This window comes from Clostridium sp. FS41 (assembly GCF_000954015.1).
Classification (GTDB): domain Bacteria; phylum Bacillota; class Clostridia; order Lachnospirales; family Lachnospiraceae; genus Enterocloster; species Enterocloster citroniae.
Genome location: NZ_JYHN01000046.1, coordinates 56,866 through 172,208, shown reverse-complemented (window position 1 = coordinate 172,208; position 115,343 = coordinate 56,866). Strand labels below are relative to the sequence as shown.

Sequence of the window (115,343 nt, the reverse complement as noted above, 5' to 3'; positions counted from 1 at the left end):
CCTCTGGGAAGCACTACCTGGGTCATGCTGGGGTTGGCAGTGATATCCGTATGGAGGGATGCTGGTTACTGTATGGTAGTGTACATTGCAGCCATACAGGGAGTATCCATTGATTATTATGAAGCGGCTGAACTGGAAGGGGCTACGGTGTGGCAAAAATTTAAGGACATAACATTTCCCATGATCGCACCAGCTGTCACCACCAATTTCACACTGCTTCTGGCATGGGGCATGAAAGTGTTTGATTATCCCATGGCAGCTACTGCAGGCGGTCCCGGACGAGCTTCGGAGACAGTGGCCATGCTGATCTACAATAACCTGTTCACCTATTTCCGGGCCGGTTACGGCCAGGCGATCGCGGTGGTATTTACCATTGCCATATTTGCTATAAGCACCATTGTTTCCAGAAGTCTGAGAGCCAGGGAGGTGGAAGTATAATGAAGCATATGGTAAAAAACAGACTATTCCTGATTCTTAAGCTTGTGGTCACCCTGTTTGTTATCAGTCCTTTCTATATTGCCGTCATTTATTCAGTCAAGTCAAAGCCTGAAATGGTCAGTAACCGGCTGGCATTTCCAAAGGTGATCCACTGGGATAACTTTACAAGGGCCATCGAGACTTCCAATTTTGGTCTGGCCATGAAAAACAGCTTATTCACCACGGTTGCGGCCGTGTTGGTGATCACACTGATCTGTACCATGTCAGCCTACATCATAGCAAGAAAAAATAACCGGTTTTATAATGCTGTTTATTATATATTTGTGGGTGCCATGATCATTCCCTTTCAGTCGATCATGACGCCGTTGTACATTGATATGACAAAATGGAGGCTGTTAAATACGCTTTATGGATTTATTATGGCCAAAATCGGTTTTCAAATCGCTTTTACAGTACTGCTTGTCTCCGGGTTTGTGAAAGGTATCCCAAGGGAACTGGAGGAGGCTGCAGCCATTGACGGCGCCGGTATTTATTCCATATTTTTCCGCATTGTATTTCCACTGATGAAGCCGATCATTCTCACGTCCGTGGTGCTTAACACCCTGAATGTTTGGAATGATTTCCAGATGTCCCTTACTCTTCTTCAGAAAAAAACAGTGCGCAACGTGCCTTTGACCCAATACTTCTTTTTTGGGGAGAACAGCATCGAGTTGGGGCTGGCATTTGCTCTGTTTATCCTGTCCATGATACCTATATTAATACTTTATCTGACCCTTCAGAAATATATCATAGGTGGTATCACATCCGGAGCTGTAAAGGGCTGAGTATGGCCGGTCTGCCCCCCGCACGCATTGACAGAAACAGGGACGGTTGCTATATTTGGAAAATAATAGCGGAGGTGGGGAATGGAACAACAGGGGAACAGGATTCATTTCAGAAAAACATTATACTGTAAAATGATTGTGGTCACCCTTCTTTTGGGAGTCACGTTTTTTCTTGCACTATTGTGGATCTATAAAGCCAGCTGCAGCCGGTTTGAGGAGGAGCTGACATACCATTCCGACACGCTCACAGAACAAATTTGCCAGAATGTGGATATTACCCTGAAGGAACTGGTGGAGAAGACCGTGCCCTTAACAGCCACCAATGAGCGGTTTGGTCCATTGCTCAGCGCGGTGAGGGATGAGGATGTGGGAAAGGAGATCCCATTTCAGCGTCTCAGGATCCGGAATCATCTGGAAGAAATGTTGAGCATGAATGATGATATCAACTGGATGGCGGTCATTGACAGAAGAAATGAGATCTATCTGGCATACCGCGATTCCAGGCCCCGGAATACGGTGCCTGGAAGCATTGAACTTCTTTCCCTGTACCTGGATAATAAGGAAAACCTTTCAAACAGACCCGGCAATGTGGTCTGGCTGACAAGCAGCAATGAGGATGGGATTGTGCTGATGCGTTCCGTTTTTGACACTAATACCATGCAGTTTTGCGGATCTATTGCGGCAGAGGTGAAAAACACATCGCTGAAAGCCATCTTTGAACACATTGACAGCAGCAAGGTGGGAAATTTTACTCTGTATGACAGGAACGGGATGCCCATATATTCTACGGATATCCAAGTAACTGGGGGCAGTCAGGACAGAGGAGAGCGTGAAAGCGGCCGGGGGAGGGCCAGGGATTACCTTTATGCGGAATACCCTATTAACAGGGGAAAGCTGAAGATCGCCCATGTCATTGATATGACGGAGAAAAACCGAAGGTTCTCGGACCTTTTATATCTTATATCAGGAATCGGTTTCCTTGTATTTTTAGTGATCCTGGTTTCTCTTTGGCTCATGTTCGGAAATATGGCTAAGAACCTGAAGATACTTCTGGATAACATTCACCGTGTATCCGAGGGAGACTTCGACCTGGAACCCACCCTGTTCCGGAAAGGGGATGAGATGGATGTTCTTGCATTTAACATACAGGAAATGTCGGGCAGGATCAAGGCCCTGATGGACCAGGTGGTGAGGGATAAGGAGATACAGCAGCAGAACCAATACCAGCTATTGGAATTTCGGTATCATGAACTTCAGTCCCAGGTGAATCCCCATTTTCTTTTTAATATCCTTCAGTCCATTAATGGGATTGCGCAGATCAACGGAGATAAGCAGGTCAGCCGGCTGATCTGTATGCTGTCCAAATTTTTCAGAGGGAATCTGGAGCGCAGGAATGTGTCCTGCCAACTCAGGGAAGAACTGGAATATTCTAAGAATTATCTGGAACTTTATAAGGACATATATCCGGACAGGCTGAATATCAAATGGGATGTGGACCAGCGTTTCCTCCATGTCAGGATACCGACCTATATCCTGCAGCCGATCGTGGAAAATTCCCTGGTACACGGTATGGAGCCTATGATCGGAACCTGTACCATATGGATCAGGGTCAAGGAGGAAGATGGGTGTCTGGTCATACGTATCTGGGATGACGGGGAGGGCATAGAGCCGCAGAAGCTGATGCGGGTAATGGCCGGAAGGGATGAGTCAAGACATATCGGTATACGGAATGTGCAGGACAGGATCCAAATGCTTTACGGGAAGGAATATGGACTTTCCATCCGGTCGGAGTATCATGAATATACAGAGGTCAAGCTTACACTGCCGCTGGGGTGATTGCGTGAAAAGGAGGGATGAAAATGTATTCGGTGGTAATTATTGATGACAACAAGATTGCAGTGGAAGCAATTTCCAAATCCACGGATTGGGAAAAATTCGGCTGCCGTGTTGCCGGAACTGCATATGACGGAGTTGCAGGTCTAAAACTGATCCACAATTCGGCTCCTGATATTGTGATCATTGATATTCAGATGCCGGGTTTTAACGGGCTGGATGTGATCAAGAAAATCCAGGGTACCAGGAAAGATATCCGGTTCATCATTATTTCAGGCTACAGCCAGTTTGAATACGCACAGCAGGCGATCCGATACGGTGTAAGTGATTATCTGTTAAAGCCTATATTGACAGAGGAAATGGAGCAGGCATTAAAGCATGTGACGGACACGCTGCACAAAAAGGAGGCGGGGACGGCTCCTGGCCATATGGACAGTCTGGAGAGGAGAATCTATGGAATCCGCTCCGGCAAGGACGGCTATTCATCCATGGTATCCCAGGCGATCAGCTACGTGGACCGGAATATCAACCGCAACATTTCCCTTCGGGATGTGTGCGATGAGCTTTTGGTTTCCATGTCTTATTTTAGCAAATGCTTTAAAAAGGAAACAGGGGCAGGCTTCTCTTCCTATGTCACCATGGTGAAAATGGAGAACGCCAGGATCCTGCTTAAAAATCCTAAAAACAGGGTCAACGAAGTGGCGCATATGCTGGGATACAGCGACTACGCGTATTTTTTCCAGGTTTTTAAAAAGCAGTTTGGCTATGCGCCCAGCGATATAAAACTCAATGTCAAAAAGGAGGACAAGAAAAATGATCCAAATGCCGGAAAATAAGAGAAATGTGCCGTCTGTACTCACATGCATGGACGGTACCGTTGTAAGAGACAGCAGGCGTTGGTTTGAAACACGCAGGCCGGAGATACTGGAACTGTTCAAGGATCAGGAATATGGGCGTTTGCCCGATATGAAGGATGTGGAAATAAAAATCCGGGCGGCGGATTCGAGGCAGGGGCCGAACGTGATGGAGGGCCGTGCTGTGCGCAGGACGGTGGAAGTGGAGGCTATCCGGGGAGAAAATCATTTCAGTTTTAATTTTGTGGTATTTATCCCTGTGGGGATGAGACAACCGGTGCCTGCCTTTATCACCATCTGCAACCGCGGAATCAGGGACAGCGATCCTGCCAGACATTTTCTCAGTCCTTTTTATCCGGCAGAGACTATCATCTCTAGGGGATATGCCTGCGCATCCTTCCGCACACAGGAAGTAGCTCCGGATTATGATGAGGGATTCAGTACCTGTTTTCACAAATTGTTTCCCGAGTACAGAGAGAACCGTCCATTAGACGCATGGGGAGCCATAACCGTGTGGGCCTGGGCGGCCAGCAGGATCATGGATTATTTTGAAACTGATCCTCTGATCGATGAAAAGAGAGTGGCTGTGGTGGGACATTCCCGTGGGGGAAAGACGGCTCTGTGGTGTACGGCACAGGATGAGCGCTTTGCCATGGCTGTGAGCAGCTGTGCGGGCAACAGCGGGGATGCCATAGCCCGGGGGTCCAAAGGGGAGCGGATCAAGGATATTGCCAACCGGTTTCCCTACTGGTTTTGCGCTAATTACCAGAAGTATAAGGACAGGGAGGAGGAACTTCCCTTTGACCAGCACATGCTGCTGGCCCTCATTGCCCCCAGACTGGTTTATACCACATCCAGGACATTTGACAGCTGGGCAGACCCCGAAGGGCAGTTTGAATCCTGTGTCCAGGCAGATCCGGTTTACCGGCTGTTAGGTGTGCCCGGGATTGCTGAGAGGGAAATGCCCCTCCCGGAACACCCGCTGCATGAGGGGAGGATCGGGCATCACCATAAGACAGGGAACCATGATATGGACGAATATGACTGGAACTGCTTTATGGATTTTGCGGACAGGCATATGAGGTGAGAAAACAAGCCTGAGCCGGTTCCCATCACGGCGTCTCTCCCGCGCCCGCCGCCTTCTACCTGGAGGAGATACCCGAAGAATACATGGTAAATCGGTTCTTTCCATGGTATTTAGAATAGTATAAAGCCTTATCCGCATATTTGATCACGGTCTGAAGTTCCGTGCTGTCCTCCGGATAGACAGCGCAGCCTATGCTGCATCCCACCTGGATTTCGTGAGTTTCGCAGGGAAACGGCCGGTTGACGGCCTCAATGATATGGCGGGCAATAGGTTCTATAACCGAAACAGCAGCGCCAACCGGGACAATGAGTGCAAGCAAAAATTCATCTCCGCCAATTCGGGAAAGGATTTCGTTGCTGCGGGCCGCTGTGGTAAGCCGGCTGGAAATCTCGATCAATAGCTTGTCCCCAATGTCATGGCCATACCGGTCATTTACGATCTTGAATCCGTCCAGATCCAGATAGAGGATTGCAAGGGAGTGAGATAGGGGATCAAGGGTCTTACTGCACTGATTGATAGAGTTTTCAAATCCCAGCCTGTTTTTTAGGCCTGTGAGAGGATCGGTGGTGGCGATGGTTTTCATTTCACTCAATGCCGCGTCAGTTATGTTCAGATCGCTGAACAGGTTGGAGAGGGCTGATTCAAGGTTTTCAAGTTCGCAGATACCGTTGGAATCAGGCATGGGTACCTTGCGGCCGGATTTGAGAAGGGTAGCCACTTCAGATAGCCGGTTCAGGGGCTCTGTAAGCTTTTTTGAAATGATGGAACTGAGCATCATAAATAAAAGCAAAAGAACTCCTCCGCTTGCGATCAGCAGCAACACCAGCTGCACAATATTATTGTATGCAATCTCCACCGGCTGGCGGACAACAATGGTCCACCCAAGGCCGTCATAGTCGTCATAACCGGTTGAGGCGGTAAAACCAGTTAAATATGTTTGATCGTCAGGCCAGGTGATGGAGGCCCATTGGCGGTTGTTGTCCTGATCCGTTTTGGCCATTGTCTGAACCAGGGATGCGCCGATGAGTTTCTTTGGCCCAAGCAAAACATCATGATCCTTACTGAGCACCAGAACCTCCATCTTTTGGCTGTCACGGAATGATTCAGTGGTCATGGAAACACGTTCCTGCGCCCAGTCCCAATTCAGGTGGGCAGCCAAAACACCCTTAAAATCCCCGTTCTGGTCGTAAAGGGGGGAGCTGATATCAACAAAACGGAGCGGCTCATTGGCTGGATTGGGCAGCAGGTCTGAAAGCAGCAGGGCTTCATGAACATCCCCGATAAAATCCCCCTTGGCCCCTTGGATAAATACAGGCCGTTCAGAAATATCCGAATCCAGCAGGATATCGCCGCTGGACGCTTTGACTATGCCGTCCGCATCCGTAACCCCCACCCAGGAAAAGGATGGAAATGAATCATGAAGCTGGTTGATCAACGTGGAGGTAATCTGGTAACTGTCATCGGTGACAAGTACGTCTGCTGCCTTCAGCAGATCCAGCTGGTGATAGTGGTTCCACATAAACTGATCCAGCTGCATGGAAATCTGCCTGGCCGTGTCGGCCAGGTTTTCGCCGGTTTCAGCCTGCAGTTTATAGCTGGAGCACAGGCCGATGATCACCGAAAGGGTTGTAATGATGCATATTGTGAATATCGTAAAATACTTGTTTATCTTTGTCTGCAGTTTCTCTGATTTCATAAGGTCCCAATCCCCGTTACAGTGTATAGTATAATGACTATGAGCAAATGTATAGTCTTAGCAATAGTCTACCACTATGATGGAAGGTTGTCATTAACAATACTCGTTTCATATCGCAGATTCTTGCAAAACTATTTGTGTTTTGCTATACTAATATGTAAAAGAATTGTTAAGATTGGAGAAGTGTATGAAAGAGAAGAATGAGGAGTTCATTCCCAGCTATGTAAAAATCCAGAATTTTATTTTGGAAAATATACAGCAGGGAATCTATTCTCCGGGGGATAAGATACCATCTGAAAATGAAATAGCCCAAATGTTCTCCGTCAGCCGGATCACTGCTAATATGGCAATTAAGGAATTGTCGATTATGGGGGTGGTGACCAGGCAAAAAGGAAAGGGGAGTTTTGTCAGCGATTCTTCCGACTATTCCACGTCCTCCAAGATGCTGGCCCCCAATCTTTTTCTAAAGCCTTTGGTTCCCAAGAAGCATTGCCTGGAGCGGACCATGGTGATCGAAGCATATCCGGAGCTGTTAGAAAAGTTTCATCTAAAGGAGCATGCGCTGGTGTACGAGATCATCCGTTCCGTTCAGCATCGGGGTCAGCTGATGGCATTGGATTTCAGTTATCTTCCCATTGACCTGACGGGATATCTTCCCATACAGTCGGATGAGATCACCAAGACCTGTCTTCATGACTACCTGCAAAAACACAGTGAATGCAATCCAAAGTATCTAAGTATGTATATTAATACTCCCCTGTATTCTTTTATGCACTATGATAAACTGTCATTTACAGATCAGGAAAATCTGATCTGCTGGACCACAGATATCCTGAATAAAGAGAAAAAGACAATTGCAACCACCTTCACGATTTCACCGGAGAATAAAGGAGAGACGCCTTTTATGACATTTTCCATTGGGTGATAAAGAGGATCCGGGAGCACGGCAATTGAAGCAGCATCTCACAGAGAACGTTTATATGACCTGTGAGGTGCTTTTTTGTTGTTAAAAAGTTGTTAATACATATATACAACTTGAGACGGGTATAACATGGATTGATATTGAGGGTGTGTCAACCTTTTTTTATGGATAAAAATGTTCTTAAATTTATATATTATGACTATAATGAATAAAAAAACGTAAAATTTAGTGCAATATTTACAAAAAATCCATAAAATATTTGTCGATATTGAAGATCAAACTTATATAGACAAGTTGACTATTTGATGATATCATATTGCCAAAAGATGTATATACATTAAGTCAATAATATAAAAAGGAGGACATAGATGACAAGAGAGGATAGAATAAGGGCGGCCCTTGCAGGCGGAGAGGTTGACCGGCTTCCCTGCAGTGTGTGGATGCACCTTTCCGAGGTGGATCAGGATCCCAGATCCCTGGCGGAGGAGATGGTTTCCCAAAATGAGAAATATGATTTTGATTTTATCAAAATGATGCCCTTTGGCGCCTACTCCACCCAGGACTGGGGAGCTAAGATTAAAATTTACTGTGACCGCTATAAGGAACCGGTGATCATTGAACCGGGTATCAGGGAGCTGGGCGACTACGGTATGATCCGGCCTTTGGCAGCCACTCATGGAACCTGGGGCAAGACCCTGCAGGTCACCCGGCATCTTTCCAAGATCGTACCAAAGCACACGCCGTATCTGCAGACTATTTTCAGCCCGGCCACAACGCTTAAAAAGCTTACCAGCAACCGTCTGATACAGGATATGGTGGAACATCCCGAAGAAGTACATAAGGCGCTGCGGGCCATTACGGATACGACCATCAGCTTTGTGCAGGCCAATATTGAGGCAGGGGTAAGCGGCTTCTTTTTTGCTATTCAGACCGCGACCTATGATTTTATGACAGATGTGCTGTACGCGGAATTCTGTAAGCCCTATGATCTGGAAGTGATCAACAGCTATAAAGATAAGACATGGTTTAACGTGGTTCATATCCATGGATCCAATATCATGTACGATACGGTGAGCAAATACCCCTGCAACTGCATCAACTGGCATGACAGGGATACCCGGCCGGATATGAAGACAGCAAGGGAAACTGTTAAAAAGACCTTCCTGGGAGGAATACAGGAGGTTCCGAATATTATTAACGGTGTGTTGGATTACGACAGTTTCTTAAGGCGGAGCACACCGCAGCAGGTGATCGGCCATGTAAAGCAGGCAATCGCCATGGTGGATGGAAAAGGTCTGATCATTGGACCGGGATGCGTGTGTGATCCCAGGACGCCTGAGGAAAATCTCCACGCAGTAAGGAAAGCTGCTGAATTTTAACAGAACTGACAATCATCATACATAGGGTAATGGAGGTAAGGTATGGATTTAAAAAAAGGACAGGAAATTGAGGCCAAGGCGGAAGCCAAGGAATTTCCCAGTGGTTTGGTAATTATATGCGGATTAATTTTATTAGCGGCGCTGTTGACGTACATCATACCGGGGGGAGAGTATGTCAGGACTACCGTTGACGGAAGAGAGATGGTAGATCCCAATTCCTTCTCATATGTGGCAAGCCATCCGGCATCCCTGCTGGAAATTTTTACATCAGTGCCAAAAGGATTTCAGGCAACCAGCTGGATCTGCTTCCTGATCCTGATCGTAGGCGGAGCATTCAGCGTGATCAGTGATACAGGCGCTATCCAGGCAGCCCTGAACTCACTGTTAAAGAAAAGCAAGGGAAAAGACATTTTCTTTATTCCTGTTATTGTCCTGCTGTTTTCTATTGTCCCCACTTTGATGGGCACATTGGAGGCATATCTGGCATTTGTTCCTCTGGGAGTTATGCTGGCACGTTCCATGGGATTGGACGCATTGGTGGGAATTGCCATAACCGTGTGCGCGGGAGGCGCCGGCCTGGCAAGCGGAATCACGAATCCCTTCAACATCGGCGTGGCCCAGGGGCTGGTGGGGCTTCCTGTGTTCTCCGGTATCTGGTTAAGGATCCTGGCCTTTATCGGCTTTAATGTATCTGTTTCATTCTGGACCATGAAATATGCCATCATGCTGAAAAAGGATAAGAAGAACAGCTGGATCTATGATGTGGAGCAGCGTGCGGAGGGTTCCGACATGGTTGTGGAAATGCCGGAGTTCGATGCAAAAAGAAAACTGGTGCTTTTATCTGTTCTGGTAGGAATGGGCTACATCATCTATCTGGCTCTCACCGGCGGTGACTTTAAGAACGGCATTCCGGCCGTATTCCTGATGATGCTGGTAGTGGTTGGGATCGTTATGAAGTATTCTCCCAACGAGGTATTCCGCCGCTTTGGAAAGGGCGCTCAGGGAGTTGTGGGCGGTGTCCTGGTAGTGGGATTTGCAAAGGCGATCGCTTTGATCCTGGACAATTCCGGAACAGTGGATACCATTATCCATGCAGCGGTACAGATGTTAAACAATGCATCCGGCGTTCTCACGGCAGAGATCATGTACCTCATTGGCCATATCGGCAATTTCTTCATCATCTCCGATGCAGGACTTGCAACCGTATTGGTTCCCATCCTGTCCCCCATTGGAGACATGGCGGGAATCACACAGCAGACCGTATGTGCGGCTGCGATCCTGGGCGGAGCGCTGGGAAACATGATCATGCCTACTTCACCTCTGACCTCAGGCGCCATTGCCATGGCGGAGATTGATTACCGTGTATATTTAAGGTTTGTAATACGCATTTTCCTTACGAATTCCGTGTGGGCGGCCATCCTTGTGGCAATTGCAGCCATTGTTCAGATCGGGCCGTTTTAATAAAGTGCGCTTTCGGAGAATCCGCGGGTACACTAAAGTGCATTGGAGGAAAAAATGGAAAGAAATTCTGCATTATATAATCAATATATTGAGATCATAAAAAGAGAACTTGTGCCGGCAATGGGATGCACGGAGCCGATCGCTATTTCCTTTGCCGCGGCTGTGGCCGGAAAGCATCTGGGAAATCTGCCGGACCGCGTGACGGTGGAGGCCAGCGGCAACCTGATCAAGAATGTAAAAAGTGTGATCGTGCCCAATACAGACGGCTTAAAGGGGATAGAAGCAGCGGCGGCAGCGGGTCTGATCGCCGGAAATGCGGACCTGTTCCTGGAGGTGATCAGCCAGGTGACAAGCCGGCAAAAGGCGGAGATCCGCGAGTATCTGGACAGAAAGGTCATCAGCGTGGAGATCGCCAAATCAGATATTGTCTTTGATCTGATCCTCACAGCCTGGGCCGGGGATGACAAGGTGGTGGTCCGCATTGTAAATGAGCACACCAATATTGTTTACCTGGAAAAGAATGGGGAAGTCTTACTGGAAAAACCGTTCAGCTGCGGAGGTTCTGAGTCAGACGAGGAGAATGTGCTGACAGTGGACGGAATCCTGGATTTTGCCAAAACATGTGATCTGGAGGACGTGAGGGAGATCATCCGGCGTCAGATCAGCTATAACATGAAGATTGCAGAGGAAGGCCTTGACAATGACTGGGGAGCAAATGTGGGCAAGGTTATTTTAAAAACCAATGACCCCAAGGATGTCAGGATCCGCGCAAAGGCCAAAGCTGCGGCAGGTTCCGATGCACGCATGAGCGGATGTGAGCTTCCGGTGGTTATTAATTCAGGAAGCGGAAACCAGGGGATCACGGCATCCGTGCCTGTGATCGAATATGCCGGGGAGCTTCACAGCACCCAGGAGGAGCTGTACCGTGCCCTGGTGCTCTCCAACCTTCTGGGACTCCACCAGAAAGCCGGGATCGGACGTCTGTCCGCTTACTGTGGGGCGGTAAGTGCCGGCTGCGCCGCGGGCGCCGGGATCGCGTATCTTATGCATGAGGATGATAGGGTCATCAAGCATGCCATTGTAAACTGCCTGGCCATTACCTCCGGGATCATATGCGATGGAGCAAAACCATCCTGCGCGGCAAAGATCGCGTCCTCCATTGACGCGGCGTTTCTGGCCCTGGAAATGGCCAGGGACGGCCAGGAGTTTAAGGGCGGGGACGGAATCGTAAAGAAAGGCATTGAGAATACGATCGTAAGTGTCTCAAAGCTGGGCAAGGATGGAATGAGGGAGACCGACAAAGAGATATTGCGGATCATGGTTGGGGACTGATGATCATATAAGTGCAATTTGTGCAAGATCAGGCATGACTACATTTTTTGTAATCATGCCTTTTTTTGCGTTCTGTACACATATCCATGTGAAAGAGGGAAACTATGTTTGGAAAATGGATCAGGGACAAAAGGATTACAATCAGAGCGCGGACTGGACACTGTGAAGCTGCAGGGCGAAGGGATTGAACTTTTGGCATCGCCCGGACAGGATGTGAAGACAGGGGATCCCATTCTCCGTTTAGACCGTGATATGAAGATAGTTTTTTCGAGGGGGAGTCTTGTGAAGATAACAAAGGTAATCAATAACAACTCAGTGGTTGCACTGGCTGACAATGGGAACCCTTGGCCATGGGAACAATTCCGCAATTCCAGAAGGGTCTTATGGAACAGCAGGTATCGGTAGAAAAACTGGTGGTTGAGGCATGGATCGAACGGTCGTATCAAAAATTATGGCAGGCAATGACACTGTCCCGCACCGTACCAAGCGCGAAGGTTGCAAAGGAAGTACTGGATGCCCTGATGAAAGCCAATGGCGACTTCTGGCCGAAGTTGAGCTGAGACATGGGAAAACAGCCCGCGCTTCGGCTCACTAACCAAGGCATAGCAGAAGAGTTTTGAAAATAGATTGTAGCGCTCACTTTTTTTTGATATACTCATGACAGAGAACACTACGGATTTTTATAAATCCAGATATATTTTGTTATGGGGAGGGAGCCATGAACCGATTATCAGAACGGCTGAAGGAAGCAAAGCTGACGCCTCAGCAGAGACGGATCGCGGATTACTTTTTTAAAAACCAGGAGCGGATCGGCAACATGTCGTCCATGGATGTGGCAAAAGAGATCGGAGTCAGTGACGCATCCATTATCCGCTTTGCCAGAGCCATCGGATACCTGGGATTTACAGATCTTAAAAATGATATATACAATTCCCTGATCGGGGAAACCAGTGCCTCTGTGCGGAATATGCAGCTTTCAGAACGGTTCGATGTGCTGGCAGGAAAATACCAGGAGGAGGATATACCTGGCGCGTTTGTGGAGATGATGAATTATAATATTACCCGTACCTTTCAGCAGAATTCCCTGGAGAGCTATGAGAAACTGGCCGATATGATCATTGAGTCCAAAAGAAAATATGTGGCCGGATTGCGGGGGTGCATGGGAGTGTCCGCCCATTTTTCAAGGTTACTGGGATTTGCTATAAACGGGGTCACCCATCTGCCCAGCAACAGTGAGACGGAAGTGTTGGGAGCACTACAGGATGTTGGACCGGAGGACATTTTTATCCTGTTTTCCTTTGCCCGTTATTATAAGATCGACATGCTTTTAATCAATATGGCCAAAGAACATAAGGGCAGGATCTGCGTGGTTACTGACAGTCTGATGGCTCCCATGATCAAATATGCGGATATTTCCCTTGTGGTGGAAACCTCCCATATGAGTTTCTTTAATTCGGCCATAGGCGCTGACATGATAGCGGAATATATAATAACCCTTGTATGCAGAAAGAATAAAGAGGAATACAGGCTGCGGGCCAGGGAGAGGGACATTATGACGGAAGGGTTTCGTCTGATGCAGTAAGATATGAATGAATTGTTAACATTTTGTAGTGAGATAACAAAACGAGCTGGTTTTTATTGGCTCGTTTTTTTTATAACGAACTTTAGGCTGGTTTATGACGAAATAAGCAGAGATTTTTCGGGAATACAGCACGGAAAGGTGCATATTAAACAAAATGTAGTATATACTACAGAAATATTTATTGTTAAAAAATATACTACAAATTATATATTGACAGTAGCGTATACAACAGCTATACTTATTGTACGAAAAGAAAAACACACTACAAAAAACCGGTAGAATGTAGGACACACAACTGATAAGTCGTTAGAAGCAAACCATTAAAACAAGGAGGTTGGATATGCTTATTTATTTAAGCGAATATATTCATCCGGACGCAGTCCGGATGATCAGGCAGCGTGCAGATATCACTGACAATTTTAACCGTATAGAAGACATTGATGGGATTATACTGCGTACTGTAAACGTAAACCGCCGGATCATTTCACAGGCAAAAAAGTTAAAGGTGATCGGAAAACACGGAGTGGGGTGCAATACCATTGATCTGGATGCGGCCAGGGAGGCGGGCATCACAGTGGTGAATACGCCTTTGGCCAATACCAATTCAGTGGCGGAACTGATTGTGGGACTGATGCTGGATATAAGCAGGAACATAGCGGCATGTGACGCAAGGATCAGGGGAGAGGGATTTGCATGTATTGCTCCGCCTGAGATGACGGGGATCGAATTGACGGGAAAGACAGTGGGGCTTGTGGGCATGGGAAATATTGCCCGGCGCATGGGCGAGATACTCAGGAACGGATTTGGTGTAAGGCTTGTGGGCTATGATCCGTATTGCTCAGAGGAACAGGCAGCTTTCTGGGGGATCAGAAAATATGATGATCTGAATTCCATGCTGGAGGCATCGGATTTTGTGAATATCAGTGTCCCATTGACACCTTCAACCATGAATATGATATCAGAAGAAAACTTTAACCATTTTAGAAAAAATGCCGTTCTTATAAATGCCGCAAGAGGGGGTGTGGTAAACGAGGATGATCTGTACCATGCATTAAAGGAGAGAAGGCTGAGGGCGGCGGCCTGCGATGCGTTTGTTGAGGAACCGCCCAGGGGAACGAATAAGCTGATGACACTTGACAACTTTTGCGCAACCCCTCATATCGGAGCTAATACGGAAGAGGCCCTCTACAGGATGGGGATGGAAGTTGTGGAAGAAGTATTAAATGTGATAGATGGAAAGAATGTAAAAAACCGTGTTATATAAGCGAAAAAGAATATGGAGGAGAAAAATATGAGCAGGACAGGATGTGTGATCGTAAAGGACTTTAAGCGCCCGGAGCGAGCGTTGGTAGAGAGGTTTGCAGGCGTGGCAGCGGCCAATCTGGATGACTGTATGAACCGTATATCAGCGGCCCATGAGGATATCAGCCCGGTCAATAAAAGCAGTCTGCTGGGAACTGCATTTACTGTAAAAGTCCCGGAGGGGGATAATCTGATGTTTCATGTGGCCATGGACCTTGCAAAGCCGGGGGATGTGATCGTAATCGATGCCGGCGGTGATACAAGACGTTCCATTTTCGGAGAATTGATGGTTACATATTGCAGGAAACGGGGGATTAATGGAATTGTAGTGGATGGATCCATCCGGGATGTGGGAGCCATGGAGGTTCTGGATGATTTTGCTGTCTACGCCCGCGGGGTAACGCCGGACGGACCCTATAAAAATGGGCCGGGGGAGGTAAATACCCCCATAGCCTGCGGTGGGAGAACCGTCTATCCGGGGGATATTGTTCTCGGGGATGAGGACGGAGTTGTTTTTATCCGTCCGGGAGAAGCGGAGGAACTGCTGAAAAGGGTGGATGCCCTTCACGCAAATGAACTGAGGATTCTTGATACCATTGAAAAAGAAGGCACCTATATCCGGCCTTGGGTGGATGAAAAGATAAGATCACTGGGGGTTGGATATGTGGAATACATGGAGTATATGTAGTATATGGAGTACATGGGATTGTAAGACAGGGGTAATCTGAATTGGAATATTGGGGGTAATGTGATGTTTGCTACAGCAGTAAATGAATTAATGTTTCTGTTTTTATTTTTGCTTGCCGGGGTTGTTTTGCGTTCTGTGGTAAAACCACTGCGGAAATTATATCTTCCCTCCGGACTGATCGGGGGAGCCCTTGCATTGATCCTGGGTCCGCAGGTCCTTGGAATTATTAAAATTCCGGAGAACTGGTCCGGTATGGCGTCACCTATGATTAACATTGTATTGACAACCACGCTTTTTGGCATTTCCATCAGCATTTCCAAAATGAAGTCCTTTGCAGGAGCCATCAGCTCCAACCTGCTGTCCTATTTTTCACAGCTTGCAGTTGGGATACTGGCAGCTTTGGGCCTGCAGAGGATATGGACCGGGCTTCCTAGGGAGTGGGGAGTCATGACTGTATTTACATATTGGGGCGGGCACGGGGCCGCCACCTCCTCTGGAACCTTGTTTGAGGAACTGGGTGTAGAGGGGATGCTCAGCATTGGCCTGATCCTTGCGACTCTTGGACTGATCGTTGCCATGGTGGTGGGAATGGTATGGGTCAATATTGGCGTGAGAAGAGGCTGGGCAAGGGCCTTGTGCAATGCTAAGAACAAAGGAAATGACAGGAAGAGTGACTATATTCCAAAGGAAAAGCAAAAACCTCTTGGCCATGCAACGGTTGCTTCTGATTCCATCAACGGCCTGGCCATGCAGATGTGCTTTGTGTTCCTCAGCATGTGGATCGGAAGCGTGCTCTTTGGGCTGATCGCAAAGGTGATCCCGGCTGCCAGCAATATCCCGTCCCTTCTTTACGGCATTGTGGGCGCGATCATCATATGGTCTGTTTTGCGGAAAACACATTTGGATCCATATGCCGACAAGGATACCATTGATAATATAGGGGGAGTGGCTCTTGAAATCTGTATCTGTTCAGCAACGGCAACCCTGGATCTGAATTTCTTTGCAAACAATCTTGCTCCGATCATGATCCATATGCTGGTGATCATCGTGCTCATGTCCTTTGTGTGTATGGTGCTGATGCGGCGCTGGTTTGGAGAGGATTGGTTCCCCCTGGCACTGATGTTCTTTGGGGCGAGATGCGGCTCGACCCCAAGCGGGCTTGCCCTTGCGCGCTGCGTGGACCCTGATGTGAAGACGGAGAGCTGGGAAGCGTTTGGTGTGGCACAGGGGTGTTTTGTGCCCGTCACCTCCACCCTGGTTGCCATATTGCCGGTGATCGCCGTCAATAACCTCTGGATACTGGTGGGGATCGGGGCCGTGATCTCAGCGGCCATGATCGTGTTTAATGAACTGGTGGTGAGAAAACGTTAGACGGCCCGGGTTTAAGGTTGATCTATAATAATGGCCATAAGTGATAACCGGTATCCTGATGGGGATACCGGTTATATTTGCAGACAGGGATAAATCAATGTTTATTTTTTGGGAATATACGCCCCCTTCAGGTATCCCTCCTCAGGCATTTTCCGTATGGTATACAGATAGTCCTCCAGCTTGTCAAAACGGTGGGTGATGAGTTCTCCAAAGGGGATCTCCCTGTGTTTCTTTAAAAGGCGGAATGCACTGTCAAAGGTAGAGGGAGAGTTTGCGATCAGGCCGCATATCCGTGCATTGCTTTCAAAGATCAGCTGGGGAAGGGATACTGTGACTTCATGGGTATTCAGCATACTCATGGGGAGTCCCACCTCTATGTAGGTGCCCAGTTTTTTTACCATCTTAAGTCCCTGCAGGGTCGCGCTCCAGTGGTTGGCGCATTGGAGGACCAGGTCCGCGCCGCCGTCTGTGGCCTGGATGACGGCCTGAATGCATTCCTGGTCCGTCATTCCCGACAGGTTGACAGCCCTGTCAACGCGTGCCAGTTCCCGGGCTTTTTCAAGCTTGGAGTCAATCATGTCCGTGATGACAAGCTGTTCAACACCCATGTGGCGCAGGATCATGGCTGCGATGATCCCAATCGGGCCGGCTCCGATCACAAGGGCGTGGGTTTTGGTTGAGATACCTTCCTGTAAGGTTCCGCTTTCAGTCATGGCCATCTCAATGGCCCGCATGGCCACGGCAACAGGGTCCATGAGGGCTGCAATCTCGCCCGGCATATCATCCGGTATCTTCCACACAAAGGTTTCAGGATAAATATACACATAATCTCCGAATCCTCCTTTAAAATGAGGATACAGATCCGGATTGGTGTTGGGTACACCGGGGGCATTCTGGTGGGGAGAAGGACCGCCGTAGATGAAGTCGTCATCACACACACCGCATATGCCGGCGCCATGGGACATGCAGCTTGGGCATTTCCCGCAGGTGATATGGGGATATACGGCAATCCTGTCCCCCAGCTTAAGATCCCCGCCATAGCAGTGGATAAAACGGTTGGCGTCTTTTCCCATGCTGACGATCTTTCCTGCAAATTCATGCCCGTCACAGAACGGGGCATCAGGCTTTACTTTGATAAAATGCCCGTCCGAGCCGCAGATCAGGGCAGCCTCCACCTGTATGACCAGCCCATCGTCAGCGGCTTTTGGCACTGGATATTCTTTGATATCCACCTCGTAAGGTCCTGTTATGACAAGTGTTTTCCCGGTATTCATTCTTGTTACCTCCTTTGAATTTTTATAATAAAAAAGCCCTTATACGCACTGATAGCGTATAAAGGCAAATCGTAACCTCTTTATCCGGGAAGGGCCATCCATAAGCTGCTTCCCAATTCCATATTATGACCTTAATATATAGTAAATAAATCAGAATGTCAATTCTTTTTTTGAGAAATACTTCTCCTTTTATTCTTCCTCCAACAGCCACTGCACGGGCACATTCAGGATTTTTGCAATCACCTTTACTTCGTAGTCCGCCACAAAACGGGTTCCTATCTCAATGCGGCTGATGCTGTCCTGCTCCATGAGTATACCCTCTGTCTGCAGCTTTGCGGCAAGGGCGTATTGTGACAGACGCTGTCTTAAGCGGGCTTCCCGGACCCGTTTGCCGCATAGGTTTTTCTTGCCCTTGTAATCGTATATCTTCATCGCAAACTCTCCTTTTACCGGGTAATTTCCGGTAATTTACTTGACTTTACCATATATAAAACGTAAAATTATGTTAAAGATAAGTGAAGTAAATGCAATTTGTTATAATTTCGTTATTGTGCATATAACAGGTGGGATAATCAGTCTTTTTATTGGCGAAGGGAGCAGGTATTGTGAAGGAAGATAGTTGTTTAAATGTCTATATTGCGGAGGATGAATCCATCATACTGATGAATTTTAAGATGATTCTGCAGCGGTTGGGGTATCATGTGGCTGGCAGCGCGGTCAAGGGGGACAGGGCGCTGGATGAGATATTGGAATTAAGGCCGGATCTGCTTTTGCTGGACATCAACATGCCGGGAATGGATGGGATCACGCTGTTTAATCAGGTGTCTAAGGTGTATGAGACGGCCTGTATATTCATAACAGGGCATTTTACGGAAGCATTTGTGGAAAGCGCAAAGGAAGCAGGCGCGTTAGGTTACCTGATCAAGCCTGTGGATGAGAAACAACTGAAGGCATCCATTGAAGTGGCTATGGCCCGTTTTGAGGAACGGCGGATACTCAGAAGGGAAACGGAAAAGTTAAAATCAGATCTGTCCGACAGAAAATATATTGAGAGGGCCAAGGGCATCCTTATGGACTCGTTTGGACTGAAGGAGGGGGAGGCCATGGCCAGGCTGCAGAAGCTCAGCAGAGATAAGAATAAAAAGTTGGTGGTGATCGCAAAAGAGCTGATTGAGAAAGACAGGATCATACTGCGATAGGGGGCGGGAAAGGAAGGATATTTGTGGCATTGATAGAGATCAGGCAATTATATGGAGGACAGAGGGGAACGAGGGTACGGGGCTTTGACCTGACAATCGAAAAGCCTGAGATCCACGTGGTTTTATGCACCAGCATTTCTGCTCTGGATGAACTGGTCCATATCATGTACGGAACTGCCCTTTACAGATCCGGGCATTTTCAGGTGGATGGGAAGAATGCCATTGGCCTGAGAAATAAGGAGGTCCAGTATATCACCATGGATACCTATCTGTTCCCTGGCTTTACGGTGATGGATAATATATTCATGGCATCGCATGAATACGGGTTCATGACCAGAAAGAAGATACAGAGACGATTCGGATATCTCATGAAGGAGACGGATTGCGCCATACCTGATATGAGGGTGGATCATCTGACAGCGGAGCAAAAGAAAATGGTGGAGGTCCTGCGCTGCTATGCGGAGCGTCCAAAGCTTCTGGTGGTGCATGAACTGGCGGGTAACCTGTCTTACCGCAATCTGATGTGGGCCAACACTTTATTTACAAATCTTAAGAACAGCGGGACCACGGTTCTATATCTTACCAGCAAGTGGGAGGATATGCTGAAGATCGGTGATTCGGTATCGGTTCTGCGGTCAGGCAAAAACCTTGGTACATTTACAAAAGAGGAGGTGCTGGCCACACCACAGAAAACTTATTATCTTATGCTGGGCGGACAGACCATGGCTTCCCTCTTGGATTCCGGGGATGGAGGCGGGCAGCAGGACTTTGTCAATACCATCGTATCAGGGGTCAAGCTTTTGTCCCAGGACAGCGACAGTGAGAATGTACTGAAATTTTTCATGCGCCAGGTGAGCAGAAGCCTGAAGGCTGCCAACAGCATTGTGTACGTGTCGGACAGGAATTCAGCAAGGGTACGTTTCATATCCGGGCTTGACTTCCACGGAGATGAACTCCCTCTGATCAAAAGGGATGTGGTGAGGCAGATATCTTCCACAGAAGAGCTTTTTTATACCAATTATCTGGATGTACACCTGGGAGATCTGTTGGAAAACCGGATGAACATTTCCATGATACACACCATGGTATGTATACCGGTCAAGTTCGGGGACAATTATCTTGGGCTTTTGCAGGTGTATTTTGATGATGACTATGCCTATACGCAGGCGGATAAGGATTATCTGTCCGCGATTGCCAATGAACTGGCCTTTGCCATTGAGTCATTCCGTCTCAAGGGCAGATCTGTTCTGATACAGGAGAGCCATCACCGCATTAAAAATAACCTGCAGATGATCATTTCCCTGATGGAGTTACAGAAATACCGTCTGTTCCAAAACGGGGAGTATGTTAAGGCGGAACATATTTCGGACACATGGGACACTTTGGTAAAACAGGTAAAGAGCATCGCGTCCATCCACGATATGCTGTCCAGAGAGGAGGAGACGGACAGCATCATAGGAGTGGATGTGATCATTCGGGCCATACGGGATTTTTATGCAGGGGAAGCGGATATACAAACAGAGATCGAACGTTGCATCATTCCCCACAACCGGGCCACCTCCCTGGCGCTTCTGGTCAATGAACTGATCAGCAATGGGGTCAAACATGCAGCCAGGGAAGATAAACGGCTTGCGATCCGGCTGTCATTGAAGCGCTGCGGGGAGAGCTATTCTTTTATTTACCATGACAATGGACCCGGATTTCCTGAGGGGTTTGAACCCTGGAAAAGCAAGGGGATCGGGATGACCATCATGCAGTCCATTGTAGTGGAGGAATTTGAGGGCGGCTTTTGCTGTGGAAACAGGAGCGGCGCGCTGATTGAAATTACAATACCCTACTGAAATTTTGTGTAAACAATATGCTGTAAGCATAATATTTGTATTATATGATAAAGATAAGTAAATTGATTAAAAATATCTTGACGATAAGAACTTTGTATGATACCATATGTCATAAGACAGTAAAAACTTACGGATGGTTTTTGCTAACATAGAATGTTTGGTCATGATTGCCAACACGAATTTTTTCGTGTTGGCTTTTTTGCGTTTTAACCTAAGAAATGAAAAAGGAAGGAGATAAAAAGTATGTCATTGGTAGGTTTGAAGGAGGTATTAAGGGACTCAATTGAAGGGAGGTATGCGGTAGGGGCCTTTGACGCCACAGATCATCTGTTCGCGGAATCCATTCTCCTGGCGGCAGAGGAGACAAGGACGCCTGTGATCCTCATGGTGGGGGATTTTCCGGCGCCTGTGGATTATGACAATTTCTATCCGTATCTGGTTGACCGGATCAGCAGGACCCATGTTCCGGTATGCCTGCATTTTGACCATGGAGCAAGCTTTGAGGCATGTGCCCTGGCGATCAGGAGGGGGTGCACATCCATCATGATCGATGGTTCCGCCCTGTCCTTTGAGGAGAACGTGGCTCTGACTAAAAAGGTGGTGGAAATGGCCCATGCCTGCAATGTGGAGGTGGAAGGGGAGATTGGTTCCGTGGGAAGGAATGAGAGCCTGGAGGGGGAGAACGCAGTGTCCCTTTATACGGAGCCTGAGGATGCAGCGGAGTTTGTAGCGCTTACAGGGGTGGATGCCCTGGCTGTCTCCATCGGTACCGTACACGGGGTATATAAAAAGGCGCCCAAAATGGACTTTGAACGCCTGGCCAGGATACGGTCCCTCATTGATATTCCTCTGGTCATGCATGGCGGATCAGGACTTTCCGTGGAAGACTTCCACGCGGCGGTCAGCAACGGTATGAATAAAATCAATGCATTTACCAACTTGTCCATTGCAGTGGCTGACCGGATTGCGGAGACAGCCAAGGCGCTGCCGCCCAAGACCATAACCGGTCCTTTATATGAGGCGGCCATAGAGACGGGAAAGCAGCAGGTAATGGAACATATAAAACTGTTTGGGACAAAAACCATTGATCGTTAACACAAGGAGAAAGGGGAAGGAACATATGAAAAAAAATCGGTTAAGAGTATTGGCAATGGCTATGAGCGCAGTAATGCTGGCAGGGTGTACCACTACGCCGTCCGTGGGAACAGGGACCCAGGAGACAGCAAAGCCATCGGAGAGTGCGGCAGCGGCGGACACCACGGCAGAGGCCGGGGCAGCGGAAGCTGAAAGCGGGGATACAGGGGATACGTCTGCAGTTCAGCAGGAATTCCCGCCTTTAAAGGTGGCCCGGGACAGGCCGCTGAAGGTGGGGTATCTGTATTCCAATCTGGAAGCGGAATCCTGTACGCGTTCTTATAACCAGATCCGGATTGAAGCTCCCCACAGGGGATGGGAGCTGACCGAAGTCTATTTCAGCCAGCAAAAGCCTGAAGAAGCGCGCACGGGAATGCAGACCCTCATCACCCAGGACGTGGACGCGATCGTTATTTACAACATGGAGATCGTGGGCATTGCGGATCTGATCCTCCAGGCGCGGCAAAATGGGATCGGCGTCTACAATGTGGACAACCAGCTTGTACCGGGGGTGGTTGCCAACTCCTGCCAGCCCAATGGCGTGGCGGCAGCGGAGTTTGCGTACTATATGGGTGAAAAATATCTGTGGAATGCCAACTATGCCGTCATCGCAGCTCCGTCCCTGCAGGTACATGTTGAAAGGACGGATCCCATTAAAGCCATCTACGACCAGTATCCCGGCATGAAGCTTTTGGGAGAGGAGTCCTTGAATCCTTCCGGCAGTGAATCCATGGGACAGCAGGCCTATAACTATACAAAACGGTTTATAGAAAAATATGGGACAGACTTGGATATCCTGATCACCAGCTATGACGGAGCGGCTGTGACTGCGGATGAAGCAGCGGCCCAGGCCATCGGCGGGACTGATGTGGCCATCATTGGCGTGGACGGCGGATCCGAGACATGGTCACACATGCGCAAGGGCGGCAACTTTAAGTATTCGTATGCGCAGCCAACAGAACTGTACTGCCATAAAATCTGCGAGCTTGTGGATGAACTCCAGATACAGGGACTGACCCCGGGGGACAACGGATGCAGCATCAGCGCTTACGGAGAGACTATTTATTCCAGCGGTAAGATCATTGACCAGGACCACGTGCCGGCGCCGAACCAGAGCATTCACTCTGTATTTGATTTTTACGGCGGGGATCCTGATGATCAGGAAGCATGGTACAACTGGAATGACGGACCGGGAATCTATATGATAGCGGATAAATAGGCGGACCGGATCGGACAGGCATATGCCGGGAGGATTTCTCCCGGCATTATAAAAAAGGAGGAAACACTTTGGGCGGCGATACGGAGATTGTATTGGAGACAAGAGAACTTTATAAAGCGTTTCCCGGCACAATTGCAACCAATAACGTGAGCTTTGACGTACACAGGCAGGAAATACATGCGATCATCGGGGAGAACGGCGCCGGAAAAAGCACATTATGCAAATTGCTGACAGGACTGTACCAGCCGGACCGCGGAGATATTATTTTCATGGGTAATAAGGTGTGCTATAAAACCACCACGGAAGCAATGGCAGCCGGTATCAACATGGTATATCAGGAACGAAACCTGATCCCTCATCTTACCGGTGCGCAGAATATCATGCTGGGAAACGAATTGACGAAGATGGGAGTGATCCTGGACGAAAAGAGGATCAGGGATACCGCCTATCAGATCAGGGATGAACTGGGGATCGAGATCCCACTGGATATTCCGGTGGGGCGCCTCAGCGCAGGCGTACAGCAGTCCATTGAAATTGTGAGGGCATTTTCCACCAAGCCAAAGCTGCTGATCCTGGACGAACCCACTGCATCCCTGGGGGAAAGGGAGATAACTCCTTTTCTGGATTTTATCACAAAGATTAAAAAATCCATGGATATTTCCATTATATTTATATCTCATAAGCTGGATGAGGTGTTCCAGGTGGCGGACAGGATCACTGTGTTTACAGAGGGAGTTAAGGTGATGACCGCAGGTAAGGAGGAGACCACCAGGGAAGACTGTATCTGCGCCATGCTGAAGAATGGAAATGTGGAGCCTATTAAGATCAGGGAAAAGCCTGAGGATGCGTCTGTGATACTGGAGGTAGGGGACTGCACGTATGATGGGGAGAAGCATCATCTGGGATTTCATGTTGACGCAGGTGAAGTGGTGGGATTTTACGGGCTGGTGGGGTCCGGGAGAACGGAGTGCGCCAATGCCATATTTGGCATCAGTCCAATGGATGAGGGGAGTGTAAGGCTGAACGGCGAACTGGTGGGGGATATCACAACCCACGGGATGATAAGGAAGGGGCTTATCATGACTCCGGAGGCCAGGGCCCACGGCATGTTCAGGACATACAGCCTGATTGAAAATATAGAGATCCTCTTCCTCAACCAGTTCTCCAACCGGTTCGGGATTGTCAGGGACAAAGAGGCATATGATTTCTCCGGCAGCGTACTGGAAGCCAACGGCGTGCGCTATTCCAGCAAGGAGCAGATCATAAGCCAGCTCAGCGGCGGCAATATACAAAAGATCATAATCGGACGCTCCATTGCCGTGGAGAACTGTTCATTGATCATTTTAGATGAGCCTACAAACGGCCTTGATCTGGGCGCAAAGCATGACGTATATCTGAAAGCCAGGAATCTGGCGGAGGAGCATCAGAAGGGCGTGATCTTCATTACATCGGAGATAGACGAGCTCTTCAGCGTGTGCAACAGGGTATATGTATTTGCCTTTGGCAATATTGTGGAGGAATTTACAAGGGAACAGTTTGACAGGCAGAAGATATTAGAGGCAGCATTCAGAACATCGGGAGGAAATAATAATGGAGCATAAAAAGAAAACATCCGCAAACTCTTTTGAAAAAGCCGTGATGCTGGAAGTGATGGGAAAATACTTTCTTCTGATCGCAACAATTCTGGTTTCCATCATGTTTGCAATCGCATCCCCAAGCTTTCTAAAGGTGACCAATATCCTGGATATTTTCAGGGCGGCTTCCATTATCGGCATCATGGGGATCGGGCTTACCATTGTCCAGTCAACCGGGGATTTTGACTTTGCCATAGGGGCGGAGGCAACCGTGGGGGCCTGTGCCATTGCTAAGGTCATGGTGGAACTCATTCCTAACTTTTACATAGCATTCCTGCTCACCATGATCGCGGTGGCCTGTATCGGCCTGTTTAACTCATACATAGTGATCAATATCGGGATGCAGGCGTTTGTGGCCACCTTTGGAGTGTCCACCCTGATGGTAGGAATCTGCAAATTTCTTACCGGAGGGGGACAGTATTATTCCACCAGCTGGCCATCGGGGTTCTCTGTGCTGGGGCAGGGGTTCATACTGGGGATCATACCGGTTTCAGTTGTCCTGCTGGCTCTTTGCACGGTCATTGCCTTTGTGTTCATGGAAAAGACAAAGACAGGGCGTTATATTTATGCGGTGGGAGCGAACCCGGTTGCCTCCCAGCATGTTGGGATCAATATAAGACGGAACCGCAGGATCGCCTTTGTGGTGTGCTCCATGTTTGCGGGCTTTGCCGGAATCATCCAGGCGTCCATGCTGAGCAATGTCACTCCATCCATGGGAGATTCCAACTTCCTGCCGGCCATGAGCACTTGTATGCTGGGGGCCACTTTCCTGCGGCCTGGGGTATTTAACATACTGGGCACGATCCTGGGTTCCATCCTGCTGGCGGTCATATCCAACGGACTGACCATGGTGGGGGCGTCTTTTTTCCTGAAGGACATTATTCAGGGCGCGGTATTGATCTTTGCAGTGGGATTTGTTGCGGTTATCAGACATAAACGGTAAAGCCATAGGTTAAAGGAGACAGACAATATGGACAAGAAAAAGGTTCTTATCATTCAGGATTTTTCCATGAATGAGGCGGCAGTGGGAAAATACGATTTTCTAAAGGAATATGATGTGGAGCTGGATGTGGTGCAGGACGCCCATGATATATCAAAAGATGAATTCATGAACCGTTTCCTGACCTTTGAGACAAAGGGGCCGGATGCTCTTCCTGTGAACGTGGAGATGGTGGAGAAAATGCGTGACGCGCATATTGTTATCAGCCATTTTTCGCCTGTCAGTACAGTGGCCATTGAGAAGGCTGAGAATTTGGAAACGATCTGTATCCTGCGCAGCGGGGTGGAAAATGTAGACCTTAAGGCAGCTTCCCGAAAGGGTGTGAAGGTAAGCAATGCTCCGGGAAGGCTGGCAGTGGTAGTGTCTGAATTTACAGTGGGCATGATATGTGCAGAGACAAAGAATATTGCCAGGGCCCATGCCAATATGATGAAAGGGGTATGGGAGAACCGGTATTATAATTCCGAGTATGCCACCACCCTGGGAAAACGGAACATAGGGCTGGTGGGCTATGGGACCATTGGTACAAGGGTTGCCGGGATGATGGCAAGCTTCGGCGCTAATATCCTTGTATACGATCCCTATACCCCGGAGGATAAGATACAGGAGGACGGATACGAGCCTGTGGGCCTGAACGAGCTGTGCAGCCGGTCGGATGTGATCTCCATTCATTACCGCCTTACGCCGGAGACAAAGAATATGATCGGCGGGGAACAGTTTGGGCTAATGAAACCCCATGCATTTTTGATCAATTCGGCCAGGGCCGGACTGGTGGACGAGGAATGCCTGATTGACGCACTTAAAAATCACAGGATCGGCGGGGCGGCCCTGGACGTATTCCATGAGGAACCTTTGGGACCGGACAGCCCTTATCTTAAGATGGATAACGTGACCCTGACGCCCCACATTGCGGGAACAGCTTCCAATTCGGATGAACTGACCTTTGATATCATGGAGCATACCCTGCGGCATTATTTTGAAACCGGTGAATGGATGCACGTGGTAAATTAGGAGAAAGACGAAAGGATAAATGAAAGGGGGATAGGATGAAGCGGGATTCAATATTAGTGGTGGATTTTGGCACTTCCAATGTTCATGTCAATGTGGTGGATGTCCGGGACGGGCAGATCCTGTATTCCCGTTCGCGAAGATACAGGATGATATCCCCGGAGGACGGCTATACGGAGATCAATCCCAGGGAACTGTGGCATGCCTCTGAACAGTGTGTAAAGGAAGTGATAAGTGATATGGAGGCGGTGGAGCTTCACGGTATTACCTTCTCCTATTTTGGGGATAACCTGATGCTGGTTGACAGCAATGGGGAACCGCTGACCAATATCATACTTGCTTTTGATGTAAGGGGAGCGCGGGAAGCCGCGGAGGACTTTCCCAGGCGCTTTACGGACGAGGAATTTATCAGAATCACAGGAAGTACCTGCGTCCCCTTCTGTACCGGGCCTAAGATCTTGTGGTTTAAGAAGTACAGGAAGGATCTGTTTGAGAAAGCGGCTCATTTTTACACAAACCAGCAGTGGGTGAATCAGTGCCTGGGATTGGAACCCCTGAATGACTATACCATGGCATGCAGGAAGATGCTGTATGACAGTAAGAACAGGGAGTGGTCCAAACCCATACTGTCTTTTCTGGGGATCCGGGCCGGGCAGCTGGGAGAGGTGGTACCGTCCACGGATATGATCGGCCACATAGACAGATACGGGGAGGTGATATTGCCTTTTACCCTGCCTGTTATCATAGGCAGCCATGACTGTGACTGCGGGATGTACGGTGTGCGGGCAGGATTGACCGATGAAGGCGTGGTTGGGGATATTACGGGAACCTACGACCACCTGGGATTCATTGCCCGGGGATATGTAAACGCAGGCGAGGAAATGCTGGAGGAACAGATATTTTCTTATTGCGGGCCGCTTGAGGATACCAGTGTATGCCTGGGTGCATTTCCCACATCAGGCGCTGTTCTGGAATGGTTTATGAGGGAGATCATCGGGGACTGTTCGCAGCAATCCTATGACAGGATGTGGGACAGGGCCATGTTTGATGGAAGGGGGACGCTGCTGTTCGACCCCAACTTTTCAGGTAATCAGGGTGGATTACATGGGCTGGGTCTGACCAAGACCAGGGAGGAACTGTTTGAGGCCATGATCGAATCCCTTACTTTTGAAGCCAGACGGATCCTGGAGGGGTGCAGGAAGATAAAAAAGGAGGATGTATCCAAGGTATGTGTGGGCGGAGGCGCTGCCCGTTCCGGGAAATGGATGCAGCTGCGGGCGGATGTATGGGGCTGCCGGGTTGAGCGCATGGAGAATATAGAAGTATCTTCCTTGGGAGCAGCAGTTCTGGCAGCTGTGAAGACCGGGCTGTATCCGGGGATCAGGGAGGCATCCGTCCATATGCTTAGGATCAGGGATGTGTACGAACCCGTACCCGCGGTCCGGGAGCGATATGAGGAAAAGTACAGGGAATATATGGCCTTTGTTCAAAGCAGGACAGGGGAAGACCTGGAATGTGACGTTTTGGGAAAAGCAGTCAGCGGAAAGGCGGTTTTATGATAACCAGGAAACTGTTAAGGACCATTGATGAGATCCAGCAGATCCAGCGGCTGGCCACCGTGTGTCCGGAGCCGGTGGGGATCCATTCGGATGACGGGAGCATAATCATTGATGCTAAAAGCTACATTGGAATGTATGCGGTTGATTTCAGAAAGCCCATCTGTATCGTAACGGAGTCAAAGGAATTCCACCAGGCGATCAGGGATATTGGAGAGACACTGCAGGAATGAGACAGGGGAAAGGAGAGAAAGGACTATGAGATATAAACATGTAAAAAATGCGGGGATCGATCTGTCGGCACTGGCAGTGGGAACCTGGGCGATCGGAGGGCAAAAGTGGGGGGATGTGAATGAGAAGGATTCCATCAAAGCCATACGGGCTATGATCGATGAAGGTGTGAATCTGGTGGATACGGCCCCTGTTTACGGCAACGGACACTCCGAGGAGGTGGTGGGAAAAGCCCTGGAGGACGGCTACCGTGACAAGGTGTTTCTTGCAACAAAATTCAGCATCAGCAATGATGAGAACGGGGCGATCATCAACAACGGCTCCTATGAAAATGCCATCAGGGAGTGTGATGATTCCTTAAGGCGTCTCAAGACAGATCATATAGATATCTATATCATGCACTGGCCGGATCCGGGAACGCCTGTGGAGGAGACAATGAGGGCATTGGATGATCTGAAAAAGAGCGGTAAGATCCGTTATGTGGGTGTTTCTAATTTTAACAGGGAGCTGATAGAAGCGGCCCAAAAGGTGGTCCGGATCGATTTTCTCCAGCCCCCGTACAGCATGGTGGAGGAGAGCCAGAAGAATCTGCTCATGTGGTGTGAGGAACAGGGGATCGGCACCATGACCTATGGTTCCCTGGGAGCCGGGATTCTTACAGGAGCTGTCCGTGAGCTGCCTGACTGGGAGGAAAATGACTTTAGATATACATTTTACGACTATTTCAGGGATCCAAAGTTTTCCAGGATCATGGAACTCTTAACGGTTCTGGACCAGATTGCCCTGGCCCGGCAGAAACCGCTGGCGCAGATCGCCATTAACTGGAGCACCCAAAAGAGCTATGTGTCCACGGCAATCTGCGGAGTCAGGGACCCGCAGCAGGCATGGGAGAACTGCTCTACCTTTGATTGGGAGCTCACTGCGGATGAGATGGGGATCATTGACGAGGCGGTTAAAAGACTGATATCCTGTGATCAGAAGATTGTATAAAAGCTTGAATCATGCGGTGTTCCGGGCTTTAGCGGAAGAGAAAGCCCGGAAGATCGTTTTGTGTGCTGAGCTTGGAATATGCGGCATCCGCTTTACAGTCCGGCCAACAGCCGTTATAATCAGTTTAGGCACTTATGAATGCCGGACTAAGCAGAGGGCAGGCGGGGAAAAGAGATGGACTTCACAGGGTTATTTGAGATTCAGGGAATGCTGTTCAGTATCATGATATTAGGTCTTTTACTCAAAAAGAAGGGTGTTATAAAGGAACAGAGCCAGGAACTGCTGACGGATCTGGTGGTCTATGTGACCCTGCCGTGCAGCATCGTTCGTTCCTTTGAGATCGAGTTTGATCATGAGATCCTGGTCAATTGCCTGATCATTCTTATTGTTGCCCTGGGGATCCAGGTCGGCTCCTATATCCTGAGTTTTATTCTCTATCCCCACATGGGCGAAAGGCGCAAAAAGGTTCTTCAGTACGCCACCATATGTTCCAATGCGGGAATCCTGGGCAATCCCATAGCGGAGAGCATTTTCGGCCCCCTGGGCCTTCTCTATGCATCCATATACCTGATCCCCCAACGGATATTCATGTGGTCGGCCGGACTTACCTATTTTACCGAGGCGCCGGATAAAAAGACACTTGTAAAAAAGGTGACGACACATCCCTGCATTCTGGCTGTGGGCCTGGGGCTGGTCCTGATGATCTCAGGCATCAGGCTCCCGTCCGTGGCAGAGCAGACTGTAAAAACACTGGCCTCGGCCAACACTGCCCTGTCCATGCTGTTTATCGGAAGCATTCTGGCAGGGGTGAGCTTTAAGTCCCTGTGGAACCGCGTCACCCTATATTATTCCCTGATCCGCCTGGCATTCATCCCCTGCCTGATCTATCTGTTCTGTCTGGCATTCCATGTGGAGCCGGTGGTGACAGGGGTATCCGTGGTATTGGCCGGAATGCCGGCTGCCAGTGTCACGGCTATCCTGGCAGCCAAGTATAAGTGTGATGCGGTGTTTGCGGCAAAATGTGTGGTTTCGTCCACATTGTTGTCCATGGTGACCATACCGGCTTTGTGTTTGATGGTTCGATAATTGATATAAATCTCTTTACTCAAGCAGCTTCCTCACCATCTCAGCGCTAAAGGTAACCTGAGAGACATGGTTCACCTCGATCTGGTAAAGGGCGTTGGCGGCTATATGCTCCGCGGCCTGCTCCAGATCACGGATCCCGGTGGTGTTGCTGTATTTTTCAATGACAGCGCAAAGGGACTCCTCTGTCACAATGCATTCGTTTGCGTTCATGCTCATCCGCTTTAGGACTTTTGGAAGGGCGTACTGTGAGAATATGATCTTCTTTTCCTCCCGGGTATAGTCCGGAATATCAATGACCGCAAAACGTGACATCAGGGGCGCGCTGATCTGCGCCTTGTCGTTGGCCGTGGCAATGGGATATACGCCCACTGTGGGGATCATACACTCTATGTAATTATCCGTAAAGCCCAGGTTATCAAGAAGGGTTAAAAGCACATCCGCGGGGTTGCCGTTGCCCTTTCCTGCGGCTGCCTTATCCAGTTCATTGATGATAAAGACCAGGCTGGATTCCCCGGCCATGGAGAAGGCTTCCATGATGATCCCGGGCTTTGCGTTTGCGTAGATCCGGGAACTGCCGGTCAGCTGCTCAGGATCGTTGATGGAACTCATGTCCAGGGTGGTCCACGGAAGCTTCAGGATACGGGCCACCGCATAGGCGATCTGGGATTTCCCGGTTCCGGCCGGTCCCACCAGCAAAAGGCCGTATGCGGGAAGGGTATGGGTGCGGTTGATCTGTATGATGGTTTCAATGATCCTTTGTTTTACACGCTCCATTCCATAAAGCTCTTCGTCCAGGATCCGGCGCGCTTCCTGCGGGTCGATGGCCTCAAAGTAATTGTTCTTCCACTGTATATTCATCATAATGGAAAGGGCGCGCTGGGCATGACGCCGTTCCTCGGGGGAGACTTCATGGGAGCGGGCGACCGCAAGATTCCTTCTGGCCCACAGCCGGATATTGTCAGGCATGGTCCTGCCCGCGCAGGTCATAAAGTCCGTGATGCTCTGCAGGCTGGTAAGCCTCATATCATCCCCTGTCTCATCCAGGTCATCATCCTCGTGCTCATCTGCAGGCGCGCTGCTTGCCAGCAGCCGGTCGATCATAAACTGGAGAAAACCATCTTCAGCCGATAGCTTGGTTCCGCCTCCGGAGGCAGTTTCACGTATTTTGTAAACCGCATACCCCTCATCCCGGTTCTCGCCGGACAGGCGCACATTGATGTGGTTTTCCCCCAGCCATTGAAGGAGGCTGACAAAGCGGGCGTCAATCTGAAGGATATCGGCGCTGTGGGTTCCGTCCTCTTCCTTAAATTCAAAGGTGGTCTGTTTATTGGGATTGGCAAAAACCCCACAGGAATGGTGGCGCCACTTTCTTCTGTGATTGTCCAGTATCACAATGGGCCGGTCAGGCGAGACCAGGGACTCGTTGGACTGGAATATGGTATAGGTGCATCCGGAACGTTCTGTCTGGTCCGGAGCGCTGGTGAAATCAAATACAGGCATGGTTTGCTCTCCTTTTAATGCAATTAAAATCATTTGTCCACTGAGGATAGACATAATAGTAATATATCATGGGTTTCCACAGGTTTCAACAAGTTGAAGGATTGTTGCATTCAATTCTGGATTAAAAAACAGCTGCTATGCCTGTGTTTCTTCCCTGAAAACAGGAAAGGTGAGAATGACTGTAAACTTGTTCTTATCAGGTGAAAAGGCAATGCTGCCCTGATTCTTTAAAACAATTCTTTCAACGGATATTAGTCCGATCCCATGGTTTTGGCTGTCCTTTTTGGTTGTGAGAGGCATATGATGTTCCAGTGTTACGGTTCCGGAGGAGCTGTTTTCTATGGTATAGATGATTGCCTCCCCGATCAGGTGTCCGCGGATATTAATATAGCGGGAGGAGGATTCCACCTTTTGGCAGGCCTCAATGGCATTGTCCAAAAGATTGCCGAAGATGATACACAGGTCGGCTCCGTTAATGGACCGGATGTAGGTGAAATCCGCTGATATGGAAACTGCAATATTATTCTGTTCCGCAATAGTGGTCTTTTGGATCAGGATTCCGTCCAGGATTGAATTGCCGGTTCGGATGTGTGTCTGTGTCAGCGCGTCATCTGAAACAAGCTGGTCTATATATTCAACTGCCTCCCCTTCTTTCTGGTGATTGATCAGATAACGGATTGAAATCAGGTGGTTTTTCAGGTCATGGCGCATCTGCTGTATGATACTGTCGTTTTTCTGTTGTGCTCTAATACTTTCAAGAAGGGCGTGGGCAGCCTGGTTTTCCAGCTGTGTGCGGGCCTGCTCATGCACGGCGATCTGATAGTGTTCAATAAACGCAAGGCAGAGCAAAAGTGCAAGCTGCAGTAAAATGACATAGATTGAGAGCTGTACGGAGAGTTCAGGCTGAAGTCCTGTTATGATCTTCAGGGTGTTGTTCAGATACTGGCTTTCAATTGCAAGCAGGAGCAGGATGATGATCCTGCTTTTTCCCACATTTTTAATCTCCCTCAGCGGAATAAAGTGATATACAAAGCAATAGATCAGGATGGATACCATATTGACGATCATAAAGCACAGAAATTCGTTGACCACAGGAAAGCCGGACAGGGAAACTGAGGCATTGAGAAACGGACGTGTGACGGAGGTCAGAAAAAGATTATGATTGACAACGCAGACCGTATTGATCAACAGGGCGTCATAAATCATGGTTGGCAGTGAAATTTTCTTGATCTGGTATATGTATAAAAAGAAGCAGGCGCTGCGCAGCAAAAAACGCACGCTTCCGCTGGCAAACAGCGTGCTGTCATCAACACCGGTCATAACAAAAAGAAGTAAAAGGCAGAGGGCGGACAGTGCCTTTGACCGTGGAGTGAGTCTTTTGTTTGAAGGAATGGTCTTGATATAGAGATAAGCAAAAACCACATCCCTGCATATGTTCAAGAACCGTCTTGCAAAAAGCAGATAAACCATCTTATTCTCCTATTACCGTTTGAAGGGCGGCAAGAAACTCCTGTTTGCGGTGTTTGCTTAAAGGGACAGTTCCCTGATTGGACATAACCAGTTCGGACGGCCTGATACTGATGACCTTTCTCAGATTGATCAGATAGCTTTTGTGGCATCTGAAAAAGCCATGGCCGCTTAGCTGTACTTCCAGTTCGTTTAGCGGAATGGAAAATTCCTTTCGTCCGCTTTCAAATACAAAAAAAGTAGAATGGCCATAAACCTCGATGTAGATGATCCGGCTGCAGTCTATGATCTCAGCGGCAGCGCCGTTTTTTAAGGTTATGGTAAAAGGCCTTGCCTGTTTCAGGCGGCTGATGACTTCCAGCAGATACATTTTTAGGGGTGCATAGCGGAGGGGTTTTTGGAGAAATGCGTAGGCATGGACTTCGTAACCCTCCAGTGCATACTGAACATTATTGGTGATAAAGAACAGGAAAAAGTCCAGCCCTTCTGCGCGCAGTTTTCGCGCCACATCAATGCCGGAGGTCTGCTTCAGCTGGATGTCCAGCAGCAGTACATGAATGTCCCGGGGCATATTTTCCAGCAGTTCTTCTCCGGAAGAAAAGAAAAAAACCTGAAATTTAAGTTTTTCCTCCAGCTGTATCTGATTCAGATATAGGTCAATCTGGCTGGCAGCAGATAATTCATCATCGCAAACAGCGATTCGCAGCGTCATATCAGTCCTCTGTTTTTCTTGGTTCATGTCGAAAGGCAGCTAAATGTGATACCCATATATTTATAAAAAAAATATCATTTTTGGAAGGCTTTGTCAAGGAGCGGGGCGCATACTAATGTGCCACTTGGGAGGGCTTTTTAGCCTGTCAGGAAAGGGTGATAGTCCACTTATGTCCCGGAAGATGACGAATAGGGAAATGTATTGTTTTCTGAGTTCAGACGCTCTAAAATGACGTCAATCAAAGCACTGTACTCAGGTGCAGGAGGAGGTAAGAAAGTGAGTATGTATCAGTTTGACAACAAGACGGCCATTGTCACAGGCGGAGGTTCCGGTCTTGGCAGAGCGATTGCAGACCGGCTTGGACGGGAGGGGGCCAGAGTCGCGGTGGCGGACATCAACATGGCGGGCGCCCGGGAAACAGTGGACATGCTGAGGGCGAAAGGGTATGAGGCATTTGACGTATACTGCGATGTGACAAAGGCGGATACCGTGCGGCAAATGGTCCAGACCGTAACACGGGAAGGGGGAGGGATCCATATTCTTGTGAATAATACAGGAATGGCAATGGAGTCCAGGCAGTCTAAAGAGGGGCTGCGCATTTGCGACACAGATGAAGCACTTTGGGATATGAGTATTAACCTGAACCTGAAAAGTGTGTTTCTGTGCAGCAAGTATGTGATCCCTCAGATGATCCGTAACGGTGGGGGATCCATCTGCAATATCGCTTCACTTGCAGGTTATTTTCCGGCATTTGGCGCAAGCTACGGCGCATCCAAGGCAGCTGTCATTGCCCTGACTAAATCCATTGCCATGCAGTATGCGGATGATCATATCCGATGTAACTGTATCTGCCCCGGAGCCATGCAGACACCCACGGGATTAAATGCAAATAAGATCGGCATGATGTCCCAGGAAAGTGCAGACCGTCCAAGACTGCGCATGATCGACCGGATTGCAGATCCCATGGAGATGGCAAATGTGGTCGCCTTTCTGCTCAGTGATGAGGCTGGCTATATCACCGGCACAGAGGTCAGGGTTGACGGAGGCAGCATGGCTATGTCTGTGAAAATACCTCCGAGAAGGGCGGATGAGTAAGCGGGGATGAGCGTATGACAGGAACAAGCGGGCTGTTGGTGTTCCTGGCGGCGATTTTTTTTGCGATCCTGCTGGGGACAAAAGCCAGATGTAATCTGGGGGTTGCGGGACTGAGCTTTGCCTTTTTGATCGGGCTTATCCTGATGGGAAAGACAGCTTCGGAGGTGGTGAGTTATTTTCCCACATCCCTGTTTTTTACAATGATGATCGTCAGTTTTTTCTACGGATATGCTGCGGAGAATCAGTCGTTAAAGGTCCTTTCCAAATGGATGATCTATGTCTGCCGCACAAAGCTGCATATCCTGCCGCTGTTTTTATACCTGGTCACCTTTCTGATCTCTGCCACAGGAGCGGGGGCAGGGGCAACTCCGGTTATCATGGCACCCATTGCCTTCAGCCTGGCGCAGCAGATCGGTTTTAGCCCGGTGGTGGCGGTATTATCAGTGAATCTTGGGGCGCTGGGAGGAGGTATTCAGGCATGGACCAGCAGCGGAGCCATGTTCCGCGGCATTGCGGAAACATATCTTGGGGAAAGGGTGGCAGAAGCGGCGGGATGGTCTTACGGGCTTGTGCTGCTGTTCGTGCCTGCTGTCTTTTTCCTTTTGGTCTATCTGTGGTACCAGAGGGATACACAGATCACGGATACGGAACTTAAAAGACCGGAGTCCCTTAACGGGGAACAAAAGCGCGCTCTGTGGATCATCATGGCTGTTATGGTATTAGTGATTGCGCCAGTGTTTATCAATGTGTTGTTTGAAATACCTGCGGCAAAGTGGTTTTCCGCCAAATTTGACATTAAAGTGCTCTGCACCTTTGGCATTGTGTTCCATTCAGCCATGAAAAACGGCAACACGCAGAAGGTGATCAGGGAATACATTCCATGGACCACGATCATAATGGTCTGCGGGATGTCCACCATGATCAGCATGATCGTTGAGACAGGTGTGGCGGATATGATGGGAAGCTGGCTTGGCAAGAGCCTTCCTGCGGTGCTGATCATTCCGCTTATCATACTGGCCAGCGGGCTGCTCAGTTTTGTCACTACAGGGCCGGCAGTGATCTTTCCGCTTTTTATGCCTATGTTTGCCGTGCTTTCCCAGTCCAGCGGCATCAGCATGGTGGCATTGACGACCGCATTGTTTGCAGGAGCGGGTTCCACGGGAATGAGTCCTTTTTCGCAGGGGGGCGCTGTAGCGCTTGCGGGGTGCAGGGACGAGGCGGTCAGGGAAAAGCTATGGCCAAGACAGGTGCTGTATTCGTTGTTGTTTTTAGGTTTTTATGTATTGATCGGTTTTACCGGACTGTTCCGGTTTGCCGCCAGTTTGTTTGAATAATGGGAAAAGAGGTATTTGGGATGACAGAGTCGAAAAAGTTTGATCCTAAGGGAACCCTGATGGGTTTTAAATCACTTGCAACACGCAATGCCATATTGGCAATTCTTTTAAATATCACAAATCAGTACACCAATAATATGAGAACCAGCTTTCGGGCAATGGTAGGTAATTCCATTGGCTTAAGCGGTACGGCGATCGGTCTGGCGTTTTCCATTTTTACCATAGCGGCCATGTTGATGCGTACTCCTTCAGGCGCTGTGGCTGACAATAAGCGGGATAAGATCAAGTACATACTGGCAGGCGGTTTTATAGCAAAGGCTATTGTATTTGCAATGTTCGCCTTTATTAAAACTCCGGCAATGTACTACGCGGTGTATATTATTGACGGCGCAATCTATTCCTTTATCACGACCCTGGTGCCGGTTATTTTGGCCTGTTCCGTTGACAGAAAGGCAATGGGATCCGCCTATGCGCTTTACATGGGCTTGATGCAGGTTGCCATATCCACGGCAAGATCTTTTTCTGTTTCTATTTTCAACACAAAAGGGCAGACCACAGTGGCATTTATAACAGCCGCCCTGTCATTGACCTCGGTTGTTGTGGCTCTCTGCCTTGACGGCTCAAAGCTCTATGTAAAAAGGGGGCCGGCCAAAGGGGACGCGTCATCTCCTGCCGGAAAAAGGGGAATCCTTTCAGGACTCAACATGGCCATGCTTCCCCTGGCCATCTGCTGCGGCCTGTGTATTTTCCCCAACACCATTGACGGAAATTTTACAGTGCTCCGGGCAGAGGCTGCAAATTTTGAATACCTGGGCGCTCTTACCCTTGGACAGACCATTTACGGAGTCATGAGCATTGTAACCGGCTTTTTGTGTGATATTGTCAGTCCGGCGATCCTTATCATAATTTCACTGGCGGGTATGATCGCAGGCTTTGGTTTAATGGGGGTAGCCACCACAAGCGGTTCCTTCTGCGCAGGCATTATGATCTACCAGATCTGCCGTTATTGGAACTCCCCCTTTAAGATTATCGGCATGAAGGCGGTTTCCAACAGCGAGCAGGGATCATTTCAGGCCACCATGCTGCTTGTGACGGACGTGGTAACGATCTTTGCTTCCACCATTGCCGGTATGGTGGCGGATGCCATGGGATACTCAGGAGCGTATTTGCTGACAGTAGGTGTATTGGTTGTAAACCTGGTCCTTTTCCTGCTGCTGAAAAAGAGCGGAAAGATCAATGAGAAATCAAGTGTGGAATAGGGACAGGAAAATAATAAAAATAAAAATATTCAGGAGGTTAACACAATGACGAAAAAAGATTGGGTAAAAAAGGTATTTGACGGAGAAACGGTTGAGCGGGTGCCCATGGGATTTTGGCATCATTTTATCCCCCATTCCAAGATGGGGCTGATCCCAACCCATCCGGAGCTGACAGAGGAGTACTTTGAGATGAACCGCCAGTGGCTGAAGGATTTAAACCCGGACTTTGTAAAAATCATGTCTGACGGATATCTGATGATGCCCATTGACATTGGAGGGGGCACACCGGAGGAGATCGCAGATGTAAAAACAGTGGATCTGCAGGCATTTATCAATGGTTCAGCCAATATCGCAAAGGGATGCAGGGAAATCTACGGACCAGATATGCTGCTTCTTATGAATATCTTTTCCCCGTTTATCACACTGGTAAAACAGATCCGGATCTGCTATAAGGATGAAGCGTATCCGGTGTTAAAACAGATGATCCGGGAGTATCCTGACCAGATAAAGGCCGGTGTGGAAAAAATCACGGATTATATGATCCAGGTGGTGAAGGCGGTAATGGGCGAGGACCGCGCAGACGGTATCTATCTTTGCACAAGGCAGTGTACCATGGATGAGGAGGCCGTAAAGCTTTTGATCAATCCATCAGAGATCCGGCTGATTAAAGCGGCAAATGAAATCTGTACCTACAATGCGGCTCATATCTGTGATTTTGACGGAAAGCAGACCGATATGGCCCTTTATGCAGAATATCCCGTAAAGGTGTTTAACTGGGCGGTTAAGACAGAGGGATTGAAACTCAGTGAGGGAAGGGAGATATTTGGAGGAAGAACGGTTATGGGTGGTTTTGATATGAATAAAGACGGCGTTCTCTATACTGGTCCAAGGGAAGCCATCAAGGCAGAGACTGAAAAAATCCTTGCCGATGCAGGCAGACAACATGTGATCCTTGGCGCCGACTGTACGGTGGACCCATCCATTGATACAGAGCATCTGGTATGGGTACGCGAGTTTGCCAATGGTTAATGCCTGACGGTCAGGTGCGCTTTAAAGGAGGAGTATATGGAATATTTTCAGTTAAATAACGGAATAGGGATACCGGCTGTGGGAAGCGGCACCAATTCATTCGGACGTGACAGCGGGGATCTGAGGTCGGCTCCCACAGGCAATTTTGCCGCCATGGAATCAGCGGTCAAAGCGGGATACCGGTTTTTTGACAGTGCAATTTCCTATGGAAATGAGGAAGGCATTGGAGCCTGTATAAAAAACAGCAAAATTAAGCGGGAGGAATTCTTTATACTGAGCAAGATCCCCAACAGGGCTCCATACAACTGCACGCCGGAAAGTATACGTCAGAGTGTGGAGGACAGTTTAAAACGCATGGGAACAGATTATTTTGACCTGTACACCATTCATCAGGCAGTGGACTACAACAGCCCGGACGGCAGGATGAACGGGAAAGTCACGATTGCCCTCTATAAGGTTTTGGAAGAGTTATACAGGGAAGGAAAATTCCGGGCTCTTGGGGTTGCTAATTTTGACAAGGAGCAGCTGGAGATTCTGATGGAGCAGACGGAGGTTGTGCCCGCGTGCAACCAATTCCGGTGCAATCCGGCCCAGCGCAGCTGGGAGACAGTCCGCTTCTGCCGTATGAACGGCGTCCTCCCTATCGCGCATTCCCCGATGAATTTTACCGCAAAAGCATTTCAGCCTGATGAGGCGGCGGCAGACCGTTTTAAGAGGGCAGCTGCAGGCATCGGTGAAAAATACGGAAAAACCTGGGCGCAGGTATTGCTCCGTTATAATTATCAGAGTGGTATTTGCTCTATACCGAAATCGCATTCCGTCTCATCACAGCGTCAGAATCTGGATATCTTTGACTTTTGCCTGAGTGAAGAGGAGATGGAATCCCTGTTTTAAAAAAAGCGTTTTAGATGAGGAGATAAAGGATGTTACCAGATAAAGAAGTTTTTGCAGCGCATTTATCCCATATGGTCAGGTTCCCCACTGTTTCAGACATTGATGAGGACAAAATGAATTTTGAGCCATTCTATCAGCTTCACCAATATCTTGAGAATACCTATCCCCTGGTCCATAAAACATTTGAAAAAAAGATCATTGGAAAAGCAGCGCTTTTGTATCACTGGAGGGTAAAACAGGATAGCGGTGCTTTGCCGATCCTGCTGGCAGCCCATCAGGATGTGGTGCCCGAGGGGGATCACGGTAAATGGAAATATCCCCCTTATGAGGGCAGGATTGCGGATAACCGGATCTATGGGCGCGGTACTTTGGACTGCAAATCCATGCTGATGGGTGAAATGGAGGCTTTGGAAGCGCTGATCGCAGAAGGCTATGAACCGAAACAGGATATCTATCTTGCCTATGGCTATAACGAAGAGGTGGGGACCACAACAGAAAAGCCCTCAGCCAGATTGATCTGTGAATATCTGGAGGCACATGGCGTAAGGCTGGGGCTGGTTATTGATGAAGGCGGGGAGATCGTGCCGGGATCCACAGCGGGTGTAAAGGGACTGCTGGGTAATATAGCGGTAGCGGAAAAGGGATATGCCTCCATTGAAGTATACAAGACAGGAAACGCCGGTCACCCGGCCATGCCCGGGAATCACTGCGTGATAGCGGATCTTGCCCGGGTGATCGTAAAAATAGCGGATTATCCAAGACCCTACAGGGTAACGGCTCCAATGGAAATGCAATATAAAATGTTGGCGGATCTGGTGGATGAGAACAGGGAATATTACGAAGATATCAGCAGCCATATAGACTGGCTGGTCCCGCGTCTTGATGGGGACCCGCGCACAGGTGCAAAATTTCAGACAACTCTCGCCATGACAATGGCAAGCGCAAGCCCCAGTCCCAGTTCACTGCCTGAAAAGGCCAGTATCAGCATGAATATCCGCCTTTTGGAAGGGGATACGGTAGAAGGCATTTTAAAGGATTTTAGGGACTTGGCCGGTGAGGGCAGCGGTGTTAAGATCGATCTGATTGCGGGAAGGGATCCGTCACCTGCATCTCAGGTGGACCCGGAGCTGTTTGGGCGCTTTGGCGCTGCCCTTGATCAGATTTATCCAAAGATCAAGGTGGTCCCGGTCATATGTATCGGAGGAACGGATGCATTTTACTATCACCCTATCTGTGAACGGGTATACCGTTTCTCTGGAGGAAGGCGTCATCCTGACAATGGTCCGTCCCATGGGTTCAATGAATCTTATTCTCTTGACACGATAGAAGATATACCTAAATTTTTCTATTATTTTTTAAAGCAGTGCTGAATGAAACCCGTATCACCTCCGGCACATCCCGTTTCCCCTTATCCGGTTTTGTATAGTTGGGATAGGCCAGGATAAAATTAAACGTTTTCGGCGGTTTAAGGGGAAGGATGAAAAAGTGCCGCTCTGCGTGATCAGGAATCATGGAGGATGGCAGGAAGGTGGCGCCCCTGCCTTCCTCCAGGAAATTCCTGGCCATGATATGATCGTCCACCTCATAGATCCGGTTCAGGGAAATGTGGTGCTTGGCAAGGATCTCATTCTCAATCCCGCGGGTATAGGTCCCGCTTTTTAAAAGGATAAAGGGCAGCGGGTTGCAGTCCTCAATGGTGGGTTCCCTGGTCAGCTGGCCGCGCAGATATGCCCTGGGCACCACTAAAAGCAGCTGGTCCTCGCCCAGCACATCCTCTGTAAGCAGGGTGTGGTTCAGGGGCGGGGAACAGATCAGCGCAAAATCAGCCAGGTCGTTGAGCAGATAAGCTACACTGACCCTGGAATCCGCCCGGAGCAGCTGAAAATCAGTATCAGGCAGCCGGGTGTTAAGTTCCGGGATGATCACAGAAGCCGCTTTCTCATAGAGCATTGGAGCAGCGGCGATCCGGACGGAGTGGTGCTTTTGAGGAATGACATTCAGCTTATCCATGGTGTCTTTCTGGATCTTGAGGATCCTGCGGGCCCCTTTCAGATAGATCCGTCCGGCCTCGGTTGGGACCATCCTGTGGTTTTCGCTTTTAAACAAGGTATGGCCCAGCTGGGCTTCTTCATTTTTCAGGCACTGGCTGACCGCGGAGGGTGAGATAAAATAAGCTTTTGCCACTCCGGTCATGGTCCCTATTCGTTCCAATGCCAGCATATATTCAAATCTTGTTATATTCATAAGCATCTATCCTCAATTTTCTTTGTTCAAGATAATAATCAGCATACTGATGCATGTAATAGGGCGATCCCCAGTTATTCATCACAAGATGGATCAGATATTCTTCCGCGTCCGAAAGGGGATGTCCGCTTCGCAGGCCGATTCCCTGGTACACAACGATGCGGGGGGAGAGGGAGTACACGGAAATGCCGTCCTCCGGATTGTAGTAAGAGTCCGGGATCATGGCGGCGCCCACTCCGTTCAGCACCATTTCATAGAGAAGGGGGATCACGTTGGAGCGGAAAATGATATTGGATTCCAGTCCGGCGTTCCGGTACAGGGTAAGGACCATGTCGCCGTAGGAGGTCTCGGAAGCAGTGGTCAGGATCGGGGTGCCGGCCAGGTTTGCCAGATCCATTGCCGGATAGGGCTGGTTTGGAGGCAGGGTTTTGTAATCGTAGGAGAGAGGGTGGCCTTTGGGCAGCATGACCAGCAGTTCCTCATCCATGAATTTCAGGTATTCCAGATTGGGCAGGCTGGTCTCCATGGCGCCTAAAAGGGACATGGTGATCTCGCCTTCGGAAAGTATTTTCTTAAGGACGGGGTTTTTGTCGCTGACAAACTGGAGATCGATATCAGGGTATTTACGGCGGAACTCGGAATAGATCTTTGCAAACGCCTGGGCGCCCCTGATCGGGCTTCCTCCCAGAATAATACTCTGTTTTGATTTCTGGGATAATGCGTCCAGCTCCCTACGGATCTCAAGTGCGGCCTCCAGGCATTCCCTGCATCCCTCCAGATAGATCTGCCCTGCTTCCGTGAAGACAAGGCCGTTCCTGGAACGGATCACCAGGGGCATGCCGATCTCCTGTTCCAGGTCCAGGAGCCATTTGGAAAGGGCGGGCTGGGACAGGTTAAGGCGCCGGGCCGCTCTTGTGAGGGAGCCCTCGCCGGCCAGTGCGGCCATATATTTCTGATCCTTCAGATACATGGAAATCCTCCATAACTTTTACTTAAAATTAACATAATTTTTATATTGTTGTCAATAAGAAAAATTTAAACTATACTAAAAACACAGAATCAACAAGGATATTGAGTGATTCCTAATTGCCGGCAAATTAGGGGATATGTCCATTCAAAATCCGTAGAAGAGACAATTGAATAAATTTTACTTAAAATATAAAAAGTATGAGGGGGTTCATTTATGCAGATGTATATTGTGTTAGGATTGCTGGTCTTTATGATCGCCATGTTCTTTACCCATAAGGTCCCTTATGGCGTGACCACCATGACCTGCTGCGTAATGCTTGCTTTAACAGGTGTGTTTGATATTTCAACTGCATTTTCAGGTCTGGCCAACAAGACCACGATTCTCATTGCCTGTATGTTTACGGTTGCCTATGCCTTTGGAAAGACCAGTCTCATTAACAAGGTGCGCAACAGCATGGAGCGGATCAAGGGAAAGAGCGGACTGGCATTTATTATCTTTTTATTCCTGGTGACCATTGTCCTTGCACAGCTGATGGGCAGGACAGCCATTATTTCCATTGTGGCACTGTTCCTGGTTTCACTGGATGATAAGGATGAGATCTGCGCTTCACGTATGATCTTTGCGGCATTTGCCGTTATGGCTGCGTGGAGCCTTAAATTCCCGGTAGGGCTGGGTGCAACCATGTCGCCCACAGCAAACGCTTATTATGAAGGGATCATCAATAATCCCGACCTGATGCTTCTGCCCGGGGATTTTATCAAGGTATCCTTTATCCCCGCCACTGCGCTTACGGTTTATGCGCTGTTTGCATGGAAATTCATTCCCAGGCATGGGGTCAATACTTCGGATGTAAAAGAGGTAAAGGAAGCTGCCGCCATCTCAAAGCGGGATGAGACCATTATCAATATTGTGTTTATTGGTGTTCTCCTTGGATTCATTTTCGGTGCAAGGATCGGTAACCTGATGTATGTGATCCCGGCCGCCGGTGTTCTTGTGCTGCTTTATACAAAAACCCTGACAACCAAAGAGACGGTCAACTCCCTCACCGGTGACATGGTGTGGATGATCGCCGGTGTTCTGGTCATGTCGGACGCCATTGGTAAGTCCGGTGTGGGCGATATGATTGGCAACTGGCTTCTTATCCTTCTTGGGGAAAAGCCTTCCGGCATGTTCGTACTGTTTGTTTTTGCAGTGACTACCATTGTGATGACCACATTCATGTCCAACACGGGAACAGCCGCTGTTCTGACACCCATTGCCGCATCCCTTTCCATGGTCGCGGGCATGGATCCCAGGGGGATTGTACTGATCATTAATATTGCTTCCATCATGGCCATTGCGTTTCCAAGCGGGTCCGCTGAGTGTGCCCTTGCCTTTGCCATCGGCCAGCACGAGCCGGGTAAACTTCTTAAGTTTACAATGCCTTACCTGTTGATCGCGGTTGTGACCCTCGTTGTATCAGCCAGCATTTTCTTTCCGGTATATCCGGCTTGATCAGATTAAAAAGAGAGGTGTTTTGTATGAGATCATATTTACAGGAACCGGTGGCCCAGGCACTGCCTGACGCGTCCCTGGTTACCATTGACAAGCAGCATTATTACAGACAGTTCCTGCACGGATATTACCAGTTTGACTGTGGGGTGGGAGAGGGCGTGATCCGTTCCTCAAAATTTTACATACCGGAAGGATCTGTGTACAATCAACCCACTGTGTTTATCGGTGTGCCGGGCGGATCTAACCCATGGGAGTTTATGGTGGACAGCGGCTGGAAGGAATTATCGGATCAATACGGGCTTTATCTTGTGCTCATGGAAGCAAAAGATGAGAAGGGATGGAATAATGACAAAGAGGATCTGGATTATCTGAACGCCCTGAATAATGACCTTGCGGTCCGGCCCATGTTCTGCTCCTTCCAGGCCAATTTCTATGCCGTGGCTTATGGGGATTGCGCTGATGCGGTGGGCGCCCAGAGCAGGATGATGCCAAGGGCGTATGCGGCCTTAGCCCTGCTGGGGACAAAGGGAATGACGGAAGAAGAAGTAAGGACCCTGCAGGCATCGCCATCCCGGGTGGAAGGCATTTCACTCAGTGAAGTGCAGTGGCCGGTATGGCTTGGCTTTGCCGGAAAGGATGAAGCTGCCCGGAGGATGATCGGCTATTACAGGCATTCAAACCACAGTATGGAATCTCCTGTGGAGGATGGGAGCAGGATGATCTGGCATCCGCAAAAGGGCGGCACTGTGGATGAGCATTGGTGCGCAAAGGTGGTGGCTGATTTCGGGCCATGGAATGCGTGGGTGGGCCGGGAGTACAGCGAAGCGATCCTGACAGAGCTTTTTGACGGGATCTACCGCTACCCGGGTACTAACAACGGCGCCCTGAGACAGGCGGGCAATATCTACCAACGGGGATTTAAAAAGTTTTCGGCCGATGTGTGGGGCGGATACTATGCGGACCGCCGCGATACGTACCGCAGGGAGTGGTATGTATATGTTCCCGAGTCCGCGCCAACAGACAGGGAACTGCCCGCCCTGTTTGTGTTCCATGGGGCAGGAGGCAGCGGGGATGAGATCGCTGACCGCATTGGGTGGAGTTATGTGGCGGATCAGTATGGGTTTATGATCATCATGCCCACCGCGTCTGAGCCGAATGAGGTGCGCTCCATCAGCGGACTTAAGACCAATAACATTTTCCGGGCCATGTGGAATACCGGATATCCCCAGCCGGAGCGGCCGGAGGATATAAGGTTCCTGGACTTTTTGTACCAGTGGCTGACCGGCCATTATCCGGTTGACAAAAGCCGTGTCTACGGAAGCGGCCAGTCCTCAGGCGGGATGATGAGCTGGGCCTGCGCTGCCTACCGCCCTGATTATTTTGCGGCAGTGGCTCCATTTTCCGCAAGGCACACCGACATAGAGGCAGTGGAGCGGGGAGAAAAGGAGCGGCCGGCCGTGCAGGGCTCCCTGATACCCATCATAGCCAATCTGGGCTGCTGCGATTCTGCGTTTAAGGGCGGATTTACACAGGCGGAGAAACTGGTGGACCACTGGTGTAACCGATACGGGCTCACAAAGAAATGGGCGGATTACAGCTACATGGACGGCGGGAAAAACTGCAGCTTTAAGGAAGGGCTGGTGACCCATTATATATTTGAGACAGAGGACCATGTGCCCATGCTGCATTTGACGGAGACCGATACAAAGGCCCATGCCACCTGGCCCAGCGAGTGTGAGTATGTGTGGAATGAATTTATGGCAAAATTTACAAAGGACCCGGAAACAAAAGAACTGTATTATGAAGGGAAAAAGATTGGAATAATCTGATGATGACTGTTATAATAAAGGTAGAAGCCGGCTGACGAAAGGAAAATGGAAACATTGGAAAATGGAGGGGCTATGTGGCATTATACCAAATGTACATCAGAGGACAGGAAAGAAAAATTAAAACAACTGGCAGATGCTTTTAAAAAGGAAAACGATTGTCTGAGATACTTATCCGGCGTACAAAGCTATATCAGCAGCGCGCAGACCACAATGGTGCTGCTCCAGGATCTGGACGCCAACCTGATGATTGAAATGGATTATGTTCCCATTAACAACTATATGTTCCATGTGGTCTGCATTAAGGATAACGGGATCAAGGAACAGGGACGGCCCTGCAGGACCGTTATGCAGGCAGTGGATGAGTTTTGGGGTTGGATGGAAGGCGGATCCAGGAGGTAGGCGGGCAGAGCCCGGTGAAGTTTTGGGGGTGCGGTTCAATTGGAACCGCACCTTTTTTGCAGGCAGGATTGTTTTATGGTTTGGATTGTTTATGATCATTGCGAAAAGGGTTTTTATGAATTATCTGAATGCACTTGTACCATATACATTATATGAAAAGATCTGCGGGGGAATATTGGAATCCCTTGAGGAGTTTATTTAAACTTTACCTTTATCCTGTATAATTGAAAAAGCTCAGAGGTGCTGCCTGAGAGGGAAAAGATACTTATATCCAAAAGGAAGCAGGAAAGCTTAAGCGGGCTTATACCAAGCTGCAAAGCAGATGAAGGAAAGGAGCAATTATGAAAAAAGTAATTATGAAAAAAGGTGTGTGCGGTTCTATTTTAATGGTTCTTATATTGTCGTCTCTATCTTCCGCATGCAGCAAACATGCAGATAACGGCAGTGGTAAAAATGCTGCGTCACTGCTGATTGATGCCAGAACAACGCAGTATTTTACACAGGAGCGTGTTCCTGAGGAGGATATGGAGCATATCCTTCAGGCAGGAATAAATGCCCCCAGTGCAATGAACCAACAGCCATGGCATTTTACGGCTGTAACAAACAGGGAGATTCTGCAGCAGATATCGGATGAAATGTCTGCAAACCGCCCGGCACAGGCAGATAGGGGTGAATCAACGGTTAAAAAAGCAGGAATTGCGGATGCACCTTTAGCCATCATCATATCCTGTCAGGAGGGTTCTGAATTTGATGCTGGCCTTGCCTGCCAGAATATGCTTGCGGAGGCAAAACTGCTGGGGTATGGGGGAAAGATCCTCTCATCCCCAACCATTGTCTTAAACGGCGATAAAAAGGCGGAATACAGATCCCTGCTGGGAATACCGGAGGATCAAAGCGCAGCCGCAGTATTACTGGTGGGGAGTGAGGACCGCTCGGCAGATGAAACAATGGATGGAGTGACAGGGCCATCGGTCCGCAGCAATGCGGCTGATATGGTGACGTATGTGACTTCGGAGTAGGAAAAAAATCAGTTTATTTGGTACGCAGATTCTTCACAGCGTTTTCAGCTTAATTTAATGTTCTCATGCTATATTAAAAAAGAGGTAAAAAAAGTGCGGAGGAGAGCAGCTTTGAAGAATACTATAATTCGGGCAACGGCCATTTGCGTAACGGCGGCCATGTTATGTTCTGCGGCCGGGTGCAGCCGGATAGCTGGTGAAACGGCAGGAAGTACGGAACAAATAAGTGATAATGCAGCAAAAACAGGCAGTGTGATATTTTCACGGGAAAGTAGCTTTTATGAGCAGGAGTTTGTGTTGGAACTTTCCACAGACACGGAGAATGGGATCATCCGATATACGCTGGACGGCAGCGACCCAACGGATGGATCACCGGAGTACGCAGCGGGAATCACAATTAAGGACAGAACCGGCGAGGAGAACCTGCTCTCGAATCAGGCTGCCGGCACGCTTGGACAGGGCGGAGGCTTTGGCAGCGGAGGGCTCCAACCTTTCCATGGAGCAAGGCAATGATCCAAAAGGAGCAGATACAGACAGCAATGAACCGAAACCTGCAAATACAGACAGAGAACAGCGCGGGCCTGGCAATGGCGGCGGCAGAGGTCCCCGTGGAGGTTCTTTATCGGCGGAACCGGCGGAAAATGTGTTTAAGGGAACCGTGGTGAAGGCAGCGGTATTTTCGGCAGAAGGGGATATATTATCCCATATCTCGGTCAAGTCATATTTTGTCAGCCAGAATATTATGTCGCGGTATGGCAGCCTGCCGGTGGTATCCGTTGTCACCGACTCGTCCAATCTCTTTGACGAGGCGACCGGTATTTACGCCAATTACAGCCAGTCCGGTTCCGACTGGGAAAGGCCGGTGTATTTTGAACTGTTTGAACCGGACGGTACGTTGGTGGTTTCCCAGAACATGGGGGTGCGGATCAACGGAGGCACGACCCGGTCCCTGGCACAAAAGGCTTTGCGTTTTTACGCCAAGGATAGCTATGACAAGGAGAACCCCACCATAGAGCATGAGATTTTTGATGGTCTGACAAAGTCCTGTAATGACGATATCCTTGCCACATTCAAGCGGATTATTTTGCGCTCCAGCGGCAATGACAATTCCGGTACTCTGTTCAGGGATGCATTGATGCAGGAACTTGTCAGTGATCTGAATGTGGACACCCAGGCAGCACGGCCCTGCGTTGCTTTTGTAAACGGGGAATTTTTGGGTATATACAATATCCGTGAGCGATACGATGACCATTATTTTGCAAACCATTATGATATTGATGGGGACCGTGTGACGGTCCTGGAGATTGCAAGCGGAAACAGCACGCCCGAGGTCAGCGAGGGGGAAGAAAGCGATCTGGAATATTATGAGGAGATGTGGAATTTTTTCAATGACCATTCCATGGCAGATGAAAGCAGCTACCAGAAAGCGTTGGAGTATGTGGACATAGATAATCTCATGGATTACCATATTGCCAATATTTATTCCGCCAATACGGACTGGCCGGCCAATAATAACGTTTTCTGGCGGTACAGGACAGAGAACGGCGGATATGACGGCGGAGCGGAGTGGTACAAGGACGGGCGCTACCGTTGGATCATCAAGGATATGGACTGGGGTTTTGGGCTGATGAGCGATCAGACCAACGATACCTTGTCCCATGCCCTGAATGAAAGTTCATCCGGAAGACGGGGCAATGGTTTCACTTCCTCCCAATCAACACTGATATTCAGACGTTTGCTGGAAAACCAAGGGTTCCAGGCCGGATTTATCAACCGGTTCTGCGATGTGATGAATACAAATTATAACGCCGGCACGGTGGCGGAAGCGATCAGCAACTGGAAATCAGAGATTGAGCCTGCCATCGATGAACAGGCGAACCGTTATCCCGGCTCCGTACCAGGCAGGGAAAGCTGGGAAACTGCCGTGGACAAGATGGTCCGGTTCGCGCAGGAACGCGCCGGATACATGGAGGGCTATTTGCAGGAACGTTTCTCCTTGTCAAATGTTGTGGACGTGACGCTTTTTACGGACAGTGAGGCCGGTTTTATCCGTATCAATGATACTGATATTACAGAAGAAACAAAGGGCGTGTCCGATGCCTCATCCTGGAGCGGACGGTATTTTGCGGGGACCGCGCAGCGCCTTAGGGCAGAGGCAAAGGATGGCCATGGGTTTGTCAAATTCGTGGTAACGGATCTGGCGGAAGGTACCACAGTGGAATATAGAGATCCTGCCATTGAGGTGACGCTGGGGAGTGCCGGTACTAAAGTTGAGGCCGTGTTTGAGTAGGGCGTCTGGAAATGTCCGATGGAAGGTTTAAAACCAGGGACTGTTTGTGATCAGATTTTAATATGGGGGTGCATAGGACCCCTTCGCTTTCCACCGGATAGGGCAGGATTCCAATATCGCAGGTATGAGCGATCACATGGTTTACGATATCGTCAGGATTCTGGATACTGGATGAAATGGACATGTCAGGATAATGGGAGGATAGCTCCGGGAGTACGGTCCACAAGGGTGCAGGGGCACAGGATTCAACAGTAACGGAATGGAGGCTTTTGACAGTGTGCCGTAATAAGCAAATGCTACAAACTGTTCTAATTCTATCAGATTCAGCATGGCAGCTCCTTGTTTTAGTATTCATTTTATGAAATATTAGGAAGCCTACCGGGCCATGGAGGAGGCATATGGGTCCGGGAAGATCCGGTCCATGGGCGTCAGTGTATTTGATTTTGCCCTGAACGATGAGGAGATGGAGGCACTTGCCGGGCTGGACCAGGGGCGTAAGCGCATTTTGAGGGATTCCCGCGGAATTTAATGTGGCCTCCAATGAGGTTCCGGTGCTGATCGAAGGTTTCCTGACAGATATTTCAGTAACTAAGACAGCCGGTTCCGGCTCTGTAAAGCAGGGAGCACAACTGACCTACACCATCACAGCGTCAAATGCAGATCCGTCCTCAGCGGAAAATGTAACATTGACCGACAGTATACCAGCTGCACTCACCGGAGTGGAATTTTCCACGGATGGCGGAGTGACATTTAATCCATGGCCGGGGATCCTGGGCTTTGGCACCATGGTAAGCGGGAAAACACAGACGATCCTGATCAGGGGGACGGCTCGTCCGGACGCTCAGGGAAGCATTTCCAATACCGCGGACGTAACTTCCACACCACCGGATCCCATTCGGATAACAACACGTCAACTGCCGCAACGGCCATTATTACGCCTAGATGCCAGGCCCTTGCAGATGTGATGGATTCGGAACTGTTTCCATGTTGGAAAACACACTTCAGGCAAAGCTGCAAAGCGCAGCCTCGCAGCTGGATGATTGTTTTCAGATAAGAATATAAAGATAGTCTGAAAACATAAAACCTCTATGGATCGGCCTGCTGACAGGAGCAGGGGATTTCCATAGAGGTTTTTTTAAAATATCTTACTCAGTTTCTCCGCCACATCGGCCATCTTCTGCATATGGAAACTCATTTCCCGGACAGCAGCAGCTTCATCATGGCTGCATATGGCATCGGTTATGGCTTTATGCTCGCGGATGGAGCGGTTTAGCCTTTCCTGGGTGTAGGAGGACTGCTTGGAACGGGTATAGAGCACGGCCTCATTCAACAGGTTTTCCATGATGGCGATAATGGCTCCGTTTTTGGAGGCGCGGATGATCGCCATGTGAAAACGGATATTTTCCTCATGCCATGGGCTGTAGGCACTGGCTTCCCGTTCGTAGGCCAGACAGGCGTCCCTGATGGCTTGAATGTCGTCCTGTGCGGCACGCTTGGCAGCCAGTCCTGCCGCAGTCACTTCCAGGGAAATTCGGACTTCGATCAGGGACTGCAGATCCACTGTGTCCAGATTCAGTACTTTTTTAAATATGGTGGCTCCGGGCTGCCGGCTTTTCAGCATGGTACCTACCTGGGGGATGACATCAAACATGTCTTCATGGGCCAGCTTCTGGATCGCATTGCGCAGCTGGCCTCGGGAAATATTCAGTTTTGCGGCCAGCTGCCGTTCGGACGGGAGGAGGGAACCCACCTGTAGATCATTGTCCTGTATAAACTGGATCAGTTTTGTTTCGGCAGACGCTGTCTTATCTTTATCTTCATTCATTGTGATTCCCCTTTTCTAAATGTATTAAAAAACCCTGATAGGGGTGGTCCTTTTATTATACTAAATATTACAGGTATTTCAAGTTCTGCCAAAAATTCATAAAAGAATTGACATTGAGCAGCAACCTTGTTATAATATTAACAACACTGGTTAACCAATGGATAACCAGAATGACAAATGAAAAGAGGAGGTTTTTTATGTTACAGGGGATTTTGATCATTGCTATTTTTCTGGTGTTTGCATTCTTGATCTTTAAGAATAAAATACCTACGTTTCTCGCTCTGATGGCTATGGCCATTCTGATCGGTATTGTGGGCGGCGTGCCTCTTAATGGAAAGGAAGGGATCCTGTCAAGTATATTGGAAAAGGGTTCAACGGGAATGGCATCTTCCATTATGGCCCTGATTTTCGGCGCATGGCTGGGCGAGATCATGACCGCCACAGGAGTGACAAAGGATATTATCAGGCGTGCCACGGAACTGGGAGGGAACCGGCCGCTGCTTTTATCATTTATCCTGAATATTGCGGTCATCCTGCTGTTTACCGCAGTTACCGGCCTGGGGGCAACCATCATGATCGGTACTCTGGTGCTGCCTATTCTGCTGGCTGTAGGGATCACACCGGTTGTGGCAGGGGCAATGTTTATCTTTGCCAGGGCAGTAGGGCTGATTCTCAATGTAGCTCAGTGGCAGCTTTACATGAGTGCAGCCGGTCTGGAAATTAATGATATCAAGCCATATGCCCTGATCGTTATGGGAGTGGGGATCCTGGGACTGCTGGTATTCATGCTGATGGAAGTGAAGATGAAGGGGAGAAAGGCCTGGGCTGTCACGGTTACACCTGAGGCCGGGGATGATATCAAGGTTAATCCATGGGCGCTTCTGATGCCTGTTATACCGTTTCCGCTGATCCTTGGATTAGGCTGGCCTATTGTTCCGGCTCTGATGGCGGCCTGCACATATGGAGCAGCAGTTACCACTGGAAGGGCGATGCTGAAAACCCTTGCCAAGACAGGCCCCACTGCTGTAAAGACCGCGGCCCCTTCCATTATGATCATGGTTGCCATCGGTATGGTGATCGCATCGGTGGGCAGTCCTGAAGTATCTGCAAGCATGGCCGGACTTATGAGCCGCATACTGCCTCATGGCCGGATGACATACATCCTTTTCTTTGCACTGCTTGCTCCCCTTTGCCTGTACCGCGGCCCCTTCAATATGTGGGGATTGGGAAGCGGTGTCCTGGGGCTTATGATTGCTTCGCAGATTTTGCCGGTACATGCCATTGTGGCGGCGTTCCTGGCCTGCCATCTGTTCCTGCTGGCTTGCGACCCGACCAACTCACACCATGTATGGGCGGCTGACTATCTAAAGATTGAAGTGTTTGATCTGACAAAGAAGTCTTTCCTGTATCTGTGGGTGACGGCAGCGGTTTGTATTGGAATCTTTGGCTTTATTGCGTTTTAACATAGGGAGATAACAGTGGAAATATAAAAGTGAGGAGATCGGTATTATGTTGAATTATAAAGTGGGTTTTATTGGAAGCGGGAATATGGCACATGCCATCATGAAAGGGATCGTGGACAGCCGGACCGTGGCGCCGGAGCATATTTATGTGTTTGATATTGACCGGCAAAAGCTGGAGTCCATGAAACAGGAATATGGAGTAAATCCTGTGAACAACAATGTTGAACTGACCCAGTGCTGTGATCTCCTGATACTGGCGGTGAAACCATACATATGCCAGCTTGTGCTGGATGAGATTAATCCTTATCTCAGGCAGGAACATATGCTGGTATCCATTGCAGCGGGATGGAGTACGGAAAAACTCAGGACAGCTGTGGCAAAAAGAGCCAAGGTGCTAAAGGTCATGCCTAATACTCCAGCCATGGTAGGAGCCGGTGTCATGATTTTTAGTAGGGATAATGATCTCAGTCCTGAGGAACTGGAGAATGTGAAAGTGCTTTTTTCAGCCAACGGTCTGGTAGAATTGCTGGATGAGGATAAGATGTTTGCCACAACCGGCATCAGCGGTACCATACCTGCCTGCGTCTCCATGTATATAGAGGCGCTGGCGGACGGCGGAGTAGCCAATGGCCTTCCAAGGGACTTTGCGCTGCGGGTAGCTGCCCAGGCAGTGATGGGTTCTGCAAAAATGGTTCTGGAGTCGGGTAAGCACCCGGGCATCCTGAAAGACCAGGTGTGTACACCTGGAGGAACTACCATAGAGGCGGTGTGTTCACTGGAGGAGGATGGGTTCAGGGGAACCGTAATACGTGCCTGCAACAGGTGCACTAAGAAAAGTTTCGATATGCTGAAAAAATAAATGCAGGAGGGTGGTGGAATCATGTACCGGATTGGTATAGATGTAGGGGGAACCTTTACAGATGCAGTGGCCATAGATGACAGAACAGGAGATCTGGTTGGGATCGTAAAGGTTCCCACCACCCATCACCATGAAAAAGGGGTATCGGAAGGAATCAGAAATGCCCTGTGCCGTTTGATGGAGACATGTAAGATCGCCCCGGAACAGGTGGCGTTTATCGCTCACGGCACCACTCAGGCAACCAATGCTCTTTTAGAGGGGGATGTAGATCCGGTTGCAGTCATAGGATGCGGGGAGGGCCTGGGAGCGGCCAGAATCAGGCAGGAGACCACGTTTAAGGAACTCTCCCTTGGTGCCGGAAACAGGATTAAGGTCATCAGTTTTTTCCTCAAGGGATTTGATGAGAATACCTGCCGCAGCATAATGGGGGAAATTGTGGGACTGGGGATTAAAACCGTGGTGGCTGCCTCGGCATACAGCGTGGACGATCCGCAGGTTGAAAACAGCATCCGGAGTTTGGCTGAGGAGGCGGGGCTTTTCTGCACCAGGACCTGCGACATGTCGGGCCTGTACGGGCTGCGGACAAGAACGCAGACCGCAGTTATCAATGCCTGCATACTGCCCAAGATGATGGAAACCGTCAGCTATATGGCAGACAGCGTGGCGCAGACAGGAATCAGTAAACCTTTGATGATTATGCGTTCCGATGGCGGCGTGATGAGTGCGGATGAAGTGCAAAGAAGACCAATCCAGACCATATTGTCGGGGCCGGCGGCTGGTGTGGCAGGAATACTGATGCATGAAAATACATCCGAGGGCATTTTCCTGGAAACAGGAGGAACCAGCACGGACATATCGGTCATCCATAATGGGCAGGTCATCAACAGGTGGGCCTGTATCGGGGAACATAATACTTATATACGTTCCCTGGATATCCACACCATTGGGGTAGCGGGCGGGAGTATGGTGCGCCTGGAAGACGGCCGCCTGGCCTGCGGTCCCAGAAGCGCCCATATTGCCGGGCTGGAATATCTCTGCTTTGCAAAGGGGATACATGTGCATGAGCTGGAACCGTATACATTTTCCCGCGGCAGTGACTGCGCCCAATACTTTGCGGTAAGGGACAGAATTACCGGAACAGAATATGCATTGACCCTGACATGTCTGGCTAATTATGGGGGATATATAGGCCCGAATGACTTTTCCCATGGATCTGCGGACCAGGCAAAAGCAGGAGTGAAGCTGCTGGCGGAGTATGTGCATAAATCCACGGATGAGGTACTGGGGGAAGTGTTTGGATATGCAGCCGACTGTGTCCGCAGTGTGATCGGAACAATGGAGGAAAACAATTCCCTGGGCGGGGTTACCCTGCCCCTGATCGGCGGAGGGGGAGGAAGTCCATCCCTTCTTCCGGCAGTGGCTGGGATCCTGGGGAGGGAATACCGTTACTGCAGGGACCCCATTGCCATTTCACCCATTGGGGTGGGTTTGGCAATGATACGGGAAGTATGTGAACGGACCATCCAGTCCCCAACCATGGAGGAACTGGAGAAATTAAAGGCCGAGGCGGTCCAGGGGGCGATCCGGGCAGGGGCTGTGCGGGATACGGTGCAGGTCATCATGGAATCAGAACCCCAGAGAGGTATTGTCAGGGCGGTTGCCACTGGTTTGGCGGATCACAGAAATAGGAAATCACATACCTTCCCCCTGGAAGAATCCCAGATAGAGGATATCATAAAAAAACAGGAAAAAGACTTCCGGCATGGGGAATCAATGATGGATTCCAACGGGAGCTTTTGGCTGTGCAGGGTGGAACACAGGCAGAAGAATCCGTTTATGGAATTCTTTTGCAGGAAAAAACCATCCGTATATGTACTCGCCTATGATGGAACACTCCGCTTATACAGACAAAGCGGGGGTTATGGAAAAACCACTGCTGGAAGAGCTGTTAAATCCATGGAAAAGCTGCTGGAGGAATACAGCGAGTATGGTGATATGGGAGAAAAGCTGCCTCAGGTGTGGGTGGCGGCAGGTGAACGGCTGATAGATTATTCCATGATACGCAGGCGTGAGGAACTATTGGAACTGCTGGCATTTGAGATGAAGGAATATGGGGATCAGGATACGGTATTTATTGTGCTGGGGATATAGTAAAGTAGTTAGATTTAGGTGCTGCCATGCAAACGGTTGGAAAACCGCAAGCAGGGCAGCACTTTTTTCCTTCACAGAGAGGATTTGTTAATAGACATCAACTCTAAAAAATGTCGATTAAATCCTGGATTTCCAGATGTATTTTTGGGGGATTATGGTACCCTCAGTGGATAAGGGCACACACGCCCCAACCGCCGCCAAAAAAGGAATTTGAAAATAACCGCATAATGCGCAGAATTATCATACTCTTAATTGCAGGATGCCTGCTGGTGGGGATTTCCTGTGCCCGTTTTTATGAACAGGTGCGCAACGACCAGTTCGGCAGGGAGGCCCGGGCAGTTCCTTTTATCCCTACAGGGGAAGGTTATTCTTCAGGATCAGGGAGGTGTTGATCTCGTGCTTTGACGGCACCTCATTCCCCAGAACAATGCTGTCAAAGGCAATGGAAACGCCCTTGTATCCCTGTTCATATCCGTTCTGGTCAATGATGGCATTGAGAATCCCATGCTTTAGGGCATCCTTGGACTCCTCAAAAAGTTCGCTTCCGATGATGGTCACTTTGTTCTGGTATCCGATCTCGTTTACCATGGTGCACACCCGTGCCGTGGTTCTTGCGTTATTGGCGTAAATTCCCATGATATTGTCAATGGTGTGGAGAAACTCGCTGAGTGTTTCAAAAAGCTTTTCAGGGTAATAAACATTTTCATATAATTCAATGATCTCGATCAGCGGGTTGCTCTCCGTCATCTGGTCAAAGAATCCACGTACCACCTGGGCATGGTTGTTGGTGTCGCGTTTGGTCCCGATGATGACCACGCGGCATGGCTGCCTGAGGACAGAGCCCAGATACTCGGCTGCCAGACGGCCGGAGCGGTAAGGGTTGGCCATGATGCAGGCGGTGCGCTGGCTGAAGGGGGCGTCTGCGGAAATGGTAAAAACCTGGATGCCCTCGTCTGTAAACCGGTTCAGGACCTCCAGGGAATCAGTCTCATTCCAGACCACGGTGAGGAGGCCGGACAGCTCCTGGTGCCGCGTCTCCCAAATATGGTTCAGGACCTGGAGCTGCTGTTCCTGGCCTCCGTCAAAGGTGATGTCCAGGATCTCCACATGGCAGGGAGACAATTCCTTTGCCCTGTCATGGATCCCCTTCCATATATACTGGTAAAAATACCGGTTGTCATTGGTAGGTCCGGGGAATACGGCGGCGATCTTATAGGTCTTATGGACCGAAGGTTCGCTGTAGTAATTCATGGAACGGGCCAGAGCCAGTATCTCTTCCCGCTTTTCAGGGCTGACGCCCTTTTTGTTATGAAGAGCCTTGTGGACCGTAGCGACCGTCACATTTGCAGTTTTGGCAATATCCTGTAAGGTAATTTTTTTCTCCATCACTGTTTCTCCCATTGATTTTCCTGTATTATACCACTTTTTTACAGAAAATACAAGTAAAAAGAGAAAAAAAGAAAAAAATAAGAGAAAAATTTTCTTGATTATACGAAAAAAATTATAATAAAAGAGAAAAAATTTCTTGATTTTAAGAAAAGAGTGTGCTATTATGACAATATCAAACATAGTAAGGGAGAAAAAAGGAGGCGGGGTTTTGATAAAAGAGAAAAAATTTCTTAAAACCAATTTCTTATCCGGTGTCCTGGCCTGTTGTTTTGGCCTTTGTATGTCCGGGGTGACCGGACTGTCCAGAGGAATCTATCCCATGACGGTATTTGTGCTTTTGATCCTTATCGGGATGGTTCTGCTGGGAAGCGCGGCCAGGGGAGCGCCGGATCAGCCGTTGTCCAGGATATGGTGGAAGGAGATCGTGATGATCCTGTTCCTGTTTATCAATCCGCTTATGGCAGGGACCTTGGGATTTTACTTTGCGGCATTTTTTGTAATTGCCGGCATTTCATGGCTGATCACACCGGTGAAAACAGGGAAGGCGCTGGCAGGGGTTCTGGCGTATTCGCTGTTGGTAACAGTGGCGGCGTTTGCGGTATTTACAGTGGGGTTAAAAATTGTTACACCATCGGGAATTCTGCGTTAGGCAGAGGAAAGGAAGGAAAGTTATGAGGAGAAGTACGGGAAAGAGATTATGGGCAGGAGTCTGCGGGGCATTGCTGGCGGCAGCGGTTTTATCCGGATGTGCAAAGAGTGATTCCGCGCCAAAGGATACAACGGCCCAGGCAGTGACAGGGGAAGCCACACAGGCCGCGGCCAAGACGGAAGATAAGGCCGGGGAACAAGCTGCTGCATCGGCAGCCTATCCTGAAAAAGAGATCCAATGTATTGTAACGGCGGCGGCCGGAGGCGGTACGGATGCCATGGCAAGGGCTGTGTGCACACCCCTTGAGAAGACCCTGGGAAAAGCCATTGTGATCATTAACAATGGAAGCGCCAGCGGTCTGGTGGGCATGGGAGATATCTCACAGGCAGCGGCAGACGGATATACGCTGGGAGTATTTTCCAATACGGATGTGGCCAACTTTGTATATGGGGCCAGTGAATGTGATTTTACCACGGATGATTTTACTTATATTGCAGGACTGAACACAACGGGGGACATCCTTGTTTTGAAAAAGGGTTCCGACATGAAGAACCTGGACGACTTCGTCAGCAAGGCCAAAGAAAAGCCCGGAGAGCTGACCATTGCCCTTCCATCCGCGATCCAGAACCTTTCACTGGATCTGATGAATGAGAAAATGGGGATCGTTACCACCGGCGTTGTCTATGAGGGCGGCAACAAGGTCCTGGCAGACCTGTTGGGCGGGCATATTGAAGCGGGGATCCTCAGCGCAAAGTTCATTTCACAGGCACAGGAGCAGGATCTCACCGTACTGGGAATCATGCTGGGTGACCGCCTGGGAACATTTCCTGACATCTCCACCTTCTCAGAGCAGGGATATGACATTGTGAATCCGGCCGTCAGGATGCTGGTGGGGCCAAAGGGCCTTCCGGAGTCTGTTGTAAATGTTCTGGTGGAAAATTTAAAGCAGGGATATGAAGGCGAGATCAAGGAAAGCGTTTCCAATATTGATGAGGAGCCGGCGCTGCTGACCGGAGCGGACCTGGACGCGTTCTTAAAAGAAGATTTTGCCATGAGAGAAGCCATGTTAAAGAAATAAAACAGGAGAGGAGTGTATCATATGGAGCTGATAACACAGGTCCTGGTCAATTTGTTCAGTGTGCAGACACTGGTGGTGTGCTTTCTGGGCACTGCGGCAGGAGTGATCCTGGGTGCGATTCCCGGCATGAATGGGGGGATAGGGATAGCGGTCATGCTGCCGTTCACCTATGCCATGAGGCCGGAACAGGGACTGCTGTTCCTGGGAGGAATCTATCTGGGATCCTCCTACGGCGGCTCCATATCCGGAATCCTGATCAACTGTCCGGGAACGGCGGAGGCATCCTGCACGGCGCTGGAGGGATACCAGATGACCAGAAAGGGTGAAGGAAAGAGGGCGCTGTATTTTTCCGTTATTGCCAGCGGCATCGGCAGCTTTATCGGATTGATCGTACTGTTATTTTTTGCACCTGTATTGTCCAGCATCTCTGTCAGGTTCGGCCCGCCGGAAATGATGCTGCTGGCCATCTGCGGCCTGACCATTGTGGGCAGCCTGACAGGGAAAAATGTTCCAAAGGGGCTGCTGGCAGCGCTTGCCGGGCTGTTCCTGGCCATGATCGGGATCGATGGAAGCACAGGCGCCATGCGGTTCACCTTTGGCTCCAAAGCGCTCAGGGGAGGCATCAACCTGATCCCGGCCATCATCGGCCTGTTTGCCATTGCGGAGATGATCAAACAGGGGATCGGGCTGAACGGAAACGGGGATGATAAGGAGATCCTGCAGCTCCAGAAAGCCAGGTTCATCGATATCTGGAAGGAGACCTGGAGAAACTATACCGGCGTGCTGCTAAAGTCATCGGCTATCGGAACCTTTATCGGGATCCTGCCGGGAACAGGCGGAGCGATCGCTTCCTTCCTGGCCTACGGGGAAGCCAAGGGAAGGGATAAGAAAGGAACCTTCGGGCAGGGGAACCCGGCGGGGATCGTGGCGCCGGAGAGCGCCAACAATGCGGCAGTGGGCGGATCCCTGGTTCCCATGCTCTCCCTGGGAATACCCGGCTCCTCCACCTCGGCCATCATGTTCGGCGCCCTGACCATCCACGGTCTGGTGCCTGGGCAGAGATTGTTTGTGGAGCATGGGGATATTGTATACACGTTTATCCTGGGAATGTTTTTGGCAGCCGTTATTATGATGGTGATCGGGATATTCGGAATCCCTGTGTTTGCATCCATCCTGAAACTGAATATACGGCATATCATCCCCGTGGTTCTGATGTGTTCCCTGATCGGCGCATATAGCGTGAATAATTCCGTGTATGACGTATATGTGGCCATTGGCATGGGAATTTTCGGGGTGGTGCTGGCCAAGCTGGGAATCCCCAATACACCCGTGGTTCTGGGGCTGATCCTGGGAAGTATCATTGAGAGCAACTTTGTGAGGACTTACACCATAGTTTCAGCCCAGGGCAGGAACATTTTCTTGTATGTGCTGGCCAGGCCGCTGTGCATCGGTATCCTGCTGCTGACAGCTTATCTGATCTATGCCAATATAAAAGCCCTTAGAAAAGGAAAAGAAGTGCAGCAGGACTCTAATATTGAACAGGACCTGCAGGAGGAATAGAGCATGAAACCCAATATAATTTATCTGTTGTCAGACCAGCATAACCAGAGCGTTATGGGAGCCGCCGGGGACCACTGGGCACGCACCCCTAACCTGGACCGTCTTTACGCCAGAGGAACGGCGCTGGATTCCTGCTATTGCGCGGCCCCGCTGTGCGTGCCCAGCAGATCCTCCATCCTCACCGGCCTTTTGCCCACCGGGAACGGGGTCTATAATAATATGCAGTGCCTGCCGTCCGACAAGGCCACCTTTGTAAACTCCATGACCGTGGGGGGATATGAGACGGTTTTGTGCGGAAGAATGCATTTTGTGGGAAATGATCAGCGCCACGGATATGAAAAACGTCTGGTGGGCGATATCACCCCCTGCTTTATCGGAGGGGACAATGAAGCTGAGATTTATGGGGAGTTTAAACGCTCCTCTGGACAGAACCTGACCTCCATTAAAAAGTCAGGGGCAGGCCGCTCGGCAGTACTGGACTATGATGAGGATGTTGCGTCAGAGGCCTGCCGCTTTCTGAAGGAGAGGACCGATGAGCGTCCATTGTTTATGACCGTGGGCTTTTATGGCCCCCACTGTCCCTACATAGCGCCGGAAGAATTATACCAACACTATTATGAATGTCTCCCTGAGATCCATTTTCCTGATCAGGAGGAAAAGGACGCCATGCATCCGGCCATCCGGAAATGGTATGCCAACAGGAATATGGAAAAAGTGACCCCTGAGGATGTGCGCAGGATACGGGCGGCTTACTACGGTATGGTGGAGTATGTGGACGGCCTTATAGGCAGGATCCTGGAAACCGTTGAAAAAACAGCGGGATGGGAGAACACCATTGTAGTATACGGCTCCGACCATGGAGATAATATCGGGGAACACGGTTTGTTCTGGAAAACCAATTTTTATGAAGGCTCATCCCATGTACCCATGGTGTATGTCTGGCCGGGCGTATTTCCGGAAGGAGGCCATGTGGGCGGTTTCACTAGCCTGCTGGATATTGCGCCCACGTTTTTGGAACTGTCGGGATGCCAGCGTCTGCCGGACCAGGACGGCATAAGCCTGGTGTCCAACCTGAAAAAAGGGACGCCTGTGCCTTCTGACAGGGAGGTGGTATCAATGTGCAGCGACATCAAGGGGGATGATCCCAGCGCCATGCTGCTCCTTGGGTCCTATAAGCTGGTAAAGCATGCCGGATACCAGGTAAGCCAGCTGTTTGACCTGGAGAGGGATCCCGGGGAACTGGAGGATCTGGGTGCCAGGCCGGAGTATGGAGAGACCGTAAGGGACCTGGAAAACCGTCTTGGGCATTACTGGAACGGGGAACAGGCATTGGAACGCCTGAAAAAGGACCTGTTTCATTTCCGCATGATGAAACAGTGGTATGACATTGTGAAACCGGATGTGATCGAAGAGTGGAGAGGGGATCCTGAACAGAACTATCTGGTATAGAGCTTGTCTGTGTTTGATTGAACAGTTACGATCTGGTATAAAATGCCCGGGGGAATGATACAGGAAAACATTGGATAAACCTTAAGTAAATCTTACTTATACCTTAAATCGTTAAATTTTACTCAATATCAAAAAATTCTACCATGGAAAAAAGTGGCTGAAACTTTTATACTTATTGCAATATAAATGGTTGGCATAGATTTCCATACCCTTGTCCAATGAGGGGAAAAACCATTATATACAAAGGAGTGTAATAGAATGACAAGTATGTTGGTAAAATTTGAAAAACCCAATCAGGTGGTGGATTTTGTAAATACGATCAGCCGCTATGATTATGACGCAGATATAAAGTACGGCAGCCACATGGTAGACGCCAAGTCCATACTGGGCGTCCTTTATCTGGCAGTGTCCCGCACCGTGGAGCTGGTTCTGCACACGGAGGAGTCAAACTGCAGGGATCTAAAGCAGAGACTTGCCAAATTCGCGGTGTAGGATCAAGCGGATGGGTCCGCAAGCCGGGAACAGGCGGATATAGGCATGGATATAGGCATAAAGGTATAAGGCATTAGGGATATAAGGCAGGATACAGGAACAGCACAAGGTATGGATTTCCATCAGCGGAAGCCATACCTTTTTGATTCCTGGAAAAAAGTAAAAAAGATTTTATATTATTTAAATAGCATAAGAATGAATGGGGTGGTATAATAACAAGCGATAGTCTGTTTTAAGTACGCTGTGCGGCCCGGTTTTCATATCCTGCCCGGCTGTGCTTGGAAGGAAAGAAGAGGAGAAGAACTACATGAATGATAACAAATCCACAGGAAATCAGGAAGTAATCCAGCGCTTAAAGAGTGCTGAGGCACTCTATGTTTTAATATCCGGCTGCACCAAGGAGCCATATATTGTCTGCGATCCGGAATCGTTTGATGATGAGACCTATATGTTTTTTACGCCAGAGGATGCCCAGGCAAAGGCTGGCGAACTGGCAGGCGGCAACATTGATGTTAAGGTGGCAAAGCTGGAAGACAGGCAGATGCTTATGTTTTACACCAGCCTTTATACCATGGGAGTGAATGCCTTGGCTGTCACGGAGGGTGCAGAGGAAAGGCATATCCAGCTGGCTGATTTTGTAAGACGGGACAGACCGGCCCAGGATCCGGAAGGCAAGATGTGGGTGGAGAACCCGGAACTGCATCTCACCGCCCTCTACTACATGCAGGAACTGAGAAAACAGCCTGCACAGGAGAACAGCCCCCAGTTAAGGGAGTGGCAGGAAGAGATATCCAATTACTTTGCTAAAGGCAGCTTCATTGTTCCCGTACAGAAAGAGGGGAACGGCATACCTGTCATCAAGTTAAACGACCAGGAGGTGTATCAGGCGATCTTTACTGATATTATGGAGTTCCAGAAGTTTAACAGGGAAAACCAGCTGCGTCCCCTTGTCATAACCGCGGACAAGATCCCCCAGATCCTGGTGGCAGAGGCTGTGGGAGTGCTTTTAAACCCCATGGGAGTGCGGATGCCGCTGCAGATCAAGAAACAGGCTGAATAAAGATAAGAAAACAGGCAGACCCCCCTGCCTGTTTTTTGTATTTTCAGGTATTAGGAGCCCTTGGGACGCCCATTTTTCTTGCTATTTGAGTTCAAATATATTATGATTAAACCAATTTAGAAATCAGGACAACACCGGATGGGAGCACTCCCGACCAGGGGGTTCTGAAGAAAAAGGCCGGGGTATATGAGATGAGTACGACAGATGGAAAAACGCACAGGCTAATGGACACGGTCCTTCCCTTACTGCTGTGCCTGTGTTTTATTGCCAGCAGCTTATTGTTCCTGGTGCAGATGATCATAAAGAACCAGGTGGAGAATATTGAGTATCTGTACAATGCATCTGACCAGAAAAAGACTACGATTGTAAAGCAGGTCCAGGGCGATCTTCAGACGTTGGAGGGGCTTGGGATTATGCTGGGAGGGATGGACGAGAGTGAGCGTGAACGTCTCCTGCCCATTCTCCGTGATATTAATAATGAAAATGCATTCATACGCATGGGGTTTGCCAGGCTGGATGGAGACGCGTGGTTTGTGGATTTAAACGGTAAGGTCTATGAACGCAATCTGAAGGACATGGAGTTTTTCCAAAAAGCCCTGCAGGGGAAGAATAATATATCGGACGTGTTTTCGGATGACCTTCAGGAGGGACAGTACATCAATTATTACGGCGTGGGGATCAAGACGCCGGCAGGAGAGACCATAGGCGTTCTCTGCGCGGTGCACACAGCCGATGTTTTAAGGAGCATCCTGGACGCTCCGGTACTCAGCGGTCAGGGATTTTCCAATATAATCAGCAGCAGCGGGGATTACATCATGCGCTCCATTCATGCGTTCCCCGGGGATATATTGCCGGAGAACAAGGAGGCGCTGCGAAAGGCCATAGAGGAGGGCGGTACCGGGTCCTTTGAAATGACCGACAAGTATGGAAGAGAACAGGTGTCTGTTATCGTGCCCCTCTTAGAAGGCAGATGGTACCTTCACAGCATGGTGCCCCAGAACGTGCTGCGGGCCAGATATATAGAGACCACCATGGGGATCATGGCCATTATCGTGGTGGCATGCTGCCTGTTTGCCCTGTTTATCAGCAGGCAGAGGAGCATGGCGGCCCGGGCCCAGAAGATGCTCATGGATCTGGCCTACAATGATAGGCTTACAGGCCTGCGCAATTATGACGGATTTAAGGTGGATGCCAGGCAATTCCTTGGAAGGGATGACCTGCCCTCCTGTATTTTGTGGTACGGAGACTTAAAGAAGTTCAAATTCATCAATGATATTCTGGGGTATGAGGAAGGGGATAAGATCCTGAGGATCATATCTGAGTACCTGGTGGACAAGGAGTCAAAGGACTGCATCTCCTGCCGTGTGTCGGCTGATAATTTTGCGGGGATCTGCAGGTGCGAAAGCCAGGAACTTTTTATGGAGCAGGTCTTGTCCCTGAATCAGTACATAAAGGATTCCGGTGTTGAGGGGCAGGATTTTATCGAACTGTCCATCGGCGTTTACCGGCTTGCTCCCGGTGACAGTGAGACATCCATTGACGTGCTGGTGAATTACGCCAACATGGCTCATAAGATTGCAAAGGAGAGGTCCGGAAGCAGCTGCGCGCTGTATGATGACGAGATCAGACAGCAGCAGATCGAGGATTCCTTAATGGAGGCGGAAGCTGAAAAAGCCTTAAGGGCAGGGGAATTCAAGGTCTACATGCAGCCCAAGGTGAACATTCAGAACCACAACCGGATCGCGGGGGCGGAAGCCCTGGTGCGCTGGCTCAGTCCATCCAAGGGCCTGATCCCGCCTGCCAGTTTTATCCCTCTGTTTGAAAAGAGCGACCGGATCGTCCTGCTGGACCGGTACATGTTTGAACAGACATGCGGATGGTTCAGGCGCTACCTGGATGAGGGCGGCAGTCCCATCAGCCTGGCTGTCAATGTGTCAAAGGTGGGGCTGCTCCAGAAGGATTTTATAGAGTATTATGCAAAGACCAAACAGAAGTACCGGCTGCCGGACGGCTATCTGGAGCTGGAGTTTACCGAGGGAGTCCTGTTAAATGATACGGATCTGTTCTCCGACATTGTGAGGAAGCTTCAGTCCAAGGGCTTTATCTGTTCCCTGGATGATTTCGGTTCCGGCTACAGTTCCCTTAACCTGCTGAAAAACCTGCCCATTGACGTGCTGAAGCTGGACATCATGTTCTTTCACAAGAGTGAGGACAGTGAAAAGGAACGGATCGTGGTCTCCAATTTCATACACATGGCCAAGGAGCTGAGGATCAAGACCATTGCAGAGGGTGTGGAGTCTGTGGAAAATGTGGATTTCCTCAGAAGCTGCGGCTGTGACGTGGTCCAGGGATATGCCTTTTTCAAACCCATGCCCCTGGAAGACTTTGAACATTTAGTGAACGAGCTGGGAGACCGGCAGCTGGAACCGGAGAACGTGTGACATGGTTGGAAAAGGTGTGACACGGATAAAAGGGGGAATAGGCAGTGAATCAGGAGATGGTCGAACGCCTGAGTGTGATCACCCGGGAAGAGCAGGATATCCTTAGGGGGAACCGCGAGATAGACAGGACCCTTTATATGGACCGTGGTGATATGGTCATAGACAGCAGGAAGCTGCTTCACGCAGGTAAGATGATAACGATCCGGCCCCATACGCGGTTTGTCCATTTCCCTGCCCATACCCACAACTATGTGGAGGTCATCTACATGTGCCAGGGGCATACCACCCATATAGTGGATGGCAACCGGATGGAATTAAAGGCCGGGGAGCTGTTGTTTTTAAACCAGCACGCCACCCAGGAAATACTTCCGGCAGGACGGGATGACATAGGGGTGAATTTTATTATCCTGCCTGAGTTTTTTGACACTGCCTTCCGGATGATGGGGGAGGAAGAGAATCTGCTGCGGGAATTTCTGGTGGGCTGTCTCTGTGATGATACCAGGTATGACAGATATCTGCATTTCCAGGTGTCGGATGTACTGCCCATTCAGAACCTGATGGAAAATATGGTGTGGTCCCTGCTCAATGAACAGCCGGGCAAGCGCAGCATCAACCAGGCCACCATGGGCCTTGTGCTCCTCCATCTCATGCACTATACAGGCAGATTGAGGATGAGCCCTGATTCAGGACAATCCCTGGAACAGAAACTGACCTTCCAGGTGCTCCGGTATATTGAAGAGCATTACCGCGAGGGCACCCTGGCGGAGCTGGCCGGCATCATGGGATATGACGTATACTGTTTGAGCCGCATGATCAAGCAGGTCCTGGGGCGCAACTATAAGGAACTGCTCCAGGTAAAGCGCTTAAACCAGGCCGCATTCCTGCTGCAGAATACAGGGATGAACATTGTGGATATCAGCGTGGCTGTGGGGTATGACAATACCAGCTACTTCCACCGCATATTCAAGGGATATTACGGTCAGTCCCCCAGGGAATACCGGTTGAGCCAAACGCTTTCCGATTGAGGGATACACTGCAAATAAGGACGCAAAATCTCCACAAGTTGCGTTCTTATTTTTTTGCCCTTTTTGCGGTATGATTTTTATATGGTTTCCGGGGCAGAGACCGCGGGAGGGCATGCAATATACAAGGAGGGGTGACGGGAATGTGCAATTATTATCTGGCAGTGGATATCGGAGCGTCCAGCGGGCGCCACATCATTGGCTGGGTTCAGGATCATGTGATGAAGGTCCGGGAAATATACCGTTTTTCCAATGGGATGGAGTCTGTAAACGGCCGGCTTTGCTGGAATACGGACAGGTTGTTTGAGGAAATCACAGCCGGAATGAGGGAGTGCAAAAAGCAGGGGATCATTCCCCGCACCATGGGCATCGACACCTGGGCCGTGGACTATGTGCTTTTGGACAAACAGGGACGCAGGCTGGGAGAAAGCGTGGGGTATCGGGACGGACGCACCAAGGGGATGGACACCAGGGTGTACGGGATTATTTCTCCGGAAGACCTGTATGCCCGTACCGGCATCCAAAGGCAGACATTCAACACAATTTACCAGCTGATGGCCGACCGGTGCCAACAGGGGAAGCGGCTGGAACAGGCGGACGGTCTGCTGATGATCCCGGATTATTTTCACTATCTGCTCACCGGAAAGAAGCGGCAGGAGTATACCAATGCCACAACCACCCAGTTGGTGGATGCCCGTACCGGAACATGGGATGAGGAGCTGATCGGGATGCTGGGATATCCGAAGCATTTGTTTGGCGCCCTCTCCATGCCGGGAACCGTGGTGGGCAGCCTCAGGGGGGAGATACGCCGGCAGGTGGGATTTGACTGCAAGGTGGTGCTTCCGGCAACCCACGATACCGCCTCCGCCGTGATGGCTGTGCCGTCCAATCAGGAACATGTGCTCTATATCAGTTCCGGGACATGGTCCTTGATGGGCACTGAGCGGCCATATGCCGACTGCGGGCCAGAAAGCCGCGGGGCCAATTTCACAAATGAGGGCGGATATGAACACAGATACCGTTACCTGAAAAATATCATGGGCCTTTGGATGATCCAGTCCGTGAAAAAGGAGTGGGAAGCGGAGGGGGAGCGTTATTCCTTTGGGGAAATATGCGAACGAGCGTCCAGGGAAAGGATTGCCTCCATTGTGGACTGCAATGACAGCTGTTTCCTGGCGCCGGACAGCATGTGCAGGGCTGTGGCGGACTTCTGCAATGCCGGCGGACAGCAGGTCCCAAGGACCAGGTGGGAGATGGCTGCCGTGATCTATAACAGCCTGGCAGTCTGCTATGGGGCGTGTGTAAAGGAACTGGAGCAGCTGACAGGGATTTCCTATGACAGGATCCATATTGTGGGGGGCGGGGCCAATGCCGATTATCTCAACCGCCTGACGGCAAATGCAACCGGCAGGACCGTGTACGCAGGGCCCGCGGAGGCCACGGCCATCGGCAACCTGGCGGCGCAGATGATAAAGGGCGGTGAATACGCAAGCCTTGCGGACGCAAGGGAGAGTATTTTCAGGTCCTTTGAAATAAAGACATATCACAGCAAAAGCAACCATTGAAAGGGGTAAAGTCAGGATGAATGCAAAGGAAAGATATGAATCAGCAAGAGAAATATATGGAGCCATTGGCGTGGATACCGAGGCGGCCATGGAACAGTTAAGGAACATTCCCATCTCAATGCATTGCTGGCAGGGCGATGACGTTATGGGATTTGAGGGCGCGCAGGCCCTGTCGGGGGGAATCCAGGCAACCGGCAATTATCCGGGCCGTGCAAGAGATCCCCGGGAACTTATGAGCGACATCAAAAAGGCGTTGAGCCTGATCCCGGGAAAGCACAGGCTGAATCTTCATGCAAGCTATGCCATATTTGAAGAGGGAGAGAAGGTGGACAGGGACCGGCTGGAGCCCAAGCATTTTGCCAAATGGGTGGAATTTGCCAAGGAAATGGGACTGGGGCTGGATTTTAACCCCACCATGTTCTCCCATCCCAAGGCGGAGAATGCAACCTTATCCAGCGAGGATCCCAAAATCCGGAAATTCTGGATCGACCACTGCAGGGCCTGCATCCGCATCGGCCAGTATTTTGCGGAGGAACTGGGCACTCCCTGTTCCCTTAACATATGGATACCCGATGGATTTAAGGATATTCCGGCTGACCGCACCTCGCCCAGGGCAAGGCTTAAGGATTCCCTGGACCGGATCCTGGATATGGATTACCGTAAGGAAAAGGTCCTGGTGGCCGTGGAGTCAAAGGTATTCGGCATTGGAATGGAGAGCTGTACGGTGGGTTCCCATGAGTTTTACATGAACTATGCTGCCTCCAGGGGAATCATGTGTCTTCTGGACAGCGGACATTTTCACCCCACAGAGGTGATCTCTGACAAGATATCTTCCATGCTCCTGTTCTCACCCCAGGTGGCGCTTCACGTAAGCCGCCCGGTGCGCTGGGACAGCGACCACGTGGTGCTGTTTGATGATGAGACAAGGGAAATCGCCAAGGAGATCGTGCGCAATGATCCAAAAAGGGTACTGCTGGCCCTGGATTTCTTTGACGCCAGCATCAACCGAATTGCCGCCTGGGTGGTGGGCATGAGAAACATGCAGAAAGCCTTGTTATATGCCCTTCTGATGCCCGGAAAGTCCCTTGCGGCACTCCAGGAAGAGCGCAGGTTTACGGAGCTGATGATGCTCCAGGAGGAACTTAAAACATATCCATTTGGCGATGTGTGGGATCATTTCTGCGAAGAGAACCAGGTTCCGGTAAAGGAGCAGTGGTTTGAGGATGTAAAGGCCTATGAGCAGGAAGTGCTGTCAAGGCGGAGCTGACAGGGTGTTGTGGAACTGGCAGGGATTTATATACATAGTTACGAAAAAATAAAAAGTGAGGAACATGGAAATGAACGTATTAGATGCATCTTTTGTACAGGGATTTATCCGTATGTGTGACGATGGCTTTAAGCAGAACTGGCACGAGCGAAACGGCGGGAATTTAAGCTACCGCATCACCCCCGGGGAAGTTGAGGAGATCAGGGAATGCCTGAGCGCAGCGCAGCCGTGGCAGCCCATAGGGACCAGCGTGCCCGGGCTGGCCGGCGAATATTTTATGGTGTCGGGAAGCGGAAAATATATGCGCAATATGATCCTTGAACCTGAGGCAAATGCCTGTATCATAGAGCTGGATGGGACCGGGGAAAATTACCGCATCTGCTGGGGGCTGGTAAAGGGCGGCAGGCCCACCAGTGAACTGCCGTCCCATCTCATGAACCATGAGGTAAAAAAGCAGGCCACGGGCGGAAAGCACAGGGTGATCTACCATGCCCATCCCGCCAATGTGATCGCCCTTACCTTTGTGCTTCCTTTAAAGGACGAGGTGTTTACAAGGGAGCTGTGGGAGATGGCCACCGAGTGCCCGGTTGTTTTTCCTGACGGTATCGGGGTTGTGGAGTGGATGGTTCCCGGCGGAAGGGACATTGCAGTGTCGACCAGCGAGCTGATGAAGCAGTATGACGTGGCGATCTGGGCTCATCACGGCATGTTCTGCTCCGGAGAGGATTTTGACCTGACCTTTGGGCTTATGCACACGGTGGAGAAGTCCGCGCAGATCCTGGTAAAAATGCTGTCCATGCGCCCTGATAAGCTTCAGACCATTACGGCTCAGAATTTCCGGGATCTGGCCAGGGATTTTAAGGTGACCCTTCCCGAAAAATTTTTATATGAGAAATAGGAGGATCGGTATGGCGGGGAAAAGGGCGGTTTGAAACAGTATCATAAAGATAGTTACATACGTTTAGGTGCCTATCTTCCCGCCGGGTGCCTATCTTCCCGCCGGGTGCCTATCCATCCGCCGGGTGCCTATCCCACTTTAAAGTGCGTACTTACCGGATGAATACTGCTTAAGCTATAATCATGAATGTAACCAGTACAGATATACTCTGTAACGAATGCTTAGAAGAAAAGGAGACATTTTCATGAAAAAAGTAGTGGAATTTTTACAGGCTAATCCGGTACAGTACCTGGCAACCGTGGGCAGGGACCACAAGGCCAAATGCCGCCCCTTTATGTTTTGCTTTGAAAAGGATGGGAAGCTGTGGTTCTGCACCAATAACCGGAAGGATGTCTATAAGGACATGCAGGCGAATCCGGAGATTGAGGTGAGTGTTTCTGATCCCGGTTATGCATGGATCCGCCTTCATGGCCGGGTGGTGTTTGAGAACAATATGGAGGTGAAGGAAGGGTGTATGGCCAATCCCATTGTAAAGGGCCAGTATAACAGGGCCGACAACCCGATCTTTGAGGTGTTTTATCTGGATGAGCCCCATGGGGTTATTGCCGACTTTTCCGGCAATCCGCCCTATGAATTCTGATGCAGGTCTGCATGGTGAACATAGATCCTTGTTTTAAGATTGCTCCCGGGTCCTGCAGCTAAATCCTGCTTTTGTACTCGCTGCCCCAGGCGAACATGGAATCCAATATAGGTTTCAGGCTGTATCCTGTTTCTGTGAGCGTGTACTCCACTTTGGGAGGCACTTCGGGATAAACGGTCCGTGTCAAGAGCCCATCCTGTTCCATGGCGCGCAGATGGCTTGTGAGGACCTTTTGTGTGATGCCGCCCACGGAGCGCATCAGTTCATTGAACCGTTTGGTCCCGGTGAGCAGGTCCCGCAGGATCAGGACTTTCCATTTGTCGCCAATGAGCTGCAGGGTCATTTCCACAGGACAATCAGGTATGTTTTTTGTATGTTCCATAAGGGTACCTCCAGGTATATTTTAGATGATACAGTCATATTTGGCTGTATCATATTTATCAGCTGTACAGCCATGCCGGACCGCCTGGGCTTATTATAAACCGCGGCCGTTATTTTTTCAATATGGGCCAGGAAATTTCTGCAGGCAGCCGGAAGGTCTTGGTAAGGTTTCATGGGAGAGACAGCTTGGAAAGAGGGATGAAAATGGATTGGCTTAGGTTTTTAAGCGGCACTTCTGCCGGAGATTACGTGTACCAGGATCTGCCCTATGATCAACTGATCCAAAGGGCGGCATCCATGATCAGCAAGGCGGATGCCGTGTTGGTCGGAGCAGGAGCCGGTCTGTCGGCCGCAGCGGGACTGACCTACACGGGCCGGCGGTTTAAGGAAAATTTCAGTGAGTTTATCGGGAGATACGGGCCTGCTGCCATGAGGGATATGTATGCGGCTGGCTTTTATCCCTTTCCCACGGAGGAGGAGCGGTGGGGCTACTGGTCCAAACACGTCTGGGTGAACAGGATTGAACCGGGGGCTTTACCTCTGTACAGGAAACTGTGTGATATGGTGACCACACGGAAGCATTTTGTGTTGACCACCAATGTGGACCACCAATTCTGGAAAGCAGGCTTTGAAGATAAAAATATATTCGCCACCCAGGGGGATTATGGGAAGATCCAGTGTGCCGGGGCATGCCATGACGTGACCTATGATGCCACGGATCTGTTTGCGCGCATGAATGAGGCCCGCAAAGGCTGCGTTATCCCCTCTTGCATGGTTCCCGTGTGCCCTGTGTGCGGCGGTCCCATGGCCATGAATTTACGGTGCGACCAATATTTTGTGGAGGATGACCATTGGCATCAGGCAGCAAAACGTTACAGCGCGTTCCTGGAGCAGGCGGCTTTGAAGGAGACGGTGGTACTGGAGCTGGGTGTCGGCTTTAACACCCCGGCCATCATACGGTTCCCCTTTGAAAAAATGGTGCGGCAGAATGGGCGGTGGTCCTTTATACGCCTGAATACGGATGGGGCCGCGGTTCCTGCAGATGTGGAAAAACGGGCCGCCGGTATCAATGGCGACATGACTGAAAGTTTGGAGGGCATATGCAGGGCCCTTGAAGGTAAAACTTTGGAAGGCAGGGCTTCAGATAACGGAACGGACAGGGAGAGGAGGCATGACACATGACGCCGGAAGAACAGCGGATCTATCTGATCCGGACATTGGCAGGGGAGATGCCTCAATACAGGAAGGTTGAGATCCCTGAGGATGAGGCGGGGCAAAAACAACTGATCCGGGCACTGATGAACGTGCGTCCGCCCCTTCCGCCGGGCCGTGAGTTCTTAGAGATCCAGGATACATATCTGCGGGACGAGATAATGAAACGCGGAATTGTGGATGCCTCCTCCCTGGCCCCGGTAAAGGAGGGGAGCCGCATCTTTCTTTGGCAGGGGGATATAACCAGGCTGAGGGCGGATGCCATTGTAAATGCAGCCAACAGCGCGCTTTTGGGATGCTTTCATCCGCTGCACTCATGCATTGATAATGCGATCCATTCATTTTCCGGGATCCAGCTGCGCCTTGCGTGCAATGAGATCATGAGAGCCCAGGGGCATGAGGAACCCACCGGCACCGCGAAGATCACTCCCGGATATAATCTGCCCAGCCGGTATGTGCTGCACACGGTGGGGCCGGTTATTTCCGGCCCCCTGCGGGAGAAGGACTGTTGTCTCTTGGCGGATTGTTACCGGTCCTGCCTGGAGCTGGCGGTAAAAAGCGGGATCAGGCCCATTGCCTTTTGCTGCATTTCCACCGGAGTATTTCAATTTCCGCGTGAACGGGCGGCTGAGACGGCCATAGAAACAGTGGCCGGTTTTCTGGAAGGGGATAAGTCCTTAAAACAGGTGATATTTAATGTGTTTGCAGATTTGGACCTGGCTGTTTACAGACGGCTTTTGGAACTGTCCGGAAGGGCCGTATAGAACAAGACGATATAAAATCCAGAGAATATAAAAATCGGAAAAACGTTTCCGGCCCCCATTGATCAGGAGCCGGGGACGTTTTTTTGATTCATGGATCCCGGCATGCACGATCCGGGCATAGATCCGGGAATAAAACCAAAAATCAGGATTGACAGAGCGGACCGTCACCATTATAATAGTTAGATATCTAATAATTAGAATACTAATATATATAAAAGGGGGAGGTGCACATGACATTTCACTATCTGCTGATGGCAAGCCATGCGATCTACAACAAAAAACTGATGGAAATGCTTAGTGATACCGGACTTACCGCTGGCCAGCCCAAGGTTCTTGATTATCTGGGGGACTATGACGGGGCCAGTCAGAAGGAGATTGCGGCCCACTGTTATATTGAGGCCGCAACTCTTACCTCGGTGCTGAACGGTATGGAGACAAAGGGGCTGATCCAGCGCAGGCGGATGAACGGGAACAGACGTACCTTCCATATTTTCCTCACGGACAAGGGATGGGAACAGCAAAAACGGGTCCAGGAGGCTTTCCTGAAAATTGAAGCCGAAACCTTTGAACAGATGGAGCGGGAGGAATGGGAGAAATTTATCCATCAGTTTGCCAGGATACACGAACATTTTGAAAAATAGACGAAAAGAGGAGAAGATATCATGCCGTACGGAGTTATCATCAATTGCATTGCAGTGTTTATAGGAGGGCTGCTGGGAGCTGTTTTAAAAGATTATTTCCCGGACAAATTAAAAGAGGCCCTTCCGGGGATCTTTGGCCTCTCTGCCATTACCATGGGTGTCACATTGATCATCAAGCTGGAAAGCCTTTCCGCAGTCATCCTTGCCGTGATCCTGGGAACTGTGATCGGGGAACTGATGAACCTGGAGACAAGTCTGATGCGGGGGCTTCACAGCCTGGAATCCAGGCTCCCCCTGAGCCTGGACGACAAACAGCTGGACGTGCTGATCAGTATGATCATCCTGTTCTGCTTTAGCGGCACCGGTATTTTCGGGGCCATGAACTCCGCAATGACCGGCGACCATTCCATTCTGATCGCCAAAGCCATTATGGATTTTTTTACTGCTGTGATATTCGGCACCACGGCAGGGTATCTGGTTGGGTTTGTGGCAATTCCCCAGTTTGTGGTCGGGGTCCTGCTGTTTGGGTGCGCCGGATGCGTACTCCCCTACATAACAGGGACCATGCTTGCCAACTTCAAGGCCTGCGGCGGCATCATAACCCTGGCGGTGGGACTTAAGATCGCGGATATTAAGAAATCCAGGGTGTTAAACATACTGCCGGCCATTGTGCTGGTGTTCCCTTTTTCCACGTTCCTCTAAGGAATTTTAAACATGCTCCGGGTCTTCCATGTCAGGCAGTTCATGTCCCTCCGTGATATGGGCTTTGATGGCTTTAAAACTTTTGGCGCTGACCACATGCTCGATGCGGCAGGCATCCTCCACGGCTGTCTGTTCATCCACCCCGAGATAGATCAGCCACTGGGACAGCATGGCGTGGCGTTCGTACATGGTCTCGGCAATCTCCCTCCCCGGTCCGGTGAGGGAGATATGCCCTTCGGAATTGATCTCAATGTATCCGTTCTCCCGAAGGTTTTTCATGGCAACGCTGACGCTTGGCTTGGAAAAGGACAGCTCGTTTGCAATGTCGATGGAGCGGACATAAGGGTTGCGGTGGCCTAACATCAGAATGGTTTCCAGATAATTCTCAGCAGATTCCTGTATTTTCATATAAATCAATCCTTTCAAAACGGTGATATGTTTCCCCCCTGCGATCCTGTGTTTTTTGTGCACTGAGGTATGGTTTGATTTTAGCATATTTCAATATTCTGTGCAAAGATTGAATTTCTCATCAAGGTTTTTGAAAAAAATTATTGACATTTGAGTTAATTGGTGCTAACTTAGACTTGCAGTTAGGATACCATAACTTTCCAGGACTGCATCTGTACCTATTACTGTGATCACATCAAAAAGAAGAGGAGTGATTGTATGCCTTTAACAATGGCAAAAGAGGGTGAAGTAGCATCCATTAAGCGTGTAGGCGGTAAAGATGAAGTGCGCCGGCACCTGGAGAATATGGGATTTGTACCTGGAACGGATGTAACGGTCGTGTCCATTAACAATGGCAATGTGATTGTTAATGTAAAGGACGCCCGCGTTGCGATCAGCAGGGAAATGGCCAACAAGATCATGATCTAACTGGGAATCAGGATATGAGGAAGAAAGGAGCGTTTGATTATGCACACATTAAAAGAGGTTAAATGCGGAGATACGGTTTCAGTGGTAAAGCTTCACGGTGAGGGAGCGGTAAAGCGCCGTATCATGGATATGGGAATCACAAAGGGGACTGAAGTATATGTCCGCAAGGTTGCTCCCCTGGGAGATCCGGTGGAAGTCAATGTAAGAGGTTATGAGCTGTCTCTGAGAAAAGCGGATGCAGAGATGATCGAAGTGCAGTAGGGGCTGCTTTTTTTTAGATAATGAGTTAGCTTAAACTAATTTATTGATAAATTTTCTCAATAAGAGGAATAGGAGGATATGAAAATGTCAATCAAAATTGCTTTGGCCGGTAATCCAAACTGTGGTAAAACTACCCTGTTTAACGGACTCACCGGATCCAACCAGTTTGTAGGAAACTGGCCGGGTGTAACGGTGGAAAAAAAGGAAGGTAAGCTAAAGGGGAACAAGGATGTGATCATCATGGACCTTCCCGGGATCTATTCCCTGTCACCCTATACGCTGGAGGAAGTGGTTGCAAGGAATTATCTGATCACGGAACGCCCTGATGCGATCCTTAACATTGTGGACGGAACCAATCTGGAGCGCAACCTGTATCTGACCACCCAGCTGATGGAACTGGGGATCCCGGTTCTCATGGCTGTGAACATGATGGATATTGTGCAGAAAAACGGAGACCAGATCAATATAAATGCCCTGAGCAAAAAGCTGGGCTGCCCGGTTGTTGAGATTTCGGCCCTTAAAGGCAGCGGGATCATGGAAGCGGCCAACAAGGCGGTGGAACTGGCCAGAGGAGGCCAGAAAGTATCCTCCGTGCACCGGTTTGGGTCTGATGTGGAGTTTGTGCTGGAAGAGATCGCAGGCTGCCTCGGCAATGAGATCCCGGAGGAGCAGAAGCGTTTTTATGCCATCAAGCTGTTTGAGCGGGATGATAAGATTGCTGCCCGGATGTCCACGGTGCCCAATGTTGAGAGCCTGATCAAGCGCACAGAGGATGCCATGGATGACGATGCGGAAAGCATTATCACAAATGAACGCTATACATACATTACCTCCATCATCAGCGGCTGCTATGTGAAAAAGAATAAGCAGAAGCTGAGCACCTCGGACAGGATCGACCATATTGTGACAAACCGCTGGCTGGCCCTTCCTATCTTTGCGGTTGTTATGTGGGTAGTGTATTATGTGTCGGTTACCACAGTGGGTACCTGGGCAACGGACTGGGCCAATGACGGCGTGTTTGGAGACGGATGGAGCCTGTTTGGCATGGAAGTTCCCGGTATTCCGGTCCTGGTGGAAGGCTTCCTGACTTCCGTGGGCTGCGCTGACTGGCTGTCCAGCCTGATCCTGGATGGTATTGTTGCCGGTGTGGGCGCCGTGCTGGGATTTGTTCCCCAGATGCTGGTGCTGTTCATCTTCCTGGCATTCCTGGAGGCCTGCGGATACATGGCCAGGGTTGCGTTTATCATGGATAGGATCTTCCGTAAATTCGGTCTGTCCGGCAAGTCCTTTATCCCCATGCTGATCGGCACGGGCTGCGGCGTTCCCGGAATCATGGCATCACGTACCATTGAAAATGACAGGGACCGCAAGATGACCATTATGACCACCACCTTTATTCCCTGCGGTGCGAAACTCCCCATCATTGCCCTGTTTGCAGGCGCACTGTTCGGAGGCGCTTCCTGGGTTGCACCCAGCGCTTACTTTGTGGGTATTGCAGCCATTATCTGCTCTGGTATTATTTTGAAAAAAACAAAGATGTTTGCAGGCGACCCGGCGCCCTTTGTTATGGAACTTCCTGCTTACCATATGCCCACTGTGATCAATGTACTGCGCAGCATGTGGGAGAGGGGATGGTCCTTTATCAAGAAGGCCGGAACCGTGATCCTGTTATCCACCATCTTTGTATGGTTTACATCCAGCTTTGGGTTTGTGGACGGTCACTTCGGAATGGTGGAGGACCTGTCTGACGGCCTTCTGGCCAGCATTGGCCAGGCGATTGCCTGGATCTTTGCTCCTCTTGGATGGGGCAACTGGCAGGCGGCTGTTGCAGCCATCACAGGACTGGTTGCAAAGGAGAACGTGGTCGGTACCTTTGGTATCCTTTACGGCTTTGCGGAAGTGGCAGAGGACGGCGAGGAGATCTGGGGAACCCTTGCACAGAGCTTTACCACTGTGAGCGCATATTCCTTCCTTGTATTTAACCTGCTTTGCGCTCCCTGCTTTGCAGCCATCGGAGCGATCAAGCGTGAGATGAACAATGCAAAATGGACCTGGTTTGCAATCGGTTACCAGACACTCCTGGCCTACGGCGTATCACTCTGCATCTACCAGCTGGGAACATGGTTCACTTCCGGAAGCTTTGGCATCGGAGCAATTGTTGCGCTCCTTCTGGTAGCGCTGTTCATTTACCTGATGGTAAGACCGTACAAGGAAAGCAAGTCCCTGAAGGTTGGCGCAAAAGCCGGCGCAGCATCCTGATAACAGATGAACGTGCACGCGAGCGTGGAAAGACGATCCCCGTTCCGTGCGCGTTCTGACGTACCTGCGGCCATTAAGTGCCTGAAATCACGTAAGGAGGAGAACTGATATGTGGCAAAAAGAGCAGGTGATCGAAGAATTTCAAAAAAGAGGAAAACGGATGACCCAGCAGAGACGGATGCTTTTGGAAGTGATCCTGGAAAGCGACTGGACAAACTGCAAGGATATCTACTATGAAGCACGCAAGCGCGATCCCAACCTGGGGATGGCCACTGTGTACAGGACGGTCAGTGCACTGGAAGAGATGGGGGTGCTGGCGCGCACGTACCAGTACTCCTCACCGGATTCGCCAAAGGAGGAAGAGGATTGTCAACAGCAATCATTTGTGTCTTATTGATCATTATTTCCGTGTTTGGCATCAGAAGCTATATGAAGCGTCTGGCTTCCGGCTGCTGCGGATCGTCCGGGGAAAAGTCCCCCAAACGGATTAAGGTAAAGGATAAGGACCTGTCCCATTACCCGCACCAGTGCACCATGAAGGTGGACGGAATGTCCTGCGGCAACTGCGCGGTCCGTGTGGAGAATGCCCTGAACGCCATGGAGGGCGTGTGGGCAAGGGTGGATCTGGAAGCAGGAGAAGCGCAGGTTTATATGAAACAGAAGTATGAAGACAAGGCCCTGAAGGATGCGGTGAAGGCAGCCGGATACACGATTTTTAAAATCAATCACACTAAATGACTTTATTTCTCAATAAGAAGCGTTGGAATTGACTAACCAGCATTTTCCAGTTTAGGATAAATGTGTAAACGATATGTAAAGTTCCCGCAAAGGAAGTGACACAAGATGAAATATCACAAATTCTGGGCTTGGGCCATGGTGTTTTGTTTCGCGATGACCCTATACACCGGGTACAAGCATAAGTAGGAGGATAAAGAGATGATTGATTGTTTTAAGTGTAAGAGGATTGGTTTGTTTTTGGGCGGCGTCCTGTTTGGTACGGCAGGCGTTAAGGTGCTGGCAAGCACGGACGCAAAGAAGTTTTATATCAACTGCCTGGCAGCCGGTTTACGGGCTAAGGACTGTGTGATGACCACGGCCACCAACATCCAGGAAAATGCGGAGGATATCCTGGCAGAAGCCAAGGAGATCAATGTAAAGCGCAAACAGGAAGAAGTGTTTGAGGATGAGAGCGGAGCAGAAGACCAGGCTGTTTCTGAGGAGATGGCTGAGGAGCCGGTAAACGTGGTTACAGAGTAATGTGGATTCCGCCCGGGGATAGATGGTTCCCTGGGCGGTACTTTTTTCGTCACAGTAAGTCAGATAGGAGCTGCAGGCAGATGAAATTTGTTATAAGACATGAGATACGGGGCAGGGTGAGGATCCACCTTTACCAGAAGGAGATGAGCATCCGTCAGGCGGACCTGCTGCAGTATTATCTCTGCGCCTTGCCGGGTGTGAAGGATGCAAAGGTGTATGAGAGGACTGCGGACGCGGTTGTGGTCTTCGAGGGCGACCGGGGAGAGATCCTTAACGGTGTGCGGAAATTTTCTTATGAAAATGAACGGCTTCAGGAACTGGTTCCCAAGAACAGCGGAAGGGCCCTGAACAGGGAGTATAAGGAAAAGCTGATCCAAAAGGTGGCGGTACGGGCGGTGACAAAGGCATTGTTTCCCCTGCCCTTCCGGGCAGTCTACACCGTGTACCACGGGATCCGGTATCTGATCAAGGGGATCCGCTGCCTGTTAAAGGGCGCTTTGGAGGTGGAGGTCCTGGATGCCACGGCAATTATGGTTTCCATTGTAAGGAGGGATTTTGACACGGCCGGTTCCGTGATGTTCCTTTTGGGGATCGGCGAGCTTTTGGAGGAGTGGACCCACAAGAAATCAGTGGGCGACCTTGCCAGGAGTATGTCCCTTAATATCACTAAGGTATGGCAGAGCGTGGAAGGGACCGAGGTGCTGGTGCCCCTTTCCAAGATCCGGGAAAATGATATGGTTACCGTACATATGGGAAATGTGATCCCGCTGGACGGCGTGGTGGTGTCCGGGGAAGCCATGGTGAACCAGGCAAGCCTTACAGGGGAGTCCGTGCCCGTGAAAAAGGAAGAGGGCATGTATGTGTATGCCGGAACCGCCATAGAGGAAGGGGAGATCACGCTGTGCGTGAAAAAGGCAGCGGGAGCCACCCGGTTTGAGCGGATCGTGACCATGATCGAGGAGTCGGAGCAGCTTAAGTCCACGGCAGAGGGAAAGGCGGCCACCCTGGCCGATGCCCTGGTCCCCTGGAGCCTGGGAGGCACGGTCCTGACATGGCTGCTCACCCGCAATCCCACCAAGGCCCTGTCCATCCTGATGGTAGACTTCTCCTGCGCCCTGAAGCTGGCCATGCCGTTATCCGTGCTGTCGGCCATGCGCGAGGCCAGCAGCTACCACATCACGGTAAAGGGCGGCAAGTATATGGAGGCGGTGGCGGCAGCGGACACCATTGTATTTGACAAGACAGGCACCCTGACAAAGGCAAGGCCCCAGGTGTCTGATGTGGTGGCGTTTAACGGGCAGGATAAGAATGAACTGCTGCGGATCGCCGCCTGCCTGGAAGAACATTTCCCCCACTCCATGGCCAATGCCGTGGTCCAGGAGGCGGTTAAACGAGGCCTGGTGCACCAGGAGATGCACTCCAGGGTGGATTACATCGTAGCCCATGGAATCGCCACCTATGTGGGGGAGGAGCGGGTGGTGATCGGAAGCTATCACTTTGTGTTTGAGGATGAGGGCTGCAAGGTGCCGGAAGACGGCAGGGATGCATTTGACAGCCTTCCTTCGGAATACTCCCATCTGTTTTTGGCCATTGGAGGAAGGCTGGCAGCCGTCATCTGCATCGAGGACCCCCTGCGGGAGGAGGCGGATGCGGTGATCAGCGCCCTTCACAGACAGGGGATCAAAAAGATCGTGATGATGACAGGGGACAGCGAGCGCACGGCCCGGGCCATTGCGGCCAGGATAGGCGTGGATGAGTATTATTCCGAGGTTCTGCCCGAAGATAAGGCGGGATTTGTGGAGCGGGAAAAGAAGCTGGGCCACAAGGTGATCATGATCGGAGACGGAATCAATGACTCGCCGGCCCTTTCCGCTGCGGATGCAGGCATTGCCATCAGCGAGGGAGCGGAGATCGCCAGGGAGATTGCGGATATCACCATATCCGAGGACAACCTGTTCCAGCTTGTGACCCTGAGGGCGATCAGCAGAGGGCTGATGGACCGGATTGACCGGAATTACCGGTGCGTGATCGGGTTTAACCTGGGACTGATCCTGTTGGGCGTAGGGGGCGTGATCGCGCCTGCCACCTCAGCCCTGCTCCATAATACATCCACTCTGGCAATCAGCCTTAAGAGCATGACCAACCTCCTTGACTGAATGGGAGGATATGAGAAAAAGATTATCAGTTGGCACACTTGCCTTTTTCAAGGAACTTTGGTATACTGAGGATGGTTAGCTAAAGCTAACTATGTGGATCAATCATGTGATACCATCCTGCCCCGGATCAAGTGATCAGGTGCCCATTTTCAGCTGTTTTCCATTATCCCGGGGCAGGGGATATCCATGGGAAAGGATGTGGAATGAACTATTTAGAGATTGAGAAAGTAATCGGACGGGAAATCATTGATTCCAGAGGGAATCCCACGGTAGAGGCGGAGGTTGTCCTCGCAGACGGTACGGTTGGAAGGGGAGCTGCCCCCAGCGGTGCGTCCACTGGAGAATTTGAGGCCCTGGAATTAAGGGATCATGAGAATCCGCGCTTTGGAGGAAAAGGCGTCTTAAAGGCGGTCAGGAATATCAATACAGTGATTTCAGATACCCTGAAGGGGATGAATGCAGCGGATATCTACGCAGTGGACCGCGCCATGATCCGGGCGGACGGGACAAAGGACAAGTCTAATCTTGGGGCTAACGCGATCCTGGCAGTTTCCATTGCCTGCGTGCGCGCGGCCGCCAATGGCCTGGATCTTCCCCTGTACCGTTTCCTGGGCGGCGTAAACGGCAACAGGCTGCCGGTTCCCATGATGAATATATTAAACGGCGGCGCCCATGCTGCCAATACAGTGGATGTGCAGGAGTTTATGATCATGCCTGTGGGCGCAAAAAGCTTTAAGGAGGGCCTGCGCTGGTGCGCGGAAGTGTTCCATGCCCTGGCAGCCCTTTTAAAGGAAAAGAAGCTGGCCACCTCAGTGGGGGACGAGGGCGGATTTGCCCCTGACCTGGGAAGTGATGAGGAAGCGATCCAATACATACTGGCAGCGGTGACCAGGGCCGGATATGAGCCGGGAACGGATTTTGTTCTTGCCATGGATGCTGCTTCCAGCGAGTGGAAGAGCAAAACCAAGGGAGAATACCTTCTTCCCAAGAGCGGGAAGAAGTTTACATCAAAGGAGCTGGTGGATCACTGGGAGAAGCTGATCGGCAAATACCCCATTTATTCCATTGAAGATGGTTTGGATGAGGAGGACTGGGAAGGCTGGAGGATGATGACGGACAGACTGGGAAACAGGGTGCAGCTGGTGGGTGACGACCTGTTTGTGACCAACACGGAGCGCCTTGCAAAGGGGATCAGCCAGGGCTGCGGGAATTCCATCCTTATTAAGCTGAACCAGATCGGAACCGTGTCAGAAACGCTGGAAGCCATTAAGATGGCCCACAATGCAGGGTATACGGCCATTGCCTCCCACCGCTCCGGCGAGACGGAGGATACCACCATCGCCGACCTGGCGGTGGCCTTAAACACCTGCCAGATCAAGACAGGCGCCCCCAGCAGAAGCGAACGGGTGGCAAAGTACAACCAGCTGCTGCGGATCGAGGAGGAACTGGGGGAAAGCGGAGCGTATCCCGGGATGGACGCTTTCCATATTTCAAGATAAGCGGTTTCAGGATTAGATAATAAATGATTACAGGAAAGGGATCGGTGCAGAGACGTTGAACAGGAACGTCCCTGTGCCGATCCCTGTTTTTTATTGGGTATCCTGTTCCGCTGAGCCCCCCCGTGGCCGTAACACGGAGATCGGTAAAAAACAATATTAATAATTATTATCAATACTAAATGTTGACAAAAGCGGGATGTTCTGATAAACTTGCATTAAGTTAGTTGAAACTAACATAAAATATCATTTTTAATGCAAACTATAAAATATCAGTGAAAACAGGAGGAAATAATATGTCATTAATCGGAAAAGAAATCAGTGATTTTACAGTGCAGGCTTACGTGGACGGATCGTTTAAGGAAGTGAAAAAATCGGATGTACTGGGGAAGTGGGCGGTATTCTTCTTTTATCCGGCTGATTTTACCTTTGTGTGCCCCACGGAGCTGGAGGATCTGGCCAACAAGTATGAGGAATTTAAGGCTGCGGGCTGCGAAATCTACAGTGTGTCCTGCGACAGCCATTTTGTACACAAGGCATGGCATGATGCGTCCAAGACCATCCAGAAGATCCACTACCCCATGCTGGCGGATCCCACAGGAAAGCTGGCAAGGGATTTTGAGGTAATGATCGAGGAGGACGGAATGGCGGAGAGGGGCAGCTTTATCGTAAACCCGGAGGGAAAAATCGTTGCCTATGAAGTGATCGCCGGAAATGTGGGCAGGAATGCGGACGAGCTGTACAGACGTGTCCAGGCTTCCCAGTTTGTGGCAGAGCACGGGGACCAGGTTTGCCCGGCCAAGTGGCAGCCGGGGGCCGACACCCTGAAGCCAAGCCTGGATCTGGTGGGGCTGATCTAAATGGAACAGGAGAGGGAAAAAAATTATTTGTATGATGTGGTGATCGTAGGAGGCGGACCGGCCGGATTGTCGGCCGCCATCTACATGGCCAGGGCCAGATATAGGGTCCTTTTGATGGAGAAAGAGAAGATCGGCGGGCAGATCACCATCACCTCGGAAATCGTCAACTACCCGGGCGTGGAGAGGACCAGCGGAAAAGAACTGACCCATTCCATGAAGGAGCAGGCCCAGGCGTTCGGGGCAGAGTTTGTGATGGCCGAGGTGCTGGATATGGACCTGGATCAGGACATCAAGGTGCTTCACACAACAGCCGGCGAGTATAAGGCCCTGGGAGTGGTGCTGGCAACGGGAGCTAACCCCAGAAAGCTTGGGTTTAAAGGGGAAAAGGAATTTCAGGGCAGAGGCGTGGCTTACTGCGCCACCTGCGATGGGGAATTCTTTACAGGCATGGAGGTCTTTGTAATCGGCGGAGGGTTTGCCGCTGTGGAGGAAGGCATTTTCCTGACCAGATATGCAAGGAAGGTAACACTGGTGGTCCGGGGGGATGACTTTACATGTGCCAGAACCGTGGCGGACCAAGTAAAAAAGGAAGATAAGATTGAGGTGAAGTTTAACACGGAGATCCTGGAAGCAGGCGGGGAACATATGGTTTCCTATGCGCGATTCAGAAACAACCGCACCGGCGAGGAGTGGACCCATGAGGCTGGTGAGAACGGCGGTTTCGGTATCTTTGTCTTTGCGGGCTATGTGCCTAACACTGCATGGATCAGCGGAAAGCTGGTGTGTGATGAGCAGGGTTACCTGGTTACGGACAGCAGCCAGAAGACTAGCGCTGAAGGAGTGTACGGCGCAGGGGATGTGTGCATCAAGAATCTGCGCCAGGTGGTGACAGCGGTATCGGATGGCGCGGTGGCGGCCACCTCCCTGGAAAAGCATGTTTCCTCCATCCATGAAAAGCTGGGCATTCCCGCCCTTGAGCAAGGGGAGGCGGACACAAAACGCCTGGAAGGGGAAATGACCGGCGGTGGCAGAACCCTGGGAGAAGGCAGCCGGGGAGATGGAGCCCGGGGAGAAGATACCCGGGGAGAAGATACCCGGGGAGAAGATACCCGGGCGGAGGACGGCAATGGCTTCCTGTCGGCACAGATCCGGCAGCAGCTGTCAGGTCTGTTTCCAAAATTCCAGGAAAAGGCAGTCATAACCGCGGAGCTGGACGACAGCCCCCTTGCCGGGGAGATGAGCGGTTTCCTGGGCGAACTGGAGGGATTGACAGACAGGATCATCTGTAAGAGAGAATATATCAGCAGGGAAGAAAAGGAGAGGCGGGAGGCCGGCGGCGAATTGTTCCCCGCCTTCCGGCTGGGCCGCCAGGATGGAAGGGAAGGAAATATCCTGTTCCACGGCGTTCCGGGAGGGCATGAATTTAACTCCTTTATCGTGGCCCTGTATAATATGGCGGGTCCGGGGCAGCCGCTGGACGAGGGTCTGAGACAGCGCCTTTCCTCCATCAGCAAGGATATCAATGTGAAGGTGATGGTGTCCCTGTCCTGCACCATGTGCCCTGAGGTGGTGATGGCTGCCCAGAGGGCGGCCTCCCTTTCGGGACATGTGACTGCCGAGATGGTCAACCTGATGCATTACCCGGACCTGAAGAAAAAATATAATATCATGAGTGTTCCGTGCATGGTGATCAACGGCTCCCAGGTTTATTTCGGGAAGAAGAGCCTGGAAGAAGTGACAGGGCTGCTGGAGGGGAATTAAAGGGTCAGGCGGTCCTGGCAGCGGGAACGAGGCTTTAATGAGAAAAGGAATCAGTTAGACATATTGACTGATTCCTTTTTTTGTTACATAATAACAGTGTTATATAACGGCGTTATATTTTACGGAAAGGCAGGAAAGGGGAAGATGGGAAACCGGAGGAACAAGACGGCGGAGGCCATACTGGAAGCGGGAAAAAGGGAATTTTTAAAATACGGATATGAACAGGCATCCCTTAGAAGGATCGCAGGGGAGGCATCGGTGACCACCGGAGCCATCTATGGATATTTTCCAGGCAAGGAGGCGCTGTTTGAGGCGCTTACCAGGGATGCGGCCGAGGAACTGGTGAACATGTATGTGAAGACCCATGAGGATTTTGCAGCTCTTGCGCCGGATGAACAGCCGGGTATGCTGTCTGATATCACGGAGGAATATGTTCCCCGGATGGTCAATTTCATATATGACCATTTTGACGCATTCAAACTGCTGATGTGCTGCGGCGCTCCCGGGGCCAGGGACGGTTTCTTTGACAGGCTGGCAGCGGTGGAGGAAAAATCGTGCTGGGATTTTGTGGGCGCGGTAAAGACCTTGGGACATCCGGTGCCTGAGATGAGCGATACGCTGATCCATATTTTGTGCCGGTCCTTTTTTCAGCAGCTTCATGAGTTTGTATCCCATGATGTACCAAGGGAACAGGCTGTCTCATGTTCAGTCACACTGAGCCGTTTCCAGCATGCGGGATGGATCAGGATTTTGGGGCTTTAAAAAGCCCTGGTTTTATGACTGATGGTTAGTTTTAACTAATTTAAAGATTATTTGATAAGGAGGATGAGAAAGTGGATGGAAACAGTAAATTGATCATGACACAACTTCCGGATCAGGAAAAAGTCACACTCATGACCTTTGCAGGGAGGCATTGTTTTCTCACAGGGGCAGGCTGTGTCCTTTCGGGGATCAGCGCAGTGATCGGACTGGTACCTTACCTGTGTATGTGGAATGTGGTGAAACTGGCAGTGACGGGCTGGCCGGACCGGATGGACGGAAATGCCCTGGTGTATTGGGGGTGGATGGCGGTCATATCATCCCTGATTAGTATGCTGATCTATTTTGGGGCACTGATGTGCACCCATCTTTCAGCATTCCGCACGGCCAGGAATATGAAGACAGTGGCACTCCACCACCTGACCAGGCTCCCCGTGGGATATTTTAAACAGAGGGGCAGCGGTAAGTTAAGGCGTATCATTGATGACGGGGCAGGGCAGACGGAAACCTACCTGGCCCACCAGCTGCCGGACCTGGCAGGCGCCCTGGTCACCCCGGCGGCGGTCCTTGTGCTGCTCCTGGTTTTTGACTGGAGGTTTGGGCTGATCAGCCTGATCCCCATGGCGGTGGGCGCTTTTTTCCTGAGCCGCATGATGGGGCCGGGAATGGCCGAGTGTATGAGGCAGTACCAGAATGCCCTGGAGGACATGAACAATGAAGCTGTGGAATATGTGAGGGGAATACCCGTGGTCAAGACATTCCAGCAAAGTATATTTTCCTTTAAAAGTTTCCACGACTCCATTTTGCGCTACCGGGACTGGGCGGTGAATTATACCGTGTCCCTGCGCATTCCCATGTGCGCCTATACGGTCAGCATCAACGGCATATTTGCCCTTCTGATCCCGGCCGGTATCCTGCTTGCAGGGGATATCTCCAGGGGCGCGGCCTATGAGACCATTGCCCTGGATCTGCTGTTCTATATTCTTTTCACACCGATCTGTGTTTCCATGATGGATAAGATCATGTGGACCAGCGAGAATACGATGGCAGCCAGGGATGCCATGAACCGGATCCTGGATATCATAAAGGAAAAGCCGCTGCCTGAGCCGGCTGCTGCCACAACCCCCTCGGGTTACACCGTTGAGTTCAGGGACGTATCATTTTCCTATGACAACACAGGAACGGACGCGCTGAGCCATGTGTCCCTCACCGTCCCCCAGGGCGCTACGGCCGCCATGGTAGGGGCTTCGGGAAGCGGAAAGACCACTCTGGTAAGCCTGATTCCCAGGTTCTTTGACGTGGACAGGGGAAGTATCTGCATCGGCGGCGTGGATGTGAGGGAAATCGGCAGTGAGGAGCTGATGAAGCTGGTGAGCTTTGTGTTTCAGGACTGCCATCTGTTCAAGGACAGCCTGTTAAACAATATCAGGGCCGCCAGGCCGCAGGCCACAAAGGAGGAAGTGATGCGGGCAGTGGCTGCTGCCCGGTGTGAGGACATTATTGAAAAAATGCCCCAGGGCCTGGATACTGTGGTGGGGACCAAGGGCACCTACCTGTCCGGTGGAGAGGTGCAGCGGATCGCCCTGGCCAGGGCAATCCTTAAGGATGCGCCCATTGTGCTTTTGGATGAGGCAACTGCATTTGCAGACCCCGACAACGAGTATCTGATCCAGCAGGCGTTTGAGACGCTTGTTAAGGGAAAGACAGTGATCATGATCGCCCACAGGCTTTCCACCGTGTGCCACTCGGACCGGATTTTTGTCCTGGAGCAGGGCCGGATTGCAGAACAGGGACGCCATGAAGAGCTTCTCCGGTCAGGGGGGCTGTATGCCAAAATGTGGAAGGATTACCAGACGTCAGTGGAGTGGAAGGTAGGTGGAGAGGTATGAGCAGATATCTTCAGAGAAAATTTGCACTAAGTGAGCAGGGCGGAAAGGATTTGACCAAGGCGATTTTTTCCTGCGCCCTGACCAATATCGGATTGATGTTTCCCATGGGCATCCTGCTGGTTTTCCTGGAACGGCTTCTGGGGCCGCTGGTGGGAATAGAAGCCCCTGTTATGGGGATGGCCGGGTACATGGGCATCAGTGTCCTGCTTTTAGCCGTTATCTTTGCGGTGGAGCGCCTTCAGTATAATACAACCTTTCTGGCCTCCTACAAAGAGAGCGCCCAGATGCGCATCCGCCTGGCGGAGCGGCTGAGGACCCTGCCCCTTTCCTTTTTCGGGAAAAGGGACCTGGCGGACCTGACAACCACCATTATGGCGGATTGCGCTTTTGTGGAAAAGGCATTTTCCCACTTTATACCCGAGCTTATAGGCGCCCTGATTTCCACCATGCTCATAGGCATAGGTCTTTTGGCAGCGGACTGGAGGATGGGGCTGGCAGTGCTGTGGGTGGCGCCGGTGTCATTTCTCCTGGCAGCGGGGACCAGGCCCATGGTGGACCGGATGGAGCGCAGGCAGAAGGGAAGGAAGATTGCTGCCTCGGACGGGATCCAGGAATGCATTGAAAACATCCAGGACATCAAGGCCAACAACCAGAGGGAGGAGTACCTTAAGGGGCTGGACCAGAAGCTTTTGAACGTGGAATCCATTACCATCAGGCTGGAACTGTTAAACGGAACCCTGGTGACGGCTTCCCAGATGTTCCTTAAGATCGGCATGGCTACCACTGTGCTGGCAGGCGCATCCCTTCTGGTGTCACGGTCCATTGATTTTATGATCTTCCTCATGTTCATGCTGGCTGCAACCAGACTGTACCTGCCGCTGGCAGGCTGCCTGCAGAACCTGTCCGCCGTGTACTCCACCCTTTTGGTGGTGGAACGCATGAAGGGGATTGAGGAGCAGCCTGTCCAGCAGGGAAATAAAAGCGTTTCCTATAAAGGGTATGACATTGTGTTTGACCATGTGGGCTTTTCCTATAAGGACGGGGAACAGGTTTTAAAGGATGTGTCCTTTACAGCCAGACAGGGACAGGTCACCGCACTTGTGGGTCCGTCCGGCGGAGGAAAGTCCACCAGTGCAAAACTGGCGGCCAGGTTCTGGGACATTGACAAGGGCAAGATCACCCTGGGTGGCATGGATATCAGCAGTGTGGACCCTGAGACATTGCTGGGAAGTTTCTCCATTGTGTTCCAGGATGTGGTCCTCTTTAACAACACGATTATGGAAAATATCCGCTTGGGGCGCAAGGGGGCCACGGACCAGGAGGTAATCAATGCCGCCGGGGCCGCCCAGTGCGAGGAATTTATCCGGCGTCTCCCTGACGGCTATCATACCAGGATCGGGGAAAACGGCTCCACCCTGTCGGGGGGTGAGCGGCAGCGGCTTTCCATTGCCAGGGCATTGTTAAAGGACGCTCCGGTCATACTCATGGATGAGGCCACGGCCTCCCTGGATGTGGAGAATGAGACACTGGTGCAGGAGGCCATTTCCAACCTGGTAAAGGATAAAACAGTCCTGATCATTGCGCACCGGATGCGCACCGTGGCAGGAGCGGACCGGATCGTGGTGCTGAAAGACGGTCTGGTGGCGGAGCAGGGGACTCCCAGGGAGCTGATGGACAGGAACGGGGTCTACCGCCATATGGCGGAGCTTCAGGGCAGGAGCCTGACGTGGAGCCTTTAGTATACAGGGACGGGCAGTGCGCGGTTGAAACAGCTGCGCACTGCCCGTTGGTCTGCGGGATTTCTTGACAGCCGGGATAAACATGTTATAATTGATAACATTGATAACCCACAGAAAAAGGATCGGATCCAATGACGGGCAGGAGGGGCTTACGTGCCAAAAGACAAACATGCCAGCCGCGCAAGGATCGTAATGGCTGCCAGGAAAGAGTTCCTGGAAAAGGGCTTTGAGAAAGCCTCCATGCGCACCATTGCACAGGCTGCGGGGATGACATCCGCCGGACTTTACCGGCATTTTGCAGATAAGGAAGCTATGTTTTCCGCTTTGGTGGAACCGCTGATGGAGGAACTCCAGGAAATGTGCAGCGCCATGGAAGCCAGGAATTATGGGTTTCTTGAAAAGGGAACGCTGGATGAAATGTGGGACGGTGAGGCGGAACTTGTATATCTGCTGCCTTTGGTCTACCGCTATTTTGAAGAATTCAGATTACTGCTGTGCTGCTCATCCGGTACCAGGTACGGGAACTTCATCCATGACTTTGTGACGCTGGAGCAGGAAAAGACCATGGAGTTTCTGGCCGCTGCCAGACAAAAGGGATGGGAGACAAAGGAGATAGATCCCAGGGAACTGCATCTGCTGCTGAGCGCCTATACATCGGCATTTTTTGAGATTGTCATTCATAAATTTACAAAAGAGGAGGCGGAGCATTATCTGTCCACGTTCCGGAAATTCTTTTATCCCGGCTGGAGGGCCATTTTCAAATGCACTCCGGGATCTTAGGATAAAATCATCCCAAACATGAAGAAGGAGTATTATAATATATGAACAGGTTGGTACATATGAACAAATTAGGAAGAAATGATCTGTGCTGGTGTAAAAGCGGCAGGAAATATAAGAAATGCCACAGTGATTTTGACGCCCGCTTGGAGGAATTCATGCACAGGGGAGCAATCGTGCCTCCCCGCAGCATCATCAAGAACCAGGAGCAGATCCAGGGGATCAGGGAGAGCGGGAAGATCAACATAGCGATCCTGGATTATGTCAGTGGGAACATAAAAGAAGGAATCACAACGGAGCAGATCGACCAGTGGGTCTATGAGCAGACTGTAAAAAACCATGCCGTACCGGCGCCCCTGAATTTTGAGGGATTTCCTAAAAGCGTGTGTACTTCCGTCAATGACCAGGTGTGTCACGGCATACCGTCACCGGATGTGGTGCTGCGCCAGGGGGATATCGTAAACGTGGATGTGTCCACCATTTACAACGGCTACTTTTCCGACTCTTCCAGAATGTTCTGTATCGGCCAGGTGCCTGAGGAAAAGAAGCGCCTGGTGGAGGTGACGAGAAAGAGCCTGGATGTGGGGCTTAAACAGGTGAAGCCATGGGGATTCCTGGGGGATATGGGCCAGGCGATCCATGACTTTGCAAAGGAGAACGGATACACGGTGGTAAAGGAGATCGGCGGTCACGGTGTGGGGTTGGAATTTCATGAGGAGCCCTGGGTGAGCTACGTGTCAAAACGGGGCACGGAAATGCTCATGGTTCCCGGCATGGTCTTTACCATTGAGCCAATGATCAATATGGGATCAGACGAGATTTTCACGGACGAGGAGGATGGATGGACCGTATACACGGAGGATGGCCAGCCGTCCGCCCAGTGGGAGATCCAGGTCCTGGTCACAGAGGAGGGCTATGAGATATTGGCCTATTGATAAGATTTCTCCACAGGCTTCATTGGGTTGACAAACAGGGGGCTGTAAGCTATATTGGACTTAATGTTAGTTAACAGTGATAACAAGAATAAAGGATCGTATCCCAGAGAGGGGGCTGGGCCGGTTATGCAAAACCGGAGGCCCCTCTTTTTTGACAGATAGTTAGATGAAACTAACTTTTTTGCCTTATTCATTTTGTCTGCCCGCTGATGGGTTGGATCCCGCGGTCAAGCCGGACTCCGGATCTGCTTTGGGGCTTTGAAAGGGGAACTAATGGAAGGATCATACGGGACAGCGCTTATAAAGGCGGAGCAGATCAACAAGAACTATGTGCTGGGGGAGATCACCGTGCACGCCCTGAGGGATATTTCCTTTGAACTGTATAGGGGGGAACTGATTGTGATCCTGGGGCCCAGCGGGTCGGGAAAGAGCACGCTGTTAAATATACTGGGCGGAATAGAGACAGCCACCAGCGGAAGGCTTTTGTACGGGGGAAAGGAACTTGACTGGAAAGATAAAAAGGCACTCACTGCCTACCGTAGGGCCCATGTGGGATTTGTGTTCCAGTTCTATAATCTGATGCCGGGGCTGACGGCCCTGGAGAATGTGGAACTGGCAGCGGAACTGGGGGAACATCCCCTGGATGCAGGTGGGCTGATGGAGCAGGTGGGGCTTGCTGACCGGGCGGACCATTTTCCCAGCAAGCTTTCAGGAGGACAGCAGCAGCGGGTGGCCATTGCCAGGGCCCTGTGCAAGAATCCGGACATCCTGCTGTGCGATGAGCCCACCGGAGCCCTGGACAGCAGGACCGGGGTGCAGATTCTGAAGCTGCTGGCTGATTTTAACCGCGCATACCAAAAGGCAGTAGTATTGATCACCCATAACCAGAAGATCGCACAGATCGCCCACCGGGTATTTTATTTTAAGGACGGGTGCCTGGAACGCATTGGGCAAAATGAAAGCCCCTTAAGGCCGGAGGAGGTGGACTGGTAGTGAGGCATTTTCGCAGAAATGTGTTCCGGCTGGCCGGGCAGAACAAAGGCTCCTTTGTGGGAGCGGTTCTCATTATTGCCATTGGAATCTTTATCTATGTGGCCATGATGGATACGTTGAGAAATCTGAGGGACCAGGTGGAGGAGTACTACCGGACCAGCTCCATGGCGGACGTGTTCGCCCAGGTATCCGCAATCTCACACGCGGAGCTGGAGCGGATGAAGGAGATTCCGGGAATTGCCCAGGTGTCCGGGAAAATGGCGGAGGATGTGAGGATCCTTGCAAAGGGACAGCAGGAGATCGTGACCGTCCGCCTTCTGTCCTATGATGCAGGGGACGCCCTGAACCGTCTGATCCTGTCGGAAGGTTTTAAGGCGCATGACAGCCTGTACCTGGGAGGAAGGATGGCTGGAATTTATGGATATGATAAGGGGGAGCCGCTGAAGCTTTTGTGGGGAGGCAGAGGTGTGGATTTTTCCTTTGCAGGCATCTGCCACGCACCGGATTACATCTACTCCATTCCCCCAGGCGGGGCCATGATACCGGATGGAGAGATATATGATGTTGCATGCATTGAAAAAAAGCGGATGGAGGAGCTGACAGGGAGGCAGGATTCCCTGAATGAACTGGGATTTTCCCTGAAACCAGGCTACACCTATGAAGATGTGCGGTTCCAGCTGGCCCAGGGCCTCCAGCCTTACGGCCTTGTATCCCTTGCTTCCAAAGAGGACCAGGGCAGCTTTAACATGGTGGACGGGGAAATGCATGAACTGATCTCCACGGGTACGGTGCTTCCCGCCATGTTCATGTGTATCTCCGTGTTTATGCTGTATGTGGTTTTAAAGAAAATGACCGACAGGGATCAGACCCTGATCGGTACCATGAAAGCCTTTGGCATGACGGACCGGGAACTTATGGGAGCCTATCTCCTGGAGGGCGCCTTGGTGGGCGCCGGAGGAGCCGTCCTGGGCAGCGTTCTGGCAGCTCCCTTTGGCAAGTATATGTTTGATATGTATGTGGATTTTTTTAACCTGCCGGATACGGTTTACCACAACTACATGGACAGCCGGATCAACGGGCTTTTGATCGCCCTGGGAACCGGGCTGGCGGCAGTGTTCCTTGGGGTCAGGGATATCCTTTCCATCACCCCGGCGCAGGCCATGCGTGCCAGAACCCCGTCAGGGGCGGGAAACCTTCCTGTTCCCGGCTTCCTGTTAAAACGGCTGGGGGCCATGGAAAAGATGGGATGCCGTTCCATTGCAAGAAATCCATTCAGGGGATTCCTGCTCATATTGGCCATCGGGTTCCCGTTTTCCATGGCCTCCGTGCTTTTCTCCTTTAACGGTGTGGCGGACCAGATGTACATGGACCAGTTTGATAAAGTACAGGTTTACGATCTGCAGCTTTCCCTGGACCGGTATGTAAGCCCGGTGAAGGCTGCCCAGAGTGGGGGAGTCCTGGAAGGGGTGGAGGAGTCAGAGGCCGTGTGTACGGTGCAGGCAGAGATTAAAAATGAAAACCTTTCGGAATTTGTAATGCTGTACGGGCTGAACCCCAGGTCCGGTCTGTGGAGGATCATGGACAATGAGAACAATTTCTATGAGCCGCCGGACCGGGGGCTTATCATAAACAGCCGGATAGCAGATAAACTTCATGTAAAAAAGGGGGATATGGTCAGGATCAACTGTCCGGGGATGACCGTGGAAGCGGTGCCTGTGCTGGTGGTCCAGGTGATCGAAGAGAGCCTTGGAAGCGGCTGCTACATGAGTCTTGGCAGCTTTGAGCAGGTATTCCACACAGAGCCGGCAGCCAACACAGTGCTTTTAAAGACAAAAGCCGGAAAAACGGAGAGTCTGAAGGCTGAAATGCTGAAGACCAGCCGTGTGACCTGGCTGGTGGACACGAAAAAGATCACAGACAGCTACAGGGATATGATGGGGAGCATGATGGCCATGATCCATATGTTTGCCATTCTGGCCGTGGCATCGGGAGGGATCCTGATCTACAACATTTCTATGATCAATATCCGGGAGCGGGTGACGGAATTCGGCACGCTGATGGTTCTGGGAGAATCCAACCGGGAGATAAGCCGGCTTCTCCTCTTTGAGCAGATGGCATATTTTGCAGTGGGGATCCTGGCCGGGATTCCGGGGAGTATGGCCATACGGAGGATGATCCAGCAGATGGTCATGTCGGACAGTTACACCATCCGTATAAAGATCAGTCCCGGTTCTTATATGGCCGCATTTTTTATCTGCATGGGGATCACCCTGCTGGCCTGCGCGGCCGAGATGCGGTTTATTGACAGGATCCGGCTGACAGAGATCTTAAAGGAAAGGGAGTAAGAAGCAATGAAAAAGCGCAGAAAAATGTTACTGGCCTGTGTGGCGGGCGGGCTGGCGGTGATTGCCGCGGTTTCCTGTGCTGCTGCAGGCGGCCGCGGACAGAAGGTGGAGACAGCGGCAGCAAAAAGAGGTCTGGTGGAGGACCGGTATACAGAGGAGGGCATCATCAGTTTTGGAGGGGAATACCGGGTGATCGCCCAGGCGTCAGGACCGGTGAGCAGCCTGCTGGTGGAAGAAAATTCGCGGGTTAAAAAAGGGGATGTTCTGTTTACCATAGACAGTACGGATTATGAGTATGAAAAGGCCCTGGCGGCAAGTGCTCTGGCCGGGTATGAAGCCCAGCTGGAACAAAGCAGGATCAACCAGGTTATGACCACATCACCCCAGGAATATCTGGAAGCGGTAAAACAGGAGCTGGAGGCCGGAAAAGCCAGGTACCAGTCTGCGAAATCCGTGTATGAAGGAGATCAGGTGCTCTATGCTTCAGGCGCCATTTCCAGGGTGCAGATGGAGACGGACAAAGCGGCTTATGAGGCGGCACTGTCCTCCTGGCAGCAGGCCAGGGGACGTTACGAGGAGAGCAGCCGGTTCCTGGAAAGCCTGAGAGAGGAGGGGATTGACCAGAGCACGATCAACTCCCGCTTTTATAACAGTGAGTTAAACCAGCTGACAGCTCAGATCCAGTCCCGGAAGACAGCAGTGTCCCAGATGGAGGAACAGATCGCCAGATGCCGGGTGAAAGCGGAGCGGGACGGCATCGTCACCTCGCTGCCGGTAAAGGAAATGTCCGTGATCCAGGCGGGGGAGACGGCCGCGGTCATCAACAGCCGGGAAGGGATGAAAGCAGAGGCGGATGTGCTGACCAATATTGCGCCATACATAAAGGAGGGGGAACCGGTGGAGGTTACCCTGCAGCTGCGCGGCAGGGATGAGACCTTTACAGGTACGGTGGAAAAGGTATATGACTATGCTGACAGAGGAACCTCCGCCCTGGGGCTGGATGAGTACCGGGTCCATGTCAGGGCCGCGTTGGATGATGGGGAAGCCCTGGCCGGCAGGGAAGGCTACGGGGTCAATATCAGATTTCTGCTTTATCATGAACAGGACTGCCTGACCGTTCCATCCGGCGCTGTGTTCCAAGCAGATGAAACGTATTTCGTGTATCAGATCGAGGATGGGAGGGCTGTGAGAAAAGCGGTGGAGGTGGAATACCAGACAGGCATACGCACAGTGATCACCTCAGGCCTGGAGGAGGGGGACCTGGTGATCGACCAGGTGGACTCAGAAGGCATCTATGAGGGGGCCAGGGTGAGGCCATGATGTTGTAATGCTTTAGCAGAATTGGCGGAAGGATGCGGTACGGAGAAGAAATGAAAAGGAAAGGAAGATCAGAATATGAAGGGAGATAAGATGAAGGTAAAACTGGGAACCGTGCAGGAGACAATGCTGATCCCTCTGGTCATAAAGGCCAGTGAGACACAGCGGCCTAAGGCCAGGATCCGCGACAAAAAGGCGGTGGAGATACTGGAACAGCTGGAACTTGATACAGATAAGTATGATAAATTCATGAGCCACGAGGGAGTGGTGGCCAGGACCATCATGTTTGACCGGGCTCTTAAATCATACTTGCAGCAATATCCTGACGCAGTGTGCGTCAATCTGGGCTGCGGCCTGGACAGCCGCTTTTCCCGGGTGGACAATGGAAGCATACTGTGGTATGACATTGACCTTCCGGATGCCATTGCGGTCAGGAAACAGTTCTTTCAGGAGGAGGAACGGGTCCGGCTGATCGAGGGATCCATCCTGGAGCCGGATTGGACCAGACTGGTTAAAAAGGGGAGAAAGGTTATTTTTATTGCGGAGGGAATCCTTATGTACTTTACCAGGGAACAGGTGAAAGCCCTGCTGGGTGTTATCAGCCAGGAGTTTACGGATTATATCTTACTGGCGGAATTGATGCCTTTGGCCGCGGCCAGGATGAGCAAACATCACGATACGGTAAAGAATACCGGAGCTGTCTTCTCATGGGGGACGGATTCGGGAAAAGAGCTGGAACAGCTGTGCCCGGGCCTGAAGCTTATAAAGGAGAACAGCTTTAATGACGTGATGAAGGGATTTACTTTCCGGGGATGGCTCATGGGAACCCTGCCCAAGATCAAGGATATGAATGACAGACTGGCTGTTTTCCAGTATGGGCAGTAGGGGGTGGTTCCCATGTACAGGAATGGCGCGGGGGAATATATAAGCCGGCTTTTGGAGGAATCTGAAGCAGGTTCTGCGGGTGAAGTATTTAACCGCATTCCACCTGAGATCGGAAGGTGTAAGATATGGGAAAGGCGTACAAAACAGGGAGTCTCCGCCATGGACTGGGAAATGTACTATGAGCAGGATATCTGGGTACAGAAAAACAGACGGCTTCCCATGGACGCGGTCCAGATGATCTTTTTCCTTAACCAGGGACTGGCCTGGGAGATGGGGGAGCCCGCACACCGGGTCAGGGTGGAGAGGGGGGAAGCCTGCATGTACCGGGACACCTCGCTGCCCAGCTCAGCCTGGTATCAGGGCGGGGTCGGATTCAGGTTTAAAAGCATTCAAATACCCAGGGAGTATTTCCAATACATTGCGCAAGGACATCTGGGTATGAAGGAGATGGACCTGGCGGATCGTATGTTACGGTCATTTACAAAAATAGCGATTACACCTTACATGTACCGTCTGCTGCAGGAACTGGAACAGGCGGATCAGTTTTGCGGCGGTATCGGCGCCATCTATTTGGAGGGCAAGATACTGGAAATGATCGCCGCCTGTCTGGATTCCTGTTTGGATATGGGCGGGGGTTCCGGCGGGGTGACTGGCAGCAGGACAGACAGGGAAGTAATCCTGGAGATCAGGCACAGGATCGACCGGGACAGTGCCAATGTACCGGACTGCGGGACCCTTGCCAGGGAGGCCGGCATCAGTGTATCCAAGCTTACAAAGGGCTTTAGGGAATTGTCGGGAAAACCCCTTCACGCTTATGTAATCGACCGGAGGCTTGAGTATGCTGCCTTTCTTTTGACGGAAAACAGGCTCAATGTGAGCCAGGCAGCCATGTATGCAGGATACTCCAATATGAGCCATTTCTCAGCCGCTTTCCGAAAAAAATACGGAGTGCTTCCTAAGGACTATATAAAAGGCCATTGGGAAGGATAAAAAGTGTTAAAATGAAATTGGATTTTGGTAGAAAACATAAGAGGACAGCGGTAAAATAAAATGCGTCAGGTTAGCAAAAACTAACTTGACGCATTTTAGCTTGATCTGTTTTGGATATGAACCATAATATGGTTCGGAAGGAGATGAGATCCAATGTTCAAAAAAATGTTAGAGTATGCAGGTCCCTACAAAAGGCTGACCATTCAGTCGGGACTGGTCATACTGGCCGCCGTGCTTGTGAGCATTCTACCCTTTGTGTTCGTGTACCAGATCATCACGCCGCTGATCATGGGCAGCCCTGTCAGTCCGGCCTACATCAGCCTGAGGATCCTGGCAGTGGCGGTCTGCCTGGTCAGCCATGCCTGCCTTTATGTCAAAGGGCTGTCCATGTCCCATGAAGCGGCCTTTCACATTCTGATGCGCCTTCGAGTTCATTTGCAGAAAAAAATGGAGATGCTGCCCCTGGGTGAGATACAGGGAAAGGGGACAGGAAGCCTGAAGCGTATGTTTGTGGATGATGTGGACAGCATTGAGATACTGCTGGCCCATGCCCTTCCCGAGGGATTTGGCAACCTTGCGATTCCTGCGGCCGTCTACCTGTGCCTGTTTGCCGTGGACTGGAAACTGGCTCTTATGTCCCTGGCATCCCTGCCTGTGGGCCTGTTTTCCATGTGTGTGATGTTCGCCATCGGCTCCAGGGACATGAACAATTACTATACAGCCGGAAAGGTGATGAACAATACTATTATTGAGTACATCAACGGCATGGAGGTGGTCAAGGTTTTTAACAAGGATGGGGAGTCCTACCGCAGATATGAGAAGGATATTGATGCCTACAGGGATTTTACACTTGGCTGGTACCGGGCCTGCTGGCCGTGGATGGCAATGTACAACAGTATCCTTCCCTGCACCCTGATATTGACCCTGCCTTTGGGCTCCTGGTTTGTGCTGAAGGGATATTCCACCCTGCCGGACTTGATCCTTGTGATGTGTCTTTCCCTGAGCCTGGGTCTTCCCATGCTAAAGGCCCTTGGGTTCCTGCCCTCCCTGCCCCAGATCAATTATAAGATTGAGAACCTGGAAAAGGTCATAAGCGCGGCCCCATTGGAGGAGGGAAAGGAAGGATTTGAGGGAAGGGACCACACGGTGGAATTTCAGGATGTAAGTTTTGCATATGAACAGGAAATGGCCGCGGACCATGTCAGCTTTACCATTTGCCAGGGATGGAAGACCGCGTTGGTGGGAGAGTCCGGTTCGGGAAAAAGCACGCTGGCAAAACTGCTGGTCCATTACTATGATATCAATGAGGGCAGTATTTCCATAGGGGGACAGGATATACGCCGCATGAGCCTGGAAGCCCTCAATGATCAGATTTCCTATGTGGCCCAGGAACAATACCTGTTTAACACATCCCTGCTGGAAAATATCAGGCTGGGAAAACCGGAGGCCACGGACGAGGAGGTGATGGAGGCTGCCGGGAAAGCCCAGTGTATGGAATTCATAGAGCATTTGCCGGATGGCATCCATACCCTGGCCGGAGACAGCGGAAAGCAGCTGTCAGGAGGACAGCGCCAAAGGATCGCCCTGGCCAGGGCGCTTTTAAAGGATGCTCCCGTGGTGGTGCTGGACGAGGCCATGGCTTTCACCGATCCGGAAAATGAGGAGAAAATGGAGGCGGCCATTGCAGAGGTGGTAAAGGCAAAGACACTTTTGGTGATTGCCCACCGGCTGCCTTCCGTAAAAAATGCGGACCGGATATGTGTCATGTCCAAAGGAAGGATGACTGGCGTGGGAACCCATGAGGAGTTGATGGCGTCAAGCCGGGAGTACAGAAAGCTCTGGCAGGCATCTGTTGACAGCGCTAAGTGGAATGTAAAAAACAGCAGAGAGGAGGAACAGAGATGATCCGTTTGATCCAGAGGATACTGTGTCTTTCCGGGAAATACAGGGCAAGGATCCAGACAGCATTTGTATTTTCCTTCCTGAAATCCATGCTTTCAAAGATGCCGATCTGCCTGGCATTCCTGGTACTGTCCGGATTTTATGAACAAACGCTGACCCCTTCCCACTGCCTGAACACGGGAATCGCTATGGTTGTAATCGTGGCTTTGGAGGCCCTGTGCCAGTTTACATCCGACCGGCTGCAAAGCGGGGCCGGTTATATGATGTTTGCTGAAAAGAGACTGGAGTTGGGAGCCCATCTGAGAAGAATGCCCATGGGGTATTTTACATCAGGCAACATAGGAAAAGTGAGTTCCGTGCTGAGTACAGATATGGTATTTGTGGAAGAGGTCGCCATGAGCACCCTGGCCAATATGATGAACTATTTGTTTTCCTCTGTGATCATGGCAGTCTTTATGGTATTCCTGGACTGGCGTCTGGGGATCATTGCCGTGGGTACCAGCCTGGCAGCCGTTATGCTGGCCGGAAGGATGAACCGGGTATCCCTGTCCCAGTCCGTTATCAAACAGGAGCAGAGCGAAAAGCTGACCGATGCGGTCCTCTCTTTCATTGAGGGGATCGGGATCATAAAAAGCTATAATCTTCTGGGTGAGAAATCCGGGGAGCTGTCCGGAAACTTCCGGCGTTCCATGGAAACATCCCTGGGGTTTGAGGCGGCGCTGACGCCGTGGCACAGAAGACTGAATGTGCTCTATGCCCTGGGAATGTCCGCTGTGTTTGCCCTGGCTGTATATCTTCAGCAGACAGGGGCGCTGTCCCTGCCATATCTGTGCGGAGTGCTTTTGCTTGTATTTGATCTGTTTGGCCCATTAAAGGCACTGTATGCAGAAGCCACCAGGCTCACGGTGATGAACAGCTGCCTGGACCGGATCGAAGCCGTGTTTGACGAGCCGGAGCTTCCTGATGCAGGGATGCCGGGTACAGGGATGCTGGGTACAGGGATGCCAAGCACAGGGATGTCAGGTACAGGGGAGGACCAGAGCCTGCCGGAGGTGGAATTTAGGGATGTATCCTTTGCCTATGAGGAGAAGATCGTACTTAGCCATGTCAGCTTTGCAGTCCGCCCTAATACCATGACGGCTCTGGTAGGCCCCTCCGGGAGCGGGAAATCTACCATTGCAAACCTGTTGGCCCGCTTTTGGGACGTGAACAGCGGAACAATCTGTTTCAGGGGAAGGGATATAAGGGAGATCCCACTGGCGGAATTGATGGATCAGATCAGCATAGTGTTCCAGCGGGTGTATCTGTTCCGGGATACCGTATATAACAATATCTCCATGGGAAAGCCGGATGCTTCCAGAGAGGAAGTCTATGAGGCGGCTAGAAAGGCCAGGTGCTATGAATTCATCATGGCGCTGCCGGAAGGATTTGAGACCGTGATCGGGGAAGGGGGAGCCACCTTATCCGGAGGGGAGAGGCAGCGCATCTCCATTGCCCGCTGTATCCTAAAGGACGCGCCGGTGGTGGTGCTGGATGAAGCCACAGCCAGCGTGGACGCAGATAATGAGAGATACATCCAGGAAGCCATATCCGAGCTGGTGAAGGGCAAGACGCTTCTGGTGATCGCCCACCGGCTGAATACCATTAAGGCGGCAGATAACATTCTGGTTGTCTCAGAGGGGCGGATCGTACAGCGGGGAATCCACCATGATCTGATGGATCAGGAGGGCATATACAGGGATTATGTGGATATCCGTGAGCGGTCGGCGGGCTGGAGCCTGACTTAGTGAGGAGGTCTGTACCTGTTGTATCCTGATCCATACCTTTGTTATGGGTGGGAAAGCTAAAAATAGCCTTCCCGCCTTTTTTGATGTCTGGAAAGCTATATTTTATTTAAACAGTCCCCTGCTGTCTGCGGAATTCTCTGGGCGTCATCCCGGTGTGCTCCTTGAATGTCCGGTTAAAGTAGGAAATAGTGGTAAAGCCCACATAATAAGAAATTTTATTAATACTTAAGTTAGAGGTGACCAGCATCCGTTTGGCATGTTCAATACGAATGCCTGTCAAAGCTTTGTTTGGGGTGATTCCGTATTGTCTCTTAAGGCAGCGGATAATATAAGCAGGATGAAAATTAAAATAGTCGGCAATATCTTTTAGAGAGATCGGGTCTGGATAGTGCCGGGAAATATACTCAATGATACTGGCGGCTAATAGCTCCGAGGGAGAGAACTGAGATGGCATTACCTGAAGAAAGTTTAACAGTCGAAGAAATGTTTCCTGGCATTCTAAGGGAGATAAATAGGTTTGTCCCTGCTGTTCCTTTTGCTGATACTTATCAATATTAGAAGACATCAGGCTGGAAAAGCAGACAGAGAACTCAACCGCTTCCTGAGGGGAAAGCCGCTTGTACAGAGGAAGGATCAAGAGGCTTGTTCTGTCCTCGTAGGAGTAGATGGAGCTGTGGTTTGGTGAGGGAAGCTGAATCTCTTCCGAGTAGTAGTAAGTACCGGACGTCCGAAAATGGCACCACATAAATTTAGTCTTAACGGAACAAGGCTTGTGGCCATAGTGTATGGTGTCCGGGCGTATAATCAGCACATCATTTTCTTTCAGGTGATAGGCATGGTCACCATCTGTTATGAATAATTCACCATATTCCACATAAACCAGATCAAAAATACCAATGCAGGCCCTTTTGCGGTGGATATCTCCCGGGCGGTAGAGCGCATCTCCGGCAATGATAAAATGGGGATAGGGAGGAGAAGGAAAATTAGCATACTCCATTTCGCGAAAAACCTCCTATAATCATCTTCTCAATTATTATACCAGCTGTGTTCCGTGCAATCAAGGTAAAATAGGTTCATATTGTACAAGTTTTAATCAATTATATTCCTTTTTTATTCAAAAGCAGTAATATATAATATGTATAAATAAATAAGCAAATAAAGCAAAAAAACAAACAAAAACACAGTGGAGGGAAGATATGAACAGAAAAATAATGACAAATATACTGATAGTGGGGGCGGGTATCGCCCTTTTGAGTGGATGCGGACAAAAGACTGGAGGAGAAAAAATAGAGTCACAAAATAATAAGAAAACCCTTACAGTATGGACCAGGGATTCTACGGCTGCCGCGGCTATTTCAGCGGCAGAGAAATATAATAAGCTCCAAGATAAGGTGGCAGTGGAGGTTGTCCAGCAGGTAAATACAGAGATTGCCAACCAGTTTACCCTGTCCCTGTCTGCCAATGAGGCTCCGGACATCATTTCACTAGATTGTACCAAAGTGCCATATTTTGCGGCAAACGGCGCATTTACAGATATTTCTGACCGTTTTGAAGCCCTGGATTATAAGGATCAGTTCAGCGAGGGAATGATAAAGAGCGGCCAGGTGGACGGTAAAACATATGCGGTTCCATTCTCACCGGATGTATCGGTCCTTTTGTACAATAAGGAGCATTACCGGGATGCGGGGCTGGATCCCGAGAATCCTCCGAAAACCTGGGAAGAACTGATTGAGTATTCACAGAAGCTGACAAAGGACGGCCACTATGGTTACGTATATGCGGGAGCCCACTCGGGAGCTTACATGTTTACTTTTATGCCTTATGTGTGGAATAACGGAGGAGAGTTCCTGTCAGAGGATGGGAAAACATGTCTGTTGAATGAAGAACATGCAATTGAAGCCATCGGACTGCTGTCCGATATGATCAACCAGTATAAAGTGACTCCGCCCAGCACCATTACGTATTCATGGAGCGAGGCACAGGATGCTTTCCTTACAGGCCAGGCCAGCCAGATCGTTCTGGGAAGCGCAGCGGTATATAACTTTGTAAATGGATCCTCCGATATGGAGTGGGGAGCCTGCCTGGTTCCCAGGGGACCAAAGGGAAGCGGATATGCTTCTTTCTCAGGAGGAGATTCCATTGGCATCACTTCCCAGTGCAGTGATGTGGAGGCGGCTTGGGACTTTATCGAGTATGCATTATCTGAAGAAGTACAGGTGGAGGAATTGGCTAAGGGCGGCTGTCTGCCGGCCAGAAAGGACTTTTTTGACAATGAGTATTTTGCCGCAACTCCTCAGTATGGCGTTTTAAAGGAGGCACTGGAAGTGTCTAAAACTCCATATTCCCTGAAGTATGATGAGATGTATACACCTATGCTTGAAGATATGCAGAGATGTCTGAACCAGGAGATGACACCTCAGGAAGCGGCAGCGGATATTGCGGCAAGGATTGACGCCATTATGGCGGATTAAGAAAAACGGCAGATTGGATTGCCGGGAAACAGAAAGCGAGGAGAAGGTTTATGGATAAGAACAGAAAGGGACGGGGTCATCTGCAGTTGGGGTATCTCTTTGTGCTGCCCGCCATGGTGCTGAACGTTGTGTTTTTTATTTACCCCTTTATACAGACCCTTCGTATTTCCTTTTATGACTGGTCCATATTGGGGGAAAAGAAATTTATTTTTATAGAGAATTATGTGACGCTTCTGCAGGATAAGCAGTTTTGGACCTCCCTTATCTTTACGCTGAAATACGCCCTGTTTGTAACGCCATGCCTGTTTATCCTCGCTTTTATACTGGCTCTCCTGGTGAATGGAGCCTTTCGGGGAGTCAATCTATTCCGGACGCTGTATTTTGCTCCCGTGGTCATATCCATGACCTGCTGCAGTATGGTATGGCTGTGGATCTATAACGACTTATATGGTGTTATGAATTATATTTTACAGGCGGGCGGACTGATCGACAGTCCTATATTATGGATGAATTCGGCGAAAACATCCCTTCCGGCAGTTATCTTTATGGTTACCTGGAAGATGTCAGGATTTTCCATGCTTATTATTTTAGCTGCCTTTCAGGGAGTGGACGACCAGGTATATGAGGCGGCGCGGGTGGACGGAGCCGGATGGATCGCGCAGTTTTTCAAAATCACTTTGCCGATCATAAAGCCCCAGGTGGCTCTGGCGCTGATCATGTCTGTTACTGGCTCTGTTTTGGCATTTGAGCAATTTTCCATCATGACAAAGGGCGGCCCCAGTCAGCTTACCACCACCAGTGTCCATTATATTTATAATACTTCTTTTAACTATTTCAAGTTGGGATATGGTTCAGCTATGACAGTTGTTATTCTGCTGATCCTGGGCGCTCTTAGCTTGTTCCAGTATCAGGTAATGAAAGATTCAACAAATTAATGGGAGATGAAGCATGAGACAAACAACGAAAAAAACCTGGGCTAATATTATACTAAGTATACTCTTTATGCTTCCCTTGTACTGGGCGGCCGCCACCTCATTAAAGGGAAAGGGTGAGATTTATCAGGTGCCTCCCACATTGGTTCCTCATATTCCGTCCCTGGAGAACTATGTTAAGATATTTACGCTGGAAAATGGAATCTACCTGAGATATTTTATGAATTCTGTTATGATCACCATTTGTTCCATCCTATGTACAGCAGTTGTCAGCATAGCGGCGGGCTACGGTCTGTCAAAGCTGAAGCTGAGGGGTGGGAAGATCATGCTGGCCTGTATTCTTGCCGCCATTATGATCCCATTTCAAACGCTGCTGACACCCCTTTATACGATTATGGCAAAATTGGGATTGCTGAATACACGGGCAAGTTTGGTTTTGATCTACACGACCTTCCACACGCCCTTTTGCATTTATATGATGAAAAATGCGTTTGACACAATTCCCGATGGACTTTTGGAATCAGCGAAATTGGACGGAGCCGGAAATCTTCGGATATTTTTGCGGATATGCCTTCCCTTGACCTGGTCTTCCGTTGCCACGATTGCTGTTTACTCAGCTTACACGACCTGGAATGATTACCTTATCGCACTTGTATTTGCTAACAGCAATACCATCAAAACATTTAATGTAGGGCTTACAAACCTGGCAATCGGTTATTACGGTACGGATTGGGGCGTTTTAACCGCAGGATCTCTTATGGGGATGCTTCCTATTATGCTGATGTTCTTATTCCTGCAGAAATATTTCATCCGGGGAATGATGAGCGGTGCTTTAAAGTAAAAATAACCGGGCCTGAACCGTCAGGCAGAGAGGACTGAACATGTGTACAAAGAATATCAAACGTTTAAAATGCTGCCGCATACCTGAAATCCGGCCGGAAGGCTGGTTAAAGCGGCAGATGGAAATACAGATGGAGGGATTGACAGGAAAGCTTTATCAGGTGTGGGATTGTGTGGGAAGCTATTCCGGATGGCTGGGAGGAACCGGAGAAAACTGGGAGAGAGGACCCTACTATTTGGATGGCCTTTTGCCGTTGGCCTGGTATTTGAAGGATGAGGAACATTGGGAACTGGCCTGCCGTTTTGTGGAATGGACCCTGGAGAGTGCAGATGCGAGCGGAAATTTCGGCCCCGTGGCCAGCAGGCAGGATTATTGGTCCCGTTTTGTTATGCTGAAAGTACTGATTCAATACTATGAGATCAAAGAGGACGAACGGGTGTTAAAACTGTTTAGCGGTTACTTTTCCTATCTTCAGGAAGAAATCCTTAAACGGCCCATGACTCAATGGTCCAAGGCGAGGATCGGAGATCTGCTCTATTGTATCAACTGGTATTGTCAACAGACCGGAGAAGTTTTAAAGGAGCTGGCAGCGGAGCTGAAAAGCCAGGCTTTGGACTGGAATGAGGTATTTGAGGACTTTCCCTTTGTACGGCCTGCTGAGTATTATTACAGTTGGGACCGTTTACTGGCTCATTATCAGAAGAGCTCTATGGATGAGGTAATGAAATACCATACGAACCATATTGTTAATCTGACCATGGGATTTAAATACCCGGCCATGCTGTCTTATTTTTTTAATGATAGGGATTATGAAGAAATTACAGACAGGGGCTTGGAGGCGGCGGAACATTTTCATGGGGTAGCCACCGGAGCATTGAACGGAGATGAGCATCTGGCCGGAAACAATCCTTCCCGCGGCGCGGAACTGTGTTCCGTTGTAGAGTATATGTTCAGCCTGCAGACTATGATCGAGGCATTTGGCAGAGGCGACTATGGGGACAAAATAGAAAAGCTGGCGTATAACGCCCTGCCTGCCACTATAACAGAGGATTTTATGGCTCATCAGTATCTTCAGCAGGCTAATCAGGTACTTGCCAACCGGGCCGAACGGGATTGGTTCAATACAAATGAAGAATCCAATATGTTCGGTCTTGAGCCGAATTTCGGCTGCTGTACTGCCAATATGCACCAGGGCTGGCCTAAGCTGCTGAAGTCTCTGTGGTTTAAGGAAAATGAACATACGCTGGTTTCCATGGTCCATGCACCTAGCAGCATCGTCACTCAATTAGCCGGAGAAAAGGTACATATCATTGAGGAGACAGAATATCCTTTTAAAAACAGGATCTGCTATCGCGTGGCGGAAGGCGAGGCGCCTGAAGCTGTTCTCCGCATATGGATTCCGGGCTGGTGTTCCCATATACGGGTTGGCCAGGAGGGAAAGCAGCGCCGTCTTGGGAGGAGTGAAGATTATGTGACGGTCCGGGGACTTAAAGCAGGGGATGAGATTACGGTTGAATTTGAGATGGATATCCGCCAAAGCCATTGGTTTAAGGACAGTCTGGCTGTGGAGCGCGGACCTTTGGTATATGCCCTGAATATAAAGGAACAGTGGAAGGCGGTCCGCAAAGTTGCAGGGGTCAGCGATTATGAAGTTTATCCAATCAGTCCGTGGAACTACGCTATATCAAAGAATGCTCCCCTGGCTGTAGCGGAAAATACGATAGGCCGCGTTCCATTTTCCAAACAGAATCCGCCGGTTGTCCTTACAGGAACCGGAAAGCGCCTGGAAGGCTGGTGTCTTGAGCATAATAGCGCGGGCCTTATTCCGAAAAGCCCGGTGGAGATCCAGGGGGAACCGGAGAAAATCGAACTGATTCCCTATGGGTGTACAAAGCTTAGGATTACACAGTTTCCGTATTATGTTGAGTGACCGGAATTGTGTGAACTTGTTTGTGTAAGTGTATAATATTATTTTACAGGATGCGGCATGGCCTTTTGGGCGTGCCGTTTTCTGTTTGGAACGCCTTATATTGGAAAACTTATTTGCTCTGGACACGGAATGGGGTATCTGCTAAAATATAAGAATATTTCCAATGAGATCTCAGGGGACTGACCAGGGACGAGGCGATCATACAGGCCATGTCAGACTGCTATGAGAAGGGAGATATATGGAGAAATTTCTGAGAGAGCATGGAAGGATTCCAGAACAGAGGATTTATTGAGAGCAACAGAGGATAAGGCGTTCCATGAAGTTTTATATAAGGAGTACGGCATTAAAAACGTGTGACTTCCTTGTTGATATATACCATAAAAATACAGATAAACGGAGGTATCCATTGTGAAAGCACTATTTATTGGAGGTACGGGAACGATCAGCATGTCGGTGACATTGCTGGCATTAAAGAGAGGATGGGATGTAACCCTGCTTAACCGCGGGAGCAAGCCTGTACCGGATGGGATGGATTCCATTGTGGCGGACATCCATGACGAGGAGGCTGTGGCAGCGGCCTTAGAGGGAAAGCACTATGATGTGGTGGCCCAGTTCATTGGTTTTACAGCCGAGGATGTTATGAGGGATATCCGTCTTTTTAAGGGTAAGACCAAACAGTATATTTATATCAGCAGTGCTTCCGCTTATCAGAAGCCGGTGACCGATCACCGGATCACGGAGAGTACGCCCTTAATCAATCCGTACTGGGAGTACTCAAGAAACAAGATTGCGGCTGAGGATGTGCTGCTGGCAGCCGGCCGAAGGGAGGGATTCCCGGTTACCATTGTCCGCCCCAGCCATACCTATAATGGAACCAAGCCGCCGGTATGCGTACATGGCGCAAAGGGAAACTGGCAGATCTTAAAGCGGATCATGGAGGATAAGCCGGTGATCATACCGGGTGATGGCTCATCCCTGTGGACCTTGACCCACTCCGATGATTTTGCCAGGGGATATGTGGGGCTGATGGGCAATCCCCACGCCATCGGACATGCCTATCATATTACAAGCGATGAGAGCATGACGTGGAATCAGATTTATGAAACCATAGCCGAAGCCCTGGGAAAACCGCTGAATGCCCTTCATGTGGCATCTGATTTTCTTGCAAGGCACAGTGGGCCCTATGATTTCAGGGGGGAACTTCTGGGTGATAAATCCAGCAGTGTTGTATTTGACAATACAAAGATCAAACGGGCGGTCCCTGATTTTGTATGTACGGTTTCCATGGCAGAGGGACTGAGACAATCCGTGGTTTATATGCTGGATCACCCTGAGACACAGGTGGAAGACCCGGAGTTTGACCGGTGGTGTGACCGGATCGTGATGGCGCAGAGGGCTGCGGACCAGGCGTTTGAGAAGGGTGTGTAAGTAAAGTGTACTCGGAGTACCAGGGGACTGCCAGAGTACACTTAAGGATAAGAGAGGAAAAAGGGCCTTTGTGGAAGGATTTTCACAAGGGCCCTTTTATAGCTGTTCGCGGTCTCTGGGTATAGTTTTCCAGTGAACTTTGTAAGTGGTTGCGGATCGCCTGGGCAGCTCCCTTTAGATCACTGTTCAGTATACCGTCCATAATGCGCTGGTGTCCGTCTCTTGTACCGGCATACCGCGAGGGTGTAAGGAGGGGCAGCCAGCGAAGCCGTTGGCTTTGAAGGGTAATACGGCCTGAAAGTCCCAGGTCAACTAGGTGTTGTAGGGCCTCATTTTCCGATTATCTCAATCCATTTATTCCATCTCAGTACTGTTTACTGTGAGCACAATGTGTTAAGATAGAGACAGGCAAGAAACATCGCGCGGATTTGAGTACCAGGAGATTCCGAGAGTACACGTAGATGAAAAGGAGAAGCCGGATATGAATAAACCCAAATTGTTGTTTTCCATACTGACCATCTTTTTTGCAGCCCTGGGGCTGACAGGAATCCTGCCTTATAATATATCCTTGCCGGTTATGTTTATATTTCTGGGATTGGCACTGCTTGTCAATGCAAAGGAATCCCTTGATAAAGGCCGGAAAGGTGACGCGGCCATGTTTGCCGGCATGGCTGTATTGATCTATGGGATCACGGCCTACAATCTGTTGAGCAGATTATAGACATCATATTTATTGGAATAATTCCCCTGCCCTGACCATGCGCTCAGAAACAGAAACACCAAAAGGACATCGCTCTTCGCAGCCCCTGCACCCGATGCAGTCACTGCCATTGGAGGAAAGGCTGTCATAATGCGCTTTTATGGTGGCCGGAACCGTATCCTGCATCAGGGCCAGGTCATAGAGCTTGTTGACCATGGCAATATCGATCCCCACAGGACAGGGTGCGCAGTGGCCGCAGTAGGTACACTGTCCGTAGTAGGCATGGGCAGGGGCCTGGGACAAGGTGGTGGCATAATCCTTTTCCTCCTCAGAGGCTGTCTCATAGGCCACGGCTGCATCCACATGTTCCGGTGTATCATATCCCACCAGGACGCTGGCCACAGCGGGCCTGGTAAGGGCATAATGAAGGCACTGCACCGGTGTCAGGGCCACTCCAAAGGGGGATGCCTCAGCTGAGAACAGGCGCCCGCCCGCGTACCCCTTCATCACAGTGATGCCGATATTGTTCTGTTCACATATCCTGTATAATTCTGCACGCTCCGGAGCAATTCCACCCAGGCATTCATCATAAGTTTCCTTAAAATAGTCATCAATATTCTCGCTGGCCGGGAGCATATCAAAGGCCGGATTGATGCTGAACAGGATCATCTCTATCTTTCCGCATTCCGCTGCCAGCTTTGCAACAGCAGGATTGTGGGTGCTCATGCCAATGTGACGGATGATGCCCCTTTCTTTCAGTTCTTTTGCGTATGCGTAGAACTCGCCCTCCATGATCTGCTTAAATTCCGCTTCCTCGTCCACAAAGTGGATCATTCCCAGGTCAATATAATCAGTGTCCAGCCGTTCCAGCAGATCGGCAAATGCCGCCCGTGCCTTGTCCAGGTCCCGTGTCCTCACATACTGCCCGTTCTGCCATGTGGATCCAATATGACCCTGAATGATCCAGCGGTCCCGGCGGCCCTGTATGGCGGCGCCGATATTGGATCGCACATTTGGTTCAGACATCCAGCAGTCCAGGATGTTGATGCCCGCGGATTCGCAGTGCAGGATTACCTCTTTTATTTCCTCTCCGTTGTGGCGTTCCAGCCATTCCGCTCCTAATCCGATTTCGCTTACCTTAAGTCCTGTTTTTCCTAATTCCCTGTATTTCATATCATGGCTCCTTCCCTTTATGTTCATTGAGGGTATCATACCAAATATACGGCCGGAAAGGAAGATGTTTTCTTGTATCATGATATCCTCAGTGGACAAGCGTGTCCCCTTGTCCACTGAGGGTACCGGTGTTTGATTCTCTTTGGCGGAATGATGCGGCGTCTGTCCTGTTTCCATGGCATCATTGTGCCGGGGAGACATGCACATCTGCCCAGGCCCGCTGAAGGATGAAAAATACCTCCTGTTTCCGCCCAATCGTTACAATATGAGCACAATGCCTGTCTTTTAGCATATATCATACAAGCGGAATATGCAACCGGGTACATTTACGCAAGTTATTTTGTAGTGGATACAACTGCTGTTTCGTAGTACAATACCCTTATATACTGCGGTGGCAGCGGTAAAATTATATACAGCAGGGAGGTCCCCGGATGGAGGGGATTTCCATAATGAAAGAATCATAAATCTACAAGGAGAGGTATGGATATGATATACATAGGTACGATTCCCTCGCCCGCGGGCATTCTCACCCTTTCGGGCAATGAAAAAAGTATAACAGGACTTTGGATCCAGGGACAGAAGTATTTTGGGAGCACATTGGAGCGCGGCATGCTGGAGCCTGATGGGCGGGGAGGTTTGAGGATTAGACCGCAGAAGGAGGTTCCTGAACTCTATGAGGAGAATGGGAGCCTGGAGATCTTCCGGGAGGCAGGAGCATGGCTGGAGGAATATTTTGGAGGCAGGGAGCCTGATTTTATGCCTTCCCTGGCACCGTCCGGGAGTGAATTCCGACAGCAGGTATGGAAGATCCTGTGCCGTATCCCATACGGAGGCAGCACGACTTACGGCCATATAGCGAAGGAGATGGCCGCACAGATGGGAAGGACCACCATGTCGGCCCAGGCAGTGGGAGGGGCCGTGGGGCATAACCCTATTTCGATCATGATCCCATGCCACCGGGTCATGGGCTCTGACGGAAGTCTTACCGGCTATGCTGCAGGCACGGATGTGAAGAAAATGCTCCTGAGACTGGAAACGGGGAGCCTTGTGAAATGATATACACAATACCCCACTATTATAAGAAATTCCACTGCATTGCATCGGAGTGTCCGGATACCTGCTGTGCGGGGTGGGAGATCATGATCGACAAAAAAACTCTGGAGCATTACCGGCGCATGGAGGGGCCGTTCGGCAACCGGCTCCATAATTCCATTCATTGGAACAGAGCCTGTTTCAAGCAGTATGAAGGCAGGTGTGCCTTTTTGAATGAAAATGATCTCTGTGACATCTATGGGGAGACAGGGGCCGCAAATCTGTGCAGGACCTGCCGCACCTATCCCAGGCATATAGAGGAGTTTGAGGGATGCAGGGAGATATCTTTGTGCATGTCCTGCATTGAAGCGGCAAAGCTGATCCTGGGATGTGAAGAACCGGTGCGTTTTATCACAAAGGAAGATGAGAGACAGGAATCCTATGAGGATTTCGACTTTTTCCTTTACACAAAGCTTATGGATGCCAGGGAACTGGCAATCTCCATCCTGCAGGAGCGGACACTGGACATAAATGTCCGCATGGCCATGTGCCTTGCCCTTGCCCATGATATGCAGGGGAGGATCGGCCGGAACAGACTCTTTGAAACAGATGCCCTGTTGGAGCGATACCGCGGTAAGAACAGGAATCCGTGGTTTGTAAGGAAGATGAAAGATTTCAGCGTACTGCCGGATGAGCGGTGGGAACTTATGCAAAACATGTATGGGATCATTGGGCGTTTTGAGGTATTGAAACAGGATTGGCCCGGCTTTGCAAAGCAGGCCGGCAGGACACTGTACGGTGAAGGGGGAATTGCATATGGGCGGCAGCGCGCAGCGTTCAGGCATGGGCCTTTAGAGGCAAAGCTTCCTCTGTGGGAGGAGCAGCTCATGGTTTATTTTGTGTTCACCTATTTTTGCGGGGCTGTCTATCATGGGAATCCTTACGGTAAAATGAAACTGGCTGTTGTAAGTACCCTTCTCATAGGGGAACTGGCCCAGGCTGTCTGGAAGGAGAAGGGAGGGACCCTGGATTTCCTGGATTTTGTGGATGTGGCCCACCGGTATTCCAGAGAGGTGGAGCACTCGGATCTTAATAAAAGACGTCTGGAACAGGGCATACTGGAAAAACCGGAATTCAGCCTGGATAAACTGATGAGAGCAATGGCAGGGGACTGAGGTACTTTCCGGTTATGCCCCGTAGGATGCGGCTTATCGCAGGATCACATTCTCCAGCCCGTCCTCGGACGGCTGTGCCACAAGACTGCCGCTGGAATCGTAAAAGTAAAGCCGGGCAGTCTCTTTCCGGCCCAGTATGTTATAGGAATGGCACTTTTCATTCATGACATCGGCAAGCTGGGTACAGTAATCGGATTTCTCAGATTCCGTCAAACCATACCAAACCGAATCATCCAGATAAACATAATAGCTGCTGTAATTCATCATTTGTACCTGTGTGATGGCGCTGTCCTTTTTCAGCATCTCATCTACCGAGGAGGAAAATGCACTGCGGTTGGCCGGGGAACGGGTGATGGTGCGAAAGCCGATGCCTGAAAGGACCACAAGGGAAACCACCAGAAGAAGTCCGGCTGCAGCAATCACGATCCGGGAG

Annotated in this window: 103 protein-coding genes and 1 pseudogene (2 of these 104 only partly in view); 88 read left to right on the top strand and 16 right to left on the bottom strand. The window is 50.3% G+C overall.

The window, feature by feature from the left end:
- From CLFS41_RS07650 to CLFS41_RS07630, 5 genes are all read left to right on the top strand, one after another.
- Window positions 1-438: the 3' portion of a sugar ABC transporter permease gene (locus tag CLFS41_RS07650; protein ID WP_007860051.1), read on the top strand. Its footprint begins 417 nt before the window's first position; the window shows 438 of its 855 coding nt (coding positions 418-855); its start codon lies beyond the left edge, outside the window; the stop codon is at window positions 436-438.
- On the top strand, window positions 438-1,262 hold the full coding sequence (locus CLFS41_RS07645; RefSeq protein WP_007860050.1) for a carbohydrate ABC transporter permease: 825 nt from the start codon (window positions 438-440) through the stop codon (window positions 1,260-1,262). The genes CLFS41_RS07650 and CLFS41_RS07645 overlap by 1 nt, the downstream gene beginning before the upstream one ends.
- 81 nt (window positions 1,263-1,343) lie before the next feature.
- Window positions 1,344-3,098: a histidine kinase gene (locus CLFS41_RS07640; RefSeq protein WP_045091932.1), complete on the top strand. Its 1,755-nt coding sequence runs from the start codon at window positions 1,344-1,346 to the stop codon at window positions 3,096-3,098.
- A 23-nt stretch (window positions 3,099-3,121) separates the two neighbouring features.
- Window positions 3,122-3,931, top strand: coding sequence for a response regulator (locus CLFS41_RS07635; protein ID WP_007860046.1), 810 nt, complete (start codon window positions 3,122-3,124; stop codon window positions 3,929-3,931).
- Window positions 3,909-5,036 carry a prolyl oligopeptidase family serine peptidase gene (locus CLFS41_RS07630; RefSeq protein WP_045091931.1) on the top strand — a complete coding sequence of 376 codons (1,128 nt, stop codon included), beginning with the start codon at window positions 3,909-3,911 and terminating at the stop codon, window positions 5,034-5,036. The genes CLFS41_RS07635 and CLFS41_RS07630 overlap by 23 nt, the downstream gene beginning before the upstream one ends.
- Window positions 5,037-5,091: 55 nt before the next feature.
- On the opposite strand, the gene CLFS41_RS07625 is transcribed toward CLFS41_RS07630, so the two are convergent.
- On the bottom strand, window positions 5,092-6,732 hold the full coding sequence (locus CLFS41_RS07625) for a diguanylate cyclase (RefSeq protein ID WP_045091930.1): 1,641 nt from the start codon (window positions 6,730-6,732) through the stop codon (window positions 5,092-5,094).
- 187 nt (window positions 6,733-6,919) lie between these two features.
- Between CLFS41_RS07625 and CLFS41_RS07620 the strand changes: the two genes are divergently transcribed.
- From CLFS41_RS07620 to CLFS41_RS07585, 9 genes and pseudogenes are all read left to right on the top strand, one after another.
- The gene (locus CLFS41_RS07620; RefSeq protein WP_007860040.1) at window positions 6,920-7,657 is read left to right on the top strand and encodes a GntR family transcriptional regulator; all 738 of its coding nucleotides are present in this window, start codon (window positions 6,920-6,922) and stop codon (window positions 7,655-7,657) included.
- 365 nt (window positions 7,658-8,022) lie between these two features.
- Entirely contained in the window at window positions 8,023-9,033 is a 1,011-nt protein-coding gene (locus CLFS41_RS07615; RefSeq protein WP_007860039.1) for a uroporphyrinogen decarboxylase family protein, read from the top strand.
- 42 nt (window positions 9,034-9,075) lie between these two features.
- Entirely contained in the window at window positions 9,076-10,494 is a 1,419-nt protein-coding gene (locus tag CLFS41_RS07610) for a Na+/H+ antiporter NhaC family protein (RefSeq protein WP_007860038.1), read from the top strand.
- 54 nt (window positions 10,495-10,548) lie between these two features.
- Entirely contained in the window at window positions 10,549-11,826 is a 1,278-nt protein-coding gene (locus tag CLFS41_RS07605) for an L-serine ammonia-lyase, iron-sulfur-dependent, subunit alpha (RefSeq protein ID WP_045091929.1), read from the top strand.
- Window positions 11,827-12,164: 338 nt separating this feature from the next.
- Window positions 12,165-12,386: pseudogene (locus CLFS41_RS29350) on the top strand (6-phospho-alpha-glucosidase); the annotation flags it as partial.
- Window positions 12,387-12,544: 158 nt separating this feature from the next.
- On the top strand, window positions 12,545-13,408 hold the full coding sequence (locus CLFS41_RS07600; protein ID WP_045091928.1) for a MurR/RpiR family transcriptional regulator: 864 nt from the start codon (window positions 12,545-12,547) through the stop codon (window positions 13,406-13,408).
- Between the two features lie 340 nt (window positions 13,409-13,748).
- The gene (locus tag CLFS41_RS07595) at window positions 13,749-14,672 is read left to right on the top strand and encodes a hydroxyacid dehydrogenase (protein ID WP_045091927.1); all 924 of its coding nucleotides are present in this window, start codon (window positions 13,749-13,751) and stop codon (window positions 14,670-14,672) included.
- Between the two features lie 27 nt (window positions 14,673-14,699).
- Complete coding sequence (locus tag CLFS41_RS07590) at window positions 14,700-15,398, top strand: RraA family protein (protein ID WP_045091926.1); 699 nt, start codon at window positions 14,700-14,702, stop codon at window positions 15,396-15,398.
- A 63-nt stretch (window positions 15,399-15,461) separates the two neighbouring features.
- Window positions 15,462-16,769, top strand: a complete 1,308-nt coding sequence (locus tag CLFS41_RS07585) for a sodium/glutamate symporter (RefSeq protein WP_045091925.1) — start codon at window positions 15,462-15,464, stop codon at window positions 16,767-16,769.
- Window positions 16,770-16,870: 101 nt separating this feature from the next.
- Here the strand turns inward: CLFS41_RS07585 and CLFS41_RS07580 are convergent, their stop codons facing one another.
- The gene (locus tag CLFS41_RS07580; RefSeq protein WP_045091924.1) at window positions 16,871-18,043 is read right to left on the bottom strand and encodes a zinc-binding dehydrogenase; all 1,173 of its coding nucleotides are present in this window, start codon (window positions 18,041-18,043) and stop codon (window positions 16,871-16,873) included.
- Between the two features lie 189 nt (window positions 18,044-18,232).
- A complete protein-coding gene (locus CLFS41_RS07575) occupies window positions 18,233-18,475 on the bottom strand; it encodes a helix-turn-helix transcriptional regulator (RefSeq protein ID WP_045091923.1) in 243 nt (80 codons plus the stop codon).
- Window positions 18,476-18,648: 173 nt separating this feature from the next.
- On the opposite strand from CLFS41_RS07575, the gene CLFS41_RS07570 reads away from it, so the two are divergent.
- The 11 genes from CLFS41_RS07570 to CLFS41_RS07520 all read left to right on the top strand — a co-directional run bounded on the left by CLFS41_RS07570 (window position 18,649) and on the right by CLFS41_RS07520 (window position 30,941).
- On the top strand, window positions 18,649-19,242 hold the full coding sequence (locus CLFS41_RS07570) for a response regulator (protein WP_045091922.1): 594 nt from the start codon (window positions 18,649-18,651) through the stop codon (window positions 19,240-19,242).
- 23 nt (window positions 19,243-19,265) lie between these two features.
- Window positions 19,266-21,083: a histidine kinase dimerization/phosphoacceptor domain -containing protein gene (locus CLFS41_RS07565; protein WP_045091921.1), complete on the top strand. Its 1,818-nt coding sequence runs from the start codon at window positions 19,266-19,268 to the stop codon at window positions 21,081-21,083.
- 243 nt (window positions 21,084-21,326) lie between these two features.
- Window positions 21,327-22,178 (top strand): class II fructose-bisphosphate aldolase, encoded by an 852-nt coding sequence (locus tag CLFS41_RS07560; protein ID WP_045091920.1) that lies wholly within the window; start codon window positions 21,327-21,329, stop codon window positions 22,176-22,178.
- A gap of 25 nt (window positions 22,179-22,203) precedes the next feature.
- A complete protein-coding gene (locus tag CLFS41_RS07555) occupies window positions 22,204-23,436 on the top strand; it encodes a substrate-binding domain-containing protein (RefSeq protein ID WP_045091919.1) in 1,233 nt (410 codons plus the stop codon).
- A 68-nt stretch (window positions 23,437-23,504) separates the two neighbouring features.
- Complete coding sequence (locus tag CLFS41_RS07550; RefSeq protein ID WP_045091918.1) at window positions 23,505-25,037, top strand: sugar ABC transporter ATP-binding protein; 1,533 nt, start codon at window positions 23,505-23,507, stop codon at window positions 25,035-25,037.
- A complete protein-coding gene (locus CLFS41_RS07545; protein WP_045091917.1) occupies window positions 25,027-26,013 on the top strand; it encodes an ABC transporter permease in 987 nt (328 codons plus the stop codon). The genes CLFS41_RS07550 and CLFS41_RS07545 overlap by 11 nt, the downstream gene beginning before the upstream one ends.
- 27 nt (window positions 26,014-26,040) lie before the next feature.
- Window positions 26,041-27,081 carry a 2-hydroxyacid dehydrogenase gene (locus CLFS41_RS07540; protein WP_045091916.1) on the top strand — a complete coding sequence of 347 codons (1,041 nt, stop codon included), beginning with the start codon at window positions 26,041-26,043 and terminating at the stop codon, window positions 27,079-27,081.
- Window positions 27,082-27,116: 35 nt separating this feature from the next.
- The gene (locus tag CLFS41_RS07535) at window positions 27,117-28,637 is read left to right on the top strand and encodes an FGGY-family carbohydrate kinase (RefSeq protein ID WP_045091915.1); all 1,521 of its coding nucleotides are present in this window, start codon (window positions 27,117-27,119) and stop codon (window positions 28,635-28,637) included.
- Entirely contained in the window at window positions 28,634-28,867 is a 234-nt protein-coding gene (locus tag CLFS41_RS07530; RefSeq protein ID WP_045091914.1) for a hypothetical protein, read from the top strand. The genes CLFS41_RS07535 and CLFS41_RS07530 overlap by 4 nt, the downstream gene beginning before the upstream one ends.
- Window positions 28,868-28,892: 25 nt before the next feature.
- Complete coding sequence (locus CLFS41_RS07525) at window positions 28,893-29,855, top strand: aldo/keto reductase (RefSeq protein WP_045091913.1); 963 nt, start codon at window positions 28,893-28,895, stop codon at window positions 29,853-29,855.
- A 174-nt stretch (window positions 29,856-30,029) separates the two neighbouring features.
- Window positions 30,030-30,941, top strand: coding sequence for an AEC family transporter (locus CLFS41_RS07520; protein ID WP_045091912.1), 912 nt, complete (start codon window positions 30,030-30,032; stop codon window positions 30,939-30,941).
- 15 nt (window positions 30,942-30,956) lie between these two features.
- On the opposite strand, the gene CLFS41_RS07515 is transcribed toward CLFS41_RS07520, so the two are convergent.
- The 3 genes from CLFS41_RS07515 to CLFS41_RS07505 all read right to left on the bottom strand — a co-directional run bounded on the left by CLFS41_RS07515 (window position 30,957) and on the right by CLFS41_RS07505 (window position 34,620).
- Window positions 30,957-32,441 carry an AAA family ATPase gene (locus CLFS41_RS07515; RefSeq protein ID WP_045091911.1) on the bottom strand — a complete coding sequence of 495 codons (1,485 nt, stop codon included), beginning with the start codon at window positions 32,439-32,441 and terminating at the stop codon, window positions 30,957-30,959.
- Between the two features lie 135 nt (window positions 32,442-32,576).
- Entirely contained in the window at window positions 32,577-33,911 is a 1,335-nt protein-coding gene (locus CLFS41_RS07510) for an ATP-binding protein (RefSeq protein WP_045091910.1), read from the bottom strand.
- A gap of 1 nt (window position 33,912) precedes the next feature.
- A complete protein-coding gene (locus CLFS41_RS07505; protein ID WP_045091909.1) occupies window positions 33,913-34,620 on the bottom strand; it encodes a LytTR family DNA-binding domain-containing protein in 708 nt (235 codons plus the stop codon).
- Between the two features lie 282 nt (window positions 34,621-34,902).
- On the opposite strand from CLFS41_RS07505, the gene CLFS41_RS07500 reads away from it, so the two are divergent.
- Genes CLFS41_RS07500 through CLFS41_RS07475 form a run of 6 tightly spaced genes read left to right on the top strand, consistent with a single transcriptional unit; the run spans window position 34,903 to window position 41,601 of the window.
- A complete protein-coding gene (locus CLFS41_RS07500) occupies window positions 34,903-35,715 on the top strand; it encodes a glucose 1-dehydrogenase (protein WP_045091908.1) in 813 nt (270 codons plus the stop codon).
- 14 nt (window positions 35,716-35,729) lie between these two features.
- Window positions 35,730-37,049: an SLC13 family permease gene (locus CLFS41_RS07495; protein WP_045091907.1), complete on the top strand. Its 1,320-nt coding sequence runs from the start codon at window positions 35,730-35,732 to the stop codon at window positions 37,047-37,049.
- Window positions 37,050-37,069: 20 nt separating this feature from the next.
- The gene (locus CLFS41_RS07490) at window positions 37,070-38,308 is read left to right on the top strand and encodes an MFS transporter (RefSeq protein ID WP_045091906.1); all 1,239 of its coding nucleotides are present in this window, start codon (window positions 37,070-37,072) and stop codon (window positions 38,306-38,308) included.
- Between the two features lie 45 nt (window positions 38,309-38,353).
- Window positions 38,354-39,337: a uroporphyrinogen decarboxylase family protein gene (locus tag CLFS41_RS07485; protein ID WP_045091905.1), complete on the top strand. Its 984-nt coding sequence runs from the start codon at window positions 38,354-38,356 to the stop codon at window positions 39,335-39,337.
- Between the two features lie 36 nt (window positions 39,338-39,373).
- Complete coding sequence (locus CLFS41_RS07480; RefSeq protein ID WP_045091904.1) at window positions 39,374-40,231, top strand: aldo/keto reductase; 858 nt, start codon at window positions 39,374-39,376, stop codon at window positions 40,229-40,231.
- 29 nt (window positions 40,232-40,260) lie between these two features.
- Entirely contained in the window at window positions 40,261-41,601 is a 1,341-nt protein-coding gene (locus tag CLFS41_RS07475; RefSeq protein WP_045091903.1) for a M20/M25/M40 family metallo-hydrolase, read from the top strand.
- Here the strand turns inward: CLFS41_RS07475 and CLFS41_RS07470 are convergent.
- Together CLFS41_RS07470 and CLFS41_RS07465 are read right to left on the bottom strand one after the other, a co-directional pair.
- Window positions 41,567-42,475 (bottom strand): LysR family transcriptional regulator, encoded by a 909-nt coding sequence (locus CLFS41_RS07470; protein ID WP_045091902.1) that lies wholly within the window; start codon window positions 42,473-42,475, stop codon window positions 41,567-41,569. The genes CLFS41_RS07475 and CLFS41_RS07470 overlap by 35 nt on opposite strands.
- Entirely contained in the window at window positions 42,456-43,445 is a 990-nt protein-coding gene (locus CLFS41_RS07465; protein WP_045091901.1) for a LysR family transcriptional regulator, read from the bottom strand. Before CLFS41_RS07465 ends, CLFS41_RS07470 begins: the two co-directional genes overlap by 20 nt.
- Window positions 43,446-43,658: 213 nt before the next feature.
- Here CLFS41_RS07465 and CLFS41_RS07460 point away from each other — a divergent pair, with 213 nt between their 5' ends.
- The 8 genes from CLFS41_RS07460 to CLFS41_RS07425 all read left to right on the top strand — a co-directional run bounded on the left by CLFS41_RS07460 (window position 43,659) and on the right by CLFS41_RS07425 (window position 51,441).
- Window positions 43,659-44,939 carry an SLC13 family permease gene (locus tag CLFS41_RS07460; protein ID WP_007859950.1) on the top strand — a complete coding sequence of 427 codons (1,281 nt, stop codon included), beginning with the start codon at window positions 43,659-43,661 and terminating at the stop codon, window positions 44,937-44,939.
- 26 nt (window positions 44,940-44,965) lie between these two features.
- Window positions 44,966-46,768, top strand: a complete 1,803-nt coding sequence (locus tag CLFS41_RS07455; protein WP_045091900.1) for an alpha/beta hydrolase-fold protein — start codon at window positions 44,966-44,968, stop codon at window positions 46,766-46,768.
- A gap of 72 nt (window positions 46,769-46,840) precedes the next feature.
- A complete protein-coding gene (locus tag CLFS41_RS07450; RefSeq protein ID WP_045091899.1) occupies window positions 46,841-47,167 on the top strand; it encodes a hypothetical protein in 327 nt (108 codons plus the stop codon).
- Between the two features lie 341 nt (window positions 47,168-47,508).
- Window positions 47,509-48,186: a nitroreductase family protein gene (locus tag CLFS41_RS28935; RefSeq protein ID WP_052665661.1), complete on the top strand. Its 678-nt coding sequence runs from the start codon at window positions 47,509-47,511 to the stop codon at window positions 48,184-48,186.
- 111 nt (window positions 48,187-48,297) lie between these two features.
- A complete protein-coding gene (locus tag CLFS41_RS07435) occupies window positions 48,298-48,699 on the top strand; it encodes a chitobiase/beta-hexosaminidase C-terminal domain-containing protein (protein ID WP_045091897.1) in 402 nt (133 codons plus the stop codon).
- A complete protein-coding gene (locus CLFS41_RS07430; RefSeq protein ID WP_207642652.1) occupies window positions 48,656-50,476 on the top strand; it encodes a CotH kinase family protein in 1,821 nt (606 codons plus the stop codon). Before CLFS41_RS07435 ends, CLFS41_RS07430 begins: the two co-directional genes overlap by 44 nt.
- A gap of 385 nt (window positions 50,477-50,861) precedes the next feature.
- Complete coding sequence (locus CLFS41_RS30050) at window positions 50,862-51,005, top strand: hypothetical protein (RefSeq protein ID WP_007859941.1); 144 nt, start codon at window positions 50,862-50,864, stop codon at window positions 51,003-51,005.
- Window positions 51,006-51,027: 22 nt separating this feature from the next.
- Window positions 51,028-51,441 (top strand): DUF11 domain-containing protein, encoded by a 414-nt coding sequence (locus CLFS41_RS07425; protein WP_157140259.1) that lies wholly within the window; start codon window positions 51,028-51,030, stop codon window positions 51,439-51,441.
- Window positions 51,442-51,611: 170 nt separating this feature from the next.
- On the opposite strand, the gene CLFS41_RS07420 is transcribed toward CLFS41_RS07425, so the two are convergent.
- Window positions 51,612-52,301 (bottom strand): FCD domain-containing protein, encoded by a 690-nt coding sequence (locus CLFS41_RS07420; RefSeq protein ID WP_045091896.1) that lies wholly within the window; start codon window positions 52,299-52,301, stop codon window positions 51,612-51,614.
- Window positions 52,302-52,498: 197 nt separating this feature from the next.
- Here CLFS41_RS07420 and CLFS41_RS07415 point away from each other — a divergent pair, with 197 nt between their 5' ends.
- From CLFS41_RS07415 to CLFS41_RS07405, 3 genes are read left to right on the top strand one after another with little or no spacing between them, the layout of a single operon-like run.
- Complete coding sequence (locus tag CLFS41_RS07415) at window positions 52,499-53,764, top strand: hypothetical protein (RefSeq protein ID WP_007859936.1); 1,266 nt, start codon at window positions 52,499-52,501, stop codon at window positions 53,762-53,764.
- A gap of 46 nt (window positions 53,765-53,810) precedes the next feature.
- Window positions 53,811-54,623 (top strand): pyrroline-5-carboxylate reductase, encoded by an 813-nt coding sequence (proC, locus tag CLFS41_RS07410; RefSeq protein ID WP_007859935.1) that lies wholly within the window; start codon window positions 53,811-53,813, stop codon window positions 54,621-54,623.
- Window positions 54,624-54,644: 21 nt separating this feature from the next.
- Window positions 54,645-56,774, top strand: coding sequence for a hydantoinase/oxoprolinase family protein (locus CLFS41_RS07405; protein ID WP_045091895.1), 2,130 nt, complete (start codon window positions 54,645-54,647; stop codon window positions 56,772-56,774).
- A gap of 351 nt (window positions 56,775-57,125) precedes the next feature.
- On the opposite strand, the gene CLFS41_RS07400 is transcribed toward CLFS41_RS07405, so the two are convergent.
- Complete coding sequence (locus tag CLFS41_RS07400; RefSeq protein ID WP_007859933.1) at window positions 57,126-58,160, bottom strand: substrate-binding domain-containing protein; 1,035 nt, start codon at window positions 58,158-58,160, stop codon at window positions 57,126-57,128.
- A gap of 211 nt (window positions 58,161-58,371) precedes the next feature.
- Between CLFS41_RS07400 and CLFS41_RS07395 the strand changes: the two genes are divergently transcribed.
- From CLFS41_RS07395 to CLFS41_RS07340, 12 genes are all read left to right on the top strand, one after another.
- Window positions 58,372-58,812: a tripartite tricarboxylate transporter TctB family protein gene (locus CLFS41_RS07395; protein ID WP_045091893.1), complete on the top strand. Its 441-nt coding sequence runs from the start codon at window positions 58,372-58,374 to the stop codon at window positions 58,810-58,812.
- Window positions 58,813-58,834: 22 nt separating this feature from the next.
- Complete coding sequence (locus CLFS41_RS07390; protein ID WP_045091892.1) at window positions 58,835-59,890, top strand: tripartite tricarboxylate transporter substrate binding protein; 1,056 nt, start codon at window positions 58,835-58,837, stop codon at window positions 59,888-59,890.
- 21 nt (window positions 59,891-59,911) lie between these two features.
- Window positions 59,912-61,450: a tripartite tricarboxylate transporter permease gene (locus CLFS41_RS07385; RefSeq protein WP_007859930.1), complete on the top strand. Its 1,539-nt coding sequence runs from the start codon at window positions 59,912-59,914 to the stop codon at window positions 61,448-61,450.
- A gap of 3 nt (window positions 61,451-61,453) precedes the next feature.
- Entirely contained in the window at window positions 61,454-62,899 is a 1,446-nt protein-coding gene (locus tag CLFS41_RS07380) for a sulfatase-like hydrolase/transferase (protein WP_045091891.1), read from the top strand.
- Between the two features lie 258 nt (window positions 62,900-63,157).
- Window positions 63,158-63,391 carry an HPr family phosphocarrier protein gene (locus CLFS41_RS07375; protein ID WP_007859928.1) on the top strand — a complete coding sequence of 78 codons (234 nt, stop codon included), beginning with the start codon at window positions 63,158-63,160 and terminating at the stop codon, window positions 63,389-63,391.
- Between the two features lie 307 nt (window positions 63,392-63,698).
- The gene (locus tag CLFS41_RS07370) at window positions 63,699-64,451 is read left to right on the top strand and encodes an SseB family protein (protein WP_007859927.1); all 753 of its coding nucleotides are present in this window, start codon (window positions 63,699-63,701) and stop codon (window positions 64,449-64,451) included.
- 191 nt (window positions 64,452-64,642) lie between these two features.
- Window positions 64,643-66,892 carry an EAL domain-containing protein gene (locus CLFS41_RS07365; protein WP_040415003.1) on the top strand — a complete coding sequence of 750 codons (2,250 nt, stop codon included), beginning with the start codon at window positions 64,643-64,645 and terminating at the stop codon, window positions 66,890-66,892.
- A gap of 44 nt (window positions 66,893-66,936) precedes the next feature.
- Window positions 66,937-67,917: an AraC family transcriptional regulator gene (locus tag CLFS41_RS07360; protein WP_045091890.1), complete on the top strand. Its 981-nt coding sequence runs from the start codon at window positions 66,937-66,939 to the stop codon at window positions 67,915-67,917.
- Between the two features lie 140 nt (window positions 67,918-68,057).
- On the top strand, window positions 68,058-69,479 hold the full coding sequence (locus CLFS41_RS07355) for a rhamnulokinase family protein (RefSeq protein ID WP_045091889.1): 1,422 nt from the start codon (window positions 68,058-68,060) through the stop codon (window positions 69,477-69,479).
- A 16-nt stretch (window positions 69,480-69,495) separates the two neighbouring features.
- Entirely contained in the window at window positions 69,496-70,746 is a 1,251-nt protein-coding gene (locus CLFS41_RS07350; protein ID WP_045091888.1) for an L-rhamnose isomerase, read from the top strand.
- A gap of 70 nt (window positions 70,747-70,816) precedes the next feature.
- The gene (gene rhaD, locus CLFS41_RS07345; RefSeq protein WP_007859918.1) at window positions 70,817-71,644 is read left to right on the top strand and encodes a rhamnulose-1-phosphate aldolase; all 828 of its coding nucleotides are present in this window, start codon (window positions 70,817-70,819) and stop codon (window positions 71,642-71,644) included.
- Between the two features lie 244 nt (window positions 71,645-71,888).
- Complete coding sequence (locus tag CLFS41_RS07340) at window positions 71,889-72,284, top strand: pyridoxamine 5'-phosphate oxidase family protein (protein WP_007859917.1); 396 nt, start codon at window positions 71,889-71,891, stop codon at window positions 72,282-72,284.
- Window positions 72,285-72,342: 58 nt separating this feature from the next.
- Here CLFS41_RS07340 and CLFS41_RS07335 read toward each other — a convergent pair whose 3' ends face one another.
- Window positions 72,343-72,666: a helix-turn-helix domain-containing protein gene (locus CLFS41_RS07335; protein ID WP_007859916.1), complete on the bottom strand. Its 324-nt coding sequence runs from the start codon at window positions 72,664-72,666 to the stop codon at window positions 72,343-72,345.
- Between the two features lie 203 nt (window positions 72,667-72,869).
- Between CLFS41_RS07335 and CLFS41_RS07330 the strand changes: the two genes are divergently transcribed.
- The 4 genes from CLFS41_RS07330 (at window position 72,870) to CLFS41_RS07315 (ending at window position 75,984) form a co-directional block, all read left to right on the top strand.
- Entirely contained in the window at window positions 72,870-73,847 is a 978-nt protein-coding gene (locus CLFS41_RS07330) for a hypothetical protein (RefSeq protein WP_007859915.1), read from the top strand.
- Window positions 73,844-74,641 carry a protein-ADP-ribose hydrolase gene (locus CLFS41_RS07325; RefSeq protein ID WP_045091887.1) on the top strand — a complete coding sequence of 266 codons (798 nt, stop codon included), beginning with the start codon at window positions 73,844-73,846 and terminating at the stop codon, window positions 74,639-74,641. Before CLFS41_RS07330 ends, CLFS41_RS07325 begins: the two co-directional genes overlap by 4 nt.
- A 230-nt stretch (window positions 74,642-74,871) precedes the next feature.
- On the top strand, window positions 74,872-75,282 hold the full coding sequence (locus CLFS41_RS07320; protein ID WP_007859913.1) for a MarR family transcriptional regulator: 411 nt from the start codon (window positions 74,872-74,874) through the stop codon (window positions 75,280-75,282).
- Window positions 75,283-75,303: 21 nt separating this feature from the next.
- Window positions 75,304-75,984 carry a DUF554 domain-containing protein gene (locus CLFS41_RS07315; RefSeq protein WP_007859912.1) on the top strand — a complete coding sequence of 227 codons (681 nt, stop codon included), beginning with the start codon at window positions 75,304-75,306 and terminating at the stop codon, window positions 75,982-75,984.
- 6 nt (window positions 75,985-75,990) lie between these two features.
- On the opposite strand, the gene CLFS41_RS07310 is transcribed toward CLFS41_RS07315, so the two are convergent.
- Window positions 75,991-76,392: a metal-dependent transcriptional regulator gene (locus CLFS41_RS07310; RefSeq protein ID WP_007859910.1), complete on the bottom strand. Its 402-nt coding sequence runs from the start codon at window positions 76,390-76,392 to the stop codon at window positions 75,991-75,993.
- 258 nt (window positions 76,393-76,650) lie between these two features.
- Here CLFS41_RS07310 and CLFS41_RS07305 point away from each other — a divergent pair, with 258 nt between their 5' ends.
- The 22 genes from CLFS41_RS07305 to CLFS41_RS07200 all read left to right on the top strand — a co-directional run bounded on the left by CLFS41_RS07305 (window position 76,651) and on the right by CLFS41_RS07200 (window position 103,228).
- Window positions 76,651-76,860 (top strand): FeoA family protein, encoded by a 210-nt coding sequence (locus CLFS41_RS07305; RefSeq protein WP_007859908.1) that lies wholly within the window; start codon window positions 76,651-76,653, stop codon window positions 76,858-76,860.
- A 39-nt stretch (window positions 76,861-76,899) separates the two neighbouring features.
- Complete coding sequence (locus tag CLFS41_RS07300) at window positions 76,900-77,121, top strand: FeoA family protein (RefSeq protein WP_007859906.1); 222 nt, start codon at window positions 76,900-76,902, stop codon at window positions 77,119-77,121.
- Between the two features lie 84 nt (window positions 77,122-77,205).
- A complete protein-coding gene (gene feoB / locus CLFS41_RS07295) occupies window positions 77,206-79,380 on the top strand; it encodes a ferrous iron transport protein B (RefSeq protein WP_045091886.1) in 2,175 nt (724 codons plus the stop codon).
- A gap of 109 nt (window positions 79,381-79,489) precedes the next feature.
- Window positions 79,490-79,777, top strand: coding sequence for a transcriptional repressor (locus CLFS41_RS07290; protein WP_007859901.1), 288 nt, complete (start codon window positions 79,490-79,492; stop codon window positions 79,775-79,777).
- The gene (locus CLFS41_RS07285; protein WP_045091885.1) at window positions 79,747-80,118 is read left to right on the top strand and encodes a heavy metal-associated domain-containing protein; all 372 of its coding nucleotides are present in this window, start codon (window positions 79,747-79,749) and stop codon (window positions 80,116-80,118) included. The genes CLFS41_RS07290 and CLFS41_RS07285 overlap by 31 nt, the downstream gene beginning before the upstream one ends.
- Window positions 80,119-80,316: 198 nt before the next feature.
- On the top strand, window positions 80,317-80,637 hold the full coding sequence (locus CLFS41_RS07280) for a DUF6110 family protein (RefSeq protein ID WP_007859898.1): 321 nt from the start codon (window positions 80,317-80,319) through the stop codon (window positions 80,635-80,637).
- A gap of 80 nt (window positions 80,638-80,717) precedes the next feature.
- A complete protein-coding gene (locus tag CLFS41_RS07275) occupies window positions 80,718-82,793 on the top strand; it encodes a heavy metal translocating P-type ATPase (protein ID WP_045091884.1) in 2,076 nt (691 codons plus the stop codon).
- A gap of 203 nt (window positions 82,794-82,996) precedes the next feature.
- The gene (eno, locus tag CLFS41_RS07270; protein ID WP_007859890.1) at window positions 82,997-84,292 is read left to right on the top strand and encodes a phosphopyruvate hydratase; all 1,296 of its coding nucleotides are present in this window, start codon (window positions 82,997-82,999) and stop codon (window positions 84,290-84,292) included.
- A 293-nt stretch (window positions 84,293-84,585) separates the two neighbouring features.
- A complete protein-coding gene (ahpC, locus tag CLFS41_RS07265) occupies window positions 84,586-85,149 on the top strand; it encodes an alkyl hydroperoxide reductase subunit C (RefSeq protein WP_007859889.1) in 564 nt (187 codons plus the stop codon).
- Window positions 85,150-86,910 (top strand): FAD-dependent oxidoreductase, encoded by a 1,761-nt coding sequence (locus CLFS41_RS07260; protein WP_045091883.1) that lies wholly within the window; start codon window positions 85,150-85,152, stop codon window positions 86,908-86,910.
- A gap of 144 nt (window positions 86,911-87,054) precedes the next feature.
- A complete protein-coding gene (locus CLFS41_RS07255; protein ID WP_007859887.1) occupies window positions 87,055-87,672 on the top strand; it encodes a TetR/AcrR family transcriptional regulator in 618 nt (205 codons plus the stop codon).
- Window positions 87,673-87,743: 71 nt separating this feature from the next.
- On the top strand, window positions 87,744-89,558 hold the full coding sequence (locus CLFS41_RS07250) for an ABC transporter ATP-binding protein (RefSeq protein ID WP_195415808.1): 1,815 nt from the start codon (window positions 87,744-87,746) through the stop codon (window positions 89,556-89,558).
- The gene (locus CLFS41_RS07245) at window positions 89,555-91,297 is read left to right on the top strand and encodes an ABC transporter ATP-binding protein (RefSeq protein WP_007859884.1); all 1,743 of its coding nucleotides are present in this window, start codon (window positions 89,555-89,557) and stop codon (window positions 91,295-91,297) included. Before CLFS41_RS07250 ends, CLFS41_RS07245 begins: the two co-directional genes overlap by 4 nt.
- A gap of 153 nt (window positions 91,298-91,450) precedes the next feature.
- Window positions 91,451-92,077 carry a TetR/AcrR family transcriptional regulator gene (locus tag CLFS41_RS07240; protein WP_007859883.1) on the top strand — a complete coding sequence of 209 codons (627 nt, stop codon included), beginning with the start codon at window positions 91,451-91,453 and terminating at the stop codon, window positions 92,075-92,077.
- A 59-nt stretch (window positions 92,078-92,136) separates the two neighbouring features.
- A complete protein-coding gene (locus tag CLFS41_RS07235) occupies window positions 92,137-93,009 on the top strand; it encodes a methionyl aminopeptidase (RefSeq protein WP_040415563.1) in 873 nt (290 codons plus the stop codon).
- A 273-nt stretch (window positions 93,010-93,282) separates the two neighbouring features.
- On the top strand, window positions 93,283-94,002 hold the full coding sequence (locus CLFS41_RS07230) for an ABC transporter ATP-binding protein (protein WP_007859880.1): 720 nt from the start codon (window positions 93,283-93,285) through the stop codon (window positions 94,000-94,002).
- Window positions 94,002-96,347 (top strand): ABC transporter permease, encoded by a 2,346-nt coding sequence (locus CLFS41_RS07225; protein WP_007859878.1) that lies wholly within the window; start codon window positions 94,002-94,004, stop codon window positions 96,345-96,347. The genes CLFS41_RS07230 and CLFS41_RS07225 overlap by 1 nt, the downstream gene beginning before the upstream one ends.
- 6 nt (window positions 96,348-96,353) lie before the next feature.
- Window positions 96,354-97,667 carry a biotin/lipoyl-binding protein gene (locus tag CLFS41_RS07220; protein WP_045091882.1) on the top strand — a complete coding sequence of 438 codons (1,314 nt, stop codon included), beginning with the start codon at window positions 96,354-96,356 and terminating at the stop codon, window positions 97,665-97,667.
- Between the two features lie 75 nt (window positions 97,668-97,742).
- On the top strand, window positions 97,743-98,549 hold the full coding sequence (locus CLFS41_RS07215; RefSeq protein ID WP_330376803.1) for a class I SAM-dependent methyltransferase: 807 nt from the start codon (window positions 97,743-97,745) through the stop codon (window positions 98,547-98,549).
- Between the two features lie 12 nt (window positions 98,550-98,561).
- A complete protein-coding gene (locus tag CLFS41_RS07210) occupies window positions 98,562-99,539 on the top strand; it encodes an AraC family transcriptional regulator (protein WP_052665657.1) in 978 nt (325 codons plus the stop codon).
- Between the two features lie 153 nt (window positions 99,540-99,692).
- The gene (locus CLFS41_RS07205) at window positions 99,693-101,444 is read left to right on the top strand and encodes an ABC transporter ATP-binding protein (RefSeq protein WP_045091881.1); all 1,752 of its coding nucleotides are present in this window, start codon (window positions 99,693-99,695) and stop codon (window positions 101,442-101,444) included.
- Window positions 101,441-103,228 carry an ABC transporter ATP-binding protein gene (locus CLFS41_RS07200; protein WP_045091880.1) on the top strand — a complete coding sequence of 596 codons (1,788 nt, stop codon included), beginning with the start codon at window positions 101,441-101,443 and terminating at the stop codon, window positions 103,226-103,228. Before CLFS41_RS07205 ends, CLFS41_RS07200 begins: the two co-directional genes overlap by 4 nt.
- 106 nt (window positions 103,229-103,334) lie before the next feature.
- Here CLFS41_RS07200 and CLFS41_RS07195 read toward each other — a convergent pair whose 3' ends face one another.
- Window positions 103,335-104,225 (bottom strand): AraC family transcriptional regulator, encoded by an 891-nt coding sequence (locus CLFS41_RS07195; RefSeq protein ID WP_007859871.1) that lies wholly within the window; start codon window positions 104,223-104,225, stop codon window positions 103,335-103,337.
- A gap of 199 nt (window positions 104,226-104,424) precedes the next feature.
- Here CLFS41_RS07195 and CLFS41_RS07190 point away from each other — a divergent pair, with 199 nt between their 5' ends.
- From CLFS41_RS07190 to CLFS41_RS07170, 5 genes are all read left to right on the top strand, one after another.
- A complete protein-coding gene (locus CLFS41_RS07190; protein WP_045091879.1) occupies window positions 104,425-105,699 on the top strand; it encodes an ABC transporter substrate-binding protein in 1,275 nt (424 codons plus the stop codon).
- 50 nt (window positions 105,700-105,749) lie between these two features.
- Window positions 105,750-106,634: a sugar ABC transporter permease gene (locus CLFS41_RS07185; protein WP_045091878.1), complete on the top strand. Its 885-nt coding sequence runs from the start codon at window positions 105,750-105,752 to the stop codon at window positions 106,632-106,634.
- 13 nt (window positions 106,635-106,647) lie between these two features.
- Window positions 106,648-107,472 carry a carbohydrate ABC transporter permease gene (locus tag CLFS41_RS07180; RefSeq protein ID WP_045091877.1) on the top strand — a complete coding sequence of 275 codons (825 nt, stop codon included), beginning with the start codon at window positions 106,648-106,650 and terminating at the stop codon, window positions 107,470-107,472.
- 40 nt (window positions 107,473-107,512) lie between these two features.
- Entirely contained in the window at window positions 107,513-109,402 is a 1,890-nt protein-coding gene (locus tag CLFS41_RS07175) for a beta-L-arabinofuranosidase domain-containing protein (RefSeq protein WP_045091876.1), read from the top strand.
- Between the two features lie 408 nt (window positions 109,403-109,810).
- Entirely contained in the window at window positions 109,811-110,830 is a 1,020-nt protein-coding gene (locus tag CLFS41_RS07170) for an SDR family oxidoreductase (RefSeq protein WP_045091875.1), read from the top strand.
- A gap of 82 nt (window positions 110,831-110,912) precedes the next feature.
- On the opposite strand, the gene CLFS41_RS29345 is transcribed toward CLFS41_RS07170, so the two are convergent.
- Window positions 110,913-111,119, bottom strand: coding sequence for an FCD domain-containing protein (locus CLFS41_RS29345; RefSeq protein WP_278280006.1), 207 nt, complete (start codon window positions 111,117-111,119; stop codon window positions 110,913-110,915).
- A gap of 192 nt (window positions 111,120-111,311) precedes the next feature.
- Between CLFS41_RS29345 and CLFS41_RS07165 the strand changes: the two genes are divergently transcribed.
- The gene (locus CLFS41_RS07165) at window positions 111,312-111,551 is read left to right on the top strand and encodes a hypothetical protein (protein WP_007859859.1); all 240 of its coding nucleotides are present in this window, start codon (window positions 111,312-111,314) and stop codon (window positions 111,549-111,551) included.
- A gap of 9 nt (window positions 111,552-111,560) precedes the next feature.
- Here CLFS41_RS07165 and CLFS41_RS07160 read toward each other — a convergent pair whose 3' ends face one another.
- The gene (locus CLFS41_RS07160) at window positions 111,561-112,703 is read right to left on the bottom strand and encodes an aldo/keto reductase (protein WP_045091953.1); all 1,143 of its coding nucleotides are present in this window, start codon (window positions 112,701-112,703) and stop codon (window positions 111,561-111,563) included.
- A gap of 486 nt (window positions 112,704-113,189) precedes the next feature.
- On the opposite strand from CLFS41_RS07160, the gene CLFS41_RS07155 reads away from it, so the two are divergent.
- Both CLFS41_RS07155 and fliB read left to right on the top strand, forming a co-directional pair.
- Complete coding sequence (locus tag CLFS41_RS07155) at window positions 113,190-113,759, top strand: methylated-DNA--[protein]-cysteine S-methyltransferase (protein WP_007859857.1); 570 nt, start codon at window positions 113,190-113,192, stop codon at window positions 113,757-113,759.
- The gene (gene fliB / locus CLFS41_RS07150) at window positions 113,756-114,910 is read left to right on the top strand and encodes a flagellin lysine-N-methylase (protein ID WP_045091874.1); all 1,155 of its coding nucleotides are present in this window, start codon (window positions 113,756-113,758) and stop codon (window positions 114,908-114,910) included. Before CLFS41_RS07155 ends, fliB begins: the two co-directional genes overlap by 4 nt.
- Before the next feature lie 33 nt (window positions 114,911-114,943).
- Here fliB and CLFS41_RS07145 read toward each other — a convergent pair whose 3' ends face one another.
- Window positions 114,944-115,343 carry the 3' portion of a hypothetical protein gene (locus tag CLFS41_RS07145; protein ID WP_045091873.1) on the bottom strand. It continues 143 nt past the right edge of the window, so 400 of the gene's 543 nt are visible here — the last part of the coding sequence; its start codon lies beyond the right edge, outside the window — the gene reads right to left on this strand; its stop codon occupies window positions 114,944-114,946.

What these genes read in the sequence shown, in the direction of transcription:
- CLFS41_RS07645 (WP_007860050.1), top strand. Translation starts at nt 438, where the DNA reads ATGAAGCATATGGTAAAAAACAGACTATTCCTGATTCTTAAGCTTGTG.
- CLFS41_RS07640 (WP_045091932.1), top strand. Translation starts at nt 1,344, where the DNA reads ATGGAACAACAGGGGAACAGGATTCATTTCAGAAAAACATTATACTGT.
- CLFS41_RS07635 (WP_007860046.1), top strand. Translation starts at nt 3,122, where the DNA reads ATGTATTCGGTGGTAATTATTGATGACAACAAGATTGCAGTGGAAGCA.
- CLFS41_RS07630 (WP_045091931.1), top strand. Translation starts at nt 3,909, where the DNA reads ATGATCCAAATGCCGGAAAATAAGAGAAATGTGCCGTCTGTACTCACA.
- CLFS41_RS07625 (WP_045091930.1), bottom strand. Translation starts at nt 6,732, where the DNA reads ATGAAATCAGAGAAACTGCAGACAAAGATAAACAAGTATTTTACGATA.
- CLFS41_RS07620 (WP_007860040.1), top strand. Translation starts at nt 6,920, where the DNA reads ATGAAAGAGAAGAATGAGGAGTTCATTCCCAGCTATGTAAAAATCCAG.
- CLFS41_RS07615 (WP_007860039.1), top strand. Translation starts at nt 8,023, where the DNA reads ATGACAAGAGAGGATAGAATAAGGGCGGCCCTTGCAGGCGGAGAGGTT.
- CLFS41_RS07610 (WP_007860038.1), top strand. Translation starts at nt 9,076, where the DNA reads ATGGATTTAAAAAAAGGACAGGAAATTGAGGCCAAGGCGGAAGCCAAG.
- CLFS41_RS07605 (WP_045091929.1), top strand. Translation starts at nt 10,549, where the DNA reads ATGGAAAGAAATTCTGCATTATATAATCAATATATTGAGATCATAAAA.
- CLFS41_RS07600 (WP_045091928.1), top strand. Translation starts at nt 12,545, where the DNA reads ATGAACCGATTATCAGAACGGCTGAAGGAAGCAAAGCTGACGCCTCAG.
- CLFS41_RS07595 (WP_045091927.1), top strand. Translation starts at nt 13,749, where the DNA reads ATGCTTATTTATTTAAGCGAATATATTCATCCGGACGCAGTCCGGATG.
- CLFS41_RS07590 (WP_045091926.1), top strand. Translation starts at nt 14,700, where the DNA reads ATGAGCAGGACAGGATGTGTGATCGTAAAGGACTTTAAGCGCCCGGAG.
- CLFS41_RS07585 (WP_045091925.1), top strand. Translation starts at nt 15,462, where the DNA reads ATGTTTGCTACAGCAGTAAATGAATTAATGTTTCTGTTTTTATTTTTG.
- CLFS41_RS07580 (WP_045091924.1), bottom strand. Translation starts at nt 18,043, where the DNA reads ATGAATACCGGGAAAACACTTGTCATAACAGGACCTTACGAGGTGGAT.
- CLFS41_RS07575 (WP_045091923.1), bottom strand. Translation starts at nt 18,475, where the DNA reads ATGAAGATATACGATTACAAGGGCAAGAAAAACCTATGCGGCAAACGG.
- CLFS41_RS07560 (WP_045091920.1), top strand. Translation starts at nt 21,327, where the DNA reads ATGTCATTGGTAGGTTTGAAGGAGGTATTAAGGGACTCAATTGAAGGG.
- CLFS41_RS07555 (WP_045091919.1), top strand. Translation starts at nt 22,204, where the DNA reads ATGAAAAAAAATCGGTTAAGAGTATTGGCAATGGCTATGAGCGCAGTA.
- CLFS41_RS07545 (WP_045091917.1), top strand. Translation starts at nt 25,027, where the DNA reads ATGGAGCATAAAAAGAAAACATCCGCAAACTCTTTTGAAAAAGCCGTG.
- CLFS41_RS07540 (WP_045091916.1), top strand. Translation starts at nt 26,041, where the DNA reads ATGGACAAGAAAAAGGTTCTTATCATTCAGGATTTTTCCATGAATGAG.
- CLFS41_RS07535 (WP_045091915.1), top strand. Translation starts at nt 27,117, where the DNA reads ATGAAGCGGGATTCAATATTAGTGGTGGATTTTGGCACTTCCAATGTT.
- CLFS41_RS07530 (WP_045091914.1), top strand. Translation starts at nt 28,634, where the DNA reads ATGATAACCAGGAAACTGTTAAGGACCATTGATGAGATCCAGCAGATC.
- CLFS41_RS07525 (WP_045091913.1), top strand. Translation starts at nt 28,893, where the DNA reads ATGAGATATAAACATGTAAAAAATGCGGGGATCGATCTGTCGGCACTG.
- CLFS41_RS07520 (WP_045091912.1), top strand. Translation starts at nt 30,030, where the DNA reads ATGGACTTCACAGGGTTATTTGAGATTCAGGGAATGCTGTTCAGTATC.
- CLFS41_RS07515 (WP_045091911.1), bottom strand. Translation starts at nt 32,441, where the DNA reads ATGCCTGTATTTGATTTCACCAGCGCTCCGGACCAGACAGAACGTTCC.
- CLFS41_RS07510 (WP_045091910.1), bottom strand. Translation starts at nt 33,911, where the DNA reads ATGGTTTATCTGCTTTTTGCAAGACGGTTCTTGAACATATGCAGGGAT.
- CLFS41_RS07505 (WP_045091909.1), bottom strand. Translation starts at nt 34,620, where the DNA reads ATGACGCTGCGAATCGCTGTTTGCGATGATGAATTATCTGCTGCCAGC.
- CLFS41_RS07500 (WP_045091908.1), top strand. Translation starts at nt 34,903, where the DNA reads ATGTATCAGTTTGACAACAAGACGGCCATTGTCACAGGCGGAGGTTCC.
- CLFS41_RS07495 (WP_045091907.1), top strand. Translation starts at nt 35,730, where the DNA reads ATGACAGGAACAAGCGGGCTGTTGGTGTTCCTGGCGGCGATTTTTTTT.
- CLFS41_RS07490 (WP_045091906.1), top strand. Translation starts at nt 37,070, where the DNA reads ATGACAGAGTCGAAAAAGTTTGATCCTAAGGGAACCCTGATGGGTTTT.
- CLFS41_RS07485 (WP_045091905.1), top strand. Translation starts at nt 38,354, where the DNA reads ATGACGAAAAAAGATTGGGTAAAAAAGGTATTTGACGGAGAAACGGTT.
- CLFS41_RS07480 (WP_045091904.1), top strand. Translation starts at nt 39,374, where the DNA reads ATGGAATATTTTCAGTTAAATAACGGAATAGGGATACCGGCTGTGGGA.
- CLFS41_RS07475 (WP_045091903.1), top strand. Translation starts at nt 40,261, where the DNA reads ATGTTACCAGATAAAGAAGTTTTTGCAGCGCATTTATCCCATATGGTC.
- CLFS41_RS07470 (WP_045091902.1), bottom strand. Translation starts at nt 42,475, where the DNA reads ATGAATATAACAAGATTTGAATATATGCTGGCATTGGAACGAATAGGG.
- CLFS41_RS07465 (WP_045091901.1), bottom strand. Translation starts at nt 43,445, where the DNA reads ATGTATCTGAAGGATCAGAAATATATGGCCGCACTGGCCGGCGAGGGC.
- CLFS41_RS07460 (WP_007859950.1), top strand. Translation starts at nt 43,659, where the DNA reads ATGCAGATGTATATTGTGTTAGGATTGCTGGTCTTTATGATCGCCATG.
- CLFS41_RS07455 (WP_045091900.1), top strand. Translation starts at nt 44,966, where the DNA reads ATGAGATCATATTTACAGGAACCGGTGGCCCAGGCACTGCCTGACGCG.
- CLFS41_RS07450 (WP_045091899.1), top strand. Translation starts at nt 46,841, where the DNA reads ATGTGGCATTATACCAAATGTACATCAGAGGACAGGAAAGAAAAATTA.
- CLFS41_RS28935 (WP_052665661.1), top strand. Translation starts at nt 47,509, where the DNA reads ATGAAAAAAGTAATTATGAAAAAAGGTGTGTGCGGTTCTATTTTAATG.
- CLFS41_RS30050 (WP_007859941.1), top strand. Translation starts at nt 50,862, where the DNA reads ATGGAGGAGGCATATGGGTCCGGGAAGATCCGGTCCATGGGCGTCAGT.
- CLFS41_RS07420 (WP_045091896.1), bottom strand. Translation starts at nt 52,301, where the DNA reads ATGAATGAAGATAAAGATAAGACAGCGTCTGCCGAAACAAAACTGATC.
- CLFS41_RS07415 (WP_007859936.1), top strand. Translation starts at nt 52,499, where the DNA reads ATGTTACAGGGGATTTTGATCATTGCTATTTTTCTGGTGTTTGCATTC.
- proC (WP_007859935.1), top strand. Translation starts at nt 53,811, where the DNA reads ATGTTGAATTATAAAGTGGGTTTTATTGGAAGCGGGAATATGGCACAT.
- CLFS41_RS07405 (WP_045091895.1), top strand. Translation starts at nt 54,645, where the DNA reads ATGTACCGGATTGGTATAGATGTAGGGGGAACCTTTACAGATGCAGTG.
- CLFS41_RS07400 (WP_007859933.1), bottom strand. Translation starts at nt 58,160, where the DNA reads ATGGAGAAAAAAATTACCTTACAGGATATTGCCAAAACTGCAAATGTG.
- CLFS41_RS07390 (WP_045091892.1), top strand. Translation starts at nt 58,835, where the DNA reads ATGAGGAGAAGTACGGGAAAGAGATTATGGGCAGGAGTCTGCGGGGCA.
- CLFS41_RS07385 (WP_007859930.1), top strand. Translation starts at nt 59,912, where the DNA reads ATGGAGCTGATAACACAGGTCCTGGTCAATTTGTTCAGTGTGCAGACA.
- CLFS41_RS07380 (WP_045091891.1), top strand. Translation starts at nt 61,454, where the DNA reads ATGAAACCCAATATAATTTATCTGTTGTCAGACCAGCATAACCAGAGC.
- CLFS41_RS07375 (WP_007859928.1), top strand. Translation starts at nt 63,158, where the DNA reads ATGACAAGTATGTTGGTAAAATTTGAAAAACCCAATCAGGTGGTGGAT.
- CLFS41_RS07370 (WP_007859927.1), top strand. Translation starts at nt 63,699, where the DNA reads ATGAATGATAACAAATCCACAGGAAATCAGGAAGTAATCCAGCGCTTA.
- CLFS41_RS07365 (WP_040415003.1), top strand. Translation starts at nt 64,643, where the DNA reads ATGAGTACGACAGATGGAAAAACGCACAGGCTAATGGACACGGTCCTT.
- CLFS41_RS07355 (WP_045091889.1), top strand. Translation starts at nt 68,058, where the DNA reads ATGTGCAATTATTATCTGGCAGTGGATATCGGAGCGTCCAGCGGGCGC.
- CLFS41_RS07350 (WP_045091888.1), top strand. Translation starts at nt 69,496, where the DNA reads ATGAATGCAAAGGAAAGATATGAATCAGCAAGAGAAATATATGGAGCC.
- rhaD (WP_007859918.1), top strand. Translation starts at nt 70,817, where the DNA reads ATGAACGTATTAGATGCATCTTTTGTACAGGGATTTATCCGTATGTGT.
- CLFS41_RS07340 (WP_007859917.1), top strand. Translation starts at nt 71,889, where the DNA reads ATGAAAAAAGTAGTGGAATTTTTACAGGCTAATCCGGTACAGTACCTG.
- CLFS41_RS07335 (WP_007859916.1), bottom strand. Translation starts at nt 72,666, where the DNA reads ATGGAACATACAAAAAACATACCTGATTGTCCTGTGGAAATGACCCTG.
- CLFS41_RS07330 (WP_007859915.1), top strand. Translation starts at nt 72,870, where the DNA reads ATGGATTGGCTTAGGTTTTTAAGCGGCACTTCTGCCGGAGATTACGTG.
- CLFS41_RS07325 (WP_045091887.1), top strand. Translation starts at nt 73,844, where the DNA reads ATGACGCCGGAAGAACAGCGGATCTATCTGATCCGGACATTGGCAGGG.
- CLFS41_RS07320 (WP_007859913.1), top strand. Translation starts at nt 74,872, where the DNA reads ATGACATTTCACTATCTGCTGATGGCAAGCCATGCGATCTACAACAAA.
- CLFS41_RS07315 (WP_007859912.1), top strand. Translation starts at nt 75,304, where the DNA reads ATGCCGTACGGAGTTATCATCAATTGCATTGCAGTGTTTATAGGAGGG.
- CLFS41_RS07310 (WP_007859910.1), bottom strand. Translation starts at nt 76,392, where the DNA reads ATGAAAATACAGGAATCTGCTGAGAATTATCTGGAAACCATTCTGATG.
- CLFS41_RS07305 (WP_007859908.1), top strand. Translation starts at nt 76,651, where the DNA reads ATGCCTTTAACAATGGCAAAAGAGGGTGAAGTAGCATCCATTAAGCGT.
- CLFS41_RS07300 (WP_007859906.1), top strand. Translation starts at nt 76,900, where the DNA reads ATGCACACATTAAAAGAGGTTAAATGCGGAGATACGGTTTCAGTGGTA.
- feoB (WP_045091886.1), top strand. Translation starts at nt 77,206, where the DNA reads ATGTCAATCAAAATTGCTTTGGCCGGTAATCCAAACTGTGGTAAAACT.
- CLFS41_RS07290 (WP_007859901.1), top strand. Translation starts at nt 79,490, where the DNA reads ATGTGGCAAAAAGAGCAGGTGATCGAAGAATTTCAAAAAAGAGGAAAA.
- CLFS41_RS07280 (WP_007859898.1), top strand. Translation starts at nt 80,317, where the DNA reads ATGATTGATTGTTTTAAGTGTAAGAGGATTGGTTTGTTTTTGGGCGGC.
- CLFS41_RS07275 (WP_045091884.1), top strand. Translation starts at nt 80,718, where the DNA reads ATGAAATTTGTTATAAGACATGAGATACGGGGCAGGGTGAGGATCCAC.
- eno (WP_007859890.1), top strand. Translation starts at nt 82,997, where the DNA reads ATGAACTATTTAGAGATTGAGAAAGTAATCGGACGGGAAATCATTGAT.
- ahpC (WP_007859889.1), top strand. Translation starts at nt 84,586, where the DNA reads ATGTCATTAATCGGAAAAGAAATCAGTGATTTTACAGTGCAGGCTTAC.
- CLFS41_RS07260 (WP_045091883.1), top strand. Translation starts at nt 85,150, where the DNA reads ATGGAACAGGAGAGGGAAAAAAATTATTTGTATGATGTGGTGATCGTA.
- CLFS41_RS07255 (WP_007859887.1), top strand. Translation starts at nt 87,055, where the DNA reads ATGGGAAACCGGAGGAACAAGACGGCGGAGGCCATACTGGAAGCGGGA.
- CLFS41_RS07245 (WP_007859884.1), top strand. Translation starts at nt 89,555, where the DNA reads ATGAGCAGATATCTTCAGAGAAAATTTGCACTAAGTGAGCAGGGCGGA.
- CLFS41_RS07235 (WP_040415563.1), top strand. Translation starts at nt 92,137, where the DNA reads ATGAACAAATTAGGAAGAAATGATCTGTGCTGGTGTAAAAGCGGCAGG.
- CLFS41_RS07230 (WP_007859880.1), top strand. Translation starts at nt 93,283, where the DNA reads ATGGAAGGATCATACGGGACAGCGCTTATAAAGGCGGAGCAGATCAAC.
- CLFS41_RS07220 (WP_045091882.1), top strand. Translation starts at nt 96,354, where the DNA reads ATGAAAAAGCGCAGAAAAATGTTACTGGCCTGTGTGGCGGGCGGGCTG.
- CLFS41_RS07215 (WP_330376803.1), top strand. Translation starts at nt 97,743, where the DNA reads ATGAAGGGAGATAAGATGAAGGTAAAACTGGGAACCGTGCAGGAGACA.
- CLFS41_RS07210 (WP_052665657.1), top strand. Translation starts at nt 98,562, where the DNA reads ATGTACAGGAATGGCGCGGGGGAATATATAAGCCGGCTTTTGGAGGAA.
- CLFS41_RS07205 (WP_045091881.1), top strand. Translation starts at nt 99,693, where the DNA reads ATGTTCAAAAAAATGTTAGAGTATGCAGGTCCCTACAAAAGGCTGACC.
- CLFS41_RS07200 (WP_045091880.1), top strand. Translation starts at nt 101,441, where the DNA reads ATGATCCGTTTGATCCAGAGGATACTGTGTCTTTCCGGGAAATACAGG.
- CLFS41_RS07195 (WP_007859871.1), bottom strand. Translation starts at nt 104,225, where the DNA reads ATGGAGTATGCTAATTTTCCTTCTCCTCCCTATCCCCATTTTATCATT.
- CLFS41_RS07190 (WP_045091879.1), top strand. Translation starts at nt 104,425, where the DNA reads ATGAACAGAAAAATAATGACAAATATACTGATAGTGGGGGCGGGTATC.
- CLFS41_RS07185 (WP_045091878.1), top strand. Translation starts at nt 105,750, where the DNA reads ATGGATAAGAACAGAAAGGGACGGGGTCATCTGCAGTTGGGGTATCTC.
- CLFS41_RS07180 (WP_045091877.1), top strand. Translation starts at nt 106,648, where the DNA reads ATGAGACAAACAACGAAAAAAACCTGGGCTAATATTATACTAAGTATA.
- CLFS41_RS07175 (WP_045091876.1), top strand. Translation starts at nt 107,513, where the DNA reads ATGTGTACAAAGAATATCAAACGTTTAAAATGCTGCCGCATACCTGAA.
- CLFS41_RS07165 (WP_007859859.1), top strand. Translation starts at nt 111,312, where the DNA reads ATGAATAAACCCAAATTGTTGTTTTCCATACTGACCATCTTTTTTGCA.
- CLFS41_RS07160 (WP_045091953.1), bottom strand. Translation starts at nt 112,703, where the DNA reads ATGAAATACAGGGAATTAGGAAAAACAGGACTTAAGGTAAGCGAAATC.
- CLFS41_RS07155 (WP_007859857.1), top strand. Translation starts at nt 113,190, where the DNA reads ATGATATACATAGGTACGATTCCCTCGCCCGCGGGCATTCTCACCCTT.
- fliB (WP_045091874.1), top strand. Translation starts at nt 113,756, where the DNA reads ATGATATACACAATACCCCACTATTATAAGAAATTCCACTGCATTGCA.